Annotated in this window: 110 protein-coding genes and 2 pseudogenes (2 of these 112 running past the window's edge); 46 read left to right on the top strand and 66 right to left on the bottom strand. The window is 64.7% G+C overall.

The features are described from left to right. The 10 genes and pseudogenes from QCE64_RS15595 to QCE64_RS15550 form a co-directional block, all read right to left on the bottom strand. On the bottom strand, window positions 1-673 hold the 5' portion of the coding sequence (locus tag QCE64_RS15595; protein ID WP_309922231.1) for an MFS transporter. It extends 632 nt beyond the left edge of the window; 673 of the gene's 1,305 nt are visible here — the first part of the coding sequence; it begins with the start codon at window positions 671-673; its stop codon lies beyond the left edge, outside the window. A gap of 156 nt (window positions 674-829) precedes the next feature. Then, entirely contained in the window at window positions 830-1,480 is a 651-nt protein-coding gene (locus QCE64_RS15590; RefSeq protein ID WP_309932553.1) for a GntR family transcriptional regulator, read from the bottom strand. A 190-nt stretch (window positions 1,481-1,670) separates the two neighbouring features. After that, window positions 1,671-3,107, bottom strand: a complete 1,437-nt coding sequence (gene aldA / locus QCE64_RS15585) for an aldehyde dehydrogenase (protein WP_310004668.1) — start codon at window positions 3,105-3,107, stop codon at window positions 1,671-1,673. A 50-nt stretch (window positions 3,108-3,157) separates the two neighbouring features. Continuing rightward, window positions 3,158-4,072 carry an SMP-30/gluconolactonase/LRE family protein gene (locus QCE64_RS15580; protein WP_310004666.1) on the bottom strand — a complete coding sequence of 305 codons (915 nt, stop codon included), beginning with the start codon at window positions 4,070-4,072 and terminating at the stop codon, window positions 3,158-3,160. A 27-nt stretch (window positions 4,073-4,099) separates the two neighbouring features. After that, window positions 4,100-5,428, bottom strand: coding sequence for an MFS transporter (locus QCE64_RS15575; protein ID WP_310004664.1), 1,329 nt, complete (start codon window positions 5,426-5,428; stop codon window positions 4,100-4,102). 63 nt (window positions 5,429-5,491) lie between these two features. Further along, a complete protein-coding gene (locus QCE64_RS15570) occupies window positions 5,492-5,902 on the bottom strand; it encodes an OB-fold domain-containing protein (protein WP_310004663.1) in 411 nt (136 codons plus the stop codon). Window positions 5,903-5,905: 3 nt separating this feature from the next. Further along, entirely contained in the window at window positions 5,906-7,084 is a 1,179-nt protein-coding gene (locus QCE64_RS15565) for a thiolase family protein (protein WP_309922248.1), read from the bottom strand. Continuing rightward, window positions 7,081-8,298, bottom strand: a complete 1,218-nt coding sequence (locus tag QCE64_RS15560) for a CoA transferase (RefSeq protein WP_309922251.1) — start codon at window positions 8,296-8,298, stop codon at window positions 7,081-7,083. The genes QCE64_RS15565 and QCE64_RS15560 overlap by 4 nt, the downstream gene beginning before the upstream one ends. Further along, entirely contained in the window at window positions 8,298-9,437 is a 1,140-nt protein-coding gene (locus tag QCE64_RS15555) for a CoA transferase (protein WP_310004662.1), read from the bottom strand. Before QCE64_RS15555 ends, QCE64_RS15560 begins: the two co-directional genes overlap by 1 nt. Before the next feature lie 133 nt (window positions 9,438-9,570). Further along, window positions 9,571-10,875, bottom strand: a pseudogene (locus tag QCE64_RS15550) (aldehyde dehydrogenase family protein); the annotation flags it as partial. A gap of 67 nt (window positions 10,876-10,942) precedes the next feature. On the opposite strand from QCE64_RS15550, the gene QCE64_RS15545 reads away from it, so the two are divergent. From QCE64_RS15545 to QCE64_RS15515, 7 genes are all read left to right on the top strand, one after another. Continuing rightward, window positions 10,943-11,878 (top strand): LysR family transcriptional regulator, encoded by a 936-nt coding sequence (locus QCE64_RS15545; RefSeq protein WP_310004661.1) that lies wholly within the window; start codon window positions 10,943-10,945, stop codon window positions 11,876-11,878. 400 nt (window positions 11,879-12,278) lie between these two features. After that, the gene (locus QCE64_RS15540; protein ID WP_309922902.1) at window positions 12,279-13,493 is read left to right on the top strand and encodes a porin; all 1,215 of its coding nucleotides are present in this window, start codon (window positions 12,279-12,281) and stop codon (window positions 13,491-13,493) included. A gap of 104 nt (window positions 13,494-13,597) precedes the next feature. Continuing rightward, on the top strand, window positions 13,598-15,373 hold the full coding sequence (locus tag QCE64_RS15535) for a tannase/feruloyl esterase family alpha/beta hydrolase (RefSeq protein WP_310004660.1): 1,776 nt from the start codon (window positions 13,598-13,600) through the stop codon (window positions 15,371-15,373). Window positions 15,374-16,166: 793 nt separating this feature from the next. Then, a complete protein-coding gene (locus tag QCE64_RS15530; RefSeq protein ID WP_309932826.1) occupies window positions 16,167-17,183 on the top strand; it encodes a lipopolysaccharide biosynthesis protein in 1,017 nt (338 codons plus the stop codon). An 87-nt stretch (window positions 17,184-17,270) separates the two neighbouring features. Next, window positions 17,271-17,555, top strand: coding sequence for a hypothetical protein (locus QCE64_RS15525; protein WP_309922268.1), 285 nt, complete (start codon window positions 17,271-17,273; stop codon window positions 17,553-17,555). A 137-nt stretch (window positions 17,556-17,692) separates the two neighbouring features. After that, a complete protein-coding gene (locus QCE64_RS15520) occupies window positions 17,693-18,151 on the top strand; it encodes a hypothetical protein (protein ID WP_309922271.1) in 459 nt (152 codons plus the stop codon). A 26-nt stretch (window positions 18,152-18,177) separates the two neighbouring features. Next, on the top strand, window positions 18,178-18,705 hold the full coding sequence (locus QCE64_RS15515) for a hypothetical protein (RefSeq protein WP_310004658.1): 528 nt from the start codon (window positions 18,178-18,180) through the stop codon (window positions 18,703-18,705). A 158-nt stretch (window positions 18,706-18,863) separates the two neighbouring features. On the opposite strand, the gene QCE64_RS15510 is transcribed toward QCE64_RS15515, so the two are convergent. From QCE64_RS15510 to QCE64_RS15500, 3 genes are read right to left on the bottom strand one after another with little or no spacing between them, the layout of a single operon-like run. Beyond that, the gene (locus tag QCE64_RS15510; protein WP_310004657.1) at window positions 18,864-19,739 is read right to left on the bottom strand and encodes a tyrosine-protein phosphatase; all 876 of its coding nucleotides are present in this window, start codon (window positions 19,737-19,739) and stop codon (window positions 18,864-18,866) included. Beyond that, window positions 19,736-21,031 carry an ATP-binding protein gene (locus tag QCE64_RS15505; protein WP_310004656.1) on the bottom strand — a complete coding sequence of 432 codons (1,296 nt, stop codon included), beginning with the start codon at window positions 21,029-21,031 and terminating at the stop codon, window positions 19,736-19,738. The genes QCE64_RS15510 and QCE64_RS15505 overlap by 4 nt, the downstream gene beginning before the upstream one ends. 4 nt (window positions 21,032-21,035) lie before the next feature. Further along, window positions 21,036-21,764 (bottom strand): response regulator, encoded by a 729-nt coding sequence (locus QCE64_RS15500; RefSeq protein WP_309814658.1) that lies wholly within the window; start codon window positions 21,762-21,764, stop codon window positions 21,036-21,038. A 233-nt stretch (window positions 21,765-21,997) separates the two neighbouring features. Between QCE64_RS15500 and QCE64_RS15495 the strand changes: the two genes are divergently transcribed. Continuing rightward, window positions 21,998-22,747, top strand: a complete 750-nt coding sequence (locus QCE64_RS15495; RefSeq protein ID WP_310004654.1) for a response regulator — start codon at window positions 21,998-22,000, stop codon at window positions 22,745-22,747. 15 nt (window positions 22,748-22,762) lie between these two features. Here QCE64_RS15495 and QCE64_RS15490 read toward each other — a convergent pair whose 3' ends face one another. The 6 genes from QCE64_RS15490 to QCE64_RS15465 all read right to left on the bottom strand — a co-directional run bounded on the left by QCE64_RS15490 (window position 22,763) and on the right by QCE64_RS15465 (window position 26,552). Continuing rightward, the gene (locus tag QCE64_RS15490; protein ID WP_309932572.1) at window positions 22,763-23,416 is read right to left on the bottom strand and encodes a flagellar basal body L-ring protein FlgH; all 654 of its coding nucleotides are present in this window, start codon (window positions 23,414-23,416) and stop codon (window positions 22,763-22,765) included. 18 nt (window positions 23,417-23,434) lie between these two features. Then, window positions 23,435-24,055 carry a hypothetical protein gene (locus QCE64_RS15485; RefSeq protein ID WP_309922287.1) on the bottom strand — a complete coding sequence of 207 codons (621 nt, stop codon included), beginning with the start codon at window positions 24,053-24,055 and terminating at the stop codon, window positions 23,435-23,437. A 1-nt stretch (window position 24,056) separates the two neighbouring features. After that, entirely contained in the window at window positions 24,057-24,239 is a 183-nt protein-coding gene (locus tag QCE64_RS15480) for a DUF6726 family protein (RefSeq protein ID WP_310004653.1), read from the bottom strand. A gap of 3 nt (window positions 24,240-24,242) precedes the next feature. Next, window positions 24,243-24,413, bottom strand: a complete 171-nt coding sequence (locus tag QCE64_RS15475) for a hypothetical protein (protein ID WP_309922290.1) — start codon at window positions 24,411-24,413, stop codon at window positions 24,243-24,245. Between the two features lie 140 nt (window positions 24,414-24,553). Beyond that, on the bottom strand, window positions 24,554-25,708 hold the full coding sequence (locus QCE64_RS15470) for a phytanoyl-CoA dioxygenase family protein (protein WP_310004651.1): 1,155 nt from the start codon (window positions 25,706-25,708) through the stop codon (window positions 24,554-24,556). A 67-nt stretch (window positions 25,709-25,775) separates the two neighbouring features. Then, window positions 25,776-26,552 (bottom strand): helix-turn-helix transcriptional regulator, encoded by a 777-nt coding sequence (locus QCE64_RS15465; RefSeq protein ID WP_309922297.1) that lies wholly within the window; start codon window positions 26,550-26,552, stop codon window positions 25,776-25,778. A 97-nt stretch (window positions 26,553-26,649) separates the two neighbouring features. Here QCE64_RS15465 and QCE64_RS15460 point away from each other — a divergent pair, with 97 nt between their 5' ends. Both QCE64_RS15460 and QCE64_RS15455 read left to right on the top strand, forming a co-directional pair. Then, the gene (locus tag QCE64_RS15460; protein ID WP_310004649.1) at window positions 26,650-26,928 is read left to right on the top strand and encodes a hypothetical protein; all 279 of its coding nucleotides are present in this window, start codon (window positions 26,650-26,652) and stop codon (window positions 26,926-26,928) included. Beyond that, window positions 26,925-27,881 (top strand): zinc-binding alcohol dehydrogenase family protein, encoded by a 957-nt coding sequence (locus QCE64_RS15455; RefSeq protein WP_310004647.1) that lies wholly within the window; start codon window positions 26,925-26,927, stop codon window positions 27,879-27,881. Before QCE64_RS15460 ends, QCE64_RS15455 begins: the two co-directional genes overlap by 4 nt. Window positions 27,882-27,893: 12 nt before the next feature. Here the strand turns inward: QCE64_RS15455 and QCE64_RS15450 are convergent, their stop codons facing one another. From QCE64_RS15450 to QCE64_RS15425, 6 genes are all read right to left on the bottom strand, one after another. Next, a complete protein-coding gene (locus QCE64_RS15450; RefSeq protein ID WP_309922305.1) occupies window positions 27,894-28,238 on the bottom strand; it encodes a DUF3140 domain-containing protein in 345 nt (114 codons plus the stop codon). A 62-nt stretch (window positions 28,239-28,300) separates the two neighbouring features. After that, a complete protein-coding gene (locus QCE64_RS15445) occupies window positions 28,301-29,554 on the bottom strand; it encodes a hydantoinase/carbamoylase family amidase (protein WP_310004645.1) in 1,254 nt (417 codons plus the stop codon). After that, window positions 29,551-30,432 (bottom strand): alpha/beta hydrolase, encoded by an 882-nt coding sequence (locus tag QCE64_RS15440; RefSeq protein ID WP_309922310.1) that lies wholly within the window; start codon window positions 30,430-30,432, stop codon window positions 29,551-29,553. The genes QCE64_RS15445 and QCE64_RS15440 overlap by 4 nt, the downstream gene beginning before the upstream one ends. A gap of 16 nt (window positions 30,433-30,448) precedes the next feature. Then, a complete protein-coding gene (locus tag QCE64_RS15435) occupies window positions 30,449-31,582 on the bottom strand; it encodes a pyridoxal phosphate-dependent aminotransferase (protein WP_309922313.1) in 1,134 nt (377 codons plus the stop codon). Between the two features lie 10 nt (window positions 31,583-31,592). Then, the gene (locus QCE64_RS15430; RefSeq protein ID WP_309932576.1) at window positions 31,593-32,378 is read right to left on the bottom strand and encodes a short-chain dehydrogenase/reductase; all 786 of its coding nucleotides are present in this window, start codon (window positions 32,376-32,378) and stop codon (window positions 31,593-31,595) included. A gap of 147 nt (window positions 32,379-32,525) precedes the next feature. Beyond that, window positions 32,526-33,842 carry an MFS transporter gene (locus QCE64_RS15425; protein WP_310004643.1) on the bottom strand — a complete coding sequence of 439 codons (1,317 nt, stop codon included), beginning with the start codon at window positions 33,840-33,842 and terminating at the stop codon, window positions 32,526-32,528. A gap of 254 nt (window positions 33,843-34,096) precedes the next feature. On the opposite strand from QCE64_RS15425, the gene QCE64_RS15420 reads away from it, so the two are divergent. The 4 genes from QCE64_RS15420 to QCE64_RS15405 all read left to right on the top strand — a co-directional run bounded on the left by QCE64_RS15420 (window position 34,097) and on the right by QCE64_RS15405 (window position 37,978). Further along, complete coding sequence (locus QCE64_RS15420) at window positions 34,097-35,167, top strand: SDR family oxidoreductase (protein WP_309922321.1); 1,071 nt, start codon at window positions 34,097-34,099, stop codon at window positions 35,165-35,167. A 59-nt stretch (window positions 35,168-35,226) separates the two neighbouring features. Continuing rightward, entirely contained in the window at window positions 35,227-35,442 is a 216-nt protein-coding gene (locus QCE64_RS15415) for a hypothetical protein (protein ID WP_309922322.1), read from the top strand. Between the two features lie 82 nt (window positions 35,443-35,524). Beyond that, window positions 35,525-35,833: a DUF4148 domain-containing protein gene (locus tag QCE64_RS15410; protein WP_404987381.1), complete on the top strand. Its 309-nt coding sequence runs from the start codon at window positions 35,525-35,527 to the stop codon at window positions 35,831-35,833. A 336-nt stretch (window positions 35,834-36,169) separates the two neighbouring features. Then, entirely contained in the window at window positions 36,170-37,978 is a 1,809-nt protein-coding gene (locus QCE64_RS15405; RefSeq protein ID WP_310005786.1) for a serine hydrolase domain-containing protein, read from the top strand. 16 nt (window positions 37,979-37,994) lie between these two features. Here the strand turns inward: QCE64_RS15405 and QCE64_RS15400 are convergent, their stop codons facing one another. From QCE64_RS15400 to QCE64_RS15340, 13 genes are all read right to left on the bottom strand, one after another. Beyond that, entirely contained in the window at window positions 37,995-38,756 is a 762-nt protein-coding gene (locus tag QCE64_RS15400) for a 3-oxoacyl-ACP reductase (RefSeq protein WP_309922325.1), read from the bottom strand. A gap of 76 nt (window positions 38,757-38,832) precedes the next feature. Beyond that, a complete protein-coding gene (locus QCE64_RS15395; RefSeq protein WP_309814731.1) occupies window positions 38,833-39,285 on the bottom strand; it encodes an RpiB/LacA/LacB family sugar-phosphate isomerase in 453 nt (150 codons plus the stop codon). Between the two features lie 41 nt (window positions 39,286-39,326). Continuing rightward, a complete protein-coding gene (locus QCE64_RS15390; protein WP_309932584.1) occupies window positions 39,327-40,088 on the bottom strand; it encodes a triose-phosphate isomerase in 762 nt (253 codons plus the stop codon). A 71-nt stretch (window positions 40,089-40,159) separates the two neighbouring features. Beyond that, window positions 40,160-41,113, bottom strand: a complete 954-nt coding sequence (locus QCE64_RS15385; RefSeq protein WP_310004641.1) for a D-ribose ABC transporter substrate-binding protein — start codon at window positions 41,111-41,113, stop codon at window positions 40,160-40,162. A gap of 61 nt (window positions 41,114-41,174) precedes the next feature. Then, window positions 41,175-42,275, bottom strand: a complete 1,101-nt coding sequence (locus QCE64_RS15380; RefSeq protein ID WP_309814739.1) for an ABC transporter permease — start codon at window positions 42,273-42,275, stop codon at window positions 41,175-41,177. A 24-nt stretch (window positions 42,276-42,299) separates the two neighbouring features. Next, window positions 42,300-43,853 carry a sugar ABC transporter ATP-binding protein gene (locus QCE64_RS15375; protein WP_309922332.1) on the bottom strand — a complete coding sequence of 518 codons (1,554 nt, stop codon included), beginning with the start codon at window positions 43,851-43,853 and terminating at the stop codon, window positions 42,300-42,302. After that, a complete protein-coding gene (locus tag QCE64_RS15370) occupies window positions 43,850-44,503 on the bottom strand; it encodes a DUF2291 domain-containing protein (protein WP_309814744.1) in 654 nt (217 codons plus the stop codon). The genes QCE64_RS15375 and QCE64_RS15370 overlap by 4 nt, the downstream gene beginning before the upstream one ends. Window positions 44,504-44,554: 51 nt before the next feature. Continuing rightward, window positions 44,555-45,205 (bottom strand): dihydroxyacetone kinase subunit DhaL, encoded by a 651-nt coding sequence (dhaL, locus tag QCE64_RS15365; RefSeq protein ID WP_309922335.1) that lies wholly within the window; start codon window positions 45,203-45,205, stop codon window positions 44,555-44,557. Further along, window positions 45,205-46,227 (bottom strand): dihydroxyacetone kinase subunit DhaK, encoded by a 1,023-nt coding sequence (locus QCE64_RS15360; protein ID WP_310004639.1) that lies wholly within the window; start codon window positions 46,225-46,227, stop codon window positions 45,205-45,207. The genes dhaL and QCE64_RS15360 overlap by 1 nt, the downstream gene beginning before the upstream one ends. A gap of 10 nt (window positions 46,228-46,237) precedes the next feature. After that, on the bottom strand, window positions 46,238-47,170 hold the full coding sequence (locus tag QCE64_RS15355; protein WP_309922340.1) for a TIM barrel protein: 933 nt from the start codon (window positions 47,168-47,170) through the stop codon (window positions 46,238-46,240). A gap of 16 nt (window positions 47,171-47,186) precedes the next feature. Further along, window positions 47,187-48,695: a glycerol-3-phosphate dehydrogenase gene (locus tag QCE64_RS15350; RefSeq protein WP_309922343.1), complete on the bottom strand. Its 1,509-nt coding sequence runs from the start codon at window positions 48,693-48,695 to the stop codon at window positions 47,187-47,189. A gap of 21 nt (window positions 48,696-48,716) precedes the next feature. Continuing rightward, window positions 48,717-50,312: an FGGY-family carbohydrate kinase gene (locus tag QCE64_RS15345; protein ID WP_309922346.1), complete on the bottom strand. Its 1,596-nt coding sequence runs from the start codon at window positions 50,310-50,312 to the stop codon at window positions 48,717-48,719. Continuing rightward, window positions 50,312-51,289 (bottom strand): sugar-binding transcriptional regulator, encoded by a 978-nt coding sequence (locus QCE64_RS15340; RefSeq protein WP_309814762.1) that lies wholly within the window; start codon window positions 51,287-51,289, stop codon window positions 50,312-50,314. Before QCE64_RS15340 ends, QCE64_RS15345 begins: the two co-directional genes overlap by 1 nt. Window positions 51,290-51,466: 177 nt before the next feature. Between QCE64_RS15340 and QCE64_RS15335 the strand changes: the two genes are divergently transcribed. Together QCE64_RS15335 and QCE64_RS15330 are read left to right on the top strand one after the other, a co-directional pair. Further along, complete coding sequence (locus tag QCE64_RS15335) at window positions 51,467-52,984, top strand: FGGY-family carbohydrate kinase (protein WP_310004637.1); 1,518 nt, start codon at window positions 51,467-51,469, stop codon at window positions 52,982-52,984. A gap of 16 nt (window positions 52,985-53,000) precedes the next feature. Next, the gene (locus QCE64_RS15330) at window positions 53,001-54,719 is read left to right on the top strand and encodes a glycerol-3-phosphate dehydrogenase/oxidase (RefSeq protein ID WP_310004635.1); all 1,719 of its coding nucleotides are present in this window, start codon (window positions 53,001-53,003) and stop codon (window positions 54,717-54,719) included. An 8-nt stretch (window positions 54,720-54,727) separates the two neighbouring features. Here the strand turns inward: QCE64_RS15330 and QCE64_RS15325 are convergent, their stop codons facing one another. From QCE64_RS15325 to QCE64_RS15295, 7 genes are all read right to left on the bottom strand, one after another. Then, a complete protein-coding gene (locus QCE64_RS15325; RefSeq protein WP_309922359.1) occupies window positions 54,728-55,189 on the bottom strand; it encodes a GNAT family N-acetyltransferase in 462 nt (153 codons plus the stop codon). 163 nt (window positions 55,190-55,352) lie between these two features. Next, the gene (locus tag QCE64_RS15320) at window positions 55,353-55,676 is read right to left on the bottom strand and encodes a hypothetical protein (protein WP_310004626.1); all 324 of its coding nucleotides are present in this window, start codon (window positions 55,674-55,676) and stop codon (window positions 55,353-55,355) included. 58 nt (window positions 55,677-55,734) lie between these two features. Then, window positions 55,735-57,072: a chloride channel protein gene (locus tag QCE64_RS15315; protein WP_309922366.1), complete on the bottom strand. Its 1,338-nt coding sequence runs from the start codon at window positions 57,070-57,072 to the stop codon at window positions 55,735-55,737. Window positions 57,073-57,163: 91 nt separating this feature from the next. Further along, window positions 57,164-57,589 (bottom strand): MarR family winged helix-turn-helix transcriptional regulator, encoded by a 426-nt coding sequence (locus tag QCE64_RS15310; RefSeq protein WP_309922368.1) that lies wholly within the window; start codon window positions 57,587-57,589, stop codon window positions 57,164-57,166. Window positions 57,590-57,696: 107 nt separating this feature from the next. Then, window positions 57,697-57,945 carry a pentapeptide MXKDX repeat protein gene (locus QCE64_RS15305; RefSeq protein ID WP_309814785.1) on the bottom strand — a complete coding sequence of 83 codons (249 nt, stop codon included), beginning with the start codon at window positions 57,943-57,945 and terminating at the stop codon, window positions 57,697-57,699. A gap of 66 nt (window positions 57,946-58,011) precedes the next feature. Further along, complete coding sequence (locus QCE64_RS15300) at window positions 58,012-58,788, bottom strand: molybdopterin-dependent oxidoreductase (RefSeq protein WP_309814788.1); 777 nt, start codon at window positions 58,786-58,788, stop codon at window positions 58,012-58,014. 15 nt (window positions 58,789-58,803) lie between these two features. Beyond that, window positions 58,804-59,436, bottom strand: coding sequence for a cytochrome b/b6 domain-containing protein (locus QCE64_RS15295; RefSeq protein ID WP_309922374.1), 633 nt, complete (start codon window positions 59,434-59,436; stop codon window positions 58,804-58,806). Between the two features lie 277 nt (window positions 59,437-59,713). Here QCE64_RS15295 and QCE64_RS15290 point away from each other — a divergent pair, with 277 nt between their 5' ends. Then, window positions 59,714-60,262 carry a sigma-70 family RNA polymerase sigma factor gene (locus QCE64_RS15290; RefSeq protein ID WP_309922907.1) on the top strand — a complete coding sequence of 183 codons (549 nt, stop codon included), beginning with the start codon at window positions 59,714-59,716 and terminating at the stop codon, window positions 60,260-60,262. Continuing rightward, window positions 60,259-60,900 carry a DUF1109 domain-containing protein gene (locus QCE64_RS15285; RefSeq protein WP_309932605.1) on the top strand — a complete coding sequence of 214 codons (642 nt, stop codon included), beginning with the start codon at window positions 60,259-60,261 and terminating at the stop codon, window positions 60,898-60,900. Before QCE64_RS15290 ends, QCE64_RS15285 begins: the two co-directional genes overlap by 4 nt. 7 nt (window positions 60,901-60,907) lie before the next feature. On the opposite strand, the gene QCE64_RS15280 is transcribed toward QCE64_RS15285, so the two are convergent. Further along, window positions 60,908-61,309, bottom strand: a complete 402-nt coding sequence (locus QCE64_RS15280) for a hypothetical protein (protein ID WP_310004625.1) — start codon at window positions 61,307-61,309, stop codon at window positions 60,908-60,910. A gap of 15 nt (window positions 61,310-61,324) precedes the next feature. Beyond that, window positions 61,325-64,561, bottom strand: coding sequence for an adenylate/guanylate cyclase domain-containing protein (locus tag QCE64_RS15275; RefSeq protein ID WP_310004624.1), 3,237 nt, complete (start codon window positions 64,559-64,561; stop codon window positions 61,325-61,327). A 201-nt stretch (window positions 64,562-64,762) separates the two neighbouring features. On the opposite strand from QCE64_RS15275, the gene QCE64_RS15270 reads away from it, so the two are divergent. Next, window positions 64,763-65,023 (top strand): hypothetical protein, encoded by a 261-nt coding sequence (locus QCE64_RS15270; protein WP_310004622.1) that lies wholly within the window; start codon window positions 64,763-64,765, stop codon window positions 65,021-65,023. A gap of 182 nt (window positions 65,024-65,205) precedes the next feature. Continuing rightward, window positions 65,206-66,168: a DUF1177 domain-containing protein gene (locus tag QCE64_RS15265; RefSeq protein WP_309922385.1), complete on the top strand. Its 963-nt coding sequence runs from the start codon at window positions 65,206-65,208 to the stop codon at window positions 66,166-66,168. 35 nt (window positions 66,169-66,203) lie between these two features. On the opposite strand, the gene QCE64_RS15260 is transcribed toward QCE64_RS15265, so the two are convergent. Then, complete coding sequence (locus tag QCE64_RS15260) at window positions 66,204-67,370, bottom strand: mandelate racemase/muconate lactonizing enzyme family protein (RefSeq protein ID WP_310004621.1); 1,167 nt, start codon at window positions 67,368-67,370, stop codon at window positions 66,204-66,206. A gap of 91 nt (window positions 67,371-67,461) precedes the next feature. Between QCE64_RS15260 and QCE64_RS15255 the strand changes: the two genes are divergently transcribed. Continuing rightward, window positions 67,462-68,433 carry a LysR family transcriptional regulator gene (locus QCE64_RS15255; RefSeq protein WP_309922391.1) on the top strand — a complete coding sequence of 324 codons (972 nt, stop codon included), beginning with the start codon at window positions 67,462-67,464 and terminating at the stop codon, window positions 68,431-68,433. 24 nt (window positions 68,434-68,457) lie between these two features. Here the strand turns inward: QCE64_RS15255 and QCE64_RS15250 are convergent, their stop codons facing one another. The 5 genes from QCE64_RS15250 to QCE64_RS15230 form a co-directional block, all read right to left on the bottom strand. Further along, window positions 68,458-68,754 (bottom strand): hypothetical protein, encoded by a 297-nt coding sequence (locus QCE64_RS15250; protein ID WP_404987380.1) that lies wholly within the window; start codon window positions 68,752-68,754, stop codon window positions 68,458-68,460. A gap of 88 nt (window positions 68,755-68,842) precedes the next feature. After that, the gene (locus QCE64_RS15245; protein ID WP_310004620.1) at window positions 68,843-70,243 is read right to left on the bottom strand and encodes an FAD-dependent oxidoreductase; all 1,401 of its coding nucleotides are present in this window, start codon (window positions 70,241-70,243) and stop codon (window positions 68,843-68,845) included. A 170-nt stretch (window positions 70,244-70,413) separates the two neighbouring features. Beyond that, window positions 70,414-72,579 (bottom strand): TonB-dependent receptor, encoded by a 2,166-nt coding sequence (locus QCE64_RS15240; RefSeq protein WP_310004619.1) that lies wholly within the window; start codon window positions 72,577-72,579, stop codon window positions 70,414-70,416. Window positions 72,580-72,672: 93 nt separating this feature from the next. Then, window positions 72,673-73,386, bottom strand: a complete 714-nt coding sequence (locus tag QCE64_RS15235; protein ID WP_309932616.1) for a DUF1028 domain-containing protein — start codon at window positions 73,384-73,386, stop codon at window positions 72,673-72,675. Between the two features lie 29 nt (window positions 73,387-73,415). Further along, entirely contained in the window at window positions 73,416-74,738 is a 1,323-nt protein-coding gene (locus tag QCE64_RS15230) for an MFS transporter (RefSeq protein ID WP_309932617.1), read from the bottom strand. A 100-nt stretch (window positions 74,739-74,838) separates the two neighbouring features. Here QCE64_RS15230 and QCE64_RS15225 point away from each other — a divergent pair, with 100 nt between their 5' ends. Then, window positions 74,839-75,726, top strand: a complete 888-nt coding sequence (locus QCE64_RS15225; RefSeq protein WP_310004618.1) for a LysR family transcriptional regulator — start codon at window positions 74,839-74,841, stop codon at window positions 75,724-75,726. A gap of 195 nt (window positions 75,727-75,921) precedes the next feature. Here QCE64_RS15225 and QCE64_RS15220 read toward each other — a convergent pair whose 3' ends face one another. The 3 genes from QCE64_RS15220 to QCE64_RS15210 all read right to left on the bottom strand — a co-directional run bounded on the left by QCE64_RS15220 (window position 75,922) and on the right by QCE64_RS15210 (window position 79,732). Then, window positions 75,922-77,064, bottom strand: coding sequence for a substrate-binding domain-containing protein (locus QCE64_RS15220; protein ID WP_309922408.1), 1,143 nt, complete (start codon window positions 77,062-77,064; stop codon window positions 75,922-75,924). 74 nt (window positions 77,065-77,138) lie between these two features. After that, on the bottom strand, window positions 77,139-78,143 hold the full coding sequence (locus QCE64_RS15215) for an ABC transporter permease (RefSeq protein ID WP_309922411.1): 1,005 nt from the start codon (window positions 78,141-78,143) through the stop codon (window positions 77,139-77,141). Next, window positions 78,140-79,732 (bottom strand): sugar ABC transporter ATP-binding protein, encoded by a 1,593-nt coding sequence (locus QCE64_RS15210; protein WP_310004617.1) that lies wholly within the window; start codon window positions 79,730-79,732, stop codon window positions 78,140-78,142. The genes QCE64_RS15215 and QCE64_RS15210 overlap by 4 nt, the downstream gene beginning before the upstream one ends. A gap of 250 nt (window positions 79,733-79,982) precedes the next feature. Here QCE64_RS15210 and QCE64_RS15205 point away from each other — a divergent pair, with 250 nt between their 5' ends. Both QCE64_RS15205 and QCE64_RS15200 read left to right on the top strand, forming a co-directional pair. Continuing rightward, a complete protein-coding gene (locus tag QCE64_RS15205; RefSeq protein ID WP_309922417.1) occupies window positions 79,983-80,315 on the top strand; it encodes a cupin domain-containing protein in 333 nt (110 codons plus the stop codon). Window positions 80,316-80,491: 176 nt separating this feature from the next. After that, on the top strand, window positions 80,492-80,689 hold the full coding sequence (locus QCE64_RS15200) for a hypothetical protein (RefSeq protein WP_309922419.1): 198 nt from the start codon (window positions 80,492-80,494) through the stop codon (window positions 80,687-80,689). Window positions 80,690-80,699: 10 nt separating this feature from the next. On the opposite strand, the gene QCE64_RS15195 is transcribed toward QCE64_RS15200, so the two are convergent. Then, entirely contained in the window at window positions 80,700-81,998 is a 1,299-nt protein-coding gene (locus QCE64_RS15195; RefSeq protein WP_310004616.1) for a citrate synthase, read from the bottom strand. A 161-nt stretch (window positions 81,999-82,159) separates the two neighbouring features. Between QCE64_RS15195 and QCE64_RS15190 the strand changes: the two genes are divergently transcribed. From QCE64_RS15190 to QCE64_RS15175, 4 genes are all read left to right on the top strand, one after another. Beyond that, window positions 82,160-83,521 carry an MFS transporter gene (locus QCE64_RS15190; protein ID WP_310004615.1) on the top strand — a complete coding sequence of 454 codons (1,362 nt, stop codon included), beginning with the start codon at window positions 82,160-82,162 and terminating at the stop codon, window positions 83,519-83,521. A gap of 1 nt (window position 83,522) precedes the next feature. Next, on the top strand, window positions 83,523-84,512 hold the full coding sequence (locus tag QCE64_RS15185) for a 4,5-dihydroxyphthalate decarboxylase (protein ID WP_310004614.1): 990 nt from the start codon (window positions 83,523-83,525) through the stop codon (window positions 84,510-84,512). Between the two features lie 29 nt (window positions 84,513-84,541). After that, the gene (locus QCE64_RS15180) at window positions 84,542-85,297 is read left to right on the top strand and encodes a class II aldolase/adducin family protein (RefSeq protein WP_309922434.1); all 756 of its coding nucleotides are present in this window, start codon (window positions 84,542-84,544) and stop codon (window positions 85,295-85,297) included. Between the two features lie 183 nt (window positions 85,298-85,480). Further along, on the top strand, window positions 85,481-85,975 hold the full coding sequence (locus QCE64_RS15175) for a YbhB/YbcL family Raf kinase inhibitor-like protein (protein WP_310004613.1): 495 nt from the start codon (window positions 85,481-85,483) through the stop codon (window positions 85,973-85,975). Between the two features lie 85 nt (window positions 85,976-86,060). Here QCE64_RS15175 and QCE64_RS15170 read toward each other — a convergent pair whose 3' ends face one another. From QCE64_RS15170 to QCE64_RS15160, 3 genes are read right to left on the bottom strand one after another with little or no spacing between them, the layout of a single operon-like run. Continuing rightward, window positions 86,061-86,774: a DUF4396 domain-containing protein gene (locus tag QCE64_RS15170; protein ID WP_310004612.1), complete on the bottom strand. Its 714-nt coding sequence runs from the start codon at window positions 86,772-86,774 to the stop codon at window positions 86,061-86,063. Window positions 86,775-86,800: 26 nt separating this feature from the next. Then, window positions 86,801-88,579: a glycoside hydrolase family 15 protein gene (locus QCE64_RS15165; RefSeq protein WP_310004611.1), complete on the bottom strand. Its 1,779-nt coding sequence runs from the start codon at window positions 88,577-88,579 to the stop codon at window positions 86,801-86,803. Between the two features lie 34 nt (window positions 88,580-88,613). Beyond that, entirely contained in the window at window positions 88,614-89,609 is a 996-nt protein-coding gene (locus QCE64_RS15160) for an SDR family oxidoreductase (protein ID WP_310004610.1), read from the bottom strand. A gap of 302 nt (window positions 89,610-89,911) precedes the next feature. On the opposite strand from QCE64_RS15160, the gene QCE64_RS15155 reads away from it, so the two are divergent. From QCE64_RS15155 to QCE64_RS15135, 5 genes are all read left to right on the top strand, one after another. Further along, entirely contained in the window at window positions 89,912-91,225 is a 1,314-nt protein-coding gene (locus QCE64_RS15155; protein ID WP_310004609.1) for a DUF2254 domain-containing protein, read from the top strand. A gap of 121 nt (window positions 91,226-91,346) precedes the next feature. Further along, the gene (locus tag QCE64_RS15150; protein ID WP_404987379.1) at window positions 91,347-91,865 is read left to right on the top strand and encodes a GNAT family N-acetyltransferase; all 519 of its coding nucleotides are present in this window, start codon (window positions 91,347-91,349) and stop codon (window positions 91,863-91,865) included. 1 nt (window position 91,866) lies between these two features. After that, the gene (locus QCE64_RS15145; RefSeq protein WP_310004608.1) at window positions 91,867-92,760 is read left to right on the top strand and encodes an alpha/beta fold hydrolase; all 894 of its coding nucleotides are present in this window, start codon (window positions 91,867-91,869) and stop codon (window positions 92,758-92,760) included. Between the two features lie 49 nt (window positions 92,761-92,809). After that, on the top strand, window positions 92,810-93,124 hold the full coding sequence (locus QCE64_RS15140; protein WP_404987378.1) for a YdcF family protein: 315 nt from the start codon (window positions 92,810-92,812) through the stop codon (window positions 93,122-93,124). 76 nt (window positions 93,125-93,200) lie between these two features. Next, window positions 93,201-94,055, top strand: coding sequence for a CPBP family intramembrane glutamic endopeptidase (locus QCE64_RS15135; RefSeq protein WP_310004607.1), 855 nt, complete (start codon window positions 93,201-93,203; stop codon window positions 94,053-94,055). Window positions 94,056-94,069: 14 nt separating this feature from the next. Here the strand turns inward: QCE64_RS15135 and QCE64_RS15130 are convergent, their stop codons facing one another. Continuing rightward, the gene (locus QCE64_RS15130) at window positions 94,070-94,201 is read right to left on the bottom strand and encodes a hypothetical protein (RefSeq protein ID WP_310004603.1); all 132 of its coding nucleotides are present in this window, start codon (window positions 94,199-94,201) and stop codon (window positions 94,070-94,072) included. Between the two features lie 69 nt (window positions 94,202-94,270). Beyond that, window positions 94,271-94,930 carry a peroxiredoxin-like family protein gene (locus QCE64_RS15125; RefSeq protein ID WP_310004602.1) on the bottom strand — a complete coding sequence of 220 codons (660 nt, stop codon included), beginning with the start codon at window positions 94,928-94,930 and terminating at the stop codon, window positions 94,271-94,273. Window positions 94,931-95,036: 106 nt separating this feature from the next. Here QCE64_RS15125 and QCE64_RS15120 point away from each other — a divergent pair, with 106 nt between their 5' ends. The 9 genes from QCE64_RS15120 to QCE64_RS15080 all read left to right on the top strand — a co-directional run bounded on the left by QCE64_RS15120 (window position 95,037) and on the right by QCE64_RS15080 (window position 104,417). Beyond that, the gene (locus tag QCE64_RS15120) at window positions 95,037-95,939 is read left to right on the top strand and encodes a LysR substrate-binding domain-containing protein (protein WP_310004600.1); all 903 of its coding nucleotides are present in this window, start codon (window positions 95,037-95,039) and stop codon (window positions 95,937-95,939) included. A 74-nt stretch (window positions 95,940-96,013) separates the two neighbouring features. Then, window positions 96,014-97,498 carry a HAMP domain-containing sensor histidine kinase gene (locus tag QCE64_RS15115; protein ID WP_310004598.1) on the top strand — a complete coding sequence of 495 codons (1,485 nt, stop codon included), beginning with the start codon at window positions 96,014-96,016 and terminating at the stop codon, window positions 97,496-97,498. After that, window positions 97,483-98,853, top strand: coding sequence for a sigma-54 dependent transcriptional regulator (locus QCE64_RS15110; protein WP_310004596.1), 1,371 nt, complete (start codon window positions 97,483-97,485; stop codon window positions 98,851-98,853). The genes QCE64_RS15115 and QCE64_RS15110 overlap by 16 nt, the downstream gene beginning before the upstream one ends. Before the next feature lie 140 nt (window positions 98,854-98,993). Next, on the top strand, window positions 98,994-99,716 hold the full coding sequence (locus tag QCE64_RS15105; protein ID WP_309932642.1) for a hypothetical protein: 723 nt from the start codon (window positions 98,994-98,996) through the stop codon (window positions 99,714-99,716). 33 nt (window positions 99,717-99,749) lie between these two features. Next, on the top strand, window positions 99,750-100,301 hold the full coding sequence (locus QCE64_RS15100; protein ID WP_309922476.1) for a hypothetical protein: 552 nt from the start codon (window positions 99,750-99,752) through the stop codon (window positions 100,299-100,301). 32 nt (window positions 100,302-100,333) lie between these two features. Continuing rightward, window positions 100,334-101,449 (top strand): metallophosphoesterase, encoded by a 1,116-nt coding sequence (locus QCE64_RS15095; protein WP_309932644.1) that lies wholly within the window; start codon window positions 100,334-100,336, stop codon window positions 101,447-101,449. A gap of 3 nt (window positions 101,450-101,452) precedes the next feature. Beyond that, entirely contained in the window at window positions 101,453-102,691 is a 1,239-nt protein-coding gene (locus QCE64_RS15090; protein ID WP_309922482.1) for an MFS transporter, read from the top strand. Beyond that, a complete protein-coding gene (locus QCE64_RS15085; protein ID WP_310004595.1) occupies window positions 102,688-103,941 on the top strand; it encodes an arsenic transporter in 1,254 nt (417 codons plus the stop codon). Before QCE64_RS15090 ends, QCE64_RS15085 begins: the two co-directional genes overlap by 4 nt. 29 nt (window positions 103,942-103,970) lie before the next feature. Then, window positions 103,971-104,417 carry a DMT family transporter gene (locus QCE64_RS15080; RefSeq protein ID WP_310004593.1) on the top strand — a complete coding sequence of 149 codons (447 nt, stop codon included), beginning with the start codon at window positions 103,971-103,973 and terminating at the stop codon, window positions 104,415-104,417. 305 nt (window positions 104,418-104,722) lie between these two features. On the opposite strand, the gene QCE64_RS15075 is transcribed toward QCE64_RS15080, so the two are convergent. The 3 genes from QCE64_RS15075 to QCE64_RS15065 are packed head-to-tail and all read right to left on the bottom strand — an operon-like array spanning window position 104,723 to window position 107,517. Then, window positions 104,723-105,499, bottom strand: a complete 777-nt coding sequence (locus QCE64_RS15075) for an aldolase (RefSeq protein WP_309922493.1) — start codon at window positions 105,497-105,499, stop codon at window positions 104,723-104,725. 58 nt (window positions 105,500-105,557) lie between these two features. Continuing rightward, window positions 105,558-106,178 carry a glutathione S-transferase family protein gene (locus QCE64_RS15070; RefSeq protein WP_310004591.1) on the bottom strand — a complete coding sequence of 207 codons (621 nt, stop codon included), beginning with the start codon at window positions 106,176-106,178 and terminating at the stop codon, window positions 105,558-105,560. Window positions 106,179-106,206: 28 nt separating this feature from the next. After that, window positions 106,207-107,517: an MFS transporter gene (locus QCE64_RS15065; RefSeq protein ID WP_309922497.1), complete on the bottom strand. Its 1,311-nt coding sequence runs from the start codon at window positions 107,515-107,517 to the stop codon at window positions 106,207-106,209. Between the two features lie 82 nt (window positions 107,518-107,599). On the opposite strand from QCE64_RS15065, the gene QCE64_RS15060 reads away from it, so the two are divergent. Further along, a complete protein-coding gene (locus QCE64_RS15060; protein ID WP_309922500.1) occupies window positions 107,600-108,349 on the top strand; it encodes an XRE family transcriptional regulator in 750 nt (249 codons plus the stop codon). A 280-nt stretch (window positions 108,350-108,629) separates the two neighbouring features. On the opposite strand, the pseudogene QCE64_RS37925 reads toward QCE64_RS15060, so the two are convergent. Further along, a pseudogene (locus tag QCE64_RS37925) lies at window positions 108,630-108,926 on the bottom strand (methyl-accepting chemotaxis protein); the annotation flags it as partial. A 516-nt stretch (window positions 108,927-109,442) separates the two neighbouring features. Here QCE64_RS37925 and QCE64_RS15050 point away from each other — a divergent pair. The 3 genes in view from QCE64_RS15050 to QCE64_RS15040 are tightly spaced (at most 10 nt apart) and all read left to right on the top strand, a layout consistent with a single transcriptional unit that may run on beyond the window. Next, window positions 109,443-110,174: a gluconate 2-dehydrogenase subunit 3 family protein gene (locus QCE64_RS15050; RefSeq protein ID WP_309922503.1), complete on the top strand. Its 732-nt coding sequence runs from the start codon at window positions 109,443-109,445 to the stop codon at window positions 110,172-110,174. 4 nt (window positions 110,175-110,178) lie between these two features. Next, window positions 110,179-111,957, top strand: coding sequence for a GMC family oxidoreductase (locus QCE64_RS15045; RefSeq protein WP_309922506.1), 1,779 nt, complete (start codon window positions 110,179-110,181; stop codon window positions 111,955-111,957). 10 nt (window positions 111,958-111,967) lie between these two features. Then, a protein-coding gene (locus tag QCE64_RS15040; protein ID WP_310004589.1) for a cytochrome c crosses the window boundary here: on the top strand, window positions 111,968-112,043 show its 5' portion. The gene runs 1,298 nt beyond the window's last position; only the first 76 of its 1,374 coding nucleotides appear in the window; the start codon lies at window positions 111,968-111,970; its stop codon lies off the right edge, out of view.

Raw genomic sequence — 112,043 nt, 5'->3', positions numbered from 1 at the left:
TCTTCATCAGCCCGCGCAGTCCGATGGGCGCTTCGTCGGCCTTGCTCTGGCTCGTGGTTTCCCGCTCGCGGCAGATCAGCGCGCGCTCTTCAGCACTCAGCCAGGTAGCCGCTTCCGGTTCGCGAAAATACTTGAGCCACAGTGCAAGCCACACGAAGCCCACCGCCCCGCAGATTGCGAACGACCAGCGCCAGCCGACCGCGGACACGAGCCATGCCAGCACCACCGCACCCAGCGCCGGACCGAAGTACGCGCCCGAGTTCGCGAAGGTCATCGCCGACGCGCGTTCCTGGCGCGGCACCCATTCGCGGATGATGCGCGCCTCGGCTGGATAGCACGATGCCTCGCCAATGCCCATCACGATGCGCGCCGCCGCCACGCCCGCCAGTGTCGAGGCCGCCCCGGTCAGCGCCGTGGCGGCGGACCAGACGGCCATGCTCGTCGATGCGACGATACGCGCGCCGAAACGATCCACCATCAGGCCGACAGGGATCAGGAACAACGTGTAGCCCCACAGGAACGACGAGAACAGATAGCCGAGCTGCACGTTGTTGAGGCCGAGATCGGCCTTGACGTGGCCCGCCGAAACCGAGAGCGCCACGCGGTCGAGATAGTTGATCGCGCACAGCGAGAACAGCATCAGGTACACCCAGTAGCGTGATTTCCAGCGCACTTCTGTCTCCTTGTTGTAGGTCGCGAGCGTGCCATCGTTCGCCTGGCGCGATGCGCCACGGACGAGCGTTCATCCGCGTACGAATATAATTTATATTTTGTAGAGAGACAAACCAAACCCGTGGCTTACAGGGTAATCACGGGGAAGAAGTGAAGCTCAGCGCGCTTCCTTGTGCTCCAGCATCAACGAGCCGACCCGGCTCCAGCCGCTTTCGATGTGATGGCACATGGCATCTACGGCGCGCTCGAAGTCACCGGCGGCCGCGTGTTCGAGGAATTCGTCGTGCTCGCTCGCTATCTGCTTGAAGCGCACCGACTGCTGTTCCTGATAGTTGAACGGATACTTTGCCCACAGCACGCGCACGAACTGCAGCGTCTGTGGGCGCTCCGCCATTTCATACAGGCGGAAATGGAAGCGCACATTGGCGGCACGCGCCGCGAAGATGTCCTTGGATTTAGACAGCCGCGCGAACTCCGCCTCGGCTGCCTTCAGTTCCTTCAATCCGTCGAGTGTCAGGTTGGCGAGGGCGGCGCGCGTCAGTTCGCGTTCGAGCAGCAGACGCAGCATGAAGATCTCGACGGCCTGGTCGTAGTCGAGTTCGGGCACGCACAGCCCGCGATGCGGCTGGCTCACGATATAGCCTTCCATCTCGAGGACCTTGAGCGCCTCGCGCACGGGCGTGACGGACACGCCCAGTTGCTCGGCGATCTCGACCTGCTTGAGCTTCTCGCCGCGCGCATATTCACCCGCGATGATCTGCTCGCGCAGTTTCTCCGCCACCTGATCCAGTTTCGTCAAGAACGCCATGTCTGCTGCTCCCCGTTCGGCCGAACGTCCGTCGTATGCGCCGCTGCCGCTGTCGCCGCCGCTTGCATGATGATGCTGAAATTGCCGGAATGGAAAACGCCAGTCCCATCCGGCGGACTGGCGCAATTTTATAATATATAAAGGCCCGGAACGAACCGGGCTCGGCCTGGAATCGTCCTAAATGTGCCGCTCAGGCCTGCATGTACACCACATGCGTATGCATGAACTCATACAGGCCGTGCTTGCCATCCGCTCCGCCGATACCGGACTTGCGCACGCCCGCATGAAAACCCTGCATCGCCTCGAAGTTCTCGCGGTTGATGTAGGTCTCGCCGAAGTCGAGTTCGCGGCATGCCTTCATCGCCGCCGACAGATCGCGCGTATAGACCGATGACGTCAGCCCGTAGCTCGTGTCGTTGGCGAGCGCAATGCCTTCGTCGAGATCGTCGATGATCTGGATCGGCAGCACCGGGCCGAAGATCTCGTCGCGCATCACGCACATGTCGCCGCTGCAGTTGGCGAGCACGGTCGGCAGGTAGTGGAAGCCGGGACCGTCGGCGAAGATCGCCCCGCCCGTCACGGCCTTCGCGCCCGCCTGCACGGCCGAGCGGACCATCGCGTCGACTTTCGCGAGTCCCTCGCGATTGATCAGCGGCCCCATGTCCACGCTCTCGTCCTGCAGCGGATCGCCGAATGTCGTGAGTTTCATCGCGGCGGCCATTTTGTCGGTGAATGCCGCGGCGATGGAACGCTGCACATAGACGCGCTCCGCGCAGTTGCACACCTGCCCGCTGTTGATGACGCGCGAATTGCGGATGGCGGTTACGGCGAGATCGAGATCGGCGTCGGCGAGCACGATGGCGGGCGCCTTGCCGCCCAGTTCGAGATTGACCTTGGTGACGTTCGCCGCAGCCGCCGCCATGATGCGCGAGCCGGTCTCCACGCTGCCTGTGAAGCTGATGAGATTCACGCCGGGATGCGCCGAGAGCGCGGCGCCGGTCTCCCCGGCCCCGCCCACCACGTTGAACACGCCTGCGGGCAGATCGGTTTCCGCGACCAGGCGCGCGAACTCGAAGCAGTTGATGGGCGTCTCCTCGCTCGGCTTCACGACGATCGTGTTGCCGGTGACGAGCGCGGGCGCCATCTTCCGAGCGATCAGGAAGAACGGAAAATTCCACGGCAGAATGCCCGCGACGACACCAAGCGGCTTGCGGAACAGGAAGATCTGCTCGCCCGCCCGGTCGCTCGTGATGATCTCGCCTTCGATGCGCCGCGCCCATTCGGCCATATAGTCCATATAGTCGGCGGTGAAGGCGACTTCCACCTTCGCCAGAGCGAGCGTCTTGCCCTGCTCCTCGCTGATGATGCGTGCGAGACGCTCGGCATCTGCGCGCACTTTCTCCGCAATCCGGCGCACGTGCCCTGCACGCTCGATGGCCGGCCTCTTCGCCCACGCCGGTTGCGCGGCGCGTGCGGCGGCCACCGCTTCATCGACGGTCGCGCGGCTCGCCACCGGCGTGCTGCCGATCACCTTCCCCGAGGCCGGATTGATGACATCGAGCGCTTCCTGAGCATCGATGAAACGTCCGCCGATGTAATGCTGATATCCCGTCTTGTTTGCTTGCATCGCTGCTCCAGTTCGAGAATGCGCACCGCATGAAAGGCGCGCGCATGCGTTCAGAGGACCGGCACGCCACGCGTTCCGGTGTAGATCGAGAACAGGCGCGGCCCCGCCGTGATGAACAGCCGGTTGAGCTTCGGCCCGCCAAAACATAAATTGGATACGGGCTCAGGGACATGGATGCGGCCGATCAGTTCGCCGTCCGGCGCGATGCACATCACGCCTTCATCGGAGACGGAGCTGGTCCATACGTTGCCGTCCACATCGACGCGCAGCCCGTCAGGCACGCCTTTCTCCACCGAAAAGAACACGCTGCGCCGTCCGGGCTTGCCCGCGCTGTCCAGTTCGAAGCGGTAGATCGCGTGTTCGCCCTGCGGATCGTGCGTGCGGCCGCTATCGGCGACGTACAGGTACGCCTCGTCGTGCGAGAAGGCCAGTCCGTTCGGCTTCGACAAGCCCTCGCACGCGAGCGTCAGTTCATGCGTCGAGGGATCCCAGCGATATACATTGCATGCGCCGATCTCGCTCTCCGCGCGATCGCCGGTGTAGTCGCTCAGGATGCCGTAGTCGGGATCCGTGAACCAGATCGAACCATCCGACTTCACGACGACATCGTTCGGTGAATTGAGACGCTTGCCCTGATAGCGGTCCGCGATGACGGTGACGGCGCCGTTCAGCTCGGTGCGCGTCACGCGGCGCGTGCCGCTCTCGCAGGTCACGAGCCGGCCTTGCCGGTCGCGCGTCATGCCGTTCGCATGATTCGACGGCTCGCGCAACGTCGAGACGCCCTGTCCCTCCACCCAGCGATGAATGCGGCTCGACGGGATATCGACGAACAACAGCGTCTGCGTATCGGCGAACCATACGGGGCCTTCGCTCCAGCGCATGCCCGCGTGCAGTTCTTCCAGCACGCTGTTGGTGATGTAGCGGCGAAAGCGCGCATAGTTGATCGCTTCGAAACTTCGTGACATCGAATGCTTCTCCGTTTGATGTGAGGTTCAGTCGCCGATCTTCTCGAAGACGGGTTGCGCCGACGGCATGTTCTGCATCGCGGGACGGCGGCGTTCGCCGTTCACGGGCCAGCGCATCGTCGAGACGACCAGGGCGCCGACGATCGCGGCCAGCGCGATGGCGAACAGCCCATACACCGGCGAGCCCATGCTTTGCGCCACCCAGGTGCGCAGATTCGGCGCGATGAATGCCCCGACGATGCCGAGCGAACTCGCGAAGCCGATGCCGAGCGCCGCCGCGCCGCCCGCAAGACAACGCGGCAGGAAGGTCCAGTAGATCGAACACACCGTGAGCAGCGCTGCACACGACACGCACATGGAAACCATCCGCAATACCGGCGCGCCATAGGCGGTGAGCGCCAGGGCAACGCCGCCGATCAGGAACAGCGCGATGCAGATCGCACGATGCCGGTGGATGCGGTCGGCAAGCGTGGGCAGCCAGATGCAGACGATGCACGCGATGGTCCACGGAATCGCCGTCACGAGGCCGACCTCGAAACCCATCGTCTTGCCGAGCAGCGCGCCCACCTGCGCCGGCAGATAGAACACCACGCCATAGAACGCCATCTGGCCGAAGAAGTGGCACACGGCGCCGCGCCACACGTTGCCGTCGGCAAGCACCTGTTTCCAGTCGCCGCCTGCTTCCTCGCGCGCCTTCGTGGACGCTTCGAGCGCGAGGCGGTCGACGAGCGCCCGGCGTTCCTCGTCGCTGAGCCAGGCGGCCTTCGCAGGAGCATCGTCCATGTAGAAGAAGGCCCATACGCCGACCACGCATGCGGCCAGTCCTTCGATCAGGAACATCCACTGCCAGCCGGCGAGCGACATCATGCCGTCGAGATTGAGCAGCGCGCCCGACACCGGTCCGCCCACCACGAGCGCCAGCGGCGCCGCGACGAAGAAGTAGCCGATGGCCTTGCCGCGCGAATTGTCAGGGAACCAGCAGCCCATGTAGTAGATGGCCGCGGGGAACAGTCCCGCTTCCGCGGCGCCGAGCAGCAGACGGAACACATAGAAGGACACCGGCCCTTGCGTGAACATCAGCGCGGCGCTCGCGAGCCCCCACGTGACCATGATGCGCGAGATCCAGATCTTCGCGCCGAAGCGATGCATCATGATGTTGCTCGGCACTTCGAAAAGCGCATACGACACGAAGAACAGGCCCGCGCCGAGCGCGAACACACTCTCCGAAATCCCCACCGACACCTGCAGGTCGCCCTTCACGAAGCCCACGTTGGCGCGATCGAGAAACGACACGAGGAAGATGAGCATCAGGAAAGGAATGAGGCGGCGCTCGACCTTGGCGGTGGCGCGTGACAACGCTGCATCGTTCACAATGGGTCTCCGATATTATTTATATTGCCGGTCGGTCATGCGCCGCGCTCATTCGAGCCTGAAGCGCGGCAGGACGGTGTGGTCGTCGAGTTCGGCATACACGAGGCGCACTGTCGCGCCGATGGCGCACGCGGCTTCGTCGAGCGGCTCGGGATTGGAGATCATCACGGGGCCCTCCGCCAGCCGCACCGCGATCACCTTGTAGGGCGCGGGATAGCGTTCGAGATAGGTGCGTTCGAAACGCACCCACGAGATGATTTCGCCCTTGCCCGACAGCGGCTTCCAGACCAGCGAAGGCGACAGGCAATACGGGCACGACGGTCCCGGCGGATAGTGGAAGCGGCCGCAATCGGTGCAGCACGGCAGCTCCATCGCACGGCCGGCGATGCTTCGCCACATGGGCAGGTCGTAATGCCCCAGCACCGCGCCCGGCGGGAATGAGAGATTGTCTGCGTCCATGTCCTAGCCCTCGTTTCCGTAGATGATCGACACGGCCTTGCCCGCCACGTCCGACGTATAGTGTGCAAAGCGCGCATCGCGCACCTGGCGCTCGCCGCATTGGCCGCGCAACTGGCGCACGCATTCGATCTGATGCGCCCAGCCCTGCATGTAGGTTTCCGACAGATGCCCGCCGCTCGTGTTGGTGGGCAGCGCGCCGCCGGGCCCGATGCCCTGCTCGCGCAGGAAGCGTCCCGCCTCGCCGACCTCGCAATAGCCATAACCTTCGAGCGCGAGCGGCACATGCACCGAGAAGCTGTCGTAGACCTGGAACACGTCGATGTCGCGCGGTCCGATGCCCGCCATGTCGAACGCCTGGCGCGCGCAATCCTGCTGCGCAGGCAAGTAGAACTCCGTGAGACGCGGCTCGAGACTCGTCGCGCCCGCATTCAGGTCGCGCCGTCCGAGGGCTTCGATGAACACCGGCTTCTGCTTCGCGCGTTTCGCCCGCTCGCGGCTGGTGACGATCAGCGCCACGCCCCCGTCGTTGATCATGCAGTAGTCGTACAGGCGCAGCGGGGCGCAGATGGTCTTGGCCGCGAGGTAATCGTCGAGCGTGATGGGCTTGCGCATCACCGCGTTCGGGTTCATCGAGGCCCAAGCGCGCTGCGCCACGGACACGTGGCCGAGATCGGCATCCTCGAAACCGCGCGCGGCCTTGTAAGCCTGGAAGGTCAGTGCATACAGCGCGCCCTGCGACGTCATGCCCCACGGCGCGTGATACACGTAGGAGAGGAACATGTCGCCGCCCATCGCCTGCGGGCCGCCGTACTGGATCTTCGCCGTGCGCTGGTCGTTCCCGTAGACGAGCGCGATGGTCTCGGCCAGGCCGCTTTCGATTGCCGAGACCGCCTGCGCAACCGACAGCACCGCGTCGGCCTGATCGCCCCAGCGCGGATTGATGCCGAGCACTTCCGACATGCGCTCGTAGGCCGTCGTCGGTCCGACGATCAGGCCGTCGATGTCGTCGCGGGTCAGGCCGGCGTCGTCGAGTGCCGCGCGAAAGGCGGCGGCGCCGTAGCCGTAGCTGTCGGCGGGCTTTTCATCGCGGCGCGCGCGTTGCCAGTCGCCGGGCCAGTCGGTATGGCCGATGCCCACGACTGCCGCCGCATGCCTCAGCCGGCTTGTCGATGTCTGCGTCACTTGAGCACCTCCCGTTCTTCCAGTTCGCGGATGCGTTCCGGCGACAGACCGAGGTCGTCGCGCAAGACCTGCTGCGTGTGCTGGCCAAACAGCGGCGGCGGTGCAAGCGCGATGCGCGCGCCATCGACCAGGAACGGCGGCGAGCTGATGAGCGTCGGACCGACTTCCGGATGCGGCACGTGCTGCCAGTAGTCGCGCGCGGCGAGCTGTTCGTCTTTCTCGATGAGATCGCGCGAACTCGCAACGGCCGCCGCCGGCACGCCGGCTGCGCGCAGCAGCGCGGCCGCTTCGGCGGGCTGCTTGTCCCGGGTCCACGCGGACACCGCGGCTTCCACGCGGTCCACCTGCGCGAGCCGTCCTGATGCATGCTTCAGGGCGGCGTCGTCAGCGAGATCCGTGGCGCCGATGAGCGCTGCGAGCGCACGCCATTGCGCGTCGTCGAGCACCGAGACGGCGACCCAGCCGTCCTGCCCCGCGCAACGGAAGATGTTGTGCGGCGCGTGCGCGCGATGCCGGTTGCCGACGGTCGGCGGCTCCTTGCCGCTCCGGGCAGCCTCGACCAACAACGGTCCCATGAAGTTCGCCGTCGATTCGACCTGCGACAGATCGATCTTCATGCCGCGCCCCGTCTTGCGCCGGTGCCGCAGCGCGGCCAGCACCGCGAAGGCCGCGTGATACGGATTGGCGGCGTGATCCGGAAAGTGCGTGCCCGGGCCGATGGGCTCGGCTGCATCGTAGGCGGTGTGCATCATGATGCCGGTCACCGCGCTGATCGTCATGCCCACGCCGAGCAGCGAGGCGCGCGGCCCGTCCTGGCCGTACATCGGCATCGAGAGATAGATGAGATCGGGTTTCAGGGCCTTGAGCGCGTCATAGCCGAGACCGAGACGGTCCATCGCGCCGGGGCCGAAGTTATTGGTCACCACGTCGGACCGCGCGATCAGGTCGAGCACGAGCTGCTTGCCTTCAGGCGTCTTCATGTCGACGGCAATGCTCTTCTTGCCCGTATTGCGCGACGCGAAGTAGCCACTGCGATTGGTGCCCGCGATGCCGTCCTTGAATGGACCCGCCGTGCGCACGGAATCGGGACGCGTCATGCTCTCGACCTTCACCACTTCCGCGCCGAAGTCCGAGAACACCTTGGTGCCGAACGGGCCGGCGCCCGCCCAGGTTAGATCCGCGAAGCGGATGCCCTTCAACAGGTCCTGCCGCATTACTGCACCTCCTCGGTATCGATATGAGCCACGCGTTGGGGCAGCCCGGGCGCGGGCGACACCCTCCACACGTCCTCCGAGAAGCGATACGGCGCGCCGGGCATCGTGAGCGTGTCGTCGAGCACGCGGAAATAATTTGTATGCGCGAGTTGCGGATCGGCGAGCACGTCGCGGAGCGTCGAGGCCGGCCCGAGCACGATCTTGCGTTGCATCCCTTCGCGGGTGATTTCGTCCTTCGTGAACCGTGCAAAAAATGGTTCGATGGTGCGCCGGAACGCGTCCTTCGCTTCGCGCGTCAGGCGCCATTGACGGTCGGACCAGCGCGGCGCCTCGAACTCCTGCAGCGCGACGTGGCCGGTCTCTTCAATCCACTTCAACAGCGCGTTCCACGAGACGCCGAGCGTGCGCGGCGCGGCGAGGAACACATAGCCATCCTTGCAGGCGAAGACGTTCTCGCTCGCGTCGCGCGTGCCTTCGCCGCCGCGCATCGAGATGCGTTTCTCGAAGTCGTAGACCTGGATCGAGTTCTGCAGCGAATGCGCGATGGCCTCCTGCGCCGAGATCTCGATGACATGTCCCTCGCCGCTCGCCTGCGCATCGAACAATGCAACCGACAACGCGACCGCCAGATAGACGCCCGTGACCATCGTGGACTGGGAGCCGGGCAGGCGCAGCGGCGCGTCGTCGAGACGTCCCGACAGCCACGCGATTCCGCCCGCCGCCTGCAACACCAGATCGCTCGATGGCGCATCGGCGAGCGGGCCGGTGCGGCCGAACGGCGACACCGAAGCGAGCACCGCGCGCGGCGCGACTTCACGCAGCCAGTCGAACGCGTCATAAAACGCCGCGCCGCGCTCGACGACGATCGCATCGGCATCACGCGCCAGTTCCGCGAATGCGCGGCGCCCTTCGGCCGTGCTTGCGTCGAGCGCGACCGCAGACTTGCTGGCATTGAAGAATTCGAACTCGCAGCGCGCCGCCGGATCGTCCGGCGATTGCGCCGCGCGCCGGTCGTTCGCGCCTTGCGGCGGTTCCACGCGCAGCACGTCCGCGCCGAGATCGGCGAACAGACGCGTGGCGTAGCGGCCGAGGTCATCGGTCAGGTCGAGGATCTTCAGGCCCTCGTAAGGTTGAGTCATGCGTTGTCTCCATGGTCCGGTTTCCGTTGCCCGAAAATATAATTTATATTTTGTATCGAGACAAGGCAGCGCGGATTCGGGATTACCCTCCGATGCGGGAAGCCGGCGCGGCTCCCGCTGCATCGTTATTGGATCAACTCATGCCCAGCAACGACTTCGGCTCCAGAAACGCCTCGATGCCGAACACCCCATACTCTCGCCCGATCCCCGATTGCTTGAAGCCGCCGAACGGCGCGGCCGGCTCATGCGTCAGCGTATTGACCAGCACGCGTCCCGCCTCGATGCGCGACGCCACTGCGCCGGCGCGGGCCTGATCGGCGGAACAGACGTACGCCTGCAAGCCATACGGCGTGTCGTTGGCAATCGCGATGGCTTCTTCGGTATCGCGATAGGGAAGGATCGACAGCACCGGCCCGAAGATTTCCTCCCGCGCGATGGTCATGTCGTTGCGCACGCCGCTGAACACGGTCGGTCGCACGAACCAGCCCGCACTCACGCCGTCCGGCCGCCCCGCGCCGCCCGCAATGAGCCGCGCCCCTTCCTCGATGCCGATGCCGATATAACGCTGCACGCGCTCCCATTGCTTGCGGCTCACCATGGGGCCGACTGTCGTGCGCGGATCGTGCGGATCGCCTGCCTGCACGTCCGCGACGGCGCACGCCATCTTGTCCTCGAACTCGCGCAAGCGCGCCTGCGGCACCAGAATGCGCGTGCCCGCGATACACGCCTGTCCGCTGTTCATGAAGCCGGCTTCGAGAGCGAGCGGCACGGCGAGGTCGAAATCGGCGTCATCGAGAATGATCATCGGCGACTTGCCGCCCAGTTCCAGCGTCACGCGCTTGAGCGTGTCGGCGGCGTTGCGCAGGATTGACTTGCCGACCACCGTCGATCCGGTGAACGACAGCTTCGCTACATCCGGATGCGTGCCGATCTCCGCGCCCGCCGTCTCGCCGCGACCCGTGACGATGTTGAACACGCCTGGCTGCAACCCGGCCGCATGCAATGCCTCGGTCACGACGCGCGTCTGCATGGCGCTCATCTCGCTCGGCTTGATGACGGCGGTGCAGCCCGCCGCCAGCGCCGCTGCAAGCTTGCCGCAGATGAAGCCCGCGTTGCTGTTCCAGGGCGTGATCAGTCCTGCCACGCCGAGCGGCTGCATGACGACCCGTGCCGATCCCGCGCGGCGTTCGAACGCATAGTCCTCCAGCACGCGGGCGGCGTCGAGCAGCACGGCGACGGCATGCCGGGCCATCCAGCGTCCGCGCGATATGGGCGCGCCGTATTCCTCGATGATCGCCTCGAACAGCTCATCCTCTCTTGCACTCACCGCTTCGTGCATGCATTTCAGCATGTCGATGCGCTCTCCTTTGCTGGTTTGCGAGTGCGTCGGAAACGCCCGTTTCGCGGCGGCGATGGCGAGCCGCGCATCCCGTGCATCGCCAGAGCCGGTCGATTGACTCAACTAGCCGTACAATCAAGGACGCCTTGTTGAGCCATTCAGGATAATGAAGACCACCGGCATGACCGAACTCGAAGCGGTGCTCGCCGTTGCGCGTCATCGCAGCTTTCGCGCGGCGGCAAGCGACCTGACCATGTCCACGTCCGCGCTGAGTCACACCGTCGCGGGACTGGAGGCGCGCATCGGCGTGCGGCTCTTCAACCGCACCACGCGCAGCGTGTCGCTCACGGAAGCTGGCGCACAGTTCGTGCAGAACGTGGCGCCCGCGCTCACGAGCATCCGCGACGCGCTGGAGCAGGCGGGCAGCTTCCGCGACACGCCCTCGGGCACGCTGCGCATCAACACGTCGGCGGGCGCGGCGCATCAGGTCATGGCTGTGTTCATCGCGTTCCTCGAGCGCTATCCGGACATGAAGCTGGATATCGTCACCGAGGGCCGGCTGATCGATATCGTCGTTGAAGGTTTCGATGCCGGCATTCGCCTGAGGGACACCGTGCCGCAAGACATGATCGCGGTGCCGTTCGGGCGGCGGCAGCGCTTCGCGGTGGTCGGCAGCCCGGCCTATTTCGCGCGCCGCAAGCCGCCGCGCACGCCCGCCGATCTCGCCGTCCACGACTGCATCCGCAGCCGCATGCCGAGCGGCTCCATCTACCAATGGGAGTTCGAGAAGCATGGCCAGGCCGTGCGGATAGACGGCGCGGGCGCGCTGACGCTCGACGATCCCGGCCTCATGCTCGCGGCGGCGCGCGCCGGCCTCGGGCTCACCTTTCTGACCGAATGGAACGTGCGCGCCGATCTTGCCAACGGCACGCTGAAGCGTGTGCTCGAAGACTGGACGCCGCCGCTCGATGGACTGTGTCTCTACTATCCCGGTCGCCGCCATGTGCCAGCGGGGCTGCGCGCGCTGATCGACATGATCCGCGAACACGCCGACGCCAGCCCCGATCAGCCTGCTGCCCGGCCGCGCCGGCGACGGACATGAGGTCGTATCTCTTTTGCTGATCGCGGCCGCGCGCATGGGAGGCGGTCGGCCAGGTCCATTTGATTCGATTGAAGGACGATGTGACCACGCTTTGCGAAGCATTGTCGACCCCATCAGTTTTGTTTATCGCCTTCGATCCGGCTCGCGACGCGCGTAGCGCCCGCATGCGCCGCTTCGGACAAGGCCCGGGCACGTCTCGCGCATCTCGCAAGCGGATTCACCCGCTGGTTAACCCTTTCTGTTTGCCCCGATCCATCGGAGTACGTTCGGTTCCGCAGGCGTGCGGCGCACCATGCATCCCGCCTTCGCACATGCACACCAACGACAATCCAGGAAGGGGCATACAAGAGTGAGACATTCACTGAAAAAGCTGACGCCGTTGCAGCGTCTGGGTGCGGGCATGATCGCAGGCACGGCGGTCGTCGCGGCGCCCGCATTCGCCCAGAGCAGCGTGACGCTGTATGGCATCGTCGACGATTCGATCGTCTATCAAAGCAGCCAGACGAATCTCGCGAAATCCAATGCGGGGCGCTCGAACGTCAAGATGGCCTCGGGCATCTGGGCAGGCAGCCGCTTCGGGCTGAAGGGCGCCGAAGATCTCGGCGGCGGCAACAAGGCCATCTTCCAGCTGGAATCCGGCTTCGACATCAACAGCGGCGGCCAGCAGTTCACCAACGCGATGTTCGGCCGCCAGGCCTGGGTCGGGCTGACCAATCCGGCCTATGGCACGTTCACCTTGGGACGCCAGTACGCGTCGTACTACACGCTGCTTTCGCCCTATAGCCCGACCAATTGGCTGACCGGCTATTTCGGCGCGCATCCCGGCGATCTCGACGGCATGGACACCATCTACCGGGCGAACAACTCGGTGGTCTACACCTCGCCGAAGTTATACGGCTTCACCGTCAGCGGCTCGTATTCGCTCGCCGGCGTGCCGGACAGCGCGTATCAGGGCTCGACATGGTCCGCTGCCATCCAGTATCAGCAGGGCCCGATCGGCGGCACGGTGGCGTTCTCGCGCATCAACAACGCGGCGAACGGCGGCGGCATCTACAGCAGCAGTTCGACCACGATCAACAGCACCAGCGCCACCGATGGCTCCGGTCAGGCCGGCGTCTCGGCGATCACGGCGGGCTACCAGCGGGCCCAGGCGCAACAGCGCTTCGCCGTCGCGGGCGGCTATCAGATCAACAGTGCGTGGGACGTCTCGGTCACGTATTCGAACGTGCAATACATTCCCGGCGTCAATTCGCTCTTCACCGACGAAGCCGTGTTCAACACAGTCGGTTCGGTGCTGCACTGGAAGGCGACGGCCGCCTGGGACTTCGCGGCGGGCTACAGCTATACGTGGGCGAGCAAGGCGAACGGCATCGACGATGCCGCCTCATATCACCAGTTCAACCTCTCGCAGTATTACTCGCTCTCGAAACGCACCGGACTCTACGCGCTCGAAGCCTTCCAGCGCGCCAACGGCCGCACGCTGGCGGTGCCGTCGGGCACGACGGCCAACCGTCAGACCGCGGCGAACGCGTCCATCGGCGATGGTTTCCAGGGCGCGCCCTCGGCCTCGCGCAGCATGTTCGCGGCTGGGGTCGGCATCATCCATCGCTTCTGACATCCAGTGTCATCCAGTCTGCGCAGACAGTGACGGACATTAACGCACAGTCGCGCAGGCTGTCTTCCGCTGTTCGACATCACAAGAAATTTCAGGAGAGAACCATGAGAGCTCTGGTTTCCGGAAGGCTCGTCGCGGCCACGCGCGCGCGGGCCGCATCGTTGTGCTCGGTGTTCGCGTGCGGCCTCGCCGCTGCCTTCCTCGCCGCGTGCGGCGGCAACGGCGGCAATGACAGTAGCGGGGCAACTTCGAACACTCCGCTGACAGTCGTGAAGCCCGTCACCGACTGTTCGAAACTGGCATCCGTCGATCTCAGCGACGTAGGCGGCGCAGGCAGCACCATCACCTCCGCGACCGTCACGGCCGCGACCGTCAATGGCGCATCGGTCAACTTCTGCACGGTGAAGGGCACGCTCGCGCCGGCCAACACCTTCGAAGTCGCCTTGCCGGTCGATTCGTGGACCCAGCGTTTCGCCGCGCTCGGCTGCGGCGGCCTGTGCGGCAATCTCAGCGATCCGACCAAACAAAGCTCGTTCAGCTTCAGCTACACCTGCCCGCTCGTACAGCAGGGCGGCTTCGTGACGGCGGCCACCGACATGGGCCACTCGGGACAGGATGCGTCCTGGAGCACCGATCCGCAGAAGCAGGCCGACTTCGCCTATCGCGGCCAGCACATCACCACGCTCGCCGCGAAGAAGCTCATCAAGGCCTATTACGGGCAAACGCAGAAGTATTCGTACTTCGTCGGCTGCTCGGACGGCGGGCGCGAGGCGCTGATGGCGGCGCAACGTTATCCGTCGGACTACAACGGCATCGTCGCGGGCGCGCCGGCCGCGCACTTCCAGATTCAGAACTCGCTCTATCACGGCTGGAACGTGGTCTCGAACAGCACGACCGGCACCAGCGCGGGCAAGGCCGTCCTGTACGCCGACAAGGCGCAGCTGCTGCACAAGGCGGTGGTCGCGGCGTGCGGCGGTCAGGCGGGCGTGCCGGATGGCCTGCTCGCCGATCCGCGCACGTGCCACTTCAATCCCGCGACCATCCAGTGCGCCGCGAGCGCGACCGACACCAGCACGTGTCTCACCGCCGCCGAAGTCGCCACCGCGACGAAGATCTACAGCGGCCCCAGCGATGCAAGCACCGGCATGCCGATGCTCGGCGGTTCGCCGCAATATGGCTCGGAAGCGAACTGGATCGGCGTGGAAGTGCCGACCTCGAACTCCACGGACGCCGCGGTGCCCGTCACGAGCCTGTTCAGCTACATGATCGTGAGCGGCGCATACAACCTGATCTTCACGGGATCGCCGGCTATACCGACTGTCGATACCTTCGGCTATCAGGACGCGAGCTTCTATCCGACCTATCTGCAAGCCAACCATCCGCTCAACGACGCCACGAGTCCCGACCTCTCGGCGTTCAAGAACGCGGGCGGCAAGCTGATCCTGTGGCATGGCTGGGCCGACCAGCACATCTCGCCGCTCTTCACGATCCGCTATTACGAGGCCGTGCAGCAGACGATGGGCGAAGCCAACGCCAGCGCGTTCTCGCGGCTGTATGTGGTGCCGGGCGTCGGGCATTGCGGCGGCGGCGAAGGCTTCCCGAACATCGACCTGGTGTCGCAGATCACGGGCTGGGTCGAGCAGGGATCGGCGCCGAATGCGGTCATGAGCTATCAGACCGATGCCGACAGCAAGGTGACCGCTTCGCGTCCGGTGTATCCGTATCCGGCGGTCGCGAAGTTCAGCGGCAATGGTGACTGGCACGACGGCGCCAACTGGACGCAGGGTGCGCCGCTCGTCACCGACGCGTTGCCGGCGTGGGCGGGTGCGAGCTTCTATACCTCGTACACGCCAAAGACGCAGGGTGTAGCGGCGCCCTGAGCACTCGCCCCAGCCGCACCGCCTCTCATGCGGTGCGGCTCGCGAGTCGTTTGGGTGGTCATCGGCTTCACGTTCGCGCAGTTCATCTGCAGCACCGTGCACGTGCTCACTCTGCTATGGCTGCTCGCGCCAACGCTTGCTTATCAACCGCCGGTACTTCCCTGAACCACGTATTCCTATGAGGAGAAAGGACGTAATCGGTATCACGCCTGATGCATGAAAACGGCTGCGATAAGGACCATTAAACACAGAACAAACTTTCGCGGCCGCCTTCGTACGAAGATGTTTTTTCCGGCTGTCCGGTTTACTTCCACTTCGTATCGAAGTAATCTTTCCCCCGCTGCGATGGTTGTCCCGCAATGTTTTCGACGGCACACCCAATCCGCCTGTTAGTTAGTAAATCTGACGTATCTCGCGGGCCATCACAGCACATGTTACCGACGTCACGTCGAATCCGTTCGGCGTGACTCGTCAAGCCGCTCGCCATGCATATGGCCCGGCGGCGTCCGCGCCCCGAACGCATGGTGATCCATGCGCGTCGGCATGTGGATAAGCCAAGCCAGTACAACCTGGACCGCACGACTCCCCGTCACACGACCGGGAGCCGCGTTCGTTCGCCTGTTGTTCTTCGGATAACTAACGCCCGTTCGAAATAAGACTGGCGGCTTTACCGAACTGGAAGCTCTCAATTCGAACCGTTTGATTCGCCATCCTCATGTTCATGAAACCATCGACCCAAGCTTCAACATCCTCGTCCCTTCACACACCCAGACGCGCCGCGTTGATCGCCACGATGCTCGCGAGCGCACTGCTCGCCGCTTGCGGCGGCGGCAACGACAGCGCAGTGGATGCCGCCACGGGCAAGGCCGCGACGCCCAAGGCCACGTCGAAGGCCGCGAGCAACGGCTCGATCTTCTACGGCATGAACGGACATAACACCAACGGCGGCGCGTACGACGCCACCAGTCCGCAGACCCAGCTCGCGCAGCTCCAGGATCTCGGCGCGACCATCTATCGCAACGACGTCTATAGCTCGACATCGGCAGCGGCGCTGGCCAAGGTCGCGAAGGTCATGGCCGATGGCGGCGTGACGATGTATCCCGTGCTGATGGCGAACCTGAACTACAACAGCGAAGACGATGCCTATCACGCCGGCTATCAGCTCGGCCAGCAGACCGCCAGTTCGTATCACTACGCGTACTACGAGGTGGGCAACGAACTCGAAGCGAAGACGCTCAACGGCAACGTGGACGGCGTGCTCTGGAACCACTACAACAACAGCTCGTACATGCTTGCGCGCGGCGCGATTCGCGGCATGATCGCAGGCGTGAAGTCGGTGGATGCTTCGGCGAAGATCGTGCTCGGCGGCACCTGGCTGCACTATGCGTTCTTCCAGATGCTCGCGGACGGCTCGCAGCCGGACGGTACGTGGGGACATCCCACCGTGTCGTGGGACATCACCTCGTGGCACTGGTACTCGAACGAAGGCGACATCACCAACGCCTGCGGCGGCACGGGCTGCCATGACGTGCTGCAGGTGCTGCACAACATGGGCAAGCCCATCTGGATCAACGAGTTCGGCGTGCGGCCCGACTATGGCTCGTACAACCAGATCGCGTCGTACATCACCGGCGACACGATGATGGCGCAGTATGTGAACGTCGCGTCGAAGTACAACATCCAGTCCATCCAGGGCTTCCAGCTCTACGACGACAGCGAAGGCAACTACGGTCTGATCGAGGGCGACGGCACCACGAAGAAGCCCGCGTACTACTCGTACAAGAGCTTCGTGCAAAGCCACCCGATGTAAGTAAGAAAGGGAAAGGACCGCGCGTTCAAGCATGCGTGCGGCTCGCCGTTATTGCAGTCCGCCAGACCGATAACGACGAGGATAGCGATGCAGATCTCCGGTGCGACCACCACGAGTGCCTACGTGAGCGCGGACGCGCCCGCGCCGCGCCGCATGGCCGATGCTGATACCACAAGCACTGATGCAGACACCTCGTCAGACGACACCGCGACGCAGACGACCGACCCTTCGTCGGTGAAGTCGTTCGCGTATGGCGCGCTGGGCCTCGAACGCCCCGAGGTGCAGGCCACCGATGCCAACGGCTTCTACACCGCGGGCAAATGGGTCGCGGCCGCGGCGACGATCGGCGGCATCATCTCGCTGTTCGTTTGAGTTTGCGTCAGAGCTCGAGCCTGAAGCTGCCGGTTAATACCTGGAAACAACTTGTCGAATCGGCGTGTTGCTCGCCGGATCGGGACACGCGTCCATGCGCGACGATGCTGTTCCTCATTCGACAATTACGCCAGGTCATGCAAGCTCAACACATCGCCACCCGCTCCTTCACCCTCGCGCTGGGCCGCGCGCTCGCCGCCGCCGTGCTGCTCGCGCCGATGCTCCCCGCCGCGGCCGTTGATCTGCCTGACGTCTGCACGGCATTGCAGACGATCGTCGCGGCGCCGTCGTTCGGCACGCTCGCGCAAGGCCGCCCGCTGCTTCCCGCCGGTTCGCCGGGCCAGGGCGTGTGTCGCGGCAGCGCGCACACCTACGATTGCCGCTGGCGTGCCCATTGGCAAGCGGACGGCGTGGTCGCCGACCCGTTGCAGGAACTCGGTGCGGACATCGCCTCATGCTTCCCGGATGTGCGTCACGACATCAACACCGCCACGCGCCAGCGCTTCGTCCTGCGCACGGCGGAGACGACTCGCGCCACGACGCTCACCGCCACGATCGAAGGGGCGAACACGGTGCGCCTGCGCGTCGTGCGCTGAGCCAACCCTGACACAACGACACCGCCATGCCCGGGCGCTTCTCTCTCGCGCTGACGCTCCTCGGCGCGAGCGCGCTGACCGGCTGCACATGGACGCTGATCACCGCAGCCGATGCCGCCGGCTCGCTCGTGCAGGCCGGCTTTTCGGTGGCGTCGAACTATTCGTCGCCGACTTCGGTGACGGGCGAGCCGGCGGCGCTGCAATCGGTTTGCATCGAACTGAACCAGACGGTCGCGACCGGCGACTTCGTGCCGAATCTGCAAGTCTCGTTGCAGCGGCGCGGCGTCAATTCGACCGTCTATAACCCCGGCACGTCGCCGCCCGGCTGCGAGGCCATGCTCGTCTATGCCGCGACCACGAGCTGGGACAAGCATGCATTCAGCAGCAATCCGGTGTCGTATCTGTCCGCCATCGATCTGACGCTGGTGCGGCGCGGCCAGATCCTCGTCACCGCGCGCTATGAAACCAACGGCCTCAGCATGGACCGCTTCGCCAGCGCCCGGCAGAAGCTGGACGCGCTGGTGGAGCGCATGGTGGTGGCGCAGGCGCCATGAAATGCACGATGAAATGCACCTTCCTTTCCGCATCTTTCCATCGGCTCAAGGAACAATGCGGCGGTGCTAATCTGCCTGCGTAGTACGAGTTGTACCGATCCCTCTTGCGGCTCACCTGTCTCAGGCGAGCCGTTTTTTTATGCAATGAGCGCGTGGCATCAGGCCAGCAGCTTCGCGCGCAACATGCCGATGTCGTCCCCGCTCAACGACAGCCCTTGCGACAGATAGTCATTGAGCGTGCCGAAGCTGCCCACCATCTCGTCGAACGCGGCTTCGATCGTCGCGCTCTGCGCCTGATACAGCGGCGCCACGATTGCCGTAGCCGTACCGAGCCGCGCCGCGTGCGCCTGCATGCGCGCGGCGATCTGCGGCTGGGCCGCCGTGTTGGTCAGCAGATAGTCCTGGATGATCACGTCGAGCGGCACTTCCGCGATGGCCAGCAGCAGTGCCGCCGCCCAGCCGGTCCGGTCCTTGCCCACTGCGCCATGGATCACTTGCGGCCCGCTGACGCGCGCCAGCCGCGTCAGCAGCAGACCGAATTGCAACCGCGCCACCGGATCCGTGACCAGCTTGCGCTGCCGATCGATCATCCATGCGCTTGCCGCCGCCGCGTCGCGCGGCATCGCGGAGACGACGTCGATCGGCGCGACTTCATGCGTCTCGCGCACCGCATTCGCCGGCACGCGATCCATCGCCAGCGAAGCCTCGGCCACCATGCGCAGATCATGCAGCGCGCGCAGACCGAGCCGCGCCAGCGTGGCGGCGTCGGCGTCATTGGGCGTGAACGCGCCCGAGCGATAGAACACGCCACGCCGCAGACGGCGTCCATCGACGGAGGCATAGCCATCGCCGATACCCGCCACGTCGCGGAAATTCTCCACCGATGTCACGCGCGGCATCTCCGCCACGGCGGCTTCATCGCTTCCCCCGCCGCATGCGGACAGCAGCGCACTCGCGCCGAATGCGGTCGAGAGGAGCGCGGCGCCGCGCAGGAAGGCGCGACGCGAGGTCGGAGGGAGCGAAGTGACGATCATGTTGATTGAACGGGAATGACGATACGCACGATCAGCCCGCCGCCCTCGGCATTGCCGATCTCACAGCGGCCCTGCTGTTCGCGCGCAAGACGCTCGACAATGGCAAGACCCAGCCCGCAATGCCCGTTGCCGCTGCGCGCGGGATCGAGCCGCACGAACGGGCGCAGCGCGTCGTCGAGTTGCGCGTCAGGAATGCCGGGACCGTGATCGCGCACTTCGATTAGCCAGTCGGCACCCAGCCGCGCAGTCCTGATCTCCACAGGCGGCTCGCCATGCTCGAACGCGTTATCGACGAGATTGGTCAGCAGCCGGTCGATGAAGGTGCGCGGCAGCACGAACCCATCGCCCGCATGCAGCGACAGCCGGAACAGCGCATCGTCGCCATCCTCGGGCGCAGCGAACTGTTCCGCGATGAATGCATCCACGCCCGCCGGCGCGCTTTCGGACGGCGCACGCGCGGCGAACTCCAGGAACTGCTGGACGATGCGCGTCATCGAATCGATGTCGCGCAGGAAATGCGCGCGTTCGCGCTCGTCCTTCGCGAGCACCGTCGCGCGCAGCGACAGACGCGTGAGCGGCGCCTTCAGATCGTGCGCGATGCCGGCGAGCATGACCGCGCGGTCGTCATCGGCCTCGGCGATCTTGCTCACCATCTGGTTGAACGCACCGATCAGATCGCGCAACTCGCGCGGACCCCGTTCGCCCACCGGCACCGGACGCTCGCCGCCGCCGAAGCGCCGCGCGGCCTGCGCGACCCGCGCCAGCGGACGTTGCAGTTGCCAGGTGACGAACAGCGACAGCAGCAACGCGCCGCACAGCAACACGAGGGACTCGGTGAAGATGGGCGCGGGCGGCGGCAGGTCGATGGGCGTGACGATCCAGAACGCGCTCGACGGATAGCGCACCCACAGGCGCGGCATCTTGCGCCCGATGCTGTCGATGGCGATCTGCGAGCCCGGCGGCAAGCCATCGGCAATCTGCTTCGCGAGATGCGCGTGCCGCGTAGTCAGCGGATCCTGGAGTTCGAGCGGTTCCGGCATGTTCCAGACCGGCACGATATGCACACGCGTCTCGCGCATCAGCTTGCCGCCGAGGGTCACGTCGTTGTGCGCGGCTTCCAGCACGATCAGCAGCGCGCGTGCGTAGCCATCGGCTTCCTTGTGCGGCGCTTGTATATGCAGCATCGCGAACCATCCGCCCTGCAGCACCAGCAGCACGCAGACCGACAGCAGCGCCATGCGCCCGAACAAGGTATCCGCAATGACGCGCGGCGAGAAAGCAGCCAGACGCATCGCCTTAAGTCCGGATGCGTTCGTGTGCGGCGTCTTCCCCATCGGGCACGAAGACAAAGCCTTGTCCGCGCACGGTCTGCAAGTGACGCGGTTGCGACGGATCGTCTTCGATCAGACGACGCAGCCGCCACACCGGCACGTCGAGGCCACGGTCGCGGAACGGCAGGTCGTCGCGATGGACGAGATCGTGCAGCAAGACCCGCGACAGCACCTTGTACGGATGCTTGATGAAGACCTTGAGCAACGCGAACTCGCTCTCGCGCAACGGAATGCGCTTCTCGCCGCAGATCAGCGCGCGCGTGACGAAGTCCACCTCGAAGCGTCCGAAGCGTTCGCGCGCGCAGCGTTCGGGCTGGCTCGGCGTGCTCGCGCGACGCCGCAGCACGGCTTCGATGCGCGCGAGCAGTTCGCGTGGATCAAAGGGTTTCGCGAGGTAATCGTCCGCGCCGGTTTGCAGTCCCGCGATCTTCTCGGCCACGCTGTCGCAGCCCGTCACGAAGATCACCGGAATGTCCTCGCCCGCCGCGCGCAGATCGCGCAGCGCGCGCAGGCCGTCGGTATCCGGCATCATGATGTCCAGCACGACGATGGAAGGACGCTCCAGTTCCAGCCGACGGCGCAGCCCCGCGCCGTCATGCAGCACGGAAACCTCGATGCCTTGCGTATGAAAGAAGCGGCGCAGCAGATCGCGCACCGCGGAATCGTCGTCGACGATCAGAACCGATGTAGCCATATCGAAATTTTATTCGGTGCTTATTCCAATCGGCACGCGCCACTTTATTCGGCACATTACCGATTCTTACGGCAGTACGCGCCGCGCCCTTGCTTCCCTGCACGCCATGGCCCGTCAGGCCTTTCGCCACGGACGCAAGCGGCGTTCGTCACGCTCCCGGAATCCCGTAACAGAAAGAAATGGAAAGTTTCGCGCGATGGCCAGGCCGCCGATGCCGAACATAGAATCGGCGCATGACATCACATGTACTCATGGTCGACGACGACCCCGTCGTGCGCGAACACGTGCGCGGCTTCCTGACGCAACACGGCCTCGAAGTGTCGGTGCTGGACGACGGCATCGCGCTCAAAAGCGCCGTGCAGAGCCTGCGGCCCGCGCTGGTCGTGCTCGACGTGATGATGCCCGGCAAGGACGGCATCAGCGCGCTGCGTGAACTGCGCCACGCCCACGACGACGTTCCCGTGATCCTGCTCACCGCGCGCTCGGACGTACTGGATCGCGTGATCGGACTCGAACTCGGCGCGGACGATTATCTCGGCAAGCCCTTCGATCCGCGCGAACTGCTGGCGCGCATCCGCACCATCCTGCGACGCCGCAACGGCGCATCGTCGTTCGTGCCGGGCGCGCCGGAGATGCGTCCGAGCTATCGCTTCGGTCCTTTCGAGATGGACTTCAGCGCGCGTGAGCTGCGTCGCGACGGCGAACGCATCGCGCTGCGCTCGGGTGAATTCGCGCTGCTGAAGACGCTCGTGAAGAATCAGATGACCGTGCTCTCGCGCGCGCAGCTGAACGAGCATCTGCGCGGCGCGGGAGCGCATCGCGATCGCAGTCTCGACGTATCGATCTGGCGGCTGCGCCGTCTGCTGGAAACCGACCCGTCCGAGCCGCGCTATGTGCAGACTGTCTGGGGCCAGGGCTATATCTTCGTGCCGCATGGCGATCCGAGCGCGGCGGGACGCATTGCCGCGCGGCCGCCACACTGACGCGATGTCTTGAGCTCAGAACGTCAGCACGCTCATGAAGAGATGCTGCAACCATCCCATCGTGGTCGAATCGGCGAGCATGCCCACGCCCGCCTGTTCGATGCGCGCATTCGCCACCTTGTTCGACGCCACGTAATTCCCCGCCTCGATGTCCTTCGGATTGACGATGCCGGAGAAGCGCAGCTGATCCTGATTGCCGCTCATCGCGATGATCTTGTCGCCCGCGACCACGAGATTTCCGCCCGGCAGCGTACCGATCACCGATACCGCGAGCGTGCCGCTCATCGCACTCAGGTTGCGGGTGCTGCCGTTGCCCTTGAACGACGTATCCGCCGAGCCCACGTTGAAGAGGCGTGCAAGGCGCGCGGCCGCGCCGGTCGATTGATCGGCGGCCGTGGCGCTGATGCTGCTCGCGCGGCTCGCGCTGGCATCGGCGGTATTGCTGCCCGAGTAAGACTCGGCGAGGCGAATGGTCAGCACGTCGCCGACACGCTGCGCGCGCGAGGTCTCGTACAGCGACACGGAACTGCCCGCCTGATAGATCGCGCCGAGCGTGTTGACGTTGACCGGCTGCGCGACGGCCGGCGCATAAGTCGGCATCTCGACGATGGACCGCGACGACGAACACGCCGACAGCGCACATGCGCACAACAAGACTGGCAATTTCATGACGATGCTTTCCGGGATTCAAGGGGTGTCATGCAAGGCGGCGAGACGCCATTTGTCGTCGGTCTCGCGCAACCAGGTTTCGTAGGCCTTCAGGCGATAGATCACGCGCGCCGTCGCCGACGCGCCGTTCGCCTCCAGCGTGATGGAGCTCGACGCGTTCTCCCAGCGACGCGTCCGGTAGCCGTTTGCACGCACGACGCGGCCCGCACCGAACCGCGACGACAAGGCCGCGCCGAAGTCGTCGGCCATGCGGGCATCGATCACGAACGACATGCGATACAAACGCGGCGCGGGATCGCCCGGCATCGCGGCGAAACGCAGCACGTGATCGCGTGCGGGAGCGCCGTCGACGACCGCTTGCGACGCCTGCCATCCCGCCTCGCCGCGATGCGCCCACTTGCAGCTGATGGTCAGGCTGTGCGGATCGCGCAGCACCATGCCGAGCGCCGCCGATTCGACGTCGGTGTCGCACAGCGCGACGCTGCGCGGCGGCGTGGCGCGCGCGGGCTCGTCGCGGCGAAATACATCCAGCGGCACGCCGAGCCGCAGCCCGCGAAAGTCGAACGGCTGCTGCGCGTGTGCTGCCGCGGGCAACAGCATCGCGGCGAACAGCGCGCAGGGGAGAAGGAGGCGTTTCATGTCAGTCAATCGCCGAGACGCACACATCGAACGGCGTGGCTGCCGCGTGGCCGACCACCGGCACGACCTTGAGCGTCGCCGCCGTCACGCGGCACGGCAGCGCGGCGAGCGCGCAGCCTTCGAGCGTCAGCGGACACGCTGCGAGCGCCGCGCACGCGAGCGCGAATCGAACGATCGCAGGCATGGCTCAGGCGGTCGTATCGACGTGATTGCCGAGATGCGCGGGATTGCTCACCGGCGTCTTCGTCGTGGTAGAGGGAATGCTTTCGGCGGCCGGGACTTCGGTGTTGCGCCGGATCGGCAGGGTGTTCGCCGTCTGCGGCACCGCGTGGCTGTTGAGGGGACTGTTGACGTTCATGCTGCGCGCTCCTGAAGAAAATGGACGTTGCGTCTTGCAACGGCAGCCATCTTCTCCGGGCGCGAGGCACGGCAATCGGTTGAGAAAAATGCGCTTTTCGTCAGTGCTTACGAGGCATTACCCACGCGTTACGGATTGTTTTATGTGATGCGTTTCCACGCGTGCTGGCGTAGTGCATCGGTAAAGCGCTCGACGGGCCAGCCTTCATGCAGCGCCTCGCGCAGCAGCGCCTGCTGGCTCGACGGCGCGAGACCGCCCGAAGGCGGATCGCGATCGAGATTCGTCGGGAACGCATAGCCCTCCGCGCACGAAGCGATGACCGCCTCGATCTCTGCATCGCTCATGCGGCCCGTGGACTTGCTTTCGCTCAGGACCGGATACACGGCTTCGCACATGCGCGCGCGATCGACCGATTCCATCGCCCGCCCGTAGGCCGACGACACCTGCAACAGGTTGGCCATGCGCTGCACGTCGCGCGTGTGGTTTGCGCCCGCCGCATGGAACAGCGCGGGGCTGAAGAACAGCGCATCGCCCTTTTCGAGCGGCAATTGCACGCAGTGCGCCTCGAAGTACGCGCGAAAGTCCGCACGCCGCCACGCGAGATAGCCGGGTGCATAGCGCTGCGAAAACGGCAGCAGCTTGGTCGGTCCGCTTTCCACCGGCATGTCGCTGTGCGCCACCGCGCCCTGCAAGGTCAGAAAAGGCGACATCGCGTGAACATGCGCGGGATAGCGGCGCACTTCCTCTTCGGTCTGGAAACCGAGGTGATAGTCGCGATGCGCCTCCTGCGCCGCGCCGCCCGGCCGTACGACATTCACCTGCGACGTCATCTGATACGCCGGGCCGAGCCACGCTTCGGCCATGCACGCGAGAAACGGGTTCGCGAAGTAGCGCGCGAAGACATCGGGCGCGTGCAGGCAGAGCTTTTCCTGCGCGTTCCAGATGCGGTCGTTCGCGCCGGCCTTCGCGAAGTGATCCGCGCGGCTCGTGCCCTGCTCGCGCTCCTGCCGGATGATGTCTTCGAAGACGGCGGTGGCGTCGTCGATCGGGGCGGTGTCGGCATAGGCGTGCTTCAGCACCAGCACGCCGGCGCCCGCGCGCAAGACCTCGGCCCATTCAGCCTGCAAGGCCATGCGTTCGGACAGGTCGCGGCCCAGCGCGGCGCAATCGTAGAGCGGAATGCCTCGCTGAATCGAAGCAGCGTGACGCGGCGGATGCGCCTCTTCCTGCGCGAGGTCGCGTTCGAAGTCATCGAGGGAACAGGCGTGCTCGTCGTACCAGTTCGTCTGGTTCATGTCTCCTCCATCGCTTGTCCGTTCGACGATAGTATCCCGAACCGTCCCGCCGGCAAGCTTCACGCGTTCAGCCGCTTGCGTGATACCGCCCAGGCGTCGTCCCGAACGTGCGGCGAAACACGTCGATGAACGCGCTGATGTTCTCGTAGCCCGTTTCCAGCGCGATGGTCGTCACCGGGACACGATCGGCCACACGCTCCAGCGCCCGCAGCATGCGCGCCTGCTGACGCCATTGCGCGAAGGTCAGCCCGGTGTCGGCCATGAAGCGGCGGCTCAGCGTGCGCGGCGATACCCCCGCCCACGCGGCCCATTCTTCGAGACGGCGGTTATCGGCGAGATCGTTGGCGAGCGCGTCGGTGATCTTCAGCAACGCGGGATCGCGCGGACGCTGCAGATGAAACGGCGCTTCGGGGGCGGCGGCGAGTTCATCGAGGATGACGTCGGCGATGCGCGTCCGCGCCGCATCGAGCAGGTCGTCCTGCCATGACGACGCGCGATGCACCGCTTCACGCAGCAGCGGCGTGGCGCGAATGGCGCGCGGCTCGGCGGGCAAGGCCGCGCAACGCGCCTCGGCCACGAACACGCTCCATCCCGAGAACGGTCCGTAGGACCGCACCGAATGCGCCCGATGCGGCGGAATCCAGATGGCATGAACCGCGGGCACGACCCACTGGCGCGTATCGACGCCAATCGACACCAGCCCGCTCGACGCCCCCATCAACTGGCCGCGCGCGTGGCTGTGCGAAGCCACTTCGCGCGGCTCGCTTTGCGTGAGCTCGGCGGCGGCGAGGAACGGGCCGTCCTGCGACATCACCAGTTCGGGGCGAATCAGGGGTGTATTCATGGCCGGATTTCGGTATCGAATGGCCTTTATACCGGAGACGGGCCTCGGGCGCACGTCTAGACTCGGCTTCATTGTTTCACTCACGGAGCCAGTTGCAATGCAAGCCAGCCAGATGCTTCCCGACCATCTCGACGAAACCCGTCTCAACGGCACGACGATCCGCAAGGGCACGGTCGGCGCGTTCCTCGTCAACGCGCGCGTGTGGAGCGATCCGCACGCGAGTGCCGCGAGCCGCGCCGAGGCCGCACGCGACATCGAGGAAGCCTTGCCGGCGTTGCTCGCGCTCGGCCTGTTCGACGTGCTGGATATCCGTGATCCCGAATTGCGTGCATGGCTGGCCGAACTCGGCGCCTCAATCAAACAGGAGCAAGCATGAAAGCAGCAGTCGTCAAGCAGGCAGGCACCCAACCCGTGTGGGCTGAATTCGATGAACCGGTGGCCTCGCGTGAACAGGGCGTCGTGAAGGTCGGCGCTTCGGCATTGAGCCGACTGACGCGCGGACGGGCATCGGGCGAGCATTATTCGTCGTCGAAGACCTATCCGTTCGTCGCGGGCGTCGATGGCGCCGGCCGTCTCGACGATGGCCGGCGCGTCTACTTCTTCGGTCCGGTAGCGCCATTCGGCGCGATGGCCGAGCGCACGCTGGTGCCGCTCGAACATTGTTTGCCGCTGGCCGATTCCATCGACGATATCGATGCCGCCGCCATCGCCATTCCTGGCATGTCGTCATGGGCGGCGCTCACGGAGCGGGCGAAGTTCGTCGCCGGCGAGACCGTGTGGATCAACGGCGCGACCGGCGCGTCGGGGCAGCTTGCCGTACAGGTGGCGAAGCGGCTCGGCGCGGGGAAGATCATCGCGACGGGACGCAATCGCGCGATGCTCGAGAAACTGCGAGACATGGGCGCGGACACGATCATCACGCTGGAGAGTGACGAAGCCTCACTGAGCCGCGCATTCGAAGCACATTGCGTGGAAGGCGTCGATATCGTGCTGGACTATCTGTGGGGGCCGAGCGCGCGGGCGTTGCTGATTGCCGCCGCCCGTGCATCCGAAGCACAACGCGCGCTGCGCTTCGTGCAGATCGGTTCGATGAGCGCACAGGAGATCGCGCTGCCGGCGGCCGTATTGCGATCGAGCGCGATCAGCCTGCTCGGCAGCGGCCTGGGGAGCGTCGCCATGCCGCGTCTGTTCGCGGCCATGCAGGCGGTGTTGAATGCGGCGGCGGAAGGCGGCTTGCGCGTGGATACGAAAGCCGTGCCGATGCCGCATCTCGCCGACCACTGGAATGACGATGCCGGACGCGAGCGCATCGTGTTCGTGAACGGCTGAGGGCACGCGCGCTCATTTGAGCGGATCGTGTCCCCAGTTCATCAGCGAGTAACGCCAATGCGAATGCTCGACCTCATGCGGACGCTGCGCGAGGTGACGCTTCACATAGCCGTTCACCTTGCGCATGTGCGCGTAGTCGTCCGTGCCGAGATCGGCTTTCTTCTTGCCGAGAATCTCGATGATGTGCCGCCCCGACTTGTGCCCCACCGACTCTCCGCCGTCGTTCTTCTGTCCAACTTCGCGGGACTCGTCGGTATCGAGCCATTTGTCGAGTTGCGACGCCGTCATGTTGACGAGTGCCTTGAACGTCGCGTACGTCTCTGCATCGTCGTCCGATGAATCCTGATGCGCGGTCATGCTTGCCTCCTTTGACGCCGAACGGACCTTGCACGCCGAATCAGCAAGCCCCGCTCCCGCCGTCAGGAAGCCAGTTCGGCGAGCACATCCGCAAGCACGCGCGTCCCGGCAGCCAGATCCGCCGACGCCGTGAATTCCGCCTCGCAGTGTGTCAGCCCGAGATGCGACGGCACGAAGATCATGCCGCTCGGACACACCGCACGCAGATAGCGTGCATCGTGGCCCGCCGTCGACAGGATGTCGCGATGCGGCAGATCGAGCCTTGCCGCGGCTTCACGGATCACCGCGCGCATCCGTTCAGGAAAGTCGAGCGACATCGCCGTGGAAAGCTCCGTCACCTGCACCGTGCACACGCCCGCATGCGCCTCGCAGATCGGCGCGATGCGGTCGCCGAGACGCGTCAGCGTGTCCGAGTCGGGATGCCGCAAGTCGATGGAGAAGTCCACCGAACTGGCCACCACCGACGGCGCGCTCGGCTTGACATCGAAACGTCCGACTGTGAACTTAACGATGTCCTCGGCGTCGTGCATCGCATCGGCCAGCGCCTGCACCATTGCGATGGCAGCGAGCAGCGCGTCCTTGCGTTCCGCGCGCGTGGATGTGCCCGCATGCGCGGCCTCGCCGTCCACGCGCACCTTGAACGTGCGCTTGCCCTGAATGCCCGTCACGACGCCGATGGTCAATCCCTCCTTCTCCAGCATCGGCCCTTGCTCGATATGCGCTTCGACGAACGCGGCCGGCCGCAGCCCCAGCGCGCGCTCGGGCACATCGTGCAAGGATTCACGCACGTCCGCGAGCGCCGCCGCCACGCTGACGCCAGCCTGGTCCGTCACAGCGCGTACCTGATCCAGTTCACGCGCCCCCGCAAACACCGCCGACCCCATCATGCCGGGCGCAAAACGCGAGCCCTCCTCGTTCATCCACGCAACGATATCGATGGACGCACGTGGCCTCACGCCCGAAGCGATGATCGCCTCCACGGCCTCGAAGGCGGCCAGCACGCCATAGACGCCGTCGAACTTGCCGCCGGTCGGTTGCGAATCGAGATGCGATCCCGACATCACCGGCGCCGCGTCCGCGTCCGTGCCTTCGAGGCGCAGGAACAGATTGCCGATGGCATCGACGGACGGCTTGAGCCCCAGCGCTTCGCCCCAGCGCACGAGTTCGCGCTGCGCCTGCGCATCGTCCGCCGACAGCGCCTGCCGGTTCACGCCGCCCTTCTCCGTGGCGCCGATGCGCGCCATCGCGTCGAGCCGGCCGGCGAGACGCTGTTCATCGACGAACGCGCTCGCACGGGTCTGTGCCGGCGCGCTCATGATGTCTTCATGATCTGCGCGGGCACCGCGCGCGGATCGCGCGGCAACCAGCGGTCCTGCTCGACCATCGCTAGAAACTCGGCGACATGCTGATTGAACAGCGCCGGTTCTTCGAGATTGAGCGTATGGCCGGTCTTCGCCATCACGACCAGTCCGCTCGCCGGCACCGTGCGCTTCAGGAAGATGCCGGGCTGAAGACAATGATCGTCCTCGTCGCCGACGACGATCAGCGTGGGCACCGTCATCGCCTGGAGACGGGCTTCGAGGTCATAGATGGATGGACGGCGCGCCTGCACGCCGCGCATCGTCAGCGCCGAGCCGCGCGCCGAATGTTCGCCGAGCATCGTCGCGAATTCGAGCCAGCCGCGCGGGTCCTTCACCTGGAACGCAATGCGCGATGCCGCCAGCGCATAGGTCTTCGAGAACTGCTCGGCGCCCTGCGCCTCGAACTGCTTCGCGACTTCCAGCGACACGTCGCGGAAGTGATCCTCGAAGGCCTTCTCCGCGCCATAGCCCGCGCCCGCGACCACCAGCGAACGGGCACGCTCCGGATAGTCGAGCCCGAAGTGCAGCGTGGCGAAACCGCCCATCGACAGGCCCACGATATGCGCGCGGTCGATCTTCAATGCGTCGAGCACGTCGCGGATATCGCGCGCGGCGATGGACTGCGAATAGCGCTCGATGTCGTCGGGCACGTCGGACGGCGCATAGCCGCGCGCCGCGAAGGCAATGCAGCGATAACGCCGGCTGAAGTAGCGCATCTGCGGTTCCCAGCTGCGCAGGTCGCCGCCGAATTCATGCACGAAGACGAGCGGCGTGCCTTCGCCGGCTTCTTCGTAGTACAGGTTCACATCGTCGGTGGTTTTCAGATACGGCATGTCGGTTCCGGCCTCGTTAGAATTGATTCGCGGGCTGCTTGATGGACCGCGCGCGCTCGACCATCGAAGGCAGCAGTTCGCAGAAGCGGTCGGCCCAGGCTTCCGGCACCGTCAGACTGACCTTCACGAAGCGATGCCCGAATTCCTTCGTGTGGTACGCGCCCTGACGGATCATCACGCGCTCGGCCTGGAACGCCTCCACCAGCGCTTCCGGCGTGATGCCGGCGTTGATGGTTTCCACGACCAGCAGATTCGCCTGCGACGGATACACCGGCACGCTCAATCCTTCCACATTCTTCGCCGCCTCGACGACCGCCGCCTGATTGCGCCGCTGACGCCGGTTGATCTCGGGAAACCAATCGTTCTTCGTGCGCAGCCCGGCGATCGCCGCGCGTTGCGACAGCACGTTGCTGCCGAGATTGTTCGGCGGCGCGGAAGCGAAGCGTTCGATCAGATCCGGATGCGCGATCACCGCGCCGAGCCGCATGCCCGCCAGACCGAGCCACTTCGAGAAGCTGTACGTGACGATGGTCTTCTCGGGATAGAAGCGGTACGCGGGCGTGAAGCTGTCGGCGAACTGGAAGTAGGTGGCGTCATGAATGAAATACGCGCCGACCGAACGCGCGATCTCCGCGAACTCGCGAATCTCGTCTTCCGTATGACAGGTGCCGAGCGGATTGTTCGGATCCACCAGATAGATCACGCCGGTGTTCTCGTTCACCGCCGCGCGCAATTGCGCGGGCGTGAGCTTGTAGTGCTGGCCGGCCGAGTAAATCGGCAGTTCGATCACGCGGGAGCCGGCGCGCGCGGCGAACTGCATCGGCCAGGCCCAGCTCGGATTGGTGGTGACGAAATCCTTGCCTGCTTCGCAGATGTTGCGGCAGACGTTGTACAGCGCTTCCACCGCGCCGTCGGTGACCATCACCGACGCGTCAGGCAAGCCGATGTCCTCGCGGATCAGCTGCCGCAGCTCCTCGAAGCCGAGCGGCGGCGCATAGGCGTGGTACTCGCCGCCATCGAGTGCATCGATGACGGCCTGGCGGACGGCAGGATGCGGCTCGAAGTGATTGGTGTTCTGGCCCAGCCACATCAGCCCTTCGCTGTTGCAGAGCCGGTCGAAATAGGCGTTGCGTTCCTCGAATCGACGCATGTCGTCCCCCTCAGATGATGGAACGGCGCGACGCAATGCCGCCGTCGATGGTCACGATCGTGCCCGTGATATAGGCCGCGCGATCCGACGCGAGCCACACGATCAGGTCGGCCACTTCATCGGCACGGGCTGCACGCTTGCCCGGATATTTGTCGAACAGTTCTTCCCAGCGGCTTTCGTCGTTGTACCAGTCGAGCGCGCGGCGCTTCATCAGCTTCACCATGCGGTCGGTGGCGACCGGTCCCGGATTCACGCCCACCACGCGGATGCCGTCGTCCAGCGCCCAGCCGCCGATCGCGCGCGTGAAGGCCATCATCGCCGCATTGCCCGTCGAACCGATGATGTAGTTCGCGTCCCAGTTCTCGCCCGAATTGCCGATGTCGTTGACGATCACGCCGCTGCCGCGCTGCTTCATCGACGCATACAGTTCGCGCGTCAGCGTGACGTACGAAAAGATCTTCATGTCGAGACTCGCGCGCCACTCCGCGTCGCTCATCTTGTCGAGCGGGCCGGGGCTGGAATCCGCCGCGTTGTTCACCAGGATGTCCGCGTTCGAGCAGGCGCGCGCCAGATCGATGGCGTTCTGCGTGACGGAGAGATCCGTCGCATGCACGTGGACGCGCGTGCCGTGCTTAGTCGCGATTTCGTCCTGCGCGCGATGCAGCGCATCCGCCGAACGCGCCGCCAAGTGCAGCTCCGCGACGCCTTCCGCGGCGAATGCCCACGCCGTCGCCAGCCCGATGCCTTTCGATGCGCCCGTGATCAGCGCCGATTTGCCTTTCAGGTTCAAGTCCATGACTCTCCTCCTTGATGTATTTCTATTCGGTTTATATGAATACATAAACTAACACGAAGAAATACAAATGCACACTGCTACGGACGAAAAAAAGCCGGCATGCGCGCAAGGCAGCATGCCGGCTTCCCTACTGCGAGATCCGAAAAATCAGCGGTTCACGAGCTTGGCGGGAATCAGCAGGATCATCGCGGCCCCGACGACCAGCACGCCCGCCGACACATACATGGCGATCACGGAGGTATGCGTGAGATCGCGCAGCCAGCCGATCAGATAGGGACTCACGAAGCCCGCGAGCCCGGCGAACGCATTGATTGCCGCGATGCCCGCCGCCGCGCCCGTGCCGGCGAGGATCGCGGACGGCAGGGCCCAGAACAGCGGCCCGGGCGTCAGCACGCCCGCCGCCGCCAGCGAGAGGCCGAGCAACGCGAGCGGCACGTTCGATCCCGCGCCGGCCGTGACGGCATAACCCACCGCGCCGACGAGCATCGGCACGATCAGATGCCAGCGGCGCTCGCCAGTACGGTCCGAATTGCGGCCGCAGGAGACCATGGCGATCGCGCCGAAGATGAACGGGATCGCCGAGAGCACGCCGATATGCAGCGCGCCCGAGACGCCCGATGCCTTGATGAGCGTCGGCATCCAGAAGGTCAGGCCGTATTGGCCCATGATGACGCAGAAGTAGATCAGCGCCAACAGCAGCATGCGCGGGTCGCGGAACACCTGGCCGACCGTCTGCGAGATGCGCGTGTGCTTGGGCGGCACCGAGTCGAGCGCATTCGCGATGATCGCGGCTTCCTCGCGCGTCAGCCACTTCGCCTTCTCCGGACGGTTCTCCAGATAGAAGAACGCCGCGATGCCCAGCACGAGCGACGGCAGCGCCTCGATGAGAAACAGCCAGCGCCAGCCCGGATGCCCGTGCGAGCCATTGAAGGCTTCGAGGATCCACCCCGACAGCGGCCCGCCGATGATGCCCGCCAGCGGAATGCCCACCATGAAGATGGCCAGCACGTGCGAGCGGCGGCGCGCCGGATACCACTGCATGAGGTAGAGCACGATGCCGGGATAGAAGCCGGCCTCGGCCGAGCCGAGCAGGAAACGCAGGACATAGAACTGGGTGGGCGTCTGCACGAAGAAGAAGGCGCCGGAAATGAGCGCCCACGTCACCATGATGCGGGCGATCCAGGCCTTGGCACCGACGCGCTGCATCATCAGGTTGCTCGGCACCTCGAAGAGGAAATAGCCGATGAAGAACACGCCCGCGCCCAGGCCGTAGATGGTTTCGCTGAACTGGAGGTCGCTCAGCATCTGGAGTTTCGCAAAGCCGATGTTCACGCGGTCCAGATAGGCCGCGACATAGCAGAGGATCAGGAACGGGATCAGCCGTAGCGTGACCTTGCGGTAAGTGCGGTCCTCGATCATCTGCGCCTGCGCTACGTCGCCCGGCGCATGCAGCGTGTCGCTCATTGACTGCTCCTTGTGGTGCGTGCCTTCGGTTCAGTGGTGGAAACCCGCCCTCTCTGTATCTGGTTCGGGCTTCAATGTATTCCGATGATACTCAAACAAAATACATTGCAAGCGGTTTTTTAGGTGGAACGGGGCGTGCGCGAGAGATCAGGCGAAGTTCAGCAGGTTTCCCGGCGAGGCGGCACACTGGTGCGCTACGCACCCGCGTCGGCCAGAGCCGACCGCATTCACCCACCCGAACACAAAGAGAAGCAATGGATAAACGAGCACTGATCATCGGCGGCACCGGTATTGTCGGACGCAACCTCGCCGAGCACCTTCACGCGCGCGGCGACTGGACGATTGCGGGACTGTCGCGCGGCCGCACGCCCGTTCCCGCCGGCATGGAATCGATCACGGCGGACCTCACGTCGGCGGCTTCGGTGGCGGACGCGCTCAAGGAACGCCAGTTCAGCCACGTCTTCTTTACTGCATGGGCGCGTCAGGCGACCGAAGCCGAGAACATCCGCGTCAACGGCGCCATGGTCGGGAACGTGCTCGCGGCGCTAGGCCCGGGCGGTGCGCTGTCGCATGCCGCGCTCGTCACCGGCCTGAAGCACTATCTCGGTCCGTTCGAAGCGTATGCCCAGGGCAGCGTGCCCACGACGCCGTTCCGCGAGGAACAGGGCCGCCAGCCCGTCGACAACTTCTACTACGAGCAGGAAGACCGGCTCTTCGAGGCCGCCCGCCGCTATGGCTTCGGCTGGAGCGTGCATCGGCCGCATACGATCATCGGCTATGCGGTCGGCAACGCGATGAACATGGGCGTGACGCTCGCCGTCTACGCCACGCTGTGCAAGGAAACCGGCGCGCCCTTCGTGTTCCCCGGCTCGGCCGCGCAATGGAACGGGCTCACCGACATGACCGACGCGCGTCTGCTCGCCCGCCATCTCGAATGGGCCGCGACGTCCGCGCCGGCCCGCAACGAGGCGTTCAATGTCGTCAACGGCGACGTGTTCCGCTGGAACTGGATGTGGGCGCGCATCGCCGGGTATTTCGGCATCGAGCCGGCGCCTTTCGACGGCGAGACGCGTCCGCTCGACAGCCGCATGCAGCAGGCGCGCGCCCAGTGGACGGATATTGCGGCGCGGCATGGTCTGGCCGAGCAGGACATCGACCGGCTGGTGTCCTGGTGGCATACCGACGCCGATCTCGGCCGCCCGATGGAAGTGCTCACCGACATGTCAAAGAGCCGCAAGCTCGGCTTTCTCGACTATCAGAGCACGCCCGATGCGTTCTTCGACCTGTTCGACCGCCTGAAGCGCGAACGCATCATTCCCGCGTGACGAACCGGGCGGGCATTCCCGATGCTCCATGAATGTCTCAACGTACACGGGAGCCGGACATGAGCAAAGACGTGAAAGTGACCCCTGCGAAGCCCGGCTGGAAAGCCGAAATCCCTCGGGACGACCATACCTTCGTGGTGGTGACGGCCAAGAAGGACGATGCCATCCATGCCGCCCGAGCGCTGGAACCGGAGGCGCCGGTCGAAGTCGAGGACGAGCAAGCCAGGTCTGACGAGCCCAGCAAGCCTGACGAGCCTGACGCCGATCCATCCTGAGAGCGATGCCGGCGTGCGCCGCGCCTGCCGGCCGCGCAGCCATCGTTCATACTGCCGGCAGCGCCATCAGCGGAGACGCACCATGAAGCTGTCAAGAACACGACTAACAATAACCATCGGTGCGCTGGCCGTCGCGCTGGCCGGCTGCGTCACCTCCGCTGGACAATACGGCACCGGCGCCAATGGCCGGCACCTGAGTCCCCAGCAATGCGTGGATCTCACCGCGCTCAAAAGCCAGGCGCCCCTCACGCGCGCGCGCAACGACAGCGAACTGGCCGCCCTCGAGGAAGCGGGCTACAACCCGTCGCTGTTCTTCGACCCGTATTACCCGGACGACCTGCATCAGGCCCAGCGTCTCGTGGACCAGTGGTATCAGGCGGAGTGCCGGTAACGCGGCATTGACGGCCGGGGCCCTCATTTACCTACCCTCATTCCCATTCCTAACGTATATTTCTCGGCAGTGACTTAAGAAGCGCGTCATCGAAGGGACCGGACGTCGCCTGCTCGCTCGAGCGGCGACGTCCGTCGCATTGCGCACGATGAACAAGCAACACAGCAATTGCGATGTCCCGTTTTCCGGCCCCGGCCGCACCAGCTTCTCCCAGGTCACGCAGCGCACGTTGCCATCCCAACCGCATTTCTCCGCCCTGTGAGAGGAACTGCCGTGTCCGACATCAAGCGCATCAACCCAGCCCCCGTTCGCCTCCAGCGCCGCCACTTCCTCGGCATGACCGGCGCCGGCCTGCTCGCCACCCTGCTGCCCGGCTGCGGCAGTCATGACGACGATCATTCGTCGTATCCGCAGACCGTCGCGATGGGCCAGCAGATGATCCAGCAGGCCATCAACGATCCGGAAGAACCGGTGGCGGGCATCTCCGTCGCCATGCTCAAGGGCAATACGGTGTTCTGGCAGCAGGCTTTCGGGGTGTCGTCGGTGCCGGCGAAGACCGCCGCGACGACCCAGACGCGCTTCAACATCGGCTCGGTCAGCAAGCTGTTCGCGGCGCTGTCGGCGGCGATCCTGCAGGACCGCGGACTCCTCGCGCTCGATACTCCGATCGTCAAGTATCTGCCGACCTTCACCATGCTCTCGCCGGAATTCGCGCAGATCACCACGCGGCATCTGCTGTCGCACTCGTCGGGGTTTCCTGGAACGAATGGCCGCAACCTGTTCACGTTCGCGCCGGTGGCGGGCTACGCAGCCGACACGCAAGCAGAACTCGCCAACACGCACCTGAAACATCTGCCGGGCGAGCTGGCCGTGTATTGCAACGACGGCTTCACGATGGTCGAACAGCTCGTGCTGGCCCTCAGCGGGCAGACCTACGCGGATTTCGTGCAGACGAACATCCTTGCGCCGCTCAAGATGACGAGCTCCAGCTATCTGACGAGCGTGCCCTCGAGCGGCTCGTTCTCTTATCCTTTCGTGAACGGCACGCAGTATCAGGAATTCGTCAACGCGTATGCCACCGGCGGCCTCAGCTCAACGCCGACCGACATGATGAATCTCGCGCAGATGTTCCTCGGCGGCGGCGTGTTCCAGGGAACGCGCGTGGTGTCGTCGGCGGGCATCGCGGAGATGGGCATGGACCAGACCACGACCCTCACGATCAACCCCGCGCCCGATTTCCACTGGGGTCTCGGCTGGGATTCGGTGCAGCAGCCGGCTTTGGGCGCCGCCGGCGTGCTCGGCTGGGAAAAGGACGGCGGCACCGCGTACTACTCGACCGAGTTCTTCGTCGTGCCGAAGGCGCAGCTGGCCCTGCTCATCACCGGCAATTCCGGCTATGACGCGCGCGGCATCGCGGAAGCGTTGGTGCTCTCCGCGCTGAAAGAAGACGGCACCATCGCCACGCTTCCGCCCAAGGTGGGCACCACGGTGGCGCCGGTAGCGTCGGGGCCGAATATCGCGGCGGCCGGCGGCATCTATGGCAATTCGGACTCGCCGCTGCAGGTCTTCGCCAATGCGGACGGCAGCGTGCAGTTGAACCAGTGGAACGGGAAGACGCGCGTGTGGAAGCATCTCGGCGCGTATCAGTATCGCAGCGACGGCTGGTGGGCGAGCAGCGCCGATCCCACCTCGTCCTATCAATTCACCGTGGTGACGGGCACCGACAGCGGCGGTAATCCCTACAACTTCCGCTATCTGATGAAGCGCGTGGTGCCCGGCGCGGGCTATGCCTATCTCACGCTGCCGCTCGGCCAGCAACTGGCGCCGCTCGCCGCGCTCGACGCCGCCTGGCAACAGCGCCTCGGCACGCAATGGACGCTGACGAACGACGCGCCGTCCGCCGTGCCGATCGTCGTGCTCGGCAACGAGCCTGCCTTCCTCACGAGCCTCCCGGAACTGCCGGGCTACGTGCTGTATGGCAATGAGGACCTGCGCTATCAGTTCATCGTGCCGCTGGAGGACGAGCGCGGCTTCATGTCGGTGAAAGTGCCCGGCAACTTCGGCCGCGATCTGTACGAGATCCGCTTCGCGCCAGGCAACGACTCGACCCTGACGCTGGGCAGTTCGATCTACGCGAAGCTGTAAGCGCGCGCGGTCTGGCTCAGCCCTTGACCAGACCGCCATCGACGACGAGGTTCTGCCCCGTCACCGCGCGCGCCCACGGCGACAGGAAGAACAGGACCGCGTCGGCGAATTCGGCGGGCGTCGTGACGCGGCGCAGCGGCGTGAAGCCCGCGACCATGTCGAAGACGGCTTCAGGCGTCGCGCTGCTGGCGTCGGTGGTGCGCAGCAGTCCGCCCGACACCATGTTCACCGTGATGCCGTCCGGCCCGAGATCGTTCGATGCGGTTCTCGTCAGCGCCAGCAACGCCGCCTTGGCCGCGGTGTAGTCGTGATACGGCACGACCGGATTCTGGAACAGGTTGGTCCCGACATTCACGATACGGCCGAAGCCCGCCGCGCGCATCGCGGGCAGCGCGGCCTGGATCGTGTTCAGCGCGCCTTTCACGGCGCCCTCGATCTGCTGCTGGAAGCGCGTCCATTCGATGTCGCCGAGCTTCGGACGCGCGTCGCCGTCGAAGCTGAAATCGGCCAGCGCGTTGTTCACCACGGCATGAATGTGCCGGCCGGTCTTGGCGTTGGCTTCGTCGAACAGGCGAGCGACCGAAGCGGCGTCGGTGACGTCGCCCTGCACGGCCACCACGCGCGGCCCGAGACGCTCGGCCAGCGCGTGCGCCTGCGTCTCGCTCTGCCGATAGTTGATGACGACGCCCGCGCCTTCGCGAGCCAGCGCTTCCGTGATGGCCGCGCCGAGTCCCCGCGCGCCACCGGTCACCAGTACGTTTTGTTCAGACAGCAGCATCGACTTCTCCGATGTTTATTTGGACTGGATGGTCCATTATGCCGGAGAGGACGCCGGGCCAAACGGTGATGCAAGTTCAACGATGATACTTCGCATCCACCTGATCGATGGCCTTCACATTGCCCGCGCTGCGGCCGTTTTCATCGAAGGTGTTGGTCAAAAACGAATCGGCGATGGCCTTGGCCACTTCCGGGCCGATCACCCGCGAGCCCATCGTGATGATCTGCGCGTTGTTCGAGAGCGCCGCGCGTTCGGCCGAATAGGTGTCGTGGCACAGCGCCGCGCGTATCCCCGGCACCTTGTTCGCCGAGATGCTGACGCCGATGCCCGTGCCGCACACCAGAATGGCGCGGTCATACTCGCCGCTGACCACGCCGGACGCAACGCGGTCCGACAGGTCGGCGTAGAACTCGCCAGGGTTCTTCTCGTTGTTCGATACCTCGAACACGTCGTAGCGGTCTTTCAGATAGTCCGCCAGCACGCGCGCCAGACCGACGCCGGCGCTGTCTCCGCCAATGGCAACCTTCATGATGAACTCCTTGATGTATGAATGGGCGCTTGCATCCGGCGTCACAGCACCGCTGCCACGCGTTTGAGAATGTCCAGATAGCCCTCGACGTTCCATGCCGAACGCCCGATGAACAGGCCATCCACGTTCGGGCACGCGGCGAGTTCCGCGCAGTTGTCCGGATTCACCGAGCCGCCGTAGAGACAAGGCACGCGACGGCCGAGCATCTCTTCCGCCACCCGGCTGATTTCGGCCTGGCGCGCATCGGCATAGTCCGGGCTGGCCGGAATGCCGTTCTCGCCAATCGCCCATACCGGTTCATAAGCGAACAGGATGGGCGCCGCCTGCTGCTCAGGCGTGAGACGCGCGAGCGCGCCGCGCACCTCGGCGGCCAGCACTTCCTCGGCGTGGCCGCCGTTCCGGTCGGCGAGCGTCTCGCCGACGCAGATCAGCGGCGTCAGCCCATGGCGCACGGCGGCTTCGACCTTGCGGCCGACGGTGTCATCGGTTTCGCCGAAGTGCTCGCGCCGCTCGGAATGGCCGAGTTCGACCAGATCCATGCCGCAATCCACCAGCATCAGCGGCGAGATTTCGCCGGTCCACGCGCCGCGCTCGGCCCAGTGCATGTTCTGCGCACCGACCTTGACGTTGGTCTCGGCGAGGATCGACTTCACTTCGCGAATCGCCGTGAAAGGCGGAATCACGAAGCACTGGATACGCGGGTCGTCGTGACTGGCGAGCAAGCCCTCGGCGAAGGCACTCGCCTCCGACAGAGTCTTGTTCATCTTCCAGCTCGTGCCGACCCAGAACAAAGATTCAGACATGATTTCCTGGCCGATCGGAAAGTCTCATCGAACGGGCCGCGCCCTCTTCGACGCGGGCCGAACCCGTCACCTCACTTCGAGAGCACGAACGGTGCGGTGTATTTCGACACGTTCGCCTTCGTGATCAGCACGCAATCGAACAGTTGCTTCTCGCTCGCCGCGCCCGTCTTGCCGGTCTTCAGGAACTGGTCGGCTTCCTGCACGGCCTTCGCCGAGAACTCCGCCACCGGTTGCAGCACCGTGTATTGCAGGTCGCCGGACTTGACCGCTTCCACGGCGGCGGGCGAGCCATCGAAGCCGCCCACCTTGACGCTCTTCAGCTTGCCGGACTGCTTGAGCGCGGCGATGGCGCCGAGCGCCATTTCGTCATTGCCGCTGATGATGCCGATCACGTCCGGATGCGCCTGCATCAGGCTCTGCGTCGCGTTGAAGCCTTGCGTGCGGTCCCAGTTCGCCACTTGCGAGCCGACCATCTTCAGATCCGGATACTGCGAGAGCACCGACTTGTAGCCGTTGGAACGCGTCGCGGCGTTGTTGTCGGACGGCGCGCCGAGCAGTTCCACGTAGTTGCCCTTCGAGCCGACGTCCTTGACCCATTGCTGCGCGCCGAGCGCCGCGCCTTGCGCGTTGTTCGAGACGAGCTGCGCCTTGGCGAGACCGGTCTGGTTGATTTCCGCGTTGACGAGGAACACCGGGATGTTCGCGGCCACCGCCTTCTTCACCGCGCCCACCGAACCGCTCGCATTGGCCGGATCGAGGATGATGGCCACCGACTTGTTGGTGATGGCCGTGTCGATCTGCTGGCTTTCCGTGTTCGTGTCGCCCTTCGATGCCGAGACGTTCGCGCTATAGCCGAGCTTCTTCGCCTCGGCGGCCGCGATGTTGCCTTCGGCGAGCCAGTACGGATTGGCCGGATCGTTCACGATGATGCTGATGAGTCCGCCCGCCGCCTGGGCTTGCGCGGCGAACAGCGGGGCAGCCAGCGCAACGGCGGCGAGGAGCAGCGTTTTCTTCTTCATGTTCATGTCTCTCTCCAGAGTCAGTTGTGGATGCAGAACTACGTGATACTTCTCGCGGACGTACCGCTCATGCCTTGCTGCCGCCTTGCGGAGAAGCCAGCTGGCCGCCGCCCGGCGCGGGACGCTTGACGCGGCGGCGATACTGAATGGCGTTGAGCAACACCGCGAGGACGATGACCGCGCCGGTGAAGACCGTCTGCCAGTAAGACGAGATGCCGATGATGACGAGGCCATCGGACAGGAAGCCGATCACGAACGCGCCGAGCAGCGTGCCGCGGATGTTGCCGGTGCCGCCCATCAGCGACGCCCCGCCGATCACCACTGCCGCGATGGCCGTGAGTTCGTAGGTGGTGCCGGCGGTCGGGCCGGCGGAGGTCAGTTGCGACGACAGGATCAGCCCGGCGATGGCCGCGCAGACGCCCGACAGCATGTACACGCTGATGAGCACGCGCTTCACGGGCACGCCGGACAGTTCGGCGGCGCGGTCATTGCCGCCTGACGCATAGAGCCAGCGGCCGAACGCGGAGCGGTTGAGCGCGATGCTGCCGAGGATCGCGATGACGGCGAGGATCAGCACGCCCACGGGCACGTGGAACAGGCGGTCGAAGCCGAGATAGTCGAAGCCGGTGTTGCCGAGGTCCGCCTGGCCGCCGAGGTTGTTGTACGTCAGGCCGTTGGTCATCAGCAGCGCGAAGCCGCGCACGACATACATCACGCCGAGCGTCGCGACGAACGCGGGCACCTTGAAGCGCGCAATCAGAATGCCGTTGACCAGGCCGATGAACGCGCCCAGCAGACAGCACAGCACCACGACGACCCAGACCGACGGATACAGCACCACGCCGAACAGGTTCAGCGTGACGCCCTGCATGAAGAAGCCCGCGACGACGCCGGACAGACCGAGCGTCGAGCCCACCGAAAGGTCGATGCCGCCGTTGATGATCACGAGCAGCATGCCGATCGCCAGGATTCCGTAGATGGCCACGTGCGAGGCCATCGTCAGGAAGTTTTCCAATGCGAAATAATTCGGCGAAAGGAATGAAAAGATGATGATGATCGCGATCAGCGCAAAGAACGCGCGTCCTTCGAGCAGCATGCGGCCGAGATCGAATCCTTCTCCGTTCGATGCGGAGTGAGTCGACCTGGAAGTCTTGGCGGCGTCGTTCATGTTGAATGTCTCCTTGTGCTGCGTTCAGGCCACCACGGCTTCGCCGGAGGCGGCCATGATGTCGTCCTTGTCGGCGTCGGGGCCGAATTCGGCGGAAATCTTGCCGCGCCGCATGACGATGATGCGATGCGCGACGCTCAGGCATTCGCCCACTTCGGAAGTCGAATAGACGACCGCGAGGCCCTTCTTCGCGTTCTCGGCGAGCAGGCGAAACACTTCGGCCTTCGCGCCGATGTCGATGCCCCGGCTTGGTTCGTCGAGCAGGATCACCTTCGGGCCGGTCGCGAGCATCTTGCCGATCACCACCTTCTGCTGATTGCCGCCCGAAAGCGAACGGATGGAGGCGCCCGCGCCCGAGGTCTTCACATGCACGTTGCGGATCGACTCGCCGACGAGTTCGCGCTCGGCGGGCGGCGACATCAGCACGCCCTTGACGAAGCTGCGGATGCTGGCCAGCGACAGATTGGAGCCGACGCTCATGGTCGGCACGAGGCCGTCGCGCTGACGGTCTTCGGGCACGAGCACGAGTCCCCGGCCGATGCGCTGCGCGATGCTCAGGCCCGCGAGGTTCTCGCCTTCGAGCCGGATCGTGCCGCCGGTGACGGGCAGGCGCTTTCGTCCGGCCACGGCTTCGAGCAGTTCGGTGCGGCCCGCGCCCATCAGTCCGTAGATGCACACGATCTCGCCCGCGCGCACTTGCAGCGACAGGTGATCGACCACCGAGGCGCCGGAGCCGGATTCGTCGGCAACGCTGACTTCGTCGATATCGAGCGCCACTTCGCCGAACGCATAGCCCGTGGGCGGCGAGCCAAGATCGAAGTTCTCGCCGACCATGTTGCGCACGATCCAGCCAAGGTCGATGTCCTTGCGCTCGGCCGTCGCGGTGATGCGGCCGTCGCGCAGCACCACGGCGTAGTCCGTGACCTGCAAGGCTTCTTCGAGGTGATGCGAGATGTAGACGATGGACACGCCGCGGCTCGTCAGGTCGCGGATCACCTTGAACAGCACTTCGACTTCCGACGCGCTCAGCGCGGACGTCGGCTCATCCATGATGAGGATGCGCGAGTCCACCGAGAGCGCGCGTGCAATTTCGACCACCTGCTGCTGGCCGAGCCGCAGGTCGCGGATCAGCGTCATCGGATCGACGTCTTCTTCGAGTTCCTGCATCAGCTCGCGGGTCTGCCGCGCCTCTTCGGCGAAGTTCACGCCGGTGCGCGTGCGGATCTCGCGGCCCATGAAGATGTTGTCACGCACGCTCAGGTTCGGCGCGAGACTCAGCTCCTGGTGAATGATCGAGATGCCGTGGTTGCGGGCATCGGTGGAAGACGTGAAGGCGACGGACGCGCCATCGAGTTCGATCTCGCCGGAGGTCGGCTTCTCGACGCCGGAGAGGATCTTCATCAGCGTCGACTTGCCCGCGCCGTTCTCGCCGAACAGCGTCGTGACCTTGCCACGATGAATCTCAAAGTTCACGCCCTTCAGCGCATGCACGCCGCCATAGGACTTGACGATGTCGCGCGCCGACAGCAACACGCTGTCCTTCGCCGCGCCGGTTGGAGTGGGAGTGGCGGTGCTCATTTCACGTCCAGTTTCACGGGAGTCACGAGCCAGCCGTTCGGATTGACGAGCTGGAACACGCCGGTGACCTCGATGGTCTTGCCGGACAGCTTGGCCGTATCGACTTTCGACAGGACCTGTTTCTTCATCTCCGCGTTGATCGCGTAACCCGCGTTCTGATAGTCGATCTGATTCGTGAACTGGCCGAAGCTGATGTCGCCGGTGGCGTCGCGCAGATCGGTGCCATTGATGGCCGGGCCGGTCTGCACGCGGATCTTGAGCGTATCCGGCAGGCCGGGCACCTTCACGTCATAGATGCCCGAGTCGTCGTTGCCCGCGACGCCGGTGAACTTCACCGACATCTCCGGCCCGATGCCGCCGCCCGCAATGCCGTACTGCTTGCCGGCCGCGTCCTGATCCTTGGCGATGGCGGCGGCGAGCGTCGCGGCATCGACGGCGCGCTTCGAGATCGCGGCCTGCGTCTTCGGGAACTGTTTCGCGCCGTAGGCGGCGGGCTCGAACTCCTTGCTCGTCGCATCCGGACCCGAACCGATCTTCACGACCTTCGTGCTCATGGCCATCGCGACCAGCACGACGAGCACCACGATCACTTCGATCGCGATACGCAGGCCGCGCGAGGACGACCCCTTGGTTGAAGCGACTGCATTCATCGACACACCTCCGTCTCGAAGGAATCACAAAGTGGCTGGCATGCAGCCCGTTCATTCGGTGTCACGCTTGCCCCAGTCGGCGGCGATGACCGCCAGCACCATCGACGCCGACGCCGCGCCCGGATCCATATGGCCCAGACTGCGTTCGCCGAGGCGCGCGGAGCGTCCCTTGGTGGCGACCATCGTCTTGGTGGCTTCCGCGCCTTGTGTCGCGGCTTCGCGCACGCGCTGCATGATGTTGCGCACGGGCAAGCCGTCCGCCATGCCTTGCGATGCACTTGCTGCGGCGGGCGCCCACACGTCCACCATGGTCTTCTCGCCGGTTTCGGCCTTGCCGCGCGACTGGATGCCTTCAGCCATCGCGACGATCAAACCGGGCGCCTCGGCAAGCGGCAATTCGGTGCGCGCGCCCGCTGCTTTCGCGGCGCGCATGAAGGCGGTCGCGTACAGCGGCCCCGACGATGCGCCCACCGCGTTCAGGAAGCCCTTCGCCGCCGCGTTCCACTGATCCGCGAGCGTGGCGTCGGGCGGCAGCGCATCGATGGCTTTCGATGCCGCCGTGAAGCCCTGCTCCATCGCGATGCCGTGGTCCGCGTCGCCGATCACGCCGTCGAGGCGGCACAGTTCGTCGCGGGCGGCGGCGATCGTGCGCGCCAGTTCGCGGAACAATTGAGCGATGTCGGCGGTAGTCAGCGCGGGCATCATGCGGTCCTCTGCTGGAACATCGCGCACTCGCACGGATGATCGATCAGGCGTTGCAACTCGTCGTCGAGATGCATCACGGTGATCGACGCACCCGCCATTTCCAGCGACGTACACAGCGGCCCCACCAGCGTGCGATGCACGACGAGGCCCGCGTCCTTCAGGCGTTGCGACACGCGCCGGTTGAGGATGTACAGCTCCATCAGCGGCGTGGAACCGAGCGAGTTCACCAGCACCGCGACGCGATCGCCTCGGGCCGCGCCCATCTCGGCGAGGATCGCGTCCATGATTTCGTCGGTGATGGCGTCGGCGGAACGCAGGCTCTCGCGGCGCATGCCCGGCTCGCCATGAATGCCCATGCCGATTTCCATCTCGCCGACGGCAATCTCGAAGTTGGGCTGGCGCGTCTGCGGCAGCGAACACGGCGCGAGCGCGACGCCCAGCGTGTAGGTGCGGGCATTCGCATGGCGCGCGACGCGTTCCACTTCGTCGAGCGGCAGCATCAGGTCCGCCGCCGCGCCTGCCGCCTTGAAGATGAACACGTTGCCCGCCACGCCCCGGCGCGTCTCGCGCTTGTCGCGCGGCGCGGAGGCGATGTCGTCGGTGGTCAGCACCGTGCGCGCCTCGACGCCTTCGAGTTCGAGCATCTCGGTGGCCATGTCGAAGTTCATGACATCGCCGGCGTAGTTGCCGTACATGAACAGCACGCCCGCACCGCCATGTGCGGCGAGCGCCGCATCCACGGCCGGTTGCGGCGGCGGAGAGGCGAACACGTTGCCGATCACGGCCGCATCGGCGAGACCTTGGCCGACGAAGCCGAGAAAGGTCGGCTCGTGCCCCGACCCGCCGCCGATGATCAACGCCACCTTGCCTTCGCGCGGTCCGTGACGCGCGATGATCGCGCGCGGCGCCTGCTCGCTGCGGGTCAACAGATCGCCGTGCGCGGCCATGATGCCTTCGAGCATTTCATCGACGGCGGCGTTGCCGTCGTTGATCAACTTCTGTGTCATCGTGCCTGACATGGCCGGTTCCTCAGAGGTGGAGACTGGCGACGCCAGTATCGAAATGCGGCGCCCAGAAGGCCACCGATTCCGCGATCTGCGCGACCACTTGTCGGTCGGTCGGTTCGCGTTCCTTGAACGACAGTTCCAGACAGATCTCGTTGTCGCGGCCGCCGCCCGCGTGCAGCGCCTCGATCAGCGGTTCCGGTTGAATACGGCCGCGCGCGTTGTGCTCGGCGGTGAAGGGCCGGTGACCGCCCTTGTCCAGCAGCGACTGCTTGATATGGATGATCGGCGACACGGGCGGCACCGCGCGGGCCCAGGCATAGGGATCGAAATCGTCGGGATTGGAACTGGTGACGTCGCCGTGATCGATGTCCGCCATCATCCACATCGGCACGGCCATGTTCGCGGCGCTCAGGCGCTGCTGCAACGCCATGCACGCGTCGATGGTCTCGCCGAACTCGCGGCCGATCGACATCGGTTCCCAGAACACGTACTTCAGGCCCGCCGCCTTCGCGTGCTCGGCCACTTCGGCCCAGCAGTCGATGGCCGTCTGGATGAGCGTTTCGCGGCGCTGTGCGTCGTCGAAATCGCGATAGGTGAAGATCGCGAACTGCGTACCGATGGACTCGCCGCCCAGATCCGCCGTGATGTCCGCGAAGGTCTTGAACCAGTCGATGTAATAGCGGCGCACGTCGGCGTCCGGATGGCCGAAGTGATTCAGCCGCCCGTACGGTCCCGTCATGCCCGAGGTGATGCGCACGCCGGTGCGGTTCAGCGCGGCGCGCATCTCGCGCGTGAGACGGCGCGTCACCGCCGCCGGCCACGACGGATTGATGAACTCGTGCGTCAGCTGCACGTCGCGGATCTTCATCTCGTGCGCGATGCTGTCGATGAGATCCGCCGGCTCGGCGAAGCGGTTCACCAGCGGGTTCGTGTTGAGTGAAAGCGTAAAGGGCATGTTCGTCTCGTAACGTTCAGGCGGATTTGCGCATCAGGCCGTCGAGCCAGGTTTCGAAGGCGGTCTTCTGCGCCGCGCTCATGTGCAGTCCGTGCTTGGTGCGGCGCGTGAGCATGTCTTCCGCCGTCGCGGCCCATTCGTGCGCCATCAGGTAACGCGCCTCGGCTTCGTAGAAGTTCGGCCCGAACTGCTCGCCCAGACCCGCGAGCGAGGTCGCGCCGTTCAGCACTTCCGACGTCAGCGAACCGTAGGTCTGCGTGTAGTAGCGCGTGAGCGGGCGCGGCAACCACTCGTGCGCCGCCTGCAGCGACGCCATGAAACGCGGCACGTCCGCGCCTTCGATATCGCCGCCCGGCAGCGTCGCGGACGCGGTCCAGTCGGCGCCCATCTTCGGGAAGGCCGGCTGGAGCTTTTGCAGCGCATGTTCGGCGAGCTTGCGGAAGGTCGTGATCTTGCCGCCGAACACATTCAGCAAGGGCGCGCCGCCGCTGTCGTCGAGATCGAAGACATAGTCGCGCGTGACGGCGGACGGGTTGCCCTTGCCGTCGTCGTAGAGCGGACGCACGCCCGAGAAGGTCTGCACGATGTCCTGGCGGCGCAACGGATGCTTGAAATAGCGGTTCACCGCCGACAGCAGATAGTCGATTTCCTCGCTCGAAATCTGCACGGTTTCGGGCGCGCCGTCCCACGGAACATCCGTGGTGCCGATCAGCGCCTTGTCGCCTTCGTAGGCGTTGATGAAGATCACGCGCTTGTCATGGTTCTGCACCAGATAAGAATGCGGACCGTCCCAGAACTTCGGCGTAACGATATGGCTGCCCTTGACGAGCCGCACCTTGCGCGTCGATTGCGCATTCGCTCGGCCGATCACGTCCGACACCCAAGGCCCCGCCGCGTTGACCAGCGCCCGCGCGGTGACGGTGCGCGTGGAACCATTGCGCGTATCGCGCAGCTCGACACGCCACGCGCCGTTCTCGCGCCGCGCCGCCACGCAGGCCGTGCGCGTCAGCACCTGCGCGCCGCGCTGCGCGGCATCGAGCGCGTTGAGCACGACGAGGCGCGCGTCATCGACCCAGCAGTCCGAATACTCGAACGCCCGGCGATACTCGTCCTTGATCGGCGCGCCTTCGGGCATGCGGTGCAGGTCCAGCGAACGCGTGCCCGGCAGCTTCTTGCGGCCGCCGAGATGGTCATAGAGAAACAGTCCGGTGCGCACGAGCCATGCGGGCCGGTCGCCGGGACTGTGCGGCAGCACGAAACGCAGCGGCCAGATGATGTGCGGCGCGGCGTTGAGCAGCACTTCGCGTTCGATCAGCGCCTCGCGCACGAGCCGGAACTCGTAGTACTCGAGATAACGCAGCCCGCCATGCACCAGCTTGCCGGAGCGCGACGACGTGCCTTGCGCCAGATCGTCCTTCTCGCACAGGATCACCGACAGCCCGCGACCCGCCGCATCGCGCGCGATGCCCGCGCCGTTGATGCCGCCGCCGATGACACACAGGTCCACCATGTCGTTGTTGCTCATCTCAGCGTTCCATGTTCGACGTTAGTTCAGGCTCGCGGGCAGCGTCTCGGGCCGCTGCCGCGCTTTCAGCAGCCGCGCGGTTTCGTCCCACGTCGGCACCAGCGCCTGCCGCGCCTGCCGGTACGCGGGAAAGAGCCGCGCATACAACTGCATGAGGTCGGCGTCGGGCGTCTCGGGCTGGCCGAGCAAAGGCGTCACCCATTCGGCGATGCACGCCTCCATGTCCGGATACACGCCCAGCGCGACGGCCGCCATCATCGCCGCACCCGCCGCGCCGGCTTCGTCGCGCGTGGAGATACGCGTCGGCGCGCCGACCACCGCGCCGAGCACGCCGCGCAACGCACGCGAACGCGTCGCGCCGCCGGTGAGGCGCAGTTCTTCGGGCATCGGTACGCCCATCGAGAGATAACAGTCGCGCGCGGCCATGCCGAGCCCTTCGACGACCGCGCGGAACAGGTCGGGATAGCGGCTCTCGCTCGTCAGGCCGATGAAGTCCGCGCGCGCGTTCGGATCCACGAACGGGCCGCGCTCGCCGGCATCGGAGATATAGGGGTGATACAGAAGCGCACCCGGACGGCCGGCGTGCAGCCAGCCATCGATGCACTTCATCCGGTCCGCATGCGACAGGCTCGTGCCGAACTGTTGCAGCAGGTCCGACGCGAGGTTCAGCACCCAGTCCACGTTCAGCGTCGCGGCCATGTTCGACTGCACCTGCGCCGACATGCCCGGCAGCGGCAGCGCGATCACATAGCCCGTGCCTTCGGCATTGAGATGCACGTCTTCGTTGCGCATCGCGCGCATGTGCATGCCCGTCGAGCCGACGATCGAGCAGCTCGCGCCCGCCGCGCCTTCCGTGTGGATGCCCGCGCCCAGCGCGGTCAGCACGATATCGACGAAGCCCAGGCACACGGGCGTGCCTTCGGCGAGGCCCGTCGCCGCCGCGGCTTCGGCCGAGAGCGGATGCGTGGTTTCCGTGCCATCGACGATTTCCGGCAGCAGGCGCCGGAACGACGTCAGGCCGAGTGCGTCGATCACCGTGTCGTCGTAGCGGCGCGTGCGGAAGTTGCCATACGTGAAGCTCGCTTCCGAAGGATCGGTGGCGCGCACATCGGTCAGCTTCAGGTACAGCCAGTCCTTGCAATGCAGCGCGACTTCGGTCCGCTGCAACACCTCGGGCGTCGTCGCGGCCATGTGCGCGATCTGCGCGCCCTGGCTGCATGACGCGAGGCCGGTGCCCGTCGCTTCGAAGCGCGCCCAGCTGGCAGGCGCTTCCTGCAAACGCCGCACGGTGGCGGCGGCGCGTGCGTCGAGCCAGAGCCAGGCATCGCCCGCCGGACGGTTGTCCGCGCCGACCAGCCAGGTGCCGTCGCCTTGTCCCGTGACCGCCAGCGCGAGCGTGCGCTGCGCCAGTCCGTCGACCTTCGTGCCGAGATCGCGCAGCGTTTGTGCGCAGTCGGCCCAGGTCTGATCGAGCGATTGCGTCGCGGCGCCGTCGGCGCTCGTTGCATAGCGGTTCGGCACGGACGCGACGGCGATCTGCCGTCCCGTCAGGTCGAAGGCCACGGCCTTGATGACCGAGGTGCCCGCATCGATGCCGATCAGAAGGTCGCCGTTCATCACCCTTGCTCCGCGTCGTCGGAGTCTTCGCGCAGTGCGAGCGCGGAGGCTTCGTCGGTAATCAGTCCGCTCAGCAGGCCGCTCTTCAGCACCGCGCGGATCGCCGCGATCTTCGACGTGCCGCCCGCAATGGCGACGATGCGCCTGCCCTTCACGTCGGCGAGAGCGGGCGCAACGGTGCGCGCCGCCAGCGAGGTTTCGACGGACTCGCCCGCCGCGCTGAAGAAATGCCCCAGCAGTTCGCCGCGGCCGCCGCGCTCGTGCACTTCGCTGATCTCGGCGGGCTCGATCATCTGCGACGCGACGAGCTGCGCTTCCGCATTCGCCGTGCCGATGCCGACCACCATCAGATCCGCGTGCGCGGCGAGATCGAAGACCTCGCGCACGCCGCGCTGCGACATCAGCACTTCGCGATCCTCAGCGGTGTTGGCGAAGAACGGCAGCGGCATCACATAGGACACCGCGCCGGTCTGCTCGGCCAGCTTGTGGATCACGTCGTAAGGATTGGCGGTGTACTTGCGCGTCACGCCGCCGAGCAGCGACACGAAGCGCACCGTGCCCGCGTCCATGCGCGGCATGCTCGCGACGACCGCCGCCAGCGTCCGGCCATGACCGATGCCGATCACGCCGTCCTGGCACGCCATGATTTCGCGCTGCAGGAACTGCGCGCCCGCGACGCCGAGCGCGCGCAGCGGCAGATCGTCCTCGCCCAGGTCCGGCACCACTTCGCAATAACTCAGACCATAGCGCTGCGCCAGTTCGGCTTCGAGCCCCACGCATTCCGCCACATCGCCGTCGATGGAGAACTTCACCGCGCCGCTCTGGTTGGCGCGCATGATCAGCCGGTGTGCCTTGAGACTGCTCACACCGAGGCGCGCGGCGACGTCCGCCTGGGTCTGCCCGGCGACGTAATGCAGCCACGCCGCCCGGATCGCCAGGCTTTCATCTCCATCGCGCCTTTCGACGGACTTCGTCATGTGCTCTCCATTTTGCGTGAGATGATATTTTTTCCACGCGATGAAATTTTTTTCAGTCCGCCCACGATATTCGCGTGCTACCTCGATTAACATCGGCAGTAACCCTAGATGAGCGTCGCGGGCGGAAGAGACCGGACAGGCCCTGCTGCGACGCAACAAAAATCATTCGGAGACACGATGGAGACGTATCTGCTGGGCGTCGACAGCGGTTCGACGGCCACCAAGGCGGTCATCTTCGACACCGCCGGGCGCGCGCTCGCCACCGGCAGCCGGCGTGTGGAACAGCGCCAGCCGCACGCGCGGCATGTCGAGCGCGACATGCACGACACCTGGCTGGCCGCCTGCGGCGCGATCCGCGATGCACTGGCGCAGATGCCGGACGTGTCGATTGCGGCGGTCGGCGTGACGGGTCATGGCGACGGTCTCTATCTCGCCGACGCCGCGGGCACGCCGCTGGGGCCGGGCATCCTGTCGCTCGACAGCCGCGCGTTCGGCGTGCGCGAACAGTGGCGCGAGGCCGGCGTGCTCGATGCGGCGCTCACGCTGACGGGGCAGCAGCCTTATCCGTATGCAGCCGTGAGCCTGCTCAAATGGATTCAGCTCAACGAGCCCGAGCGCTTTGCGCGCATCGGCCATGCGCTGTTCTGCAAGGACTGGCTGCGGCTCTGCCTGACCGGCGTGCCCGCGACGGACCCGACCGAGGCCAGTTCAGCGTTCACGGAAGTGCGCTCGCAGACCTATCACGACGATGTCCTCGCGCTCTACGGACTCGAAGCGATGCGCGGCGCGTTGCCGGAGATCGTGCCGTCCGCCGCGCAGGCCGGGCGGGTCAGCGCACTTGCCGCCGCGCAGACGGGATTGGCGGAAGGTACGCCGGTCGCGTGCGGGCTGCACGATGTCACGTCGAGCGCGGTGGGCATGGGCAACACGGAACCCGGCGCGCTCTCGATCACGGCGGGAACGTTCAGCATCAACGAGATCCTTTCGGATCAACCGCGCACCGATGCGCGCTGGGCGTGCCGCAACGGCACGCGTCCGGGCCAGTGGATGAACATGTCGATTTCGCCGGCGTCGTCGAGCAATGTCGACTGGGCCACGCGCGAACTCTTCCGGCACGAGGCGCAGGAAGCCACGCGGCGCGGCTGCTCGCTGTTCGATCTGATCGGCGACGAAGTGGAAGCGGCCTTCAGCGAGCCGAGTTCGGTCATGTTCCATCCGTTCCTGTTTGGTTCGCCCTTCGAGGAGCCGGCAAGCGCATCGTTCTTCGGCGTGCGCTCGTGGCATCGCCGGGCGCATCTGGCGCGCGCGGTGCTCGAAGGCATGGTGTTCAACCATCGCTGGCATGTCGAGGCGCTGACCAGCGCGTTCCCCGCCGCGCGCGCCGGGCTGACGGGCGGAGGCTCGTCGAGTCCGTTGCTCGCGCAGTTGTTCGCCGATGCGCTCGGCGTCGCCGTCGATATCCCCGAAAGCCAGGAAGCCAGCGCACTCGGCGCGGCGCTGTGTGCGGGCGTCAGCGTGGGCGTGTATGCATCGCTCGCCGATGCCGCCGCCCGCGCATGCCGCGTGCAGCGCACGCATACGCCCGATCCTCAGCGTCAGGCCCGTCTCGACGATGCGTATCGCCTGTGGACGCAACTTGCCCAGGCCGTTCAACCGCTGTGGGCGTCGCTCGATCGCTCGGCAAGCGCGCATTGAAGAAGGAGAAGAACCGATGACCGAACGAAGCCGCGACTTCTTTCTCGACCGGCTCAGGCAGAACCCGAAGGTCAGCGTGTTGATCATCGGCGGCGGGATCAACGGCGCCGGGCTGTTTCGCGATCTGTCCATGCAGGGCGTGGACTGCCTGCTGATCGACAAGACCGATTTCGCCGCGGGCGCGAGCAGCGCGCCGTCGCGGCTGATTCATGGCGGCGTGAAGTATCTGGAGACCGGCGAGTTTCGTCTCGTCGCCGAATCCACGCTGGAACGCAATCTCCTGTTGAAGAACGCGCCGCATTTCGTGTTGCCGCTGCAGACGGTCCTGCCGATTCATTCGTACTTCGGCGGCTTGATCGCTTCGGCGCGGCGTTTCTTCGGCATGAAGGCGAAGCTCACCGAACGCGGCGCGATCATCTCGAAGATCGGTCTCGCGCTGTACGACTTTCTCGGGCGGCACGATCGCACGATGCCGCGTCACCATTTTGCACTGCGAGCGCGTTCGCTTGCCTCGCTGCCCCTGCTCGATCCGACCATCAAGGCGACGGCCACGTACTACGACGCGCAGGTCACGCACGCCGAGCGCCTGAACTTCGAACTCGTCGCCGATGGGCTCGCAGCCTGCGATGGTTCGGCGGCAGCGAACTACATGAACGTGGATCGAGCGGAAGGTGGCGTCGTCTGGCTGCGCGATCTCGAAACGCGCACGCTCGTCGCAGTTGAACCGGCAGTGATCGTCAATGCAGGTGGCGCATGGATCGACAGCGTCAATGCGGCGCTTGGCATCGAGCGGAAGTACATCGGCGGGGCGAAGGGTTCGCATCTGGTCGTCGACCATGCGGAGCTTTACAAGCAGCTGCAGGGACGCATGGTGTACTACGGCTCGAACGACGGGCGCATCTCGCTGGTCTATCCGTTCATGGGCAAGCTGCTGATCGGATCGACCGATATCCGCGTGAGCGATCCCGACAACGTCCGCTGCGACGACGACGAAGTGGCCTACATGCTGAACGTCTTGTGCGAGGTGTTTCCAGGCGTGATGCTCAGGGAGTCAGACATTCGCTTCCGGTATAGCGGCGTGCGCCCGCTACCCTTCTCCGACGCCGCGAACCCCGGCGACGTCAGCCGCGATCACGTGATGCATGCCGACCATCTGCCCGATGCGCAGACGCCGGTGCTCTCGCTCGTCGGCGGCAAGTGGACGACGTTTCGCGGCTTCGCGGAAACCTCGGCCGATACCGTGCTGACCCGGCTCGGCCGCGCGCGCAAGACAGGCACGCGGCATGAGGCGATAGGCGGCGGACGCGGCTTTCCGCAGGATGCGAAGGCGCGCGCCGGATGGATCGATGAAGCCGTGCAGCGGTATGGCGTATCTGCGTTGCGGGCCGAGTCGCTGTTGACGCGCTATGGCACGACCGCGAGTCGCGTCGCTGCATATTGCGCACAGGGGCCGGACAAGCCGCTCGTCAGCGAACCGGGCCTTACCGCGCGGGAAATTGCGTACCTGTGCAGCAGCGAAATGGTGACCCGGCTCCCGGACCTGCTCTTTCGCCGCACGACGCTCGCCATCTCGGGACAGCTGACGCATGCCTTGCTGCTGGAAGTCGCGGAGATTGCCGCGCAGACGCTGGGATGGAACGCGGACCGCATGCAGACTGAAATCGACGCGACGCGCGAGATGGCGCGCGATCGTCATGGCGTCGTGCTTGAGGCCACCGCGCGCGATACGGCCTGAACGCGTCTTCAGAGCGCCTTGCGATACACGAGGAAGCCCGACTTGTTCGCCACCTGATCGTAGAGCTTCATGGCGGTCTCATTGGTTTCGTGCGTCTGCCAGTAGACGCGTTCCGCGTTGGCCTTCTTCGCCTCGACATAGACCGCTTCGATCAGCGCACGGCCAATTCCCTTGCCCCGCGCCGAACTCAGCGTGAACAAGTCTTGCAAGTAGCAGATCGGACCGGCCATCGTCGTATGGCGGTGATAGAGGAAGTGAACCAGTCCGACAAGCCTGCCCTCGCTTTCCGCGACCATCGCGTGCATTGGTTCATAGCCGTCGAAGAAGCGGCCCCAGGTGATGTCGGTGACCGACTGGGCCAGCGCCGTCTCGCCTGAACGTCCGTAGAATGCGTTGTAGCCGTCCCAGAGCGGCAACCACGCATCGTAGTCGTCGGGAACGGCATAGCGGATGGTGAGTGAAAGGCTCATGTCGATAAGTCCTCGCGGATGGGAGCGTGCAGTATAGGCACGCGCATGGCGCGTTGGGGAGAACCAATCGGGACATCGGCATGGGAGCCATTGCGGAGCCGCAATAGCGTGAAGCGGATCGCGGCGTTGCGCGACCCGCTTCGGACTTCAAGCTACATGAAGCTTATTGCGCCGCAGGCGACTTCACGCTCGGCGTGGCAAGCGTGTTATTGCTCGTCGGCGGCGCGTTCGTGGCGGCCGGATTGGCGTTCGTCGCGCTCGGCAGACCCGAGTTCGGTGCGCGCGTGCCCATGCCGCTGCCAGAGTTGGTCATGCCCGGCGTGCCATAGCCGCCTGTGTCGTTGGCGCGATTCACCTGATTGGCGGGGCTCGCCGTGCTGCCTGACGTACCACCGCCGCTGGAGCCTCCGGCGGACTGTGCAAACGCAGCGCCCGACAGCGTAAGTGCGGCGACGGCCGCGATGAGCATACTGTTTGCCTTCTTCATGATCCGTCCCTCCTTGACCTGAATGGGTTTTGAGCGCAGGCCTCAAGAGCCCGCTCGATCATGAATCAGCAATGACCGTGCCGCGGTCTTGTTTGCTCATGTATTTCTCGGCGAGCGCCTCATACAAGGCCGGCGCAAACAGCTTCGAAACCTGACTGGAAATGAGCGCGGTTGCCATCAAGGACAAAACGAGCGCATGCCCGTTGATCATTTCGATGACGATCACGAATGCCGTGATCGGACTCTGCGTGACGGCCGCGAGATAGCCGACCATGCCCAATGCGATGAGCATCGGCAACTGCATGTGGCCGAACACGAGATGCAGCGCGTTGCCGATGCCCGCGCCAATCGCGAGCGACGGCGCGAACAAGCCGCCCGGTGCGCCAGGCAGATAGGAACCGACCATCGACGCCATCTTGAGCAGCGGATAGCTCACGCCCAGCTGCGTGTTGCCTTCGAGCATGCCGCGCGCTTCCGCATAGCCGCTGCCGAAAGTATGGCCGCTCGCGGCCACGCCGATCACCGCGATGAACAGGCCGCATGCCGCGCCGAACGCGACGGGATGCAACTGGCGAAAGCTCAGGACTGAAGTGGGCATCCAGCGATGTGTGTTCAGCAGCAGCCAGCAGAAGATCCCGCCCGCGACGCCCGTGAGCGCGCCGACGAGCACGACGGCCAGCGCGAGCGAATTGGGAAACTGCCCGGTCAGGTCGATGGTGCCGAAATAGGTGTAGTTGCCTTGCAGTGCAAGCGAAACGACACCGGCAAAAATGATGGCTGTAATGAGCACGCCGCTCGTGCGTTGCTCGAAGCTGCGCGTGAGTTCTTCGATCGCGAACACCACGCCGGCAAGCGGCGCGTTGAAGGCGGCGGAAAGCCCGGCCGCCGCGCCCGCCAGCGCGAGATTACGTTCCAGCGCGCCGCCGCGCATGCTGCGCAACCGTGCCGGATAGAAGCGGCGCAGGCTGAACATCAGGGCCGCGCCCACATGTATGGTGGGACCTTCGCGGCCGATGGTGAAGCCGCCGAGGATCGAAAGAAACGAAATGGCGATCTTGCCGACCAGGATGCGCAGCGTCAGCAGTCGCGGGCCGAGTTCGCGGCCGTCGTGCAGCATCGCGATGACTTGCGGAATGCCGCTGCCCTCGGACCCCGGAAAGAAGCGGCGCGTGAGCCACACGGCCAGCGCGGAGATGGCGGGCGTCAGCAGCAGCGGCAGCCACCAATACACGGCAATCAAGCGCAGGAAGGCGTCGTAACCGAAGTCGATCAGCCGCGCATACAGGACCGCGATGAGTCCGGTCGCGACCGCGCCCAGCCAGAACACGCCGTAGTGCAGCCACAGCCGCCTGCCGCGCAGCATCGTGCGTCGGTCGATGAATCCAGGGAAGCGCATCGTGAAAACGAAAAGGATAATTTAAGGCACATTGTGACATAAATCGGAACTGTCCTGACTTCGTGCCTTGCGGAAGCGTTACAACTGCGCTTCAAGATGACGTCGGCTGCGCTGCGAACACCCAGGGAAACGAGCCGTAATGGGCCTTGTGTTCGGCCGCGAGCTTGAGCAGGCAGCGCGCGCCCTTGGCCGTCAGATGCACCTGCACCTGGCGTCGATCCGTCTTGTCGGCCTTGCGGGTCACGAGGCCCGCTTCCTCACAGCGCGAGACCAATGCGGCCGTGCCGTTCGGCGCCGCTTGCAGCCGCTCCGCCAGTTCGCCGACCGTGGCCCATTGCCGTCCGGGAAACCCGCGTACGTGCAGCAGCAGTTGATATTGAAGCGTGGTGATGCCCGCCGCGTTCGAGATTTCCTCCGAGACGCGCAGGAACTTGCGCAACTCATAGCGAAAAATCGACATCGCTTCCAGATCGTGCTTGTCCGGAAGCGCGGGCTTGGGTGTGCTGTTCGATGCCATCGGCGATCCTGGTGCGGTGGGGATTCGATGATCATACCCAGCGGGGATCGCATCGCGCAAAGGGTGGCGGAGGATCGGGACGCGCCCGATCCCCGTGTTGCGCCGCGTTACTGCGACATCGCGCCTGATGCCGGATGACCCATGCCCATTGCGTCGTGCTTCTTCATCTTGCCGCCCTTGCCCATCGAGTCGTGCGACATGCTGTCCTTCTTCATGCCGTCCTTGGACATCGAATCCTTCGACATCGAATCCTTTGCCATGGAATCCTTCGACATCGCATCGTTCGTCTGCGCGAACGCGGCGCTCGTGCCGATGGCCATGGCTGCTGCGATCACTACCGTCATCAGTCGTTTCATCTTGCTTCTCCTTGGTCAGTCAAACATGGCATCCGGACCATCCGGAACCGGTGAATGGCGCGGGGCTCACGAGCCGCCGAACCAGTTGTATCCCTGATCGACCCAGTAACCGCCCGGGTACGTGTTCGTCACGAAGATCTCGACGATATGCTTGGGATTCTTGTAGCCGAGCTTGGTCGGCATGCGCAGCTTCATCGGATAGCCGTACTTCGCGGGCAGGCGCTGGCCGTCGTATTCGAAGGTCAGGAGCGTCTGCGGATGCAGCGCTGTCGGCATGTCGATGCTTTCGTAGTAGTCGTCGGCGCAGCGGAAGCCGACGTACTTCGCGCTCGTGTCCGCGCCCACGCGGCGCAGGAACTCGGAGAACGGCGTGCCGCCCCAGCGTCCGATCGCGCTCCAGCCTTCCACGCAGATATGCCGCGTGATCTGCTCCGCGTGCGGCAGCGCATAGAGCTGCGGCAAGGTCCAGACGCGCTGCCCGGTAATGAGTCCGCTCACCTTCAGCCGATAGTCGTCGCCGTTCACGGCGGGGACGTCGTCGATGCCATAGAACGCATTGAACGGAAACGGCCGCGTGAGCTGCGCCTCGGTGTAAGTGGGCGCCAGACGCTGCGGATCGAACAGCAATGCCTGCGCGCGATCGTTGAGACGCGAGACCGCCGTGAGGAAGGTGTTCACGGAGTCGTTGTCGGTAATCGAGCATCCGGTCAGCAGCGACAGGCCGCCGAGCGTCAGCATGCGCTTGCCGAACAGACGGCGCGACGGCATGTCCAGTTCGCGTCGGGCATCCGCCAGCACGGCCGCGCGGTCTATCTGGACGATGCGCTTCGGTTCGTTCTTCATGATGTGATTCCGTGTTCAGTCATGGCCGCGCAGCATCGTGAGCAGCGAGCGCGGCACGAGCGCGACCATCGCCACGTGCACGACGACGAACGCCGCCATGATCGCCATCGCGCAGAAATGCACGACGCGCGCGCGGTCGTAGCCGCCCATCAGTTCGCGCAGCAGCGGCAACTGCACCGACTTCCAGATGGCCAGCCCCGAGAGCACGAGCACGATCAGATCAGCGATGACCACGAGGTAAGCCAGCTTCTGCACCGCGTTGTAGCGGCGCGGGTCGGCATGCGAAAGCTTGCCGCTCAACGCCGCGCCAAGGTCGCGCAGCACCGCGCGCGGCGACAGCGGAAAGAACTTCGAAACGAAGCGCCCGCTCGCGAGATTGAGCGCGAGGTAGACGAAGCCGTTGAAGACCAGCAGCCACATGGCCGCGAAGTGCCATTGCAACGCGCCGCCCAGCCAGCCGCCGAGCGTGATCGACGGCGGGATGACGATGCGTTCGAACACCGGCGACGCGTCGTAGATGCGCCAGCCCGAGAACATCATGATCAGCGCGGCGAACGCATTGAGCCAGTGCGTGACGCGCAGCCAGACCGGATGCACCGGGGCGCCGGGCTGCCGCAATGCATTGGGTGGCGCATTCAAGGTGTCCATGCCTGTTCTCCCTTTCGTCCGATGTGGGTTAGTTCGCCACCCGTGCCGCGCCGGTTACAAGGACGCGAAAAAATTAACGGCGCCGCCTGTAACGCCCGGCAAGCCGCCGTCGAATTAACAGTAAGGAAAGGGGAAGGGAAAGGAGAGCCCGGAGATGATTCGGAACAACGCCATTGCGGCGCACCATGCCATCGGCTATTCTGAAACGCTCGATCCAAAACGCGGCAGCGCGGCGCTTGGAAACAATTCGTCCAGCCCTTTCCCTTCAACACGCTCCATGGCGCACGATGCCGAAATCCGTCTGAAAGCCTTGCTCACCGGCGGGCTCGAAGGCGACCAGGCCGCCTATCGCGGCTTTCTGCAACTGCTCACGCGGCATCTGCGCGGCTATCTGCGCAAGCGCTTGCCGCATCGGCCCGATGACGTGGAAGACCTCGTGCAGGAGATCCTGCTCGCGGTGCACAACGCGCGCCATACCTGGCGCCCTGAAGAACCGTTGACGGCCTGGCTGCATGCCATCGCGCGCTACAAGCTGATGGACTTCTTCCGCGCCCACGCGCGCCGCGAAGCGCTCAACGTGCCGCTCGACGATCACGAAGACCTGCTCGCCGCCACCGACGACGACCCCGCCCGCGCCCGTCATGACATCGGCAAGCTGCTCGATCATCTGCCGGACAAACAGCGCCTGCCGATCGTGCACATGAAGCTGGAAGGCTTGTCGGTGACGGAGACGGCGCGCATCACGGGGCTGTCGGAATCGGCGGTGAAGGTGGGCGTGCATCGCGGCCTCAAGGCGCTCGCGGCTAAAATCCGGGGACTGCGATGAATACCGACGACCTCATCTCCCTCCTCTCGAATCAAGTGACGCGTGTGGATCGCGCGGCGGTCGCGCGCCGCTTCATGCAGGCGCTGCTGGCCGGCGCGCTGGGTTCGCTGATCCTGCTGAGCCTCGTGTTCGGGCTGCGTCACGACCTCGGCGAAGTGGCCCGCTCGGGCATCTTCTGGGCGAAGCTGGCGTTTCCGCTGGCGGTGGGCATCGGCGCGCTGCTTACGCTCGCGCGCATCGGGCGTCCGGGCGCGCGTGCCGGTCTGGCCTGGGCGCTCGTCGCGCTGCCCTTCGTGGCGGTGTGGGGCGCCGGCTGGATGGTCTTCGAGCATGCCGCGCCCACCGCGCGCGCGGCGGCCGTCTTCGGCCACACGTGGCGCACCTGTCCGTTCAATATCCTGCTGCTGTCCGTGCCCACCTTCCCGGCCGCGATGTGGGCCATGCGCTCGCTCGCGCCTACCCGGCTGCGGCTGGCGGGCGCCGTCGCCGGCTTGCTGGCCAGCGCGACGGCAACGGTCGTGTATTGCCTGCATTGCCCGGAGATGAGCCCGGCGTTCTGGAGCGTGTGGTACGCGGCCGGCATGCTGATGCCGGCCTTGATCGGCGCGTGGCTGGGGCCGAGGCTGCTGCGCTGGTAGAAGACCGCTACGCGAAGACGCGCGCCCAGAGCGCACGAACGCGGCGCGCGCGGTCTTCGAAGACGTAGGAACCGAGCAGCGTCAGCACGCCCGAAGCGACACCGGTGATGATGTGCTCCATGAACGGCAGACGATAGTGGCTCGTGTGCGCATAGACGTCGCCGATCGCCGTGAGCAAGCCGACGAGCGCCGCGTTGCCGAAGCGGTTTTCGAACAGCCTCGCGGCCGGCGTGAAGGTCAGGAGGATCGCAAGGATCCCGGTGAACAGTCCGGTGCGCAGCGCGTTCGCCCAGTGCGCGCTGCTCGTGATGAACTGCCAGCTGCCCGGCATGCAGGTCATGCAGGCGCTCGTCGGTTGCCAGAACCGTTGCGCGAACAGTCTGACGCGGGTCTTCCAGTCCATTTTCATGCTCGGCGTCCTTGTTCAGCGGCTTTGTTCAACTTCGACAAGCGCACAGGCGATGTCCCGTTGCGCAAGCAGAAAGCCCAGTTCTGTTGCTTCGACGTCGAGACGTGCGACTTCGTTCAGCACGGCCTGCCCTCGCGTGCCCTTGCCAACCGCCGCGAGCGCCCGCGCCCGTGCCACGAAGAACGCGGAGAAGCGCGACGGCTCACGGCGAGCATAGGCTTCGAGCGCGTCGGCATGATGCAGGGCGGCGTCCCAGCGACGATGATCGATACAGGCGTCGATGGCATCGCGCCGGAACAGGAAGTGATTGTGACTGACCGCGCCGGCCGCGAGCACGGCCTCGCCTTCCGCAAGCGCCTGGTCAAGTTGGTCCGGATCGCGGGTCACGCGGGCAAGCGTGCCGAGATAACTCGCGCCGAGATAGGCCATGCCGGTTTCCCGGCTGATAGCCAGCGCCGCGTCGATATCCTCCAGCGCCTCACGCCGCCTTCCCGCCACGCGCTGCAACTCGGCGCGCAGCGCCAGCGCCTCGCCTTCGAAGCGTCTCGACTTGAGTTCCAGCGCGCAGTGCAACGCAGGTTCGACATGCTCCCATGCGCGCGCCCACTCCGCGCGATCGTGCAGGCAGTGCCAGGCCGCGTGATGCGCGACAGCAAGCGCCCGCAGATGCCCCACCTTCTCCGCCGCGGCGATGCTGGCCAGCGCGGCATCGAGTCCGCCGCGCGCGTCGCCGGTGAACCAGGCCGTGATGGCACGCATCGGGCGGTTGGCGACTTCGATCCGGCCAAAGCCGTGGCGTTCGCATAGCTCGATGCAGCGGCTGAACGCATCGTGTGCGCTGATCAGGCGGCCGCGCAGGTATTCGCCGTCGCCCAGCCCGCCGAGCGCGGCCGCTTCCTGTTCGGGGTCGGCGGCGGCGCGGGCGAGCGCGAGACTCTGGCCGTGTTCTCGCACGCAACCGTCGCTGTCGCCGCGCGGGAAACACAGGTTGCCCCGCAGGAAATGAATGCGCGCGGCCTGCGGCAGCAAGCCCTGGGCATCCGCGACGAGAGCGGCCTCATCGAGGTCGGCCCAGGCGCCTTCGAGATCATCGATGACCCGCTTCACGGTCGCGCGTCCGATCAACGCCTGGCAGCGCTCGGCGTCCGTCGCGGCATCGGCGAGCGCGGCTTCGAACGATGCCAGCGCCGACGTCATGTCGCCGGCATCATGCAGGACCGTGCCGCGCAGACACGCCAGCGCCACGCGATCGGCCGCGGCGCGCGCCTGCTGCAAGCCGCGTTCGACGAGCCGCAACGCCACTTCGTAGCGGTATGCGGCCGCCTGGGCGCGCGCGGCGTCGCAGTATGCGCGCGGCGCCTCGCGGTCCGCTGCGCGATCGAGATGTTCGGCGCGCAGGATCAGGTCATGTTCGCCGTACCACTGTGCCGCGCGGCGATGCCACTCGCGGCGGCGGCTTTTCAGCAGGCCGTCATAGACGGCATCGCGAATCAGCGCGTGATGAAAGATGAAGCCCGTGCCCTCGCGGCGCAGCAGGAGTGACGCGGTGAGCGGTTCCAGCGCGGCCGATGCGCCATCGACGAGATGGTCCAGCACGTCGCTCTCGACCCACTGGCCCAGCACCGACGCCGCCTGCAAGGCGGTCCTGTCGGCGGGATCGAGCCGGTCCAGGCGCGCTTGCACGAGACTTCGCACCGTGCCGGGAACGCCGGTGGTCTCGTCATCCTGCGCATTGTCGAGCAGTTGTTCGAGAAACAGCGGATTGCCCGCTGCCCGCGCCATGCAGCGCTCCGCGACATCCTTCGACGCCGCCGGGAACGCGCGCGCCATTCGCTCGGCTTCGTCAGCGCTGAGCGGCGCGAGATCCATCTGCAACGCGCGCGCGCTGAACGCTTCGGGCCAGGACAGGTCGTGTGCGGGTCGCACTGTCATCGCCAGCATGACGGGACACGTGCACGCCGCCTCCGACAGCATGGCAAGATCGCGTCGCGTCGAAACATCCGACCAGTGCGTGTCTTCGACGAAGATCAGCCGGGGACACTCGTGCGCGGCGCGCTGCAAGAGATCGCGCAACACATTGGCTCGGCCACGCAGACGCATCGCGCTGTCCATGGCCTCAAAGACCGTGCGCTCATCGAGCGTCATCGGCATGTCGAGCAGGTCCTTGATGAACGGCGCGTCCTCGCCTTCGATCGCGCCGCTGGTCTGCGCGTCGCTTGCTTCTTCGAGTGCGAGCAAGCCGCGCACGATCGATTGCAACGCGCCGCGCCCCATGGCCGCACCGAAGTCGAGCACGAGGCCGCCATGCACGGCAAATCCTGCTTCGGCAGCATCGCGTTTCCACTCTTCGAGCAGGCGTGTCTTGCCGAGCCCGGCTTCGCCGCTGAGTATGACCGTCCGTCCTTGTCCGCTCGCCCGGCACGCCGCGAGCATGTCGCGAAACTGGCGCAGTTCGTCATCGCGGCCGACGAACGGTCGCACGGATTGCGTGGCATGCCGCAAGCCCGCAAGGCACCACGCCGCAACCGGCTCCGCGAAGCCTTTCACGCTCAGGGCCGCGCGCGCGACGCAATCGAAACGCTCGCCCAATGCACGCCGCACGCCTTCCGAGATCAGCACTTCCCCGCGACCGGCCGCGCCGGTGAGGCGCGCGGCAAGGTTGACGGTCTCGCCGGTCACGGTGTACGCGCGATGGGTCGCGCCACCGGTGCCGCTCGCCACGACCTCGCCGCCCGCAATGCCGATGTGTACCGCCAGCGGCCAATCGGGTTCGCGGTCCAGCGCCGGCATGGCGTCGAGGATCGAGAGCGCCGCGCGCACCGCGCGTTCGACATCGTTGCCATGCGAGACCGGCGCGCCGAACACGGCCATGCTGGAATCGCCGATATGTTTGTCGACGTGACCGCCATGCTGCTCGACGATGCGGTCTACCTGCTCGAAGTAACGGTCGAGCACCGCGACGACTTCCTCCGCATCCACCGAGCGGCTCATTTCAGTGAAGCCGCACAGATCGGCGAACAGCACCGTCACCTGACGCCGCTCGCCCAACTTCGCGCATGAGACGTCATCGTGAGCACGCAGGTCGGCCAGTGCATCGAGCAGCTTGCGGCGATGTCCCACGGACACGACGCCCAGATCCTTGAGATCATCCGCGGTCAGATGGCGCAGCACATCGGCGTCGATGGCGTTCTCGCGGAACACCGTCACGTAACGTTCCATGCCAAGGCCGTGCAGCCAGAGCGCGATGTCCATCGTCCCTCCCGCCAGGAAGGCATACGCACCCTTTCAACATAGCAGGTTCTGACTGCCGAGCCCCTGTCGTCTGGCACGGCGTGCAGCAGGCATCATTATTGCCGCGACATCCGGGCGCTCCAGTCAGCGCCATTGCTGAGCACTATGGCAAGCTGATATGAAGATTCGCGCTGGCGCCAAAGCCCGCAAAGGAGAGAACCAATGGGACGCGAAAACCAGCAGGCTTTTCTACAGGGCACCGACGCGCACCTGGCATCCGCGAATGAACAAGTTCAGCGCCATACCGACCTCGTACAGAAGTTGATCAAGAACGGCTACAACGCAACTTCCGCCATCCGGTTGCTGAACCTGTTTCTCAGCCTGCGGCAGGAAATGATCGGCTATGGAAACTCGAGCGCTGCCGTGCTCAAGGAAGCAGAACGCCGCCACCTGCCGACGGACGCAAGCAAGGCAATGCGATGACACTCGCCCGGCATTGCTTCCTTCAACATTAATGACAAATTCATTTCGGCCAATACGTTATCTTGACGTCCACCCTTGCATGAGCATGGGTGAGTTCTCTTCGTATTTGAATCGCGGATAAAACGTGCAAATTCGTTTTGCCCTTCTTGTCCGACTGAATTCATTTCAATCAGGATATCCAAATGGCTCTTTCGCAGGTTCTGACGGCTTACGATTTACTGGATAGCGCGATTGTCACCGGCACGGACGCCGTTGCCTTGTTCAACCCTTATCAAAGCCTGGGTGTCGTCGCGACGAGCACGTCCGTGGCGGACGACCAGCCCGGCACGCAGCCCAGCTGGATCACGTATTTCGTCAAGGTGCTGATCCCCGGCCTCACGGGCAAGACCTTGGGCGGAACGTCGCCCACGCTCGGCATTAACGGCCGAAGCGGCTGCACGGGCGCGCGCCCGCAGCAGATCGGCATGGTCTCGGACGCGGACGGCCCCATCAGCGGACTTGCGGCAGCGCTCAAGCTCGCCGACATGAAAGCCAAAGGCGACGACCTCCCCGGCGATGTGATCGTCACCTTCCATATCAGTCCGCAAGGCTATATCGACAACTCGAAGACACCGCCCATGATGGCGCTGCCGGTGTCGAACGCCACCATGAACCAGTATGAAGTCGACGCCGACATGGATGCCATTCTTTCGGTGGACGCGTCCAAGGCGAACTACCTCAGCAAGCAGCGCGGCTTCGCCCTTTCACCCACGGCGAAGAGCGGCTACGTGCTGAAAATGAGCGCCGATCTCATCGACATCATGGAGTCCACTACGGGCCGCCACGCGTTCACGTTCCCGCTGGCCATCCAGGACATCACGCCTTACGACAACGGCATCAGCCACTTCAACAGCATCATGCAGCCGAGCGTCGCGACTGCCGCGCCGGTGGTCGGCGTCGCCATCACGGCGGAATCGCCGGTTTCCGGTGCGGCGCTCAACGCCAATCACGAAAGTGACCTGGCAGAGGCCGTGCAGTTCTGCATCGCTACGGCGAAGGCCTTCACGTCGGGAACCTGCCAGTTCTACGACGCGAACGAATACGACGCGCTGGTGCAGCGCTATGGTTCGCTGAGCGTCTTTCAGACCGAAGGCAATGTGGCCTGAACAAGCGTGGGCGGTGATCGTCGCTGAGGTCTTGCTCAGGCCGAGAGTTTCTTCATTTCAGCGATGAGATCCGCCTTGCCTTCGAAGCCGATACCCGGCAAATCCGGCATGGTCACGAAGCCATTCTCCACCTTGACGCCATCCGGAAAGCCGCCATAAGGCTGGAACAGGTCCGGATAACTTTCATTGCCGCCCAGGCCCAGGCCCGCGGCAATGTTCAGCGACATCTGGTGCCCGCCGTGAGGAATGCAGCGCGTGCGCGACCAGCCATGTTGACGCAGCATGTCCAGCGTGCGCAGATATTCGACGAGTCCATAACTCAGCGCGCAATCGAATTGCAGCCAGTCGCGGTCCGCGCGCATGCCGCCGTATCGAATCAGATTGCGTGCATCCTGCATCGAGAACAGGTTCTCTCCCGTTGCCATCGGCTTGTCGTAGTAGTTGCGCAGCGTGGCCTGCAATTCGAAATCGAGCGGATCGCCTGCTTCCTCGTACCAGAACAGATCGTATTGCGAGAGCGCTTTCGCATACTGCACGGCCGTGTCGAGGTCGAAGCGGCCGTTGGCATCGACGGCAAGTTTCTGTCCGTCCTGCAGCACGCTCAGGATCGAGTCGATACGCCGCAGATCCTCGTCGAGCGATCCGCCGCCAATCTTCTTCTTCACCACCGTATAGCCCCGGTCGAGATAGCTGCGCATCTCGTCCTTCAGCTTGCCGTGGTCCTGGCCCGGATAGTAGTAACCGCCCGCCGCATACACGAAGACCTTGCGATCCGGCTGGCCGTTGCCATAGCGGTCCGCGAGCAGCTGGAACAAGGGCTTGCCTTCGATCTTCGCGACCGCGTCCCACACCGCCATGTCGATCGTGCCGATGGCAACAGACCGCTCACCATGACCGCCGGGCTTCTCGTTGGTGAACATCGTCGCCCAGATCTTGTGCGGGTCGAGGTTATCGCCCGCGTCGTTCACGAGCGCGGCGGCATCGGCTTCGAGAATGCGCGGAATGAAGCGCTCGCGCATCAGCTTGCCCTGACCGTAGCGGCCATTCGAATTGAAGCCGTATCCGACGACCGGCTTGCCGTCGCGCATCACGTCGGTGATGACCGCGACGAGACTCAGCGTCATCTTGCTGAAGTCGATGTAGGCGTTGCGGATGGACGAACTGATCGGGACGGTTTTCTCGCGAATCTCGACGATTTTCATGTACGTGCTCCAGGGCATTCGACGGGAGGCCAGCATAACCTCGAAAACCGCTGCTAAACTTCACTTCCATTCATTTCATTTTTCACATCGAGTGAATACTGAAACTCAAGCCGCGAGCGATTTCGAGTTCTTTATCCTGCTGGCGAAGCTTCGCAGCCTGTCGGGTGCGGCGCGCGCACTGGATCTGTCGCCGCCGGCTGCCACCAAGCGGCTCAGCGTCATCGAACAGCGGCTGGGCGTGCGTCTCGTGAACCGGACCACGCGCAGTGTGAGCCTGACGCCGGAAGGCGAGACCTATCTGCGCCATGCGTTGCAGATCGTCGGGCAGATTCGCGAGATGGAAGAGGAAATCGCCGGCGCCACGCGCGACCCTCAGGGTCTGCTGCGTATCAACGCGACGCTGGGTTTTGGACGAACGACGATTGCGCCGATCGTGTCCGAGTTCGTGAGGAAATTCCCGAGCGTCGAAGTCCAGTTCGAAGTCACCGACCGGCCTGTCGATCTGATCGAAGGCGCCTTCGACATGGCGATCCGCTTCGGCGAATTACCGGACAGCCGTCTGAGCGCGCGGCGCATCATGAGCAATCGGCGCTTTCTGTGTGCGTCGCCGAAATATCTCGACCGGCATGGAAGACCGGAGCGGGTTGAAGATCTGGCGAATCATCGCTGCATCATCCATCGGCAAAACGACGATGCGTACGGTGTGTGGCGCTACATCGTGAACGATCACATCGAGGCGATCAAGGTCAAGGGCGCGCTGTCGAGCAATGACGGCGATATCGTCCTGCGCTGGGCGCTGGACGGCCACGGCATTCTGATCCGGTCCGAGTGGGACCTGGCGAAGTACCTGCAGAGCGGCCGGCTGCATCTCGTGCTGCCCAACACCGTCCTGCCTTCCGCCGATCTGTTCGTCTACTACGCGCGGCAGAGAAACCAGACGGCTCGCGCGCGGGCGTTCATCGACTTCCTGGTCAGCCGGTTTCAGGCGCCGTTCACGCCGGTGGATGTCGGCGTCGATCAGCGCGCACGGAAGCGGCGCGGTCCGCGCGGCGCGAAAGCCTGACGCGATCCGGCCGCCTGTGCACTTTTACTGCGATTGACCCGAGTTCAGCTTCCTCTGGGCGTTCTGAAGATCCTGCGGATAGTTCGGGTCATTGGCCCGTCCGGGGTTATAGCCCGCGTCTTCCAGCTTCTTCAGTTCGGCGTTCTTCTTGGCGCGCGCCTGTTTTCTCGCGGCCTTCTTTTCTGCCTTGGTGGCGGGCGCGGCCGGGGCTGCGCCGGTGGCGGCCGAACCGTTGTCCTGACCGTAGGAGAGCGGAGCCGCCGATACCCCGACGACACCAATGACGAGTGACGCAACAACGCTTGCCAGGCTGGTTCTCACGTTTGATTCTCCGTTCGTTTGAGGTGAAGAAAGCGTCGCGCCCAGTATAAGCGTGGAATGCATCAATATGCCCGATACCTGCTACCCACTACTTCGCGATGCGCGCCGGCACGGTCGCGAACAGCAGGTTCAGGCCTTCGGTCAAGGTGGGATGCGCGATCGGCGCGTCGCGCAGCACGGTATAGGGCAGTTTGCCTAGCATCGCGATCTGCACGGTTGCCACCACTTCGCCTGCTTCGCTTCCGAACATCGTGAAACCGAGGATCTCGTCCGACTCGGCCGCGATCAGCGCCTTCATGAAGCCGCGCGTATCCGAGTTGGTGCGAGCGCGCGGGACGGCTGCCATCGGCAGTTTCGCCACACGTACAGCGATGCCTTTCTGCGCCGCTTCCGTTTCGTTCAAGCCGATACGGCCAAGCTCCGGCTCGATGAAGAGCGCATACGGAATTTCGCGCCCGCGCGTGGTCCGGGCCTCGCCGCGAAGCTGTGCGCTCAGCACGCGATAGTCGTCGAAGGAGGCGTGCGTGAACATCGGCGTGCCGGCGGCTTCACCGATCGCATACACGTTGGACGCCGTGGTCCGCAGCTTCTCATCCACCTTGATGAAACCACGACTGTCGAGTTCGACGCCTGCGAGTTCCAGCCCGATATCCTTCGTGTTCGGAATGCGTCCCGTCGCAGCGAGGATATGCGTGCCCTCGATGTGCTCTCCGTTCGCGAGCTTCACGCGCACCGGATCGCGCGAATCGCCGGATCGCCCGGACACCGACTCGATCTCGACATTCAAGCGAACATCGATGCCATCCTCGTTCAGCGCGGAGGCAATCGCTTCGCTGACATCGGCGTCCTCGCGCATCGCCACGCGCGGTTCCTTCTGCAAGACGGTCACGCGCGCGCCGAGCCGCAGGAACGCCTGCGCCATTTCCAGCCCGATATAACCGCCGCCGATCACGATCAGATGCCCGGGAATCTCGTCGATGCGAATGGCTTCGACGTGCGTCAGCGGATCCGCTTCGCGCAAGCCGGGCACGGAAGGAATGGCCGCATGCGTGCCGGTATTGATGAACACGTGCTCGCCTTCGAGCACGCGGACGCCGCCATCGTTGAGATCCACGTGAATCCTGCGCGGCCCGACAAAGCGGCCTTCACCCAGAATCAGGTCGAAGCCTGCCTGGATGAAGCTGTTGAGATTGACATCGACGAGCGCGTCCACCACGCCCTTCACGCGGCTGCTGACGCGCTTCATGTCGATGCGCGGCTCACCCACTTCGACACCGAACGCACCCGCATGCCGCACCGTATGCGCGACCCGCGCGCTGCGGATCAGCGCCTTGGTGGGAATGCAGGCCACGTTGATGCACGATCCGCCGATCATGCCGCGCTCGACCACGGCAACGCGCTTTCCCGCCTTGGCCAGTTCCGTCGCGAGCGATTTTCCGCCCTTGCCGCCGCCGAGAAACAGATACTCGACCTGCTCGATGTTCTGCATGATGAACTCCAGACAAGCATCCACGATCCGGCGTCTTTCATGGCCGGGCTGAAGGCCATGTTAAGGAAGCTTGCCCGGCGTGACATGCTTCAGAAGCTCACAATCGCTCGCGATCGTCTCAATCGGGCGTGGCTAATCGCCTTACGTCAGTCGAATAGGTCGAGCATTCATCAGAATTCCATCCGCGCATTCACCGATACCGTGCGCGGCTCGCCCGGCTGGATATAGTCCGCGTACTGGTAATCCCAATAGCGATGGTTGGTCAGATTGTCGATGGCCGCACGCACGCCGACCGTATGACCCGCGACCCGAGTCGTGTAAGTCGCACCGAGACTGTAGAGCATGTAGCCGGGCACCTTGATGTCGCCGGCGGGACGCAGGCTGATATTGCCCGTGAACTTGGCGCCCGCGCCGAGCGTGAGGCCCGGCACGACGGGCACCGCGTAATTCACGTGCGCCGCCGCGACGAAGCCCGGTGCGCCCGCCACGCGATTGCCGTCGAAATCCGAGCCCTTCTTGTATTTGGTCGCGATCCACATGACATCGCCGCCGACGGTCCAGTCGCGCCCGATACGCACGTCCGTGCCGGCTTCGACACCCTGGAACACCGACTCGCCGTCTTCCACGAGGACGTTGTCGCTGTTCGCGTACTGCGCGCCCCGCTCGATGCGGAACAGCGCGGCCGTCGCGCTCCAGCGTTCGTTTTGCGTCTTCACGCCGACTTCGTACTGTTTGCTGCGCAGCGGGTTGAGCACCGCGCCCGAGTTGGCGTAGGTCGTGCCGACCACGTTGCCTGCCTCGAGCGACTCGACATAGCTCGCGTAAAACGTCGTGCCGGGCGTGAGCTTGTACATCAGCGCAACGGAAGGCGTCGCTACGCCGTTCTTCGAATAGGTCGAGGTCGTGGAGCCGTCGAGGCCGTAGCCATGTTGCTCGTAGTTCGTGAAGCGCACGCCGCCGAGCACGGACCAGCGTGACGTCAGCGCAATGGTGTCGCTCGCGAACAGCGCCTTCTGCACGATATCCGCGTTGCGGTACGTGTAGAAGCCGGAGCTGTCGTAGCGATTGACGTTCGGCTGATAGAGATTGCCGGTGCCGATCTGATCGTAGAACGAGTTCGCGGTGTTGTCGCTCGTCTGCTTCTGGTAAGACGCGCCGAACACCAGCTGATGCGCGAACGGCCCGGTCTTCACGAGGCCTTCCGCCATGACCTGCCACTGGTTCAGCTGATGCCCTTCCTTGCCTTCGAAGCGCGTGTCGTCATAGTCGCCCGCCAGATCCGTCAGATAGAAGGTGCTTTCGTTGCGATAGCGCGTGCTCTTGCTGAAGCTGTAGCTCGCGGTGACCGTCCAGTCCTGGTTGAGGTGGTAGCGCAGGCCGGCCGTGTAGATCTGCAAGTTGGTGTTCAGATGCTGGTCCGGCGTGACCAGCGTGCTGCTGCCGCCGCTCAGCGGCACGGGCAGCGCATTGCCGACGCCCGTCAGTTGCGCCGTCGAAATCGACGTGGTGATGCCCGACGCATGACGTTCCTGATACAACGCGCCGAAGGTGGCGGTCAGATCGCGGGTGAGGCGCGCATCGGCGGCGAGCGAGAACGAGTCGCGGCGGATATTGCCGTCGTTATAGGTCTTGCCTTCCTCATGTGTCGCATTGAAGCGATAGCCGAACATGTTGTCCGGTCCCACGCGACCGCCGACATCCAGATGCTCGCTCCACACATTGGTGGACGCATAGCCGACATCGACGCTCATGATCCGCTTGTCGCCGACAGGCGGCTTCTTCGTCACGTAGTTCACCACGCCGCCCGGCGCGCCGAAGCCGTACATGAAGCCCGACAGCCCCTTCAGCAACTGCACGCTTTCGAGCTGCTCGTAGGGCATGGTGATGCCGTACGAGTTGATCTGCTGACCGTCGATACGAAAGCCGTTCTGCCAGTCGAGCTGCATGCCCCGCACCGTGATGTAGCTCGCCCACGCGTTGTACGGGTTGCTGTTGTCGGACACCGAGGCGTCCTGCGCGAAGACGTCGCCGAGCTTTTTGGCCTGGCGGTCAGCGAGATCCTCGCCGGTGACGATGGTCGTCGAATACGGCGTGTCCAGTTGCGAGCGGTTGCCGAGCGCGCCGGTCGCGACATCGTCATGCAGGTGCTGGCCCTGGTCGCTGTCGGTCTTGGCCTTCACGGCAATGGCGGGAAGCGTTGCTTCAGCGGGCGCGGGCGCGGCGTTCTCCTGCGCCAGCGCGGGCTGGATGCCCGCGAAGAGCAGAAGAACCGCACCAGTGGAGGGCCGCAAGGTCCAACTGCCGCGTCTGGCGGCATCGCGCGCTGCTGAAGTCATCTAATTCCCAGTGGTCGAGTTCATCAAATGCGAACCATTCGCATTTGCGAAGCGCGATTCTGACGAATTAGAAGGCGTTTGTAAACAGCTGTCTCAAAGGTTCGCCACGGCGATTCCGCGTTCCCGTTCGAACGCCTCCTGCGCGGGCGCGCCGGGCGGATGGACGCCGCGCGAGCGATAGTAGTCCGCGTACTGACTGCAGAACGCGTACACGCGCCTCAGTTCATCCACTGCGCGCTCATGAAGATCGACGCGGATGTTCACGGCGTCGAGCGAGTCCGATGCGCTCACCAGCAGCGCGCCCGAGCGCTCCGCCAGCGGCCTGCTGCCGTTGCTCTGACCGCCGGCATCGCGCCCCGCTTCGAGCGCGCGCAGCAGGCGCTGTTCGAAAGGCTCGGCGGCGCCGTGCTCGTAGGTTTCCGCCATCGCGAGAACCACCGGTTCGCCGCTCAGCACGTTGCCCATCGCCACGAAGCCGTCACCCACGCAATGCCCTGCCCAGCCCCGCGTGTGTTCGCCGGTGTGGCAGGCGGCGCGTCCATCCTCCGAAATCGTGCCGATCTGCCGGTAGGAGGCGAAATCGTCGTCGCGCACCAGCGCGTCGGTGACGTAGCGTGCCGAATGCCCGAGCTTCAGCAGATTCAGCGCGAGCGCGTTGTTGGTCGTGCGCACGAACGCCTGGCTCATCGTCACGCCCGCATGACGATGCAGGCCATCGCACCATTGGCCGACCGCCACCGAGTAGGTTGCGATAGCCATGCCGAAACGGCCCGTTTCACGGCACCGGGCCAGAATGCTATAAGTCATCGATTTTCCTTGAACAGAGAGACAACACTTCAGACCGCTGCAACATCGGCGGCTTCCTTCGAATGCTTCGTCTCGGGCAGCCAGAACAGCACGAAGCTCGTGAAGAACAGGCAGATCACGACGTACCACGCCGCGGGCATGATGTCCGCGCTGACGCCGACAAAGTAAGTGGACACGAATTGCGCGACCACGCCCGACAACGCCACGCCCAGGCTGTAGATGATCGCCATGCCGGTGGCTCGCGCGGACGCCGGGAACAGTTCAGTCATGCTGCCGATCGCGGTCGCGCCGCCGAACGCGGCCAGTGCCGCGAGCACGCCTTCGACGACCAGCAGGCGTGCGAGCGTCGGATCGTGCTTCAGCCAGACGAACAGCGGCACGACCACGACGATCACCAGCACGCGCGAGATCCAGATCACCGGCTTGCGGCCCACGATGTCCGACACATGGCCGCCGAGCGGGCTGACGACAAAGCCGGCGATACCCGTCACGACGCCTGCGAGGACTGCGTCGGCCTGTGACATGCCGAGCGATTTCATCGCGATGATCGGCAGCGAGAACAGGATGATGAAGTTGGCCGAGGTGCCGCCGAAGGTCAGCAGCGTGCCGAGCGTGAGCTCCTTCACATGGCTGCGCAGGATGCCGCCGAGCGTCTGCTTCTGCCGTAGCGTCTCCCCGACATGCAGCGTTTCGTTGATGCGCAAGCGAATGTAGATGCCGACCGGCGCGATGATGGTGCCCATCAGGAACACGGTGCGCCATCCCCATGATGCGAGTGCGAGCGGATCGAGATAGCGCGACAGCAATGCGCTGACGATCGCACCGAACGCAATGCCCAGGCTCTGGCTCGCGAACTGGAAGCTGCCGAAGAAGCCGCGCCGGTGCGGGCCTGCATATTCGACCAGCAACGCCGTCGATGCGCCGACTTCCCCGCCCGCCGAGATGCCTTGCAGGATGCGCGAGAACAGGATCAGGAGCGGCGCCCAGATGCCGATGGTTTCATAGGTCGGCGCAAGGCCGATCAGCGCGGAACTCAGCGCCATCATGCCCACCGTGAGCGTCAATGCCGCCTTGCGGCCGATCTTGTCCGCATACGCGCCGATCAGCACGCCGCCCAGCGGCCGGAAGAAGTAGCCGATAGCGAACGTTCCAGTCGACATCACGAGCTGGAACAAGGGGCTCAAGGTCGGAAAATACAGCTTGCCCAGCAGCACCGCGAAGAAGTTATAAGCGGTGAAGTCGAAGAATTCGAGCGCGTTGCCGATCGTCGTCGCGACGATCACTTCCGTGCCCGATACCTTGCGGGGCACGGTCCCGAGCGTCTTGTCGGCAGCATCCATTGCAGTGTTCATGTTCGATCCATTCTGGCGTTTCATTGAAGTCTGGAGGCTCAACATTGCTTGTACAATCGGGAAAAAGTTGAACGACTTCAAGTTTTTCCTAAGGAGCGCAATGCGATTCGACGTCTCTGATCTACGCATCTTCAAGGCGGTCGTGGACTCGGTCAGCATGACCAAAGCGGCAACCCGCGTTCACCTCACCGTCGCGTCGGTCAGCGAGCGCATCCGGCAAATGGAAGATCAGGTGGGCGTGCCGCTGTTCTCGCGCACGCGCTCAGGCGTCGTGCCCACGGAAGCAGGACGCGTGCTGCTTCATCACGCGGTGAAGGTGCTCAAGCAGGTCGACTTCATGAACGAAGACCTGGTCAACTTCACGAGCCGCCTGCGCACCAACGTGCGTCTCTACACCACCACGTACGCCGTCTCCGAAATCCTGCAGAACGCCGCCCCCGCATTCTTCAGCGACAACCCCAACTCCGACCTCATCATCGAAGAGCAGCACAGCGAGGACATCGTCTTCGCGGTGACGAGCGGCGCGGCGGAGATCGGCATCATTGGCGACTTCGTCGAAACCGGCGCGCTGGAAGTTATCCCGCTGCTGCAGGACACGCTCGTTGCACTGTGCGGTCCGCAATTCGCGGACGCGCTCGGCACGCGCAGCACGTTCGCCGATCTCCTCTCCTTCGACTTCCTCGGACTGGGCCCGGGCAGCCGCCTGCAGGAACAACTCGAAGCGCGCGCCCGCGAACTCGGCGCATCGATGCGCTATCGCGCGCGGGCGCGCAATCTCGATGCGATCTGCGGTCTTGCGTTCAACAACGTCGGCGTTGCCATCGTGCCGCGGCGCGTGGCGCTGCGCTTCTCGCCGGAGCAGTGCCGCATCATCGAACTGGCCGAGGACTGGGTCGGATACGACACCGCGGCCGTCGTGCAGCGGCGCGTCGACTTGCCCAATACGGCGGCTTCGTTGCTGGACTGCCTGATCGCGGCTGCGCATTGAGCGCCTCGCGCCGCAGGCCGCAGTGTTGACGCTCCAAAGCCGGAGTTCAAACGGGCGTGGTCGCGCTTGCCGCGATGGTGGTGGTAGCGGTGATCGGTGGCTTGGCGGTGATGCGGCTCGTGCGCGCCACGTCTGAAACGCAAAAGAGCGAAGCCCGCACGGACTTCGCTCTCTTTCAGCCTGAGTGCTTCAGCCTCAGTTACAAGCCGGCGCCGCCTTCTTGCACGCATCCGCAAGCTGCGGCGGCGGGTCTTTCTTGAACACGGTCTTGTACGACTCCAGCACGTTCGACTGCACCACCGGCAACGACTGCACGCCGATCCACGCAGGCGGCGTCTGTCCGATCAGCGCCTTCATCATCGCCATGGCTTCGGCCACGCCCTGATCGTACGGACGCTGCGAACCCGTTGCCTTGAGCGGCCCGCCCTTCGCGATCTCGATAGCCGATTCCAGCCCGAGATCGACCGTCGTCACCGGCGTGTTGATGCCTTGCGCGCGCATCGAGGTCAGCGTATCGAGCGCGGGCTGGTCCCACACCGCGAACACGCCCTTCACGTCCGGATTCGCGGTGAGGAAGTCGCCCGCGATCTGCCCGACCTTCGACGGATCCGTGAACGCCACCTGCTTGATCTTGATGTCCGGCCGGTTCTTCTTCAGCCAGTCGTTCACGGCCTTGGTGCGCTCCGTCGTGCTGAAGTAGTCCACGCCGAAGTTCACCAGCCCGACCGTGCCGCCCTTCGGCACGCACGAGGCCAGCACCTTCGCCGCGATCTGGCCGTTGCCTTCGCTGTCGGCGGAGACCATTGCCACGTATTCCTGCGGATGCTTCAGCCCCTTCGGCACGTTGTCCATGAAGACGAGCTTGATGCCCGCCTGCGAGACCTTCTTGTAGGTCGCGGCCGTGGCCGTGCCGTCGACGGGAATCGAAATGATGCCGTCCGGATGACGCTGGATGGTGTTCTCGATGTCGGCGATCTGCTTGTCCACCTGATATTCCGCCGATGCCGTGCCGATCACCTCCACGCCATATTTCTTGAGCGTGTCCGTGATGCCCGCCACTTGCAGCTGGGACCAGTCGAGGTTCATCGTCTGCATCGAAATGCCGACCTTGAACTTGCCCGCCTTGACCTTGGCGGCCTCGGCGTCCGTCAGCTTCACGGCATCGGCCGATGCGGCCTTCTCGCCGTTCGGCCCTTGTCCGACGATGCCCGCAGGCCCGATCGACGCCACCGGCAGCTTCTCGCACGACTGCGCGAATGCCTGCGATGCACACAGCGCCAGGGTCGTCGCCGCTGCGACGCTTGCCAGCCTTGCCCCAGATCCACGACGATGTTTCATGACTTCCCTCCGTTGGTCGTCTTGTTACTGCGTCTCCTGCTTCTTATGGGATCGCGCGCGCTGCGCTCATGTGTTCATTTGCGCGTGAAGGCGACGGCCGCGACGATGATGATGCCCTTGATGACGAGTTGCAGCGACGAGCTCACGCCGAGCAGCACGAGCCCGTTGTTCAGCGTGCCGATGATGAGACTGCCCAGCAGCGTGCCGAGAATGAAGCCGCGTCCGCCGAACAGACTGCATCCGCCGAGCGTGACCGAGGCGATCACGTCCAGCTCCATGCCCTGCACCACATCCGGCCGCGCGGCATGCGAACGCGCCGACAGCACGAGCGCGGCAAGCCCCGCCAGCGCGCCCGTCAGCACGAAGGCGAGCGTGGTCACGCGGCGGATGTTGATGCCCGAGTACAGCGCGGCCGTCGGATTGCCGCCCGCTGCATAGATACGCCGTCCGAACACGCTGTAATGCAGCAGCAACACGCCGCCGATGACCGCGAGCAAGGTCCAGAGGATCGGCACCGGGACGCCCAAGATCGAGCCTTCGCCGAAGATGGAAATGAAGGTGTCGTTGGTGATGATTTCGGGGCGCGTCGTGGTGACCATCAGCGCGAGGCCGCGCGCCGCCGAGAGCGAGCCGAGCGTCACGAGGAACGACGGAATGTTGAGGCGCGTCGTCACCAGTCCGTTGATGGCGCCGACGATCGCCCCGGTGCCGATGCCGGCAATGGCGCCGATGATCCAGCTGTCGCCGACATGCGACATCGCCAGCGCGGCCGCCATGCCGGACAGCGCGAGCGACGAGCCCACCGAGAGATCGATCTGCCGCGCGATGATGACGAAGGTCATGCCGATCGCGATGATCGACACCAGCGCGGTCTGCCGGCCGATGTTGAGGAAGTTGTCGATCGACAGGAACCACGGCGAGGCGAAGCTGAACACCACGAGCAGCACGGCGAACGCGATGTACAGCATGTAGGGCCGGTCACCCTGCACGAGCGCGCGCGCGATGCGCCACGCGCGCGAATGGCGCGATGCGGCCTGTTCTCCGGCGGGCAGCGGCGTGGGCGAGACGGAATCGTTCATGTTGCAGGCTCTTCGTGAGTGCGCAAGGTCTGGATGAGGTGATGCAGTTCTTCGGCGTGGCGCAGCGCTCCGCGTTCGATGGTCTGCCGGATCGAACCTTCCACGACGATCGACACGCGGTCGCACAGCCGCAGCAGTTCGTCGAGATCCGACGACACCACCACGACGCCGGTGCCCGCGCGCGCCGCGTCGCGCACGACGCCGTAGATCTCCTCGCGCGCGCCGACATCGACGCCCACGGTCGGTTCATCGAGCAGCAGCACCTGCGGACGCGGATGATTCCACTTCGCGAACACCACCTTCTGCTGATTGCCGCCGGAGAGAAATTTCACGCGCGTCGCGGCATCGGGTGCTTTCACGGAGAGCTGCTTCATCGCGCTCACGGCCTGCTGTGCAGCAGCCTGCGCGCGCAGCCAGCCGCCGCGCGAAAAATGCGGCAGGCGCGGCAAGGTCAGGTTGCGTTCGATCGAATGATCCAGCACGAGTCCCTGCACATGGCGATCCTCCGGCACGAGCGCGATGCCGCGCGCGATGGCATCGGCGGGACGGTGGGCGGCGAGCGGCTGGCCGTCGAGTTCGACGCGGCCGTCCTGAACCGGCAGCAGGCCGAAGATGGTTTGCAGGATCTCGGTGCGGCCACTGCCGATCAAGCCCGCCAGACCATGCACCTCGCCCTTGTGGACCGTCAGGTTGACATCGCGCAGACGGGCGTTGCTGACGTGCGAAAGCGTCAGCACCGGCGGGCTCGCTGCCGGTTCGGCGCGGGGCGGCGTCTGCGTCGGCGCGATGCCGGATGCCGTCTCCTGGCGCGCTTGCATCGCGGCATGACGCGGGCCGACGATCGCCGCGACGAGTTGCTTCATGTCGGTCTCGGCGGTGACGAAATGGCCGGCGTTGGCGCCGTCGCGGAAGATGGTCACGCGCTGCGAAATGCGGAACACCTCGTTCAGCCGATGCGTCACGTAGATCACGCCGACGCCGCGTGCGGTCACGGTGCGGATGGCGTCGAACAGAATCTGTTCCTCGCCGCCGGTGAGCGCGGAGGTGGGTTCGTCGAGGATCAGCACGCGCACGTCGCCCATCAGCGCCTTGCAGATTTCCGTCATCTGCCGGTAGGCGAACGGCAGGGAATCCACGGGGGCGCGGGGATCCAAAGGAATGTGGTGTTCGCGGAGGAAGGCGCTGACTTGCGCCATCAATTCGCGCTGCCGGACGAGTCCGAAGCGGGTGCGCGGCTCGCGGCCCAGCATGAGATTGGCGCCAACCGAAAGCGATTCGACCAGGCTCAGATCCTGATACACCACGGCCACGCCTGCTTCGCGCGATTTGGCCGGGGAATCGAAGGCGACCTTCTGCCCGGCGATTTCGATCGAGCCTTCGTCGTAGCTATGGACGCCGCTCAGGATCTTGATGAGCGTGGACTTGCCCGCGCCGTTTTCGCCGAGCAGCGCGTGCACTTCGCCCGGCAGCACTTCCAGATTCACGCCGCGCAGCGCCTGAACGCCGCCGAATTTCTTGGTGACGCCGGCAACGCGGATCAAGGGCGCACGGGCCGATGAAGCGGCCGCGACCGCAACCGGCTCACTCATCTGTTGTCTCCTTCGCCGCGCGGGCGAATTCTTATGATTCGCGTCGTCATGCGCGAGTTGGATTGTGATCTTCGCATCACATATTTGGTGCGTCAATCACATTCAACCCCTATCCAGACGGGTGTACGCGAGATGATTCCAACAATTGCACGTTGATTTGTGATGATCCTATCGCTTTCGCTTCGCGGCACGCTGGCGCAAGCCAATCGGGGCACTATTCTTTTTGATCTATCTGGAGGAAGGCCGGGATATGCAATCCGATAGCGGAAATGTTTTCAGCGTGCCAACGCAGCGCAGCGCGGAAGAACAGGTCGATGCACTCACGACGGGACCCGGCGTCACCGTCGAACGAATCGTGTCGATGGGTCATGCCAGCCCGGAAGGCTTCTGGTACGACGACCCGCGCGCCGAATGGGTAGTGCTGTTGTCAGGCGAGGCCGTGCTCGACTTCGAAGCCGATGCGAGCCGTCGCCACCTGCGGCCCGGCGATTACGTCCTGATCGAGCCGCATTGCCGGCATCGCGTGGCATGGACGCATGAGTCGGAGCCCAGCGTCTGGCTCGCGGTGTATCACGAGCGCTGATTTGCGGCTCGACGTGACCCTCGCGCAGGCTTGCGTCCGAAATTGATGCTTAAAAAACTTCCAGCAGACATTTCTTCTCGGGCAGAATTACATCCATCTTCGGCGAAGACCGAAAAAATGACTGAGAGAGCCGTCATCACGATGACGGCGATGTGATTGCCTTTCGAGGAGGCGCCATGTCTGCAACAAGCAAGAGCGCATCGTACAACGTGACCGTGCGCAAGGACGGCAGTGGTGCGTGGAGCATCGCCATGCCTCACGCGGAACGTCCGGACGACGTCTTCGTCACGTTCGTCAAGGATCAGGAAGAAGGCACGTGGCTGGCCGAGCAAATGCGGCCCGGCTTCGACATCGTGCTGGAAGTGGCGACCTGAATCCGTTTCATCAGGCCAGCGTGCCGGAATCGCCGGAAGCTGGCATTTCATACTTCGCGCGCGGGCGCAGCAAAAACGCCTGCGTGCGCTGCTCCATCACATGCGCGACCCATCCGGCCGTGCGACTCACGATCCAGATGGCGGTTGCCGAGCCGTCAGGCAAGCCAAGCGCCCGAGCCAAGGTCACGAGACCCAGCGCAACGCCAGGCTGCGCGTCCAGTTCGTGCCGCATGCGTTCGAGAAAAGCCAGCGTCAGCCGGGTCCTTTCGCGTGCCGCCGGTGCGCATCCGTCGCGGGCCGCGACTTCTGCGGCCGCCTGCAGCATCAGGTCCGCGCGGGGATCGCCGCCGGCATACAGCGGATGATTGAAGCCGAACAGGCTCGCCCCATACTCGCGCACGCGATCCGCGCGCGACTCCAGCGCCGACAACGGTTCGCACAACAGCAGCGTCTCGACCTTCTCGGTGCCGGTGCCGGTCGAAAAGCCAATATGCGAGCCGATGGCCGCCGCGACGCAACTGAAGATATCCGCATTCGTCGATGCCGCCACACGCGCGGAGAACGTGGCAGGCGCCAGTTCGTTGTCCGCGAGCACGACGAGCGCCGTGCCAAGCGCGCGCAACGTCTCGGGCGTCACCGCCGCGCCCGCCGCGCGCAGGATCTGCCCGGCGATGCTCTCATCGGCTGCACGCGGACAGAACACGCGCTCCGGCCCAAGGAAGCCGACGCAGCCCGCCATGCTCTGCAGCATGAGCCGCGCGGCCTGCACCGCGCCGCCATCGGTAATCTCGCGCGTGCCGCGTCCCTGCATGCCCAACGCGAAGGGCACCATGCCCAGCAACGCGCCGATATCGCCGCTGGCCACCCCGCCTTCATGCACCGACAGCACGCGCAGCACGTCGGGCGGCGTCTCCATGGGCGACCAGACCGCGAGTCCGCTTTGCCATACGCCGGTCATCAGCAGATGAACGACCGATTCGAACGCGGCCCCTGAACTCGCCAGATCCACGGCCAGACGATTGCGATAGCGCGGCCCGTGCGGCGTGACTTGCGTGATGGCCGAATGCAGCACCGGATCGCCCAGACGCAGCGTGGATTCCGCCACCGCGCCGCTGGGTGCGCGGCCGCGTTTGCGCGCGGCGAGCCGTTCGATGTCGCGCCGCAGATATAGCCGCTTGCGTCCGTCTTCGTGAGGCGTTGCGCGCACCAGTCCGCGGCTGACATAGGCATAGAGCGTCGCGGCCTTGATGTTCAGCCGCACCAATGCTTCTTCGCAACTCAACACGTCGTTCCAGTTTCCGTCACTCATCTTTGTCACTCTTCAGACAGCATCGAACTTCTTTATATTGATTTTAAAACTCAATATTGATAGCTATAAAGGCTATCAGTAAAGTGAACTCCGGAACACCACAAAGGCCGTCGCGAACCATCCGGTCCGAACGACAGGCCACCGATATCCGGAGACACCGCATGACCCTGGACACCACGCCGGCTCAGCGCAATCGGGTTGACCTGCGCGAGACGCTGCAGGCCGCGCCGCTCGGCGCGTATCACTTTCGCCTCGCCATACTGCTCGCGCTGATCCTCTGGTACGACGGCTTCGATCTCTACAACGCGTCGTACATCGTTCATGACGTCACGCCGGCCTGGCATCTGTCGCCGAGCCAGATCGGCCTGTTGCTGTCATGCGGGCTCGGCGGCTTTGCAATCGGCTCGGCGGTCTCGGGACTGTTCGGCGACCGCTTCGGACGGCGTCGGGTGATCCTGCCGGGCGTGTGGGTATCGAGCGCGATGAGCCTCGCCATCGCTCTCTTCGCGCACGACCTGTCCTCGTTCGTCGTGCTGCGATTCATCATGGGCCTCGCGCTCGGGCTGCTGATGCCGATGTGCGTGACCTACATCAACGAGATCGCGCCGAAGCGTTCGAACAACGTCTTCACCAACGGCTTCTTTTCGCTCGGCTGGATTGGCGGCGCGACCTGCTCGGGCTTCATCGCCGCGTGGCTGATGCCGCGCTTCGGCTGGCAAAGCATGTACTTCACCGGCGCGCTGGCGATGGCCCTCGCGGTCGTGCTGCAATTCGTGCTGCCGGAGTCCATTGCGTTCCTCGCCAGCCGCAACCGCATGGACGAGGTGCGCACGCAACTGACGCGCTTCTGGCCGGCGCGCGCGGCGGACTTTCGCACGGCCGAAGTCGTCGTGCCCGCGCCGACGGTGAAGGCCGGCTCGTTCCGCGCGCTGTTCGCTGTGCGCTTTCGTCGTCAGACGCTGTGCTTCTGGGCCATGGGCGCGCTCTCGCTGTTCTCGTCGTATGGACTCTCGGGCTGGCTGCCCACCATCCTGCTCAAGCGCGGCGAGAACCTCTCGCATAGCTTCGCGTATGGTTCGCTGCTCGTGTTCGCATCGGCGTTCGGCAGCCTGCTCTCAGGGTTCGTCGCCGACCGCACCGGCAACCGGCGTCTCACCATGTCCATTGCGTGGCTGCTCGGCGCGAGCGCCATCGGCATGCTTGCATTGCTGGAGAACGTGCAGGTCTTCTGGATCATCGTGATCGCAGGGATGTTCGTGATCGGCACGCAGACCGTGCTCAACAATCTCGTCGCCGTCAGCTATCCCACCGAGATTCGCAGCACGGGCGTCGGCGTGTTCTTCGGCATCGCGCGCTTCGGCGCCATGTGCGGCCCGGCCATTTCCGGCGTGCTGCAACAGGCAACCGGCGGTCCTGGCGCGATGTTCTCCGTGCTCGCGGCGTCGCTGGTCACGGCGGCCGTGCTGGTCTTTCTCGTCGAGCGGCCGGAACGCCTGCCCGATGCCACCGCCTTCGGACACTGACATGCCCAGGCTCACGCTATCGCTTGCCGTCAATGACTACGATCACGTGCGCGACCTGCTCGACGCGCGCGTGCGTGCCGAGGGCATCGACCTGCTTCCCTCGGTGCTGCCGGTCGAGGAGATCTTCTATCGCACGACGCATTTCCAGGAGTGGGACGTGTCGGAGATGTCGCTCGGCAAGTACGCCTCGCTGCGCTCGCAGGGCGATGACCGGCTGATCGGACTGCCGGTGTTTCCGTCGCGCGTGTTTCGGCTCTCGTCGCTGTATGTGGGGCGCGGGAGCGGTATCGAGCGGCCGGGCGATCTGCGTGGCAAGCGTATCGGCGTGCCGGAGTGGGCGCAGACGGCGTCGGTGTATTCGCGCGGCTGGCTGGCGCACGATCAGCACGTGCCGCTCGATGAAGTGGAATGGATTCAGGCCGGTGTGAATCAGGCGGGACGCCGTGAGAAGGTCGAGGTGCGCGTGCCCGAGGGCGTGCGGTATCGGCCGGTGCCCGAGCGTTCATTGACGGCGATGCTGCTCGCAGGCGACATCGACGCCATCCTGAGCGCGCGTCCGCCCGCGCCGCCGCCTGGCCGCGGCGATGAGATCGTGCGCATGTTCGAACCGTTCGAGCCGGTGGAGCGCGCGTATTTCAGCGCGACCGGCATCTTTCCGATCATGCATCTGATCGTGCTGCGCCGTGAGGTGTTCGAGCGTCATCGATGGATTGCCGGCAATCTGCTCAAGGCTTTCACGCAGGCGAAGGAGAACAGTCTCCAGCGGCTTGCGGACATCACCTGCTCGCATTTTCCGTTGCCATGGATGAACGCGCGCGCCGACGAAGCCCGTGCGCTGTTCGGTGGCGATCCCTGGCCTTATGGCGTGGAGCCGAACCGCATCACGCTCGATGCCTTCCTGCGCTATGCGCACGAACAGGGCGTGTGCCATCGACGGCTGGCGCCTGAAGATCTGTTTCCCATCGAGATGTCGGCCGCGGTGCGCGTCTGACTTTTCTCTTTACTCGCAGAGTTTTGACCATGACGCAGAACACGACCTACACCGCCGCTCCCGTCACGCACGACGCGCTCGACATGCCGCGCCTGCTCGACGACCTCGCCGCCGCCAATCACATCCTCGCGCAGCATGAAGTGCTCGATGGCTTTGGTCACGTCAGCGTGCGCGATCCGCGCGATCCGCTGCGGTTCCTGATCGCGCAGTCCATGGCGCCGGAGCTCGTGCAGCCCGAAGACATTCTCACGCTCGACTTCGACTGCGAGCCCGTCGACGGCGACACGCGCAAGCGTTATCTGGAGACCTGGATTCACGCCGAGATCTATCGCGCAAGGCCGGACGTGCAGGCGGTGGTGCACAGCCATTCGCCTTCGGTGATTCCGTTCGCGGCTTCGTCGGTGCGGCTGCGGCCCATCTATCACATGGCGGGTTTTCTCGCGACGGGGTCGCCGGTGTTCGATATTCGCCATTGCTTCGGCTGCACCGACATGCTCGTGCGCAACGGCGCGCAGGGACGTGCGCTGGCGGAGACGCTGGGGGCATCGGACGTGGCGTTGATGCGCGGGCATGGCTTCGTGGCGACGGGGCCTTCGTTGCCGGCCGCGGTGTATCGCGCGATTTATACGGAGCTGAATGCGGGCATGCAGCAGAAGGCCATCGCATTGGGTGGGGAAGTGACGTACCTCGATGAAGGCGAAGGCCGCGCCAGCACGGAGACGAATCTCGGCGTGATGGAACGGCCCTGGACCTTGTGGAAACGGCAGGTGGAAGGGCAGCGATAGGCATCGGGATAGGGGCTGTTAACCCTATGGGCAATAAAGTCGCGTTGTAGCGGGAATGACTCGGGATATGCATCGGCGATAGGATTTGGCCTTTTTGGATCCTCTGCCCTACCCATGCGCTTTTTCGATTCGACTGCCTCACATCCCCTCCTCCGCTCATTCGCTGCCGCCTTCGCCAGTTCAATGCTCGCCTGCACCGCCCACGCCGCCAGCTTCAGCGTGACCAGTCCCGCATTCGAAGACGGCGGCACCATCGCCGCGCGCTATGCCGGTCCCGGCGTGTGCGGCGGTGAGAACGTCAGCCTGCCCGTCGCCTGGCACGATCTGCCGCCCGCCACACGCAGCGTCGTGGTCACGCTTACGGACCCGAACGGGCCGAAAGGCATTGGCGTGACGCACTGGATCGCCTATAACCTTGCGCCGGAAGCGTCGAAGCTGGACGCGGGCGCCGCTATTTCCGCGCCGGCGTCGGTGGGTTTGAACATGACGAAGGCCGCTGCGTATCGCGGTCCTTGTCCGCCTGTGGGAGATACGCCGCATCACTATCTGCTGACTGTCACCGCAACGGATCTTGCGCCCGGCGTGCTACCCGCCGGGTTGGACTATGCGGCGCTGCAAGCGCGGCTCGCGGGGCATACGCTCACCGGGTCCACGGTCATTGGACGGTATGGTCGATGAGTCATGGAAATATGCAGTGAGGTCATGAACACCACCTTATAGCGATCCACAGCGGGTTGTGCAGCATCATGGGACACCCGACCGCTCACATCTTCTCCTTTACTCCAAGACGGATCAGCCACCAGTTCACCGGGTAACTGGTGGCAAATCCGGCCAGCATCGCGATCTGCATCGCCAGCCAGAATTCCGGACTGGCCACACTGGCAACTCCGCCGTACACGCGCCTGAACCAGCGAAACTGGATGACGGCCATCATTCCGTACATGCCAAGCTGCCATGCCGTAATCGACGCAATGTCAGCCTTGACCGCAGCGCGCAGCGCCTGGAGCGGCGACAGCTCGCGCATCGGCTTGATGCTGCTGTACTGAAACTGGATGCCCAACAGGAAAGCGACGAGGAAATCCGGAATCCAGACGGCGAAGGTCTTTTCCGCAAAGAAGCCGTGCCACCCGAACCAGACAGCGATTGCCGGAAACATGAAGGCAGCCCACTCCACAACGATATCGGCGAGCGCACAACCGGCGCCACAGTGGCTCGTCCCCTTCAATACCGCCGCGGCGAAAGGTGGGTCAACGTTCGCAACGTTGCTATCTGGAACATTGCGGCCCCAGAGGAAATAGGCGCCAAGCCATAACACCGAGCCGAACAGCGCCGTGAGGGGCCACACAGCATTCATCACCCCCATCTTTTGCGGATGACGGACCTCGTCGATGACGATGATCGCGGCGCAGACGAGCGCCAGCACAATCGATGCTGTTGACACAACGTGCAACCAGGACGGAAAGGTTCCGTAGGTCATTGCCAAACTCCTCTCCGTTGATGAGTTCAGCCACCTGGCCTTTCGGCGGCGCTGCTGGTCAGGCGCAAGGCCGTGTCGACCAGCGCCAGATGTGAAAGCGCCTGTGGAAAGTTGCCGGAGAGATGGCGGCCAGGCACGTTGTACTCTTCTGCCAGCAATCCGAGGTCGTTGCGCACCGCCAACACGCGCTCGAACTGCGCGAGGGCTTCGTCGCGACGTCCCTGCATGCTCATGCAGTCGGCGAGCCAGCACGAACAGGCGAGAAAGCTGCCTTCCGCAGGCGCATCGACAGGCGCCTTGAGCCGGCGGATCAAACCGCCTTCGGAAAGCTCCCGCTCGACGCGCGCAATCGTACTGGCCATTCTGGGTTCCGTCGCGGCAATGAACCCGACCGCGGGCAGCCGCAACAGACTCGCATCGATTGCCTGACCACCATAGCTCTGCACGAATGAACCGAGACCGTCGCTCCAGCCTTCACACAACACTTCCTGTCTGACCGTGTCTCGCAACGCGACAAGGCGTGCACGAGTCATCGCGTCAAGCGTGGCGGCATCGGCGAGCGTGGCAATGAAGCTGTTCAACGCCGCCCACACCATCACCTTCGAATACGTGTATTGGCGCGGCGTCCCGCGCGATTCCCAGATGCCCGACCCTCCGCTCTGCCAGACCTGTTCCAGATGCAGGACGATGCGCGTCGCGACTTCGGCTTCGCGCTGCGAAGGCGGAATGCCACCGCGCCGCGCGAGCGCAAGGCATTGGATAACCTCGCCAAGCGCATCGATCTGATGTTGAGTTGACGCCGCATTGCCGACCCGCACCGGCTTTGCGCTCCGGTAGCCCGGCAATGACCCGATGACGCGTTCCTCGACGTGCCGCGAACCATCCACGCGATACATGATCCGTACATGCTCGGGCGAACCGGCAATCGCGCGCAGCAGCCAGTCGCGCCAGCCGAGCGCTTCCTCGTGAAAGCCCGCTCTGAGCAGTGCGCCGAGCGCGAAACTCGCATCCCGCAGCCAGCAGTAGCGATAGTCCCAGTTCATGTCGCCGCGAGGCACTTCGGGAAGCGACGTGGTGGGCGCCGCGATCAGCCCGCCGCTCGGGCCGTGGCATAGCGCCTTGAGCGTCAGAAGCGAACGACGCGTCGCTTGCGGCCAGGCCGTGCTGCTGTCGTCGAAGTGGCCGATCCAGCGGCGCCAGAACCGCAAGGTTGCGCTGAGCGCCCCTTCGGCGTCGATCGGTTCGGGCGGCGGCAAGTGCGAGGGTCCGTAGCTCATCACAAATGCGAGCCGCTCGCCGGCGCTGATGTCGAATTGCGCTTCGATGGCATCGTCGCGAATGGTTTGCTGCATCGGCGCGCGCACCGCGATGAGATCAGGTCCGACACGCGCGACGACACCGCCCGCCTCGCTGCTTAGCCACGGTGGCACGAGGCCATAGTCGAAGCGCAGCCGCAGCGTCGATCGCATCGGGACAGTGCCGCGCAGTCCGACCACGATCCGCACGAGCGACGGAAACCGCTTGCGCAACGGCATGAAGTCGATGATGCGGACGGCGCCATCTTGCGTCTCGAAGTCCGTTTCGAGCACGAGCGTGTCGTCACAATAGCGGCGCTTGAGTTCACCTGGCTCGGCGACCGGCATGATCGACCAGTTCCCGTGTTCACTCCTGCCGAGCAACGCAGCGAAGCATGCGTCATCGTCGAAGCGTGGCCAGCACAGCCAGTCGATCGAGGCATCGCGGCTCACCAGGGCGGCGCTCTGCCCATCCCCGATCAGGCCATAGTCTTCAAGTGGGCGACTCATGTCTGGATTATTTCCGCGCGTCATGCAAAACGGATCAGGCGCGCAGCTTTCGCATCAGCAACGCCGCGCCCGTCAGCAGTCCGACGCCGGCGGCTGCCCAGAACGCGTTGCGATGCCGGTCGGTGAACATCTCCCAACTGGCTTCGCGCGACTGCGCGTCGAAGCGCCCATGCGCACCATAGTCGCCCGATACGGGTTCGAACAGGTTCGACGGCGCGTCGGCGGGGGCTGCTTCCTCGGTCAGCTGTCCGCTGTAGCCGGCGCGCGCCAGATAGCGGTCGATCAGGCTGGGCGCAATGCGGTTCGCGAGAATCGCCTTGACCGTCGGAAAGCCGACCCAAACCTGACGTCGACGATGCGTTGCAGCAAAGAAAATTGCTCGCGCGGCCACCTCGGGCTGAAAGATGGGCGCGACAGGCCGGGCCTTTCTGCCGGTCTTGTTCAACGCCCAATCGAACTGCGGTGTGTTGACGGCGGGCAGGTCGACCATCGTGAGATGAATGTCCAGACCGTCATGGATGATCTCCGACCGTAATGAGTCGGTAAAGCCGCGAATGGCGAACTTAGCGCCGCAATACACCGATTGCAGGGGAACCGAACGGTAGGCGAGCGCGGAGCCGACATTGACTATCGTGCCGCGGTTGCGGGTTCGCATTCGCCTGAGCGCGGCCATCATTCCATAGACCTGCCCGAGATAGGTGACCTGCGTGCCGCGCTCCACCTCGGCGGCCGTGAGGGCCGACACCGGCGAGAACACGGTCGCCATTGCCACGTTGACCCATACGTCGACAGGTCCGAGCTGTTCTTCGACCGCATCGGCGGCGGCATGAACCTGCTCCGCCGACGCAACATCGGTGACGAGCGCGACCGCACGTACGCCATAGCGCGCGGCGATGTCGCGCGCCGCACGTTCGAGCCGTTCGCCGTCGCGTGCAAGCAGAGCGACGTCGTAACCGCGCCGTGCGAATTCTTCGGCAGTGGCGCAACCGACGCCCGCGCTCGCTCCGGTGATGACGGCAATATCTGGCATGGCAAGGCTCCGCTGGCATATGTCCCGGACAACGGACGCAAGACACATGCCGCTTTGTGGGCAGCATGGCGGGAAAGACTCCGGTGCTGAAGGACGTCATGGCCGAAGCGATTTCGCTGGATGCGACGGTGCGGCGAGAGCCGTAAAAAATGTCACAGTGTGACGCAATATTTTCAGGTGCGCGTCGACAGGATTCCCGGCGCGACACGAGTGCAAGCATCAGAGCGGCTCGACTCCACCCGGCAGGCGCGCAACGTGCTCCAACGCCGACATTTCGATTTCAACGTCGCACGGAGGCGCGCTTGGCACGCTGGCAATGGATACTGCGGCAGTTCATCCGCAAGCTATGGGTAAGGGCGACGCTCATCGGCGCTCTCGGCGTGCTGGCGGCCGTGGCCGCCGCCGTTGCGGAGCGTTATCTTCCCTGGCGGTTCTCAGGCAGCATCGGCGCGGATGCGGTGGACAGCATTCTGACGATCATGGCGTCGAGCATGCTGGCCGTGACCACGTTTTCCCTGAGCATCATGACGTCGGCGTATGGATCGGCTACGAACACCGTCACCCCGCGCGCGACCATCCTGCTGATTCAGGACAGCGTCACGCAGAACGCGTTGTCGACGTTCATCGGCTCGTTCCTGTTCAGCATGGTGGCGCTGGTCGTGCTGAAGGTCGGCGCCTACGGGCCGCAAGGACGTTCGGTGCTGTTCATGATGACGATCGTCGTGATCATCCTGGTCGTCATCGCGCTGCTGCGCTGGATCAACCATCTCACGCTGCTGGGCCGCGTCGGCGAGACGACCGACAGGGTCGAGCAGGCGACCCAGGCCGCAATCGACGCAAGGCTCGACGAGCCCTTTCTTGGCGGCCGGGAACTCAAGGATCCCGCCACCGATATTCCGGACGGCGCCGAACGTTTGCACGCAGGTGTGACAGGGTATGTGCAGTACGTGGATATGGCGGCACTGAACGCACAGGGAGAACGGTCGGGCCGCGACGTCTTCGTACTGGCCATTCCGGGCATGTTCGTCTACCCGAATTCCGTGATCGCCTGTCTTGGTCGGGCAAGCACAGCCGGCGAAGCGACAGCGGAAACCCTGCAAGAGAGAATCAGGGATGCGATACGCATCGGCACACGGCGCAGCTACGACCAGGACCCGCGTTTCGGCGTGGTCGTTCTGAGCGAAGTGGCGATCCGCGCCTTGTCGCCCGCTGTGAATGACCCCGGCACGGCCATCGACGTGATCGGGCGGCAGGCGCGACTGCTTTCGAAGTGGGCCGAGGGCCCGCGTCTGCGGGAAGACGCGGAACCCCGGTTCAATCACGTCCATGTCGTCGCGCTCACCTCGCGGGATCTGTTCGATGACGCTTTTCGGGTCATCGCGCGCGATGGCGCTGCTTTTGTCGAGATCCAGTTGCGGTTGCAGAAGACCTTTTGCGCACTCGTCCAGATGGGCGATGACGCGTTTCGCGAGGCCGCGCGTCACCAGTCGCGGCTTGCCCTGACCCGCGCGGAAGCTGCGATGACGCTCGAAGACGACAAGAAACTGGTGAGGAGCGTGGCGGGATCCTTGGCGTCTTGTCTCGATCACGCGGTCTCGACACCGGCGGGGAAGTAATGGGGCTGCCCGCGACGACCGCGACCATCGCAACTGAACCCTGAAAGGCCACTCGACAATGGCTTGATGTTTGTCGACAATCAAGCTCTCTGACTACGGAGCGGGCCCGATGAGTAAAAACATGAACATCCGTGCCCTGCATCCCGATGAGGTTGCTTCCTACATCGATGCCCTGGCCGACGTGCTCATCGACTGCGTCGAGGGAGGCGCTTCCGTCAGCTTCATGCTGCCGATCTCGAGGGAGACCGCGGTCCGCTTCTGGACGGACGTTGCGCATGGTGTCACGCGCGGTGAACGGATCCTGCTGGTTGCCGAGGACGCGGACGGCAAGGTTCTCGGTACGGTGCAATTGGTCGTCGCGCAACCGGAAAACCAGCCACACCGCGCCGACGTAGCCAAGATGCTGGTTCACCGCGACGCGAGGCGTCAAGGCATCGCCGCGCGGTTGATGGAAGCACTCGATGACTTCGCTCGTCAGGCCGGCAAGTCCGTGCTCGTGCTGGATACCGTGACGGGCGGCGATGCCGAACGGCTCTACCGGCGCAGCGGATGGCAATGCGTAGGCGGCGTTCCGAACTACGCGCTGATGCCCGACGGCGGCTTGTGTGGCACGACGTTCTTCCACAAGCAGTTGCGTTGACATGCTGCATGCGGAGATCGAAATCCCGGGGCCGGCCGGGCCGCTGAGGGGCACGTTGTTGTCGCCGGCGCCCAGCGATGTTCCGGTCGTGTTGATCGTGCCCGGATCGGGTCCGACGGACAGGGACGGCAACACTCCATTCGGCGTTCAAGCGGCGACCTATCGGCTGCTTGCGGAAGGACTGTTCGATCGGGGCATCGCGTCGGTTCGAATCGACAAGCGCGGCATGTACGGCAGCGCGTCGGCGATACCCGATGCCGATGACGTCACCCTCGACGATTACGCGAAAGACATCCGGTCATGGGTAACGGCGATCCGTAAGCGGATCGATGCGACCTGCGTATGGGTGCTGGGACATAGCGAGGGAGGACTGGTTGCATTGTCGGCTGCACAGCAAAGCGCCGAACTGTGCGGTCTGGTTCTGGTGTCCACGGCAGGGCGGCCTCTGGGGCAGGTGCTGAGGCAACAGTTGAGATCGAACCCGGCAAACGCGCCGGTTTTGGGCGATGCAATGTCGATACTCGAAGCCTTGGAGGCAGGACAGACCGTAGATGCCGGCGGAATCGATCCGGCGCTCATGCCGCTGTTCAGGCCCGGGGTCCAGCGGTTCTTGATGAGCGAATTGAACGTCGAGCCGACCGCCTTTCTGGCGAACGTTTCGAAGCCGGTGCTCATCGTGCAGGGCACGCGCGATGTTCAGGTTGACCCGCAGGACGCGCTTCTTCTAAGGGACGCCAATCCGCGAGCCGAATTGATGCTCGTCGCGAATGCCAATCACGTGTTGAAAACGGTCAATACAGAAGCTATCGACGATAACCTTGCCGCGTATTCGAACCCGAACCTTCCGCTCGCAGAGGGTTTAGTGGCGGGTATTTCTGCGTTCGTGCAACGATAACAGCCCTCATCCGCTGCGGTGATGAAGCCATCTAACGCGCTTCTAATAAATGAGGCTTACATTCATCACGTGGCAGAACGCTCAGCTCACGAGCGGACTTCTGAAGAATCTGGATGCGGGCGAGATGGTGTTGGTGTCGTCGGGCTTCCACCTGCAACGCGGCGCACTTTACTTCGCTCATTTCGGCGTTCAGGCGAAACCGGTGAGCGCCGATCATGTGGCCGCCATGCCATCCTTGCTGCCGCTGGCTTACAACCTTGCTGTTACGGATCTGGCGCTCCACGAGTACGCGGGCATGGTTCGTTACGACATCTTCAACGCGCTCGGATGGAACGCTGCGAGAACGGCGCCGGGTCAGGCGTGAGACCGGGCCTCACTGTTTTCACCCGAAGCCGTCATCATTCACGTCTCGACAGACACATACTCGACGAATCATGCTTATGGTCGCCGCACCTTTCATCGCGCTCTTTCTCGCCGTGCCGGCTGTGTGGTCGCCTGCTGCGCGATGGCTCGTCCCCGGTCTGCTCATCGTCGGCTATGCTGCCGCAATGTCCAACGGGCAACTCACGCCGCTTGCCGCCCTATCGCTCGGCCTGCTGCTGGCTGCCGCATTTGCCGTGGCTCCGCAGCGTCAGGCGTGGATGCGCTTTGCCGGGCACACCGTCTTCATCGTGCTGGCCGTGGCTTTGAGCATGCACTGGATGCCGGGTTTCAATAACCTGCGCGTCATCGGACCCGAGCGTTTTACTGCAGATGCCGTGCCGTTCACGATGTTCCTGAATCTGGACAAGCCGCTCGTCGGATTCTGGCTGCTGCTGGCCTGTCCATGGATACGGCCGCGCCATGCACCGGCGGCATCGTTGAAAGCAAGCGTGGCAGGCGTCGCGGGAACCACGATCGTCTGCTTGCTGCTTGCGCTGGCGTTGGGACTCGTCAGATGGGAGCCGAAGCTGCCTGCGTCCACGTGGCTCTTCATGTTGAACAATGTGCTGCTGGTCACGGTGACCGAAGAAGCCCTGTTCCGCGGTTATCTCCAGGGCGGCCTGTCGCGCCTGCTCAAGCGCTTCGCGCACGCGGACGTCATCGCGTTATGCGTGGCGGCGCTCGCGTTCGGGCTGGCGCATTTTCCCGGCGGCTGGCAATGGATCGTGCTGGCAACCGTCGCGGGTATCGGCTATGGACTGGCGTATCGCTATGGCGGCCTGGGCGCCGCGATCCTCGCGCACTTCGGGCTGAACGCGGCGCACTTTCTGCTTTTTACTTATCCGATGCTTCAGGCGCCCGGCGTGTCGTAGCCAGTCTCCAGGCATCAACCCGCGACCAGGCTCTCGTGCTGGCCAACAACTTCATCGAAATGCACGAGCTTGGGTGCAAGATTCAATTCATTGAAAACAGCTTGCACGGCGAGAGAGCAGGTAGCGCGAGCGATATAGAGCTTCATGACAGATCCCGAATGAATGAGTAAAGGAAGGCCGGTCAGCAAGCGTGAATGCCTGCCGTCCCGCGAACCTCAGGCGGTTTCCTTCATGCGCTGAAGCGCGGCAACAAGTTCGCTCGGGTCAGGGCGCTGCGTGTAGTCGGGGCTGACTTCGGCGTACGCAATCTTGCCGTCGCGCGCAATCACATGGCGCGCCGGCATCGGCAGGGTCCAGCTCGGTTCGCCGTTGATTTCGGGCAGATCGACGTTGAAGCCCTTGTACGCATCGATCAGTTCGTCCTGCAACCGGAAGCGGATACCGAAGGCATCGGCCGTCTTGCCGCCTTCGTCGACGAGGATCGGATAGCTGAGCTTGTTCTGGCGTTGCGACTTCAGACTGTTGGCTGCGGTCTGCATCGAAAGGGAAACGAGCGTCGCGCCAAGCGCGCGGATCTCGTCCGCCACTTCCTCGATAGCCTGCAAGTCGAGGTTGCAGTACGGGCACCAGACGCCGCGATAGAACGTGACGACGAGCGGCCCCTGTTCGAGCATGTCCGTCGACGAGACGCGTTCGCCTTCGGCCGTGGTGAGCGTGAAGGTCGGCGCAAGGTCGCCGACCTTGAGCGATCGTTCGGCCTGGCCGCCCGCGATCAGCTCGGCAGTGGTCCGGCGAAAAATTTCGACGACTTCAGCCGGTGCAACCTTGCTCTCGAAGTGCGCCTTGAAGGCATCCAGTTTTGTTTGCAGTGTCATGATCCGCTCCTGATTGAATCGCCGGTGCTGGCGTGGAAGTCATCGTGATTCATTCGCAAGAAGGCCGGTAGAATGCGCGGATGACTTTCACTTATTCACCCGATAAATGAATGACAAGCTCTCGACCTTGCGACTCTTCGTGCGGGTGGCCCATACATCGAGCTTCAGCCGGGCCGGACGCGAACTCGGGCTGAGCCAGCCGTCGGTATCAAGGCAGATCGCCGAACTGGAAGCGGACGTCGGCGCCGCGCTCTTTACCCGCAGCACGCGGGCCGTGAAGCTGACCGACGCCGGCGCGGACTATCTGACGCGCGTCGAGTCGATTCTCGAAGCGCTCGAAGAGGCGGATCACGCCGCGCGCGGCAGTTCGGAGCTGCGCGGGCAGTTGCGGGTAGCGCTGTCGACGAGCTTCGGCATTCGTGAAGTGATCCCGCGCATCGGCCGTTTCATGGCCTTGCATCCGGCGCTGCATGTCGAGCTGCTGATGTCGGACGATCGGCAGGACCTGATCGCGGAAGGTGCGGACGTGGCGATCCGCTTCGGCACGCTGCCGGATTCCAGCGCGCGATCGCGCCTGGTAGGACGTTCCGCCCGCTTGCTGGTGGCCGCGCCGAGTTATCTGGAGCGTGCGGGCCGCCCGCTCGAACCATCCGATCTGAGCGACCACGCGTTCGTGCTCGGGCCGTCCAGCGTGGCGTCGCTGGGCTCGACGCTCCGCAAGGATGGCCGCGAGGTTTCGTTTCGCGGCGAGGGTCGCTTTGCGACGTCCGTGAACGAAGGCGCGACGGCTGCGGCAGTTGCGGGGCTGGGGATCCTGACGGTGGGCTATTGGGGCTGCCGGAACGAGATCGCGGACGGACGACTCGTGGCGATTCTGGAGGACTGGGTGCTCGATCCTGTCGAGGTTCACGCGGTGTTTCCGCCGGGCCGTGGACCACGGCCTGCCGCGCGCGCGTTGATCGACTATCTCGTGGACGAAGTCGCACCGATCTCGGCAGCACGAGCTTAAAACCCGCGCCGTACGCTTGGCAGAAGACTTGCTATACAGTCCGCCACATCGGATCCCTCATCGTCCATTCATTCATGCCGAGACCGTCGTTTTCCACTCAGTTGCTCACGCTCTGGACGCTCATCGCCGTGCTCTGCGGTCTGCTGAGTGTCGCGGTATGGCTCATGTTGTCGTCGGCGCTCGGCGAGCGCGTCGTGACCGCGAAGCAGCAAGCCGCGGCCGCCTGTACCGCGGTTGCCTCGCGCTACGACCTGTCGATGCAGCGACCCGGCGAAACCAACGTCGACCTGATGCACGCCGTGCTCGATCTCGTGCTGATCCAGACCGAAGGCATCGAAGGCGGCTTCTGGACCAGTGAACCGCCATCGAATACATCGAACGGCTTCATTGCGTACGCCTTCCCCACCTATGGCGGCAGCGGCGTCAAGCGCGACATTCCCGAAGCCGAGACGCCATTGATTCTGCGTGCGCTGAAGAGCGCATCGAATGCCCGGCAGTTGCAGTCCGACATCGTGTCGAGCGGCAGCGACGCCGTGCTCGCGATCGCCTGTCCGGTGCCGCGTCACGCGGACCTGTTCGCCTGGACGCTGACGCGCGCGCGCCCGCCGCTCGGACCCTACGGCGAGCGGGCCAGCGCGATTCTGGCGGGCGTGCTCGCCGTCATCGTCGTGCTGGCGCTGTTCCTGGCGCTGACGCTCAGGCGCTGGCGACGGCACCTCGCCCGGCTGGAACGTGCGCTCGCACCCGACGGCGCATTCGAGCAAGGCAAGCGGCTCGAACGTTTCGGCGAGCGCGATCTCGACCCGATCGTCGATGCGCTCAATCGCTATGGCGAGCGCGCCGAGCGCCTCAAACGCGATGCCGATGCGTTGAACCAGCAACTTGCACAGGCGGAGCGCTTCAGCACGCTCGGAAAGATGGCGGCGCAGATCGCGCATGAGATTCGCAATCCGGCGGGCGCGATGCGGCTCAAGGCCGAGAACGCGCTGGCCGGCGATGCTGCACGTCGGGAAGCCGCGTTGAAGACGATCATCGAGCAAGTAGGACGCATCGAATTGCAGGTGACGAGCCTGCTGGCGCTGACGCAATCGGTGACGGTCCACGCCCGTGAGGTCGATCTGCGCGCGTGGCTCGACGATATCGTTCATACGCACGAATCGCACGCTGAAAGCAGGCGGGTCACGCTCGGCGCCGAAGTCGCACCCGGCCCGACACAGCCGGTGTTCGATCCCGCGCAACTGGCGCGCGCGCTCGACAACTTTCTGGTGAACGCGCTCAGGCATACGCCGTCGGGATCGAACGTGATGATTCGCGCGTCCCATGCCGTGGCGGACGGCGGTGAACGGCTCAGGCTCGAAGTCATCGATAATGGTCCCGGCGTCCGCCCCGCCGAGCGCGAGCGGATCTTCGAGCCGTTTGTGACGGGCCGCCCCGACGGATCGGGGCTCGGTCTTGCCGTCGTGCGTGAAATTGCGTCGGCACATGGCGGCCGCGCCTTCCTCGCGGACGATGCGAACGTGACCCGCTTTGTGATCGACATGCCATGGCGACCATCCTGATCATCGATGACGACGACGCGTTCCGCGAAGGCCTCGCGGAAACCGTGCAGGACCTCGGCTACGCGGCGTCCGAGGCGCGTTCCGGCGACGACGCCTTCGCGCAGTTGCGCGGACGACCCGCGCCCGACTGCATCTTTCTTGACTTCCGTTTGCCGGGCGCGGACGGCCTCGCCGTGCTGGAGAAGCTGCGCAACACGCCGGGGCTGAAGACCGTGCCGGTCGTGATGCTCACCGCGCACGCAACCAGCGACAACACCATTGGCGCGATGCGGCTCGGCGCGTTCGAGCACCTCACCAAGCCGGTCGGACGGGACGAGATCGCCGCGCTGCTGAAACGCATTCTGTCGGCGCGGGTCGACACGCCCGCCGCGTGCGCATTCGCCGACGAGGCGCGATCCCATGAGCCGCAACTCCTCGGCGTGAGCGAGACCATGCGTGAGGTGCAGAAGCGCCTGGGCCGCGCGGCGAGCGGCAATTCGACCGTGCTGATCACTGGCGAAACGGGCACCGGCAAAGAGATCGCGGCGCGCGTGCTGCACCGTGCGTCGGCGCGTGCGAACGGTCCGTTCGTCGCGGTGAACTGCGCGGCCATCCCCGACGAACTGCTCGAAAGCGAACTCTTCGGGCACGGCAAGGGCGCGTTCACGGGCGCGCACAGCGACCGGCGAGGACGCGTCGAGGAGGCGCACGGCGGCACGCTCTTTCTCGATGAAATCGGCGACATGCCGCTCCCCATGCAGGCCAAGCTCCTGCGCGTGCTGCAGGAGCGGCAAGTCACGCCGCTGGGCACCAACCGGATCGTGACGGTCGATGTGCGGGTGGTCGCTGCCACGCATCGCGATCTCGCCGCGATGGTCGAGACGGGCGCGTTCCGGCAGGACCTGCTGTTCCGGCTGAACGTGATCCCGTTGCACATGCCGCCGCTGCGCGAGCGCGTCGCCGATATCCTGCCGCTTGCCGAGCATTTCCTGGCGAGCGCATCGACCGATATCGCGCGCAAGCATCTTTCAGCCGATGCACAACGCCTGCTCGCCACGTTCGCCTGGCCCGGCAATGTGCGGGAGCTGGCCAATGCGATCGAACGGGCCAGCGCGCTGGCGCCCGGACAAGTGCTGACGCGCGATGACTTCGCGTTTCTGGTCGCGACGCGAGACGGCGCGGATGAAGCGGTTCCCCTCGCGCTGCTCGAGCTTCCCCTGCCGCAAGCGGTGGCGCAACTGGAGCGCGCGCTGATCGTTCATGCGCTGTCGGCGGCCGGCGGCAATCGCGCCGAGGCGGCGCGGCGGCTCGGCATCAGCCGCCAGTCGCTTTATACGCGCATGGCGGCGCTGGGCATGTCGGAGGCTTCCGCGTAAAGCGTCAAGCAATCGGACAGGTGCTGTCCGGTTGCTTGACACCTCCACCCGGCTCGATCGCCGAACGCCTTGAGCCACGGGCGTTTCGCGAGTGGCATGGCCCTTGCAAATGATTCCTCGCTACGCGAAAGGAGTGAATCATGCAATCGACCTTGTACCCCCAGTTGCGAATCGCTGTGCTCACGGCCTTGCTCGCAGCGAGCGCCGGCTGTGCGGCACAACCTGCTGAAACGCCGAACCCGCCGCCCGTCGCCGGAGCGCCGATGCCGCCGCCTCCCCCGCCTCCGCTCGCCGATGCGGCTTCAGTTACGACCACGCAAGGCACGGTCGCGCGCTTCCTGACCAATCCGGATGGCGATGTCGATGGCTTCATGACCGACGACGGCACCCTCGTGCGCTTTCCACCGCACATGAGCGCGCAACTGACATCGGCGGTGCGCCGCGGCGACCTCGTGCAAGTGAGCGGACAACGCGAGGAAGGCGGCAGCTTTGCGGCCCAGCGCATCACCGACACGCAGACGGGCCGTCAAGTGATCGACGAACCGCCGATGCGCGGCGCACCGCCGATGCCCCGGGCCGCGCGCGGAGCAGGACTCTCGCCTCTGAGCGCGCAAGGACAGGTGGCGCACATCACGACCGCGCCGCGCGGCGAACCCGACGGCGTGATCCTCTCCGACGGCACCGTCATCAAACTCACGCCACCCGTCGCGCAACAGTTCGCGACACTGGTGCGTACGGGCGCGACGGTATCGGCGCAAGGCTATGGCACGAAGAATCAATACGGCACCGCGCTACAGGCAACAGCCTTCGGCTCGCCGGGCAAGCTGACTCCGCTCTACGACCGCAACGCGCCGATGCCCTGAAGCAAACCCATCACAACTTGGAGGACCATGAACATGCATTGGATCGACCCCACGAGCCTTCCGGAAACGCGCGGCAAGGTCACGCGCTTTCTGTTGAACCCGCACGGTGAAGTCGACGGTCTCGTCGTCGGCTTGCGTCAGGTTCACGTTCCTCCGCATCTGTCGAAACAGATCGCGCGTCACATCGCACTCGGTGATCTTGTTCGCGTGCGTGGCGTCAAGCCTCGCGATGCCGACATGATCGCCGCCGTTTCACTGACCACCCGAAGCGGCGCCGTGATTCTCGACGAAGGCCCGCATCACGACGGCAAGCCGCATCACAAGCCGGACGTCGAACGCAAACCGATGGACGCGTCCGGCGAAGTGGTGCTGTCGCTGTTCGGTCCGAAAGGCGAATTGCGCGGCGCGTTGCTGGACGACGGCACGTCCTTGCGCATGCCGCCTCATGCCGCCGCGGAACTGGCCGCTTATCTGATGCCGGGCGCGCATGTTCACGCGTGGGGTCACGGCGTGAAGAACCGGCACGGGCGCACGATCGAGGTCGATGAAATCGCCGAACTCGTCGATGCACCGCAGGCCGTCTGACGAGGCCGTGCCTCATTCAAGGAGCGTGTGCGATGTTGAGCTGGGTGCATTTCGGCGACCTTCATGCGTCGAACGACGACCGCTACGAAAGCCTCGACCATCTGAAGGCGATGATCGAGCAGGTCAATCGCCATCTGGCCGACCGTGTCGACTTCGCCTTCCTGCCGGGCGACAACGCCAACAACGGAACGCCTGAGCAGTTTCATCGCATCTTCGCTGAGGTGTCGAAGCTGAAGCCGCCGCTCCATGCCATTCCCGGCGATCACGACTACGAGCCCGGCCACCTCGACGCGTTCAACGCCTTCGCCAATGCGCCCCTGCCGATGTCGCGCCTCGTGAACGGCCACCGGTGCATCTTCCTCGATGTCATCTCGGCGGGGCGCGGCGGTCCGGACTTCAGGCTGTCGGGTGCGGACTATCGGTGGCTCGAAGCAGAACTTGCGTCGTCCGCGCAGGACCTCGAACCGCCCGTCGTCTTCATGCACGCCTATCCCGGCGACATCGCCGACGGGCACGCACTGGCGTACGCGTTCGCACGCGCCAACGTGGCCATGGTCGACACCGGCCACACGCACTACAACGAGCTGCTCAACGACGGCTGGGTGGTCTATGCCGCGACCCGTTCCACCGGGCAGATCGAGGAAGACGCAGGTCGCCCGGGGTTTTCGGTGGCGGCAGTCGATGGCGGTGTGGTGAGCTGGAAGTTTCAACCGCTGGATGCCGCGTGGCCGTTCGTCATGATTACGCGTCCATCCGACTGGCGGTTGCATCGCAGCCGCTCGGTGCCGCGCCCGACCGACGAGCATTGTGTGCGCGTGCTGGTGTCCGATGACGAGATCGTGTCCGTCACCGGCAGTCTCGAAGGCATTCCCATCGAGTTTGCTCCACGCGCCGGCGAAGTTGGGATCTGGCAGGCGCACCTGCCTGCTGTCACCGCGAGCTATCGCCTGCCTTTGACGGTGACGGCGCGCACGGCCGACGGACGCAGCGGCGAAGACTCCATCGCACTTCCGGCGACGGGTCGCGCGGACAGGCATCTCAAGCATCACTCGGCGCTCGGCACCGATGCGCACGCCGTCGAACCCTGGCCGGAGCACGGCATCGTCGGCTCGCAGCTCGGGCCCAACAAGAACGGACGCCATTGGTGAGCCATGAATCCACTGTACGCGCTCGAAGGACTGAATTTCTTCATGGCCGATGTGCAGGCGGGCATCGGGCCGTTCCTGGGCGTCTTTCTTCAGGCGCATGGCTGGCTTCCCGAGGCGATCGGCACGGTCATGACGCTGGGCGGTATCGCAGGCATGCTCGCGACTTCTCCGGCGGGTGCGCTGGTCGATGCCACGCATCACAAGCGCGGCATCATTGTTGTCGCGGGCGTGATGACGACGCTTGCCTCGCTCGTGCTGTGGGTATCGCATGGTTACTGGATGGTGGCGGCGTCGCAGATCTTCACTGCGGTCACAGGCGCCGCGCTCGGGCCGGCCGTAGCCGGCGTGACGCTGGGAATCGTGCGCGAGAAGGGTTTCGACCGGCAGTTCGGCCGCAACCAGGTGGCGAATCACGCGGGCAACGTGGTCGGCGCGGCGCTGTCGGGCTGGCTTGGATGGCGTTATGGATTCGGCGCGGTGTTCGGACTGGCCGGTGTGTTTGCCGTGCTGATGGTCATCTCGACGCTGCTCATCCGGCGCGATGCAATCGATCACGACAGCGCGCGGGGGCTCGGCGGCTTGGGAGCGTCGAATCCTGAGCATGAGCATGCGAGCGGCTTTCGCGTCCTGCTGACGTGCCGGCCCTTGCTGCTGCTCGCCGCGTCGCTTGCGATGTTCCATCTCGGCAATGCAGCGATGCTGCCGCTCTATGGCCTCGCGGTCGTCGCGGCGCATCAGGGCGATCCGAGCGCCTTCACCGCGCAGACGATCGTCGTCGCGCAACTCGTGATGGTCGTCGCGGCCTGTTTCGCGAACCGACTGATTCAGCGAATCGGCTACTGGGGCGTGATCCTGATCACGTTCCTCGCGCTGCCGTTGCGCGGCTTGGTCGCCGCGATGTTCATCACCGCCTGGGGCGTGTGGCCGGTTCAGGCGCTCGACGGCATCGGCGCGGGCTTGCAGAGCGTCGCGGTGCCCGCGCTGGTGGTGCGGCTGCTGCAAGGCACGGGGCGGGTGAATGTCGGTCAGGGCGTGGTCATGACGGTGCAAGGCGCGGGCGCGGCGCTGAGTCCTGCGCTGGGCGGCGTGCTGGCTCAACACTTCGGCTATGCGAGCGCCTTTCTCGTGCTTGGCGCTATATCGACGGGGTCGCTCGCGCTGTGGCTCCTCTTCGGCACGACATTGAAAAAAGCCTGCGGCCTTGTCCGCGACGATACACACGACGCCCCTCTGACCACATGAACCCGATTTTTCTTTCATGGGGCATCGCGTTCGCCGCGACTGCCGGTGTGATCCTGCGGCCGTTCCGCTGGCCCGAAGCAGTCTGGGCCGTGGCCGGCGCGATCATGCTCGTCGTGCTCGGGCTGATTCCCGCGCAGCTTGCCTGGCAGGCGATCGGCAAGGGTACGGACGTTTATCTGTTTCTCATCGGCATGATGCTGCTGTCGGAACTCGGACGCCGTGAAGGCTTGTTCGACTGGGTGGCGGTGCATGCCGTCAATTACGCAAAGGGATCGCCGCGCAAGCTGTTCTTGCTGGTCTATCTCGTGGGCGTGGTGGTGACGACCTTTCTGTCGAACGACGCGGCGGCCGTCGTTCTCACGCCTGCAGTGTTCGCGGCTGCAAAGAAGGCGAATACGAAACCGCTTCCCTTGCTGTACGTATGCGCGTTCATCGCGAATGCGGCGAGCTTCGTCCTGCCGATATCCAACCCCGCGAACCTCGTGCTTTATGCGAATCACACGCCGGCGCTTGGTTTATGGGTTGCGCGATTTGCGTTGCCATCGGCGTTGTCGATCATCGTTACGTTCGTGATGTTGCGGTGGACACAGCGCGCGAATCTGAGTGGTTCGTGCGCGCGTGATCTGCCGGTTGAACCGCTCAGCACGAACGGCAAACTCACGCTGGCGAGCATGGGTGTGACGGCGGTTGCGCTGCTGGTCGTCTCGGCATTCGATCTGCAACTCGGGCTGCCTACTGCGGTACTCGGCATTCTCACGACGATGATCGTGTTGATCAAGGAACGCCAGTCACCTGTGGAACTTGTCAGCGACATATCGTGGAGCGTATTGCCGCTCGTCGCGGGGCTTTTCGTATTGGTCGAGGTGCTCGATCATACGGGCGTCATACGCGAACTCTCGGCGCTACTGCGACAGGCAAGCCAGCAGAATCAGCCGATGGCCGCGGCGGTATCGGGGCTTGTCATCGCGTTCGGCAGCAACGCGATCAATAACCTGCCCGCCGGACTCATCGCGAGCGCGACGGCCTTGCAGGCGCACAGCCCGGAACGCGTCATCGATGCGCTGCTGATCGGCGTCGATCTTGGACCGAATCTTTCGATCACCGGCTCGCTCGCGACAATTCTCTGGCTGTCGTCGATTCGACGCGAAGGCGAGGAAGTGAGCTTCATGCAGTTCCTGAAGGTTGGGTTTGCTGTCATGGTTCCGGCGCTTGTTCTGGCGCTTGGATGTCGGCTCTTGTTTGCACATTGATCGTTGCCTTGCCTACGGAGACATGAAACATGAGCAGCGCATGGATTTATCCCTTCATCATCCTTGGCGGCATTCTTCAGGCTGCAGGCGCTCCGATCAACGGGCAACTCAAAGGCGCGTTGGTCAATCCGTGGCTTGCGTCGAGTGTGTCGTTTCTGCTTGTGACGTTTCTGGCTATTGCCATGTTCTGGATTCAGCCGGTGCCATTGCCCACGCTGGATGACCTGCGCAGCATGAAATGGTGGGCACCGCTCGGTGGGATCGTGGGGGCGGTCGCGGTGTTTGCTGGACTGACGTTGGTGCAGAAGGTCGGTGTCGGGACGCTCAACGGGTTGACGATCTGCGCGAACCTCGTGGCTTCGGTTGCGATCGATCACTTTGGGTTGATTGGGGTCGCGGAGCATCCGTTGGGGTGGATGCGAGCGATTGGGACGGCGTTGATGGTCGTGGGGGTGGGGATGGTCATGCGGTTTTGAGGGCGTGGCGGAGATGGACTTTCAGGTCGGCGGTGGCGCGCTCGTCGCTCGATCTGGCGCGTCGGGCTGTAGAGGCTCTTGAGTTGGCATGCATGCCGCGTGATGCCGTGGCTTGGGGTGTGTGATAGCGTCGTGTGCGTATTTACCGGGTTCACGGAGTGGCGGGTTCCGGCCAGCTCCGGCCGTTTGGCAACGCTCCGACACGGTCATTCGAGCGGCCGGTCACCCTACGTAAGAGTCATACGAAGGGGCCGAGTATCGAGCTTTGGCGCGAAGTGCAAAGCGCCATGCGTATCGTCCAGGGGTCAGCGCGCCTTCAGTGCGTCGACATCCTGACGCAGAACCCGCCGCGCGAACATCGCGAAACTCGCCTTGACCACGTTCGGCTGCAACAGGAAATCATGCGATTCCTTCGCCAGTACCGGGTTCAGTTCCGCAATCGGTCCAAGTGTTTCCGCGCGAATCTGGTTGCGCGCGGCACGCTCGATCAGCAGCGAGAGATAGGCGGTCTCCTCGATCGACGACGTCGCCGCCAGAAAGCCGTGATGCGCGAGCAGGATCGACCGGCGGCTGCCAAGCGCCGACGAAATGATCTCGCCTTCATCGTCCGCGATCGGTAAGCCCGGCCATTCCTTGAGGAACGCGCAATCGTCGAAGAAGGGCGTGGCGTCCATGTGCGCGACACGCAACGGGCGGCCGGTCATCGACAGCGTGGAGACATAGGGCGGATGCGTGTGAACGATACTTTTTACATCCGGCCGGCGCCGATACACCCACATATGAAACCGCACCGCCGGATTCGGCATGCCGACGCCTTCGATCACGCGCAGCGATTCGTCGATATGCATGACATGGCGCGGTTCGACTTCATCGAACGCCACCGCGAGCGGCGTGGTCAGATAGGTGCCGTCGTCGCGGCGCACGGTGATCTGTCCGGCCAGCGTCTCCGAGTGATTTTCCATCGCCAGCATCCGGCACGTCAGCACCACTTTCTCGCGCTCGGTCCAGTTGCCCGTGTCCAGCCGCGCGGCCATCTCGCTGACGGCGTGTTCGGTCACTGCCTGCTTTGCTTCAGTCAACATCATCAGTCTCCAACAGGGATTCGCGTGGCTCTGATCGAGCATACGCGGATTCGTCTGGTCAGTTCGCCCGCTGGCCTGCCGGCTGCGGCAAGCCTTTCATCGTGACATAACCGGGCAGCGCGGTGATGCGCTCGATCCAGGCGGTCGCGTTCGGATAATCATCGAGCGGCAATCGGCCTTCGCGCGACAGGCCGACATACGGCATGCACGCGAGGTCCGCGATCGTGGGCCGATCGGCCGCCAGCCATGCGTGCTGCGCGAGATAGGCATCGAGCACGCCCAGCACGCGCTTGCCCTTCGCGCTCACCGCTTCGATATCCACCTTCTCGCCGAGCAGGTAGTACAGCCGCGCCGGTTGCAGGCTGTTGCCGATTTCATTCGCCGCGAACGACAGCCATTGCGCGACGCGCGCATGGGTTCGAGACGTATCGCCGAGCCATTGCGGCGCGTGACGGTGCGCGAGATAGGTAAGGATCGACTGGCTGTCGCAGACGAGGTAGCCGTCATCGTCCAGTGCGGGAATCTGCCGTAACGGGTTGATGTCGCCGAACCACGGCGCATGATGCGCTTCGTTCGGCACGTCGACGAATTCGCTGCGATACGGTAGACCGGTCATGGCAAGCAGCATCCGGACCTTGTGGCAGTTGCCGGACAGCGGATGGTCGTAGAGTGTCATCATCGCGATGGATTCCGGAGTGGCATTCGGGTTAGTCGGAAGAGGTGGGTTTCATCAGCCAGGCACTCAGCGCGCCGATCAGTCCCAGCGCGCTCAGGTAGATGCCGACCGAGCCGATACCGCCCAGATGCTTGACGAGCGAGGCGGCGATCAGCGGCGCGAGGCCGCCGCCGAGTGCAGCGGCAACCTGAATGCCCATCGAAATGCCGGAGTAGCGCAACTCGGGCGGAAACTGCGCGGCATACAGGCTCGATTGCGGTCCGAAGATGATCGCGTAGTTCAGCGCGAGCGCCGTAATGGCCGCGAGCGTATAGAGCGTGAGCGAGCCGGTGCCCATTGCGTGGAAGAGCGGCACGGCCATCACGGCGAGCAACAGCGTGCCGATGATATACAGCCGCCGCGCGCCGATCCTGTCGCCCAGCCAGCCGAACAGCGGAATGGTGAAGATCTGCACGAGCGAGCCGAGCAGCACGGCATTCAGTGCGTTGGCGCGGGTAAAGCCGAGATTGCCGGTGGCATAGGAAATCGAGAACACGATGATCGTGTACACCAGCGTCACTTCCGCGAGCTTGCCGCCGATCGCCAGCAACAGCGGCCGCATGTGCGAGACGAGCACGTCGCGGGCGGGAATCGACGCCACCTTGTGCTGGGTCTTGACGGCCTTGAAATCGGGCGTCTCTTCCACCTTCATGCGAATGAACACGCCGATCGCGATGAGCGCGGCGCTCGCAAGAAACGGGATGCGCCAGCCCCATGCCATGAAGCTCGCGTTGGGCAGCATGTTCACCAGCGCGAAGGCGCCAGTGGACAGCAGGATGCCGATCGGCGCGCCGGCTTGCGGCAGGCTGCCATAGAACGACTTCGCGCCCGCCGGCGCGTGCTCGACGGCCATCAGCACGGCGCCGCCCAGTTCGCCGCCGAACGACACGCCCTGGCCGATCCGCAGCAGCACGAGCAGGACCGCCGCCCAGATGCCGATGGACTCGTAGGTGGGCAGCAGGCCGATGAGCGTCGTGCAGATGCCCATCAACACCAGACTCCAGATCAGTATGGATTTGCGGCCAATCTTGTCGCCGAAATGACCGAAGATGATGCCGCCGAGCGGCCGTGCAAAGAGACCCGCCGCGAACGCGCCGAATGCGGCGAGCGTGCCGGTCGCCGGATCCAGACTTGGAAAGAACAGCTTGTTGAAGACGAGTGCCGCGGCCGTGCCGTAGGCCAGAAAATCGAACGCTTCGATGGCCGTGCCCGCCATCGAGGCCGCTGCCACCCGCACCATCCGCCGATCCGCCGGCGCACTGGCCCGCGCGGGACTTGCCGCATTCTGTTCAACCGTGTCCATCGCCTCTCCCTGTCGCGTCGTGCTGCCTTTTTTGCCCGAAGTTTGCCTGAGGTTTGCCCGGTAGACAACAGAGTTGTCCACGGTGCTGCCAGTCTATTCGTTTAGAATCGCCGTTGAAATCCCTGTCAAAATAAATTCGAAAGACGCTCTCGGGCGGCATGACAGGGCCCCTCGTTTATCGGTGAGACAACGTTTGTTGACTGCAAAATCGCGCGGGCGCGCGGCCGTACGGCCCGCGGAGCGCGCATCTGGCTCCGAGGTCCAACACCCTGGCGAACTGACGCGCGCGCTCAGGCAGCGGCGCGGTCTCACCCTTGATGAACTCGCGAGCCGCACAGGGATCAGCAAGGGGCATCTGTCGCGTTTCGAGCGCGGCGAAAAGAGCGTGTCGGTGTCTGCGCTGATGCGGGTGGCGCAGGCGCTTTCCACGTCAGCGGCAACGCTGCTCGGCGAAAAGACAGACCAAGGCGTGGTGCACGTGGTGCGGACGGGCGACAGGAATTTCAGCCGTGAGGGTGGCGCCGGCTACGATTTCGCGCCGCTTAGCCGCGCTCACGGCAGTGATGACGGCGACGGTCCAACGGCGTTGCTCGTGCGATTTTCGTCAGACGCCGACTTGAAGGAAGCCGCGTTCCATTCGGGCGACGAGATTTTTTTCGTACTCTCGGGCGCGATTGAGATCGAACTGGCGGATCAGTCCGTCATCTTGCGCCAGGGTGACTTCGCCCAGTTTCCGGGCTTGGTCAGGCATCGCATTCACAGCCTCGGCAGCGACGCCGAAGTGTTGATTGTCGTGACGAGCGCGCGCGACGAACAAGGTAGAAAGCCGTAGAACTTTGACCGGCTTGCGCGACGGAATGAGGGGCGTTCATTTCTCAATACCGGTCGTTCAGGCCGCTGGAGCGCGAGCGGCGGCTCGGGGTCGAAAGCCCTCATTCGTATCGGCGGCCGCGAGATCCCCATTCATCACGCTTTCGCGAAACAGGCACGCGGATGCAACCACGTCCCGAAAGCTCGACCGTGGACTTCGCGCTAACTGACGCCTGCCAAACACGGTCGATGCCTGCAGGTTTCCTGTCGGCCGCTCGTGAACGTCGAAAATCGCCTGCCGCTTACGCAGCCGAGACAGAATCACGGTGCAGCCTGAAGACCGCGACTGCATCGCGCAAGGCCCCCGCCTGTTCAGCCAGCGCCTGGGCCGCCGCCGACGCCTGTTCGACGAGCGCCGCGTTCTGCTGCGTGACTTCGTCCATCTGCGTGACGGCCATATTGGCTTGTTCGATGCCAGTCCGTTGCTCTTCTGATGCCGACGATATCTCGCTCACCACGCCCGTCACGCGCTGCACCGAACCCACGATCTCCGCGATCTTGCTGCCCGCATCGCGCACCAGCGCTGGGCCGGTAGCCACGACCACTCTTCCGCCGAACGGCAACCCCGGCTCCCTACCGCCATCCATTCCGAAGTCCTGGCCGGGCGTTGCTGAGCTTCTGAAGGAGCGGAACATTCCGGTGACGTGGCCGGGCCAACCTGCTCCTCAGTCCGAGGACCCGCGTCTGCAGTGAACCCAGGCTTCAAACCCGCATCTGCCGCCCTCTGCGACGGATACGCCATTGAAAATAACAAAACCTATCTTCCACAAGATAGCTTCATATAGTTTATTTATTCATCCGACCTGTCTAAACTTCGCGCCAAAGAAGCGAACGCCGGATCGGGGAAAGCAACAAGGCAACAAGGCATCAAAGAACCGTTCGCTCCTGCTACACACATTCCAGTCCGCCCGCCAAACCGCGAAGCCAAAACAGTCGTCCACGACACTTCGCGAAACCGGGCGCGTCCCCGCTCCGCCCTGACGTGGAGTCGCTTCCGCCAAAGAAGCGGCTGACCCCACACGCATCCCCCACAGACGACCAAGACGAGATAGAGCATGTCGAACGACAAAGAGCCGCGCCGTCGCTTTCTGCGGCAGGTGCTGGCCATCGTGCCCGCGGCCACCGTGGTCCCGGGCGCGGCGCTCACGCAGAGCGCCTGCAGCAGCAACACCACGCCGCCCGCCACGCCCGCCGCGAGCGCCAAGGCCTACGCCCCCACCTATTTCACCGATGCCGAATGGGCCTTCATCCAGGCCGCCATCGATCGCCTGATCCCCGCTGACGATCACGGGCCCGGCGCGCTCGCAGCCAATGTGCACGAGTACATCGACCGGCAGATGGAAACGCCCTATGGCCACGGCAAGCTGTGGTATATGCAGGGCCCGTTCCATCCGGATCAGCCGCCCGAGATGGGCTACCAGATGAACCTCGCGCCGCGCGACCTCTACCGCCACGGCATCAAGTCCTGCGATGACCACTGCATCAAGCAGTACGGCGGCAAGACCTTCGCGCAACTCGATCACAAGACCCAGGAAACGGTCCTCGGCGAGATGGAGCACGCGAAGATCGAATTCGACGTCGTGCCCGCGCGCACCTTCTTCTCCTACCTCCTCGGCAACACCAAGGAAGGCTTCCTGGCCGATCCGATCTACGGCGGCAACAAGGACATGGTGGGCTGGAAGATGATCGGCTTCCCGGGTGCCCGGGCGGATTTCATGGACTGGATCGATCAGCCGGGCGTGAAGTATCCGTACGGCCCGGTATCGATCGACGGCAGGCGGGGGTAAGCAGGTGGCAATCAAGAAAGACAAGGTCGATTGCGTGATCGTCGGGTTCGGCTGGACCGGCGCAATTCTCGGCCAGGAACTGACCGATGAAGGTCTCAACGTCGTCGCACTCGAACGCGGTGCAATGCGCGATACGCCGACGGACGCCAACTATCCGAAGGTCATCGACGAGCTCAAGTACGCCGTGCGCGGCGAACTGTTCCAGGACCTCTCGGGCGAAACCGTGACGATCCGTCATGGCGTCGACGATCTCGCCACGCCGTATCGCCAGAACGGTTCGTTCCTGCTGGGCAATGGCGTCGGCGGCGCAGGCTTCCACTGGAACGGCATGCACTACCGCATGCTTCCGGAAGAGCTGCAACTGCGCACGCGCTATGAAGAGCGCTACGGCAAGAAGTTCATCCCCGAAGGCATGCAGGTGCAGGACTTCGGCGTGACCTACGACGAGATGGAGCCGTTCTTCGACTTCGCCGAGAAGGTCTTCGGCACGTCCGGCAAGGCAGGCAATCTCAATGGCCAGATCCAGGCCGGCGGCAATGCCCTCGAAGGCAAACGCACCTCCGAATTCCCCACGCCGCCGCTGAAGAACAGCCTCGGCGCGCAGTTGTTCGAAAAGGCCGCGCGCGAAGTGGGCTTCCATCCGTACCCGGCGCCCGCCGCGAACACCTCGCAGCCGTACACGAACCCCTATGGCGTGCGCCTCGGGCCGTGCAACTTCTGCGGCTTCTGCGAAGACTTCGGCTGCTACATGTATTCGAAGGCCTCGCCGCAGACCACCATCCTGCCGGTGCTGCTCAAGAAGCCCAACTTCGAACTGCGCACGCGCTCGCACGTCACCAAGGTGCTGCTCGCACCGGACGGCAAGACCGCGACGGGCGTGCAGTACATCGACGCGCAAGGCCGTGAAGTCGAACAGCCCGCCGACCTCGTCATCATCGCGGCGTTCCAGATGCACAACGTGCGTCTGCTGCTGTTGTCGGGCATCGGCAAGCCGTACGATCCGCGCACCGGCACGGGCACCGTCGGCCGCAACTACGCGTATCAGATGAATGGCGCCATCAACGTGATGCTGCCCAAGGGCACGCAGCTCAATCCGTTCATCGGCACGGGCGCGGGCGGCGTCGGCATGGACGACCTGAACGGCGATCAGTTCGATCACGGCCCGCTCGGCTTCGTCGGCGGCGCGAGTGTGCGGCATATCCGTTACGGCGGACGTCCGATCAAGCAGACGCCCACCATTCCGGGCACGCCGAGCTGGGGCAGCGGCTGGAAAGCGGGCGTCACCGATGCCTATCAGCGCCACATGACCATCGGCATCTCGGGCTCGGTAATGCCGTATCGCGATGCCTGTCTCGATCTCGATCCGACCTACCGCGACAAGTACGGCCAGCCGCTGCTGCGCATGACTTTCGACTGGCACGACAACGAATACGCGATGCTCGACTACATCGGCACGCGCATGGAAGACGTGGCGAAGGCGATGAATCCGGAGAAGTACTTCCGCGCGATCCGCAAGAAGGGACAGCACTACGACACCCGCGTCTATCAGTCCACGCACACGACGGGCGGCGCGGTGATGGGGTCGTCGCCGGAAACGAGCGTCGTCAACAAGTACCTGCAAAGCTGGGACGTGCCGAACGTGTTCGTGATGGGCGCCTCCGCGTTCCCGCAGAACATGGGCTACAACCCGACGGGCATCGTGGCCGCACTCGCCTATCACTCGGCGAAGGCGATCCGCGAGCAATACCTGAAGAACCCTGGCGCTCCGCTGGTTCAGGCTTGAGGACACGGCGATGACGAAGAAACAACTCACGATGACCGCAGTGTCGTCGGCAATCGTCGCGGGCGCCGCGTGGGCCGCGCTCGCGT

Origin of the sequence: Caballeronia sp. LZ043 (genome assembly GCF_031451075.1) — a bacterium.
Lineage (GTDB): Bacteria > Pseudomonadota > Gammaproteobacteria > Burkholderiales > Burkholderiaceae > Caballeronia.
Note: the sequence above shows the minus strand (reverse complement) of the source record. Positions and strands in the feature narration are given on the sequence as shown.

Bases quoted from the DNA above. Each gene is read 5' to 3' on its own strand.
- QCE64_RS15590 (WP_309932553.1), bottom strand. From the start codon at position 1,480: ATGGCGTTCTTGACGAAACTGGATCAGGTGGCGGAGAAACTGCGCGAG.
- aldA (WP_310004668.1), bottom strand. From the start codon at position 3,107: ATGCAAGCAAACAAGACGGGATATCAGCATTACATCGGCGGACGTTTC.
- QCE64_RS15580 (WP_310004666.1), bottom strand. From the start codon at position 4,072: ATGTCACGAAGTTTCGAAGCGATCAACTATGCGCGCTTTCGCCGCTAC.
- QCE64_RS15570 (WP_310004663.1), bottom strand. From the start codon at position 5,902: ATGGACGCAGACAATCTCTCATTCCCGCCGGGCGCGGTGCTGGGGCAT.
- QCE64_RS15560 (WP_309922251.1), bottom strand. From the start codon at position 8,298: ATGCGGCAGGACCTGTTGAAGGGCATCCGCTTCGCGGATCTAACCTGG.
- QCE64_RS15555 (WP_310004662.1), bottom strand. From the start codon at position 9,437: ATGACTCAACCTTACGAGGGCCTGAAGATCCTCGACCTGACCGATGAC.
- QCE64_RS15545 (WP_310004661.1), top strand. From the start codon at position 10,943: ATGAAGACCACCGGCATGACCGAACTCGAAGCGGTGCTCGCCGTTGCG.
- QCE64_RS15540 (WP_309922902.1), top strand. From the start codon at position 12,279: ATGATCGCAGGCACGGCGGTCGTCGCGGCGCCCGCATTCGCCCAGAGC.
- QCE64_RS15535 (WP_310004660.1), top strand. From the start codon at position 13,598: ATGAGAGCTCTGGTTTCCGGAAGGCTCGTCGCGGCCACGCGCGCGCGG.
- QCE64_RS15530 (WP_309932826.1), top strand. From the start codon at position 16,167: ATGCTCGCGAGCGCACTGCTCGCCGCTTGCGGCGGCGGCAACGACAGC.
- QCE64_RS15525 (WP_309922268.1), top strand. From the start codon at position 17,271: ATGCAGATCTCCGGTGCGACCACCACGAGTGCCTACGTGAGCGCGGAC.
- QCE64_RS15520 (WP_309922271.1), top strand. From the start codon at position 17,693: ATGCAAGCTCAACACATCGCCACCCGCTCCTTCACCCTCGCGCTGGGC.
- QCE64_RS15515 (WP_310004658.1), top strand. From the start codon at position 18,178: ATGCCCGGGCGCTTCTCTCTCGCGCTGACGCTCCTCGGCGCGAGCGCG.
- QCE64_RS15510 (WP_310004657.1), bottom strand. From the start codon at position 19,739: ATGATCGTCACTTCGCTCCCTCCGACCTCGCGTCGCGCCTTCCTGCGC.
- QCE64_RS15505 (WP_310004656.1), bottom strand. From the start codon at position 21,031: ATGCGTCTGGCTGCTTTCTCGCCGCGCGTCATTGCGGATACCTTGTTC.
- QCE64_RS15500 (WP_309814658.1), bottom strand. From the start codon at position 21,764: ATGGCTACATCGGTTCTGATCGTCGACGACGATTCCGCGGTGCGCGAT.
- QCE64_RS15495 (WP_310004654.1), top strand. From the start codon at position 21,998: ATGACATCACATGTACTCATGGTCGACGACGACCCCGTCGTGCGCGAA.
- QCE64_RS15490 (WP_309932572.1), bottom strand. From the start codon at position 23,416: ATGAAATTGCCAGTCTTGTTGTGCGCATGTGCGCTGTCGGCGTGTTCG.
- QCE64_RS15485 (WP_309922287.1), bottom strand. From the start codon at position 24,055: ATGAAACGCCTCCTTCTCCCCTGCGCGCTGTTCGCCGCGATGCTGTTG.
- QCE64_RS15480 (WP_310004653.1), bottom strand. From the start codon at position 24,239: ATGCCTGCGATCGTTCGATTCGCGCTCGCGTGCGCGGCGCTCGCAGCG.
- QCE64_RS15475 (WP_309922290.1), bottom strand. From the start codon at position 24,413: ATGAACGTCAACAGTCCCCTCAACAGCCACGCGGTGCCGCAGACGGCG.
- QCE64_RS15470 (WP_310004651.1), bottom strand. From the start codon at position 25,708: ATGAACCAGACGAACTGGTACGACGAGCACGCCTGTTCCCTCGATGAC.
- QCE64_RS15465 (WP_309922297.1), bottom strand. From the start codon at position 26,552: ATGAATACACCCCTGATTCGCCCCGAACTGGTGATGTCGCAGGACGGC.
- QCE64_RS15460 (WP_310004649.1), top strand. From the start codon at position 26,650: ATGCAAGCCAGCCAGATGCTTCCCGACCATCTCGACGAAACCCGTCTC.
- QCE64_RS15455 (WP_310004647.1), top strand. From the start codon at position 26,925: ATGAAAGCAGCAGTCGTCAAGCAGGCAGGCACCCAACCCGTGTGGGCT.
- QCE64_RS15450 (WP_309922305.1), bottom strand. From the start codon at position 28,238: ATGACCGCGCATCAGGATTCATCGGACGACGATGCAGAGACGTACGCG.
- QCE64_RS15445 (WP_310004645.1), bottom strand. From the start codon at position 29,554: ATGAGCGCGCCGGCACAGACCCGTGCGAGCGCGTTCGTCGATGAACAG.
- QCE64_RS15440 (WP_309922310.1), bottom strand. From the start codon at position 30,432: ATGCCGTATCTGAAAACCACCGACGATGTGAACCTGTACTACGAAGAA.
- QCE64_RS15435 (WP_309922313.1), bottom strand. From the start codon at position 31,582: ATGCGTCGATTCGAGGAACGCAACGCCTATTTCGACCGGCTCTGCAAC.
- QCE64_RS15430 (WP_309932576.1), bottom strand. From the start codon at position 32,378: ATGGACTTGAACCTGAAAGGCAAATCGGCGCTGATCACGGGCGCATCG.
- QCE64_RS15425 (WP_310004643.1), bottom strand. From the start codon at position 33,842: ATGAGCGACACGCTGCATGCGCCGGGCGACGTAGCGCAGGCGCAGATG.
- QCE64_RS15420 (WP_309922321.1), top strand. From the start codon at position 34,097: ATGGATAAACGAGCACTGATCATCGGCGGCACCGGTATTGTCGGACGC.
- QCE64_RS15415 (WP_309922322.1), top strand. From the start codon at position 35,227: ATGAGCAAAGACGTGAAAGTGACCCCTGCGAAGCCCGGCTGGAAAGCC.
- QCE64_RS15410 (WP_404987381.1), top strand. From the start codon at position 35,525: ATGAAGCTGTCAAGAACACGACTAACAATAACCATCGGTGCGCTGGCC.
- QCE64_RS15405 (WP_310005786.1), top strand. From the start codon at position 36,170: ATGACCGGCGCCGGCCTGCTCGCCACCCTGCTGCCCGGCTGCGGCAGT.
- QCE64_RS15400 (WP_309922325.1), bottom strand. From the start codon at position 38,756: ATGCTGCTGTCTGAACAAAACGTACTGGTGACCGGTGGCGCGCGGGGA.
- QCE64_RS15395 (WP_309814731.1), bottom strand. From the start codon at position 39,285: ATGAAGGTTGCCATTGGCGGAGACAGCGCCGGCGTCGGTCTGGCGCGC.
- QCE64_RS15390 (WP_309932584.1), bottom strand. From the start codon at position 40,088: ATGTCTGAATCTTTGTTCTGGGTCGGCACGAGCTGGAAGATGAACAAG.
- QCE64_RS15385 (WP_310004641.1), bottom strand. From the start codon at position 41,113: ATGAACATGAAGAAGAAAACGCTGCTCCTCGCCGCCGTTGCGCTGGCT.
- QCE64_RS15380 (WP_309814739.1), bottom strand. From the start codon at position 42,275: ATGAACGACGCCGCCAAGACTTCCAGGTCGACTCACTCCGCATCGAAC.
- QCE64_RS15375 (WP_309922332.1), bottom strand. From the start codon at position 43,853: ATGAGCACCGCCACTCCCACTCCAACCGGCGCGGCGAAGGACAGCGTG.
- QCE64_RS15370 (WP_309814744.1), bottom strand. From the start codon at position 44,503: ATGAATGCAGTCGCTTCAACCAAGGGGTCGTCCTCGCGCGGCCTGCGT.
- dhaL (WP_309922335.1), bottom strand. From the start codon at position 45,205: ATGCCCGCGCTGACTACCGCCGACATCGCTCAATTGTTCCGCGAACTG.
- QCE64_RS15360 (WP_310004639.1), bottom strand. From the start codon at position 46,227: ATGTCAGGCACGATGACACAGAAGTTGATCAACGACGGCAACGCCGCC.
- QCE64_RS15355 (WP_309922340.1), bottom strand. From the start codon at position 47,170: ATGCCCTTTACGCTTTCACTCAACACGAACCCGCTGGTGAACCGCTTC.
- QCE64_RS15350 (WP_309922343.1), bottom strand. From the start codon at position 48,695: ATGAGCAACAACGACATGGTGGACCTGTGTGTCATCGGCGGCGGCATC.
- QCE64_RS15345 (WP_309922346.1), bottom strand. From the start codon at position 50,312: ATGAACGGCGACCTTCTGATCGGCATCGATGCGGGCACCTCGGTCATC.
- QCE64_RS15340 (WP_309814762.1), bottom strand. From the start codon at position 51,289: ATGACGAAGTCCGTCGAAAGGCGCGATGGAGATGAAAGCCTGGCGATC.
- QCE64_RS15335 (WP_310004637.1), top strand. From the start codon at position 51,467: ATGGAGACGTATCTGCTGGGCGTCGACAGCGGTTCGACGGCCACCAAG.
- QCE64_RS15330 (WP_310004635.1), top strand. From the start codon at position 53,001: ATGACCGAACGAAGCCGCGACTTCTTTCTCGACCGGCTCAGGCAGAAC.
- QCE64_RS15325 (WP_309922359.1), bottom strand. From the start codon at position 55,189: ATGAGCCTTTCACTCACCATCCGCTATGCCGTTCCCGACGACTACGAT.
- QCE64_RS15320 (WP_310004626.1), bottom strand. From the start codon at position 55,676: ATGAAGAAGGCAAACAGTATGCTCATCGCGGCCGTCGCCGCACTTACG.
- QCE64_RS15315 (WP_309922366.1), bottom strand. From the start codon at position 57,072: ATGCGCTTCCCTGGATTCATCGACCGACGCACGATGCTGCGCGGCAGG.
- QCE64_RS15310 (WP_309922368.1), bottom strand. From the start codon at position 57,589: ATGGCATCGAACAGCACACCCAAGCCCGCGCTTCCGGACAAGCACGAT.
- QCE64_RS15305 (WP_309814785.1), bottom strand. From the start codon at position 57,945: ATGAAACGACTGATGACGGTAGTGATCGCAGCAGCCATGGCCATCGGC.
- QCE64_RS15300 (WP_309814788.1), bottom strand. From the start codon at position 58,788: ATGAAGAACGAACCGAAGCGCATCGTCCAGATAGACCGCGCGGCCGTG.
- QCE64_RS15295 (WP_309922374.1), bottom strand. From the start codon at position 59,436: ATGGACACCTTGAATGCGCCACCCAATGCATTGCGGCAGCCCGGCGCC.
- QCE64_RS15290 (WP_309922907.1), top strand. From the start codon at position 59,714: ATGGCGCACGATGCCGAAATCCGTCTGAAAGCCTTGCTCACCGGCGGG.
- QCE64_RS15285 (WP_309932605.1), top strand. From the start codon at position 60,259: ATGAATACCGACGACCTCATCTCCCTCCTCTCGAATCAAGTGACGCGT.
- QCE64_RS15280 (WP_310004625.1), bottom strand. From the start codon at position 61,309: ATGAAAATGGACTGGAAGACCCGCGTCAGACTGTTCGCGCAACGGTTC.
- QCE64_RS15275 (WP_310004624.1), bottom strand. From the start codon at position 64,561: ATGGACATCGCGCTCTGGCTGCACGGCCTTGGCATGGAACGTTACGTG.
- QCE64_RS15270 (WP_310004622.1), top strand. From the start codon at position 64,763: ATGGGACGCGAAAACCAGCAGGCTTTTCTACAGGGCACCGACGCGCAC.
- QCE64_RS15265 (WP_309922385.1), top strand. From the start codon at position 65,206: ATGGCTCTTTCGCAGGTTCTGACGGCTTACGATTTACTGGATAGCGCG.
- QCE64_RS15260 (WP_310004621.1), bottom strand. From the start codon at position 67,370: ATGAAAATCGTCGAGATTCGCGAGAAAACCGTCCCGATCAGTTCGTCC.
- QCE64_RS15245 (WP_310004620.1), bottom strand. From the start codon at position 70,243: ATGCAGAACATCGAGCAGGTCGAGTATCTGTTTCTCGGCGGCGGCAAG.
- QCE64_RS15240 (WP_310004619.1), bottom strand. From the start codon at position 72,579: ATGACTTCAGCAGCGCGCGATGCCGCCAGACGCGGCAGTTGGACCTTG.
- QCE64_RS15235 (WP_309932616.1), bottom strand. From the start codon at position 73,386: ATGACTTATAGCATTCTGGCCCGGTGCCGTGAAACGGGCCGTTTCGGC.
- QCE64_RS15230 (WP_309932617.1), bottom strand. From the start codon at position 74,738: ATGAACACTGCAATGGATGCTGCCGACAAGACGCTCGGGACCGTGCCC.
- QCE64_RS15225 (WP_310004618.1), top strand. From the start codon at position 74,839: ATGCGATTCGACGTCTCTGATCTACGCATCTTCAAGGCGGTCGTGGAC.
- QCE64_RS15220 (WP_309922408.1), bottom strand. From the start codon at position 77,064: ATGAAACATCGTCGTGGATCTGGGGCAAGGCTGGCAAGCGTCGCAGCG.
- QCE64_RS15215 (WP_309922411.1), bottom strand. From the start codon at position 78,143: ATGAACGATTCCGTCTCGCCCACGCCGCTGCCCGCCGGAGAACAGGCC.
- QCE64_RS15210 (WP_310004617.1), bottom strand. From the start codon at position 79,732: ATGAGTGAGCCGGTTGCGGTCGCGGCCGCTTCATCGGCCCGTGCGCCC.
- QCE64_RS15205 (WP_309922417.1), top strand. From the start codon at position 79,983: ATGCAATCCGATAGCGGAAATGTTTTCAGCGTGCCAACGCAGCGCAGC.
- QCE64_RS15200 (WP_309922419.1), top strand. From the start codon at position 80,492: ATGTCTGCAACAAGCAAGAGCGCATCGTACAACGTGACCGTGCGCAAG.
- QCE64_RS15195 (WP_310004616.1), bottom strand. From the start codon at position 81,998: ATGAGTGACGGAAACTGGAACGACGTGTTGAGTTGCGAAGAAGCATTG.
- QCE64_RS15190 (WP_310004615.1), top strand. From the start codon at position 82,160: ATGACCCTGGACACCACGCCGGCTCAGCGCAATCGGGTTGACCTGCGC.
- QCE64_RS15185 (WP_310004614.1), top strand. From the start codon at position 83,523: ATGCCCAGGCTCACGCTATCGCTTGCCGTCAATGACTACGATCACGTG.
- QCE64_RS15180 (WP_309922434.1), top strand. From the start codon at position 84,542: ATGACGCAGAACACGACCTACACCGCCGCTCCCGTCACGCACGACGCG.
- QCE64_RS15175 (WP_310004613.1), top strand. From the start codon at position 85,481: ATGCTCGCCTGCACCGCCCACGCCGCCAGCTTCAGCGTGACCAGTCCC.
- QCE64_RS15170 (WP_310004612.1), bottom strand. From the start codon at position 86,774: ATGACCTACGGAACCTTTCCGTCCTGGTTGCACGTTGTGTCAACAGCA.
- QCE64_RS15165 (WP_310004611.1), bottom strand. From the start codon at position 88,579: ATGAGTCGCCCACTTGAAGACTATGGCCTGATCGGGGATGGGCAGAGC.
- QCE64_RS15160 (WP_310004610.1), bottom strand. From the start codon at position 89,609: ATGCCAGATATTGCCGTCATCACCGGAGCGAGCGCGGGCGTCGGTTGC.
- QCE64_RS15150 (WP_404987379.1), top strand. From the start codon at position 91,347: ATGAACATCCGTGCCCTGCATCCCGATGAGGTTGCTTCCTACATCGAT.
- QCE64_RS15145 (WP_310004608.1), top strand. From the start codon at position 91,867: ATGCTGCATGCGGAGATCGAAATCCCGGGGCCGGCCGGGCCGCTGAGG.
- QCE64_RS15140 (WP_404987378.1), top strand. From the start codon at position 92,810: ATGAGGCTTACATTCATCACGTGGCAGAACGCTCAGCTCACGAGCGGA.
- QCE64_RS15135 (WP_310004607.1), top strand. From the start codon at position 93,201: ATGGTCGCCGCACCTTTCATCGCGCTCTTTCTCGCCGTGCCGGCTGTG.
- QCE64_RS15130 (WP_310004603.1), bottom strand. From the start codon at position 94,201: ATGAAGCTCTATATCGCTCGCGCTACCTGCTCTCTCGCCGTGCAAGCT.
- QCE64_RS15125 (WP_310004602.1), bottom strand. From the start codon at position 94,930: ATGACACTGCAAACAAAACTGGATGCCTTCAAGGCGCACTTCGAGAGC.
- QCE64_RS15120 (WP_310004600.1), top strand. From the start codon at position 95,037: ATGAATGACAAGCTCTCGACCTTGCGACTCTTCGTGCGGGTGGCCCAT.
- QCE64_RS15115 (WP_310004598.1), top strand. From the start codon at position 96,014: ATGCCGAGACCGTCGTTTTCCACTCAGTTGCTCACGCTCTGGACGCTC.
- QCE64_RS15110 (WP_310004596.1), top strand. From the start codon at position 97,483: ATGGCGACCATCCTGATCATCGATGACGACGACGCGTTCCGCGAAGGC.
- QCE64_RS15105 (WP_309932642.1), top strand. From the start codon at position 98,994: ATGCAATCGACCTTGTACCCCCAGTTGCGAATCGCTGTGCTCACGGCC.
- QCE64_RS15100 (WP_309922476.1), top strand. From the start codon at position 99,750: ATGCATTGGATCGACCCCACGAGCCTTCCGGAAACGCGCGGCAAGGTC.
- QCE64_RS15095 (WP_309932644.1), top strand. From the start codon at position 100,334: ATGTTGAGCTGGGTGCATTTCGGCGACCTTCATGCGTCGAACGACGAC.
- QCE64_RS15090 (WP_309922482.1), top strand. From the start codon at position 101,453: ATGAATCCACTGTACGCGCTCGAAGGACTGAATTTCTTCATGGCCGAT.
- QCE64_RS15085 (WP_310004595.1), top strand. From the start codon at position 102,688: ATGAACCCGATTTTTCTTTCATGGGGCATCGCGTTCGCCGCGACTGCC.
- QCE64_RS15080 (WP_310004593.1), top strand. From the start codon at position 103,971: ATGAGCAGCGCATGGATTTATCCCTTCATCATCCTTGGCGGCATTCTT.
- QCE64_RS15075 (WP_309922493.1), bottom strand. From the start codon at position 105,499: ATGTTGACTGAAGCAAAGCAGGCAGTGACCGAACACGCCGTCAGCGAG.
- QCE64_RS15070 (WP_310004591.1), bottom strand. From the start codon at position 106,178: ATGATGACACTCTACGACCATCCGCTGTCCGGCAACTGCCACAAGGTC.
- QCE64_RS15065 (WP_309922497.1), bottom strand. From the start codon at position 107,517: ATGGACACGGTTGAACAGAATGCGGCAAGTCCCGCGCGGGCCAGTGCG.
- QCE64_RS15050 (WP_309922503.1), top strand. From the start codon at position 109,443: ATGTCGAACGACAAAGAGCCGCGCCGTCGCTTTCTGCGGCAGGTGCTG.